This is a genomic window from Ruegeria sp. L11 (assembly GCF_056531755.1).
On record NZ_JBQFMI010000012.1, the window covers coordinates 1 to 98,394 of the forward strand.

Annotated in this window: 82 protein-coding genes and 1 tRNA gene; 39 read left to right on the forward strand and 44 right to left on the reverse strand. The window is 55.0% G+C overall.

Annotated elements, in window-relative coordinates; all coding sequences use genetic code 11:
- The first annotated feature begins 832 nt into the window (after positions 1-832).
- On the forward strand, positions 833-1,618 hold the full coding sequence (locus ACR0CE_RS15965) for a class I SAM-dependent methyltransferase (protein ID WP_480833163.1): 786 nt from the start codon (positions 833-835) through the stop codon (positions 1,616-1,618).
- Between the two features lie 592 nt (positions 1,619-2,210).
- On the opposite strand, the gene ACR0CE_RS15970 is transcribed toward ACR0CE_RS15965, so the two are convergent.
- Together ACR0CE_RS15970 and ACR0CE_RS15975 are read right to left on the reverse strand one after the other, a co-directional pair.
- Positions 2,211-2,287: transfer RNA gene (locus ACR0CE_RS15970), tRNA-Pro, on the reverse strand.
- A 118-nt stretch (positions 2,288-2,405) separates the two neighbouring features.
- On the reverse strand, positions 2,406-3,521 hold the full coding sequence (locus ACR0CE_RS15975) for a THUMP domain-containing class I SAM-dependent RNA methyltransferase (protein WP_480773657.1): 1,116 nt from the start codon (positions 3,519-3,521) through the stop codon (positions 2,406-2,408).
- 296 nt (positions 3,522-3,817) lie between these two features.
- On the opposite strand from ACR0CE_RS15975, the gene ACR0CE_RS15980 reads away from it, so the two are divergent.
- Genes ACR0CE_RS15980 through nqrF form a run of 6 tightly spaced genes read left to right on the forward strand, consistent with a single transcriptional unit; the run spans position 3,818 to position 9,681 of the window.
- The gene (locus tag ACR0CE_RS15980) at positions 3,818-5,161 is read left to right on the forward strand and encodes a Na(+)-translocating NADH-quinone reductase subunit A (protein ID WP_480833164.1); all 1,344 of its coding nucleotides are present in this window, start codon (positions 3,818-3,820) and stop codon (positions 5,159-5,161) included.
- Positions 5,162-5,166: 5 nt separating this feature from the next.
- Positions 5,167-6,375, forward strand: a complete 1,209-nt coding sequence (locus tag ACR0CE_RS15985; protein ID WP_480833165.1) for an NADH:ubiquinone reductase (Na(+)-transporting) subunit B — start codon at positions 5,167-5,169, stop codon at positions 6,373-6,375.
- A complete protein-coding gene (locus ACR0CE_RS15990) occupies positions 6,368-7,183 on the forward strand; it encodes a Na(+)-translocating NADH-quinone reductase subunit C (RefSeq protein ID WP_209597278.1) in 816 nt (271 codons plus the stop codon). Before ACR0CE_RS15985 ends, ACR0CE_RS15990 begins: the two co-directional genes overlap by 8 nt.
- A complete protein-coding gene (locus tag ACR0CE_RS15995) occupies positions 7,183-7,836 on the forward strand; it encodes an NADH:ubiquinone reductase (Na(+)-transporting) subunit D (protein ID WP_209507137.1) in 654 nt (217 codons plus the stop codon). The genes ACR0CE_RS15990 and ACR0CE_RS15995 overlap by 1 nt, the downstream gene beginning before the upstream one ends.
- Positions 7,836-8,444: an NADH:ubiquinone reductase (Na(+)-transporting) subunit E gene (nqrE, locus tag ACR0CE_RS16000; protein ID WP_209507136.1), complete on the forward strand. Its 609-nt coding sequence runs from the start codon at positions 7,836-7,838 to the stop codon at positions 8,442-8,444. Before ACR0CE_RS15995 ends, nqrE begins: the two co-directional genes overlap by 1 nt.
- Positions 8,445-8,457: 13 nt before the next feature.
- The gene (nqrF, locus tag ACR0CE_RS16005; RefSeq protein WP_480833166.1) at positions 8,458-9,681 is read left to right on the forward strand and encodes an NADH:ubiquinone reductase (Na(+)-transporting) subunit F; all 1,224 of its coding nucleotides are present in this window, start codon (positions 8,458-8,460) and stop codon (positions 9,679-9,681) included.
- Between the two features lie 56 nt (positions 9,682-9,737).
- Here the strand turns inward: nqrF and ACR0CE_RS16010 are convergent, their stop codons facing one another.
- Entirely contained in the window at positions 9,738-10,751 is a 1,014-nt protein-coding gene (locus tag ACR0CE_RS16010) for an NAD-dependent epimerase/dehydratase family protein (RefSeq protein ID WP_480833167.1), read from the reverse strand.
- Between the two features lie 184 nt (positions 10,752-10,935).
- Between ACR0CE_RS16010 and ACR0CE_RS16015 the strand changes: the two genes are divergently transcribed.
- Positions 10,936-11,700 (forward strand): metallophosphoesterase family protein, encoded by a 765-nt coding sequence (locus ACR0CE_RS16015; RefSeq protein WP_480833168.1) that lies wholly within the window; start codon positions 10,936-10,938, stop codon positions 11,698-11,700.
- A 2-nt stretch (positions 11,701-11,702) separates the two neighbouring features.
- Here the strand turns inward: ACR0CE_RS16015 and ACR0CE_RS16020 are convergent, their stop codons facing one another.
- A complete protein-coding gene (locus ACR0CE_RS16020) occupies positions 11,703-12,227 on the reverse strand; it encodes a CBS domain-containing protein (protein ID WP_480483689.1) in 525 nt (174 codons plus the stop codon).
- A 122-nt stretch (positions 12,228-12,349) separates the two neighbouring features.
- On the opposite strand from ACR0CE_RS16020, the gene ACR0CE_RS16025 reads away from it, so the two are divergent.
- From ACR0CE_RS16025 to ACR0CE_RS16055, 7 genes are all read left to right on the forward strand, one after another.
- Complete coding sequence (locus ACR0CE_RS16025) at positions 12,350-12,535, forward strand: hypothetical protein (protein ID WP_480483690.1); 186 nt, start codon at positions 12,350-12,352, stop codon at positions 12,533-12,535.
- 66 nt (positions 12,536-12,601) lie between these two features.
- Positions 12,602-13,627, forward strand: a complete 1,026-nt coding sequence (locus tag ACR0CE_RS16030) for an FAD:protein FMN transferase (RefSeq protein ID WP_480833169.1) — start codon at positions 12,602-12,604, stop codon at positions 13,625-13,627.
- A 14-nt stretch (positions 13,628-13,641) separates the two neighbouring features.
- Entirely contained in the window at positions 13,642-13,878 is a 237-nt protein-coding gene (nqrM, locus tag ACR0CE_RS16035) for a (Na+)-NQR maturation NqrM (RefSeq protein ID WP_267366293.1), read from the forward strand.
- Between the two features lie 73 nt (positions 13,879-13,951).
- Positions 13,952-15,622, forward strand: a complete 1,671-nt coding sequence (locus ACR0CE_RS16040; RefSeq protein WP_480833170.1) for a sulfatase-like hydrolase/transferase — start codon at positions 13,952-13,954, stop codon at positions 15,620-15,622.
- Between the two features lie 103 nt (positions 15,623-15,725).
- Entirely contained in the window at positions 15,726-17,243 is a 1,518-nt protein-coding gene (gene gpmI / locus ACR0CE_RS16045; RefSeq protein WP_480833171.1) for a 2,3-bisphosphoglycerate-independent phosphoglycerate mutase, read from the forward strand.
- Entirely contained in the window at positions 17,240-18,370 is a 1,131-nt protein-coding gene (locus ACR0CE_RS16050) for a murein hydrolase activator EnvC family protein (RefSeq protein ID WP_480833172.1), read from the forward strand. Before gpmI ends, ACR0CE_RS16050 begins: the two co-directional genes overlap by 4 nt.
- A gap of 6 nt (positions 18,371-18,376) precedes the next feature.
- Positions 18,377-19,717: a S41 family peptidase gene (locus ACR0CE_RS16055; protein ID WP_209507125.1), complete on the forward strand. Its 1,341-nt coding sequence runs from the start codon at positions 18,377-18,379 to the stop codon at positions 19,715-19,717.
- A gap of 137 nt (positions 19,718-19,854) precedes the next feature.
- Here ACR0CE_RS16055 and ACR0CE_RS16060 read toward each other — a convergent pair whose 3' ends face one another.
- Together ACR0CE_RS16060 and ACR0CE_RS16065 are read right to left on the reverse strand one after the other, a co-directional pair.
- Positions 19,855-20,214 (reverse strand): hypothetical protein, encoded by a 360-nt coding sequence (locus ACR0CE_RS16060; protein ID WP_480487460.1) that lies wholly within the window; start codon positions 20,212-20,214, stop codon positions 19,855-19,857.
- An 11-nt stretch (positions 20,215-20,225) separates the two neighbouring features.
- A complete protein-coding gene (locus ACR0CE_RS16065) occupies positions 20,226-20,987 on the reverse strand; it encodes a DUF6478 family protein (protein WP_480483696.1) in 762 nt (253 codons plus the stop codon).
- Positions 20,988-21,237: 250 nt separating this feature from the next.
- Here ACR0CE_RS16065 and ACR0CE_RS16070 point away from each other — a divergent pair, with 250 nt between their 5' ends.
- The 4 genes from ACR0CE_RS16070 to ACR0CE_RS16085 are packed head-to-tail and all read left to right on the forward strand — an operon-like array spanning position 21,238 to position 27,486.
- Positions 21,238-24,345, forward strand: a complete 3,108-nt coding sequence (locus ACR0CE_RS16070) for an ABC transporter transmembrane domain-containing protein (protein ID WP_480833173.1) — start codon at positions 21,238-21,240, stop codon at positions 24,343-24,345.
- Positions 24,338-25,222 (forward strand): CPBP family intramembrane glutamic endopeptidase, encoded by an 885-nt coding sequence (locus tag ACR0CE_RS16075; protein WP_480483698.1) that lies wholly within the window; start codon positions 24,338-24,340, stop codon positions 25,220-25,222. Before ACR0CE_RS16070 ends, ACR0CE_RS16075 begins: the two co-directional genes overlap by 8 nt.
- 60 nt (positions 25,223-25,282) lie before the next feature.
- Positions 25,283-26,215, forward strand: coding sequence for an acetyl-CoA carboxylase, carboxyltransferase subunit beta (gene accD / locus ACR0CE_RS16080; RefSeq protein ID WP_209597255.1), 933 nt, complete (start codon positions 25,283-25,285; stop codon positions 26,213-26,215).
- A complete protein-coding gene (locus ACR0CE_RS16085; protein ID WP_480833174.1) occupies positions 26,212-27,486 on the forward strand; it encodes a bifunctional folylpolyglutamate synthase/dihydrofolate synthase in 1,275 nt (424 codons plus the stop codon). The genes accD and ACR0CE_RS16085 overlap by 4 nt, the downstream gene beginning before the upstream one ends.
- A gap of 60 nt (positions 27,487-27,546) precedes the next feature.
- Here the strand turns inward: ACR0CE_RS16085 and zapE are convergent, their stop codons facing one another.
- Complete coding sequence (zapE, locus tag ACR0CE_RS16090; protein WP_480588661.1) at positions 27,547-28,605, reverse strand: cell division protein ZapE; 1,059 nt, start codon at positions 28,603-28,605, stop codon at positions 27,547-27,549.
- Positions 28,606-28,754: 149 nt separating this feature from the next.
- On the opposite strand from zapE, the gene ACR0CE_RS16095 reads away from it, so the two are divergent.
- Positions 28,755-29,990 (forward strand): MFS transporter, encoded by a 1,236-nt coding sequence (locus tag ACR0CE_RS16095; protein ID WP_480833175.1) that lies wholly within the window; start codon positions 28,755-28,757, stop codon positions 29,988-29,990.
- Between the two features lie 62 nt (positions 29,991-30,052).
- Here ACR0CE_RS16095 and mtnA read toward each other — a convergent pair whose 3' ends face one another.
- From mtnA to ACR0CE_RS16120, 5 genes are all read right to left on the reverse strand, one after another.
- Positions 30,053-31,147 carry an S-methyl-5-thioribose-1-phosphate isomerase gene (gene mtnA, locus ACR0CE_RS16100; protein WP_480833176.1) on the reverse strand — a complete coding sequence of 365 codons (1,095 nt, stop codon included), beginning with the start codon at positions 31,145-31,147 and terminating at the stop codon, positions 30,053-30,055.
- A 122-nt stretch (positions 31,148-31,269) separates the two neighbouring features.
- On the reverse strand, positions 31,270-31,725 hold the full coding sequence (locus ACR0CE_RS16105) for a YaiI/YqxD family protein (protein WP_480833177.1): 456 nt from the start codon (positions 31,723-31,725) through the stop codon (positions 31,270-31,272).
- A complete protein-coding gene (gene sthA / locus ACR0CE_RS16110) occupies positions 31,722-33,179 on the reverse strand; it encodes a Si-specific NAD(P)(+) transhydrogenase (protein WP_480483704.1) in 1,458 nt (485 codons plus the stop codon). Before sthA ends, ACR0CE_RS16105 begins: the two co-directional genes overlap by 4 nt.
- Positions 33,180-33,182: 3 nt before the next feature.
- The gene (fghA, locus tag ACR0CE_RS16115) at positions 33,183-34,016 is read right to left on the reverse strand and encodes an S-formylglutathione hydrolase (RefSeq protein WP_480483705.1); all 834 of its coding nucleotides are present in this window, start codon (positions 34,014-34,016) and stop codon (positions 33,183-33,185) included.
- 102 nt (positions 34,017-34,118) lie between these two features.
- Positions 34,119-35,048, reverse strand: coding sequence for an AEC family transporter (locus ACR0CE_RS16120; RefSeq protein ID WP_480483706.1), 930 nt, complete (start codon positions 35,046-35,048; stop codon positions 34,119-34,121).
- 145 nt (positions 35,049-35,193) lie between these two features.
- Here ACR0CE_RS16120 and ACR0CE_RS16125 point away from each other — a divergent pair, with 145 nt between their 5' ends.
- Positions 35,194-35,811: a TetR/AcrR family transcriptional regulator gene (locus ACR0CE_RS16125; protein ID WP_480483707.1), complete on the forward strand. Its 618-nt coding sequence runs from the start codon at positions 35,194-35,196 to the stop codon at positions 35,809-35,811.
- 200 nt (positions 35,812-36,011) lie between these two features.
- On the opposite strand, the gene crcB is transcribed toward ACR0CE_RS16125, so the two are convergent.
- Positions 36,012-36,374, reverse strand: coding sequence for a fluoride efflux transporter CrcB (gene crcB, locus ACR0CE_RS16130; protein WP_480483708.1), 363 nt, complete (start codon positions 36,372-36,374; stop codon positions 36,012-36,014).
- Positions 36,371-36,739: a fluoride efflux transporter FluC gene (locus ACR0CE_RS16135; protein WP_480833178.1), complete on the reverse strand. Its 369-nt coding sequence runs from the start codon at positions 36,737-36,739 to the stop codon at positions 36,371-36,373. The genes crcB and ACR0CE_RS16135 overlap by 4 nt, the downstream gene beginning before the upstream one ends.
- Positions 36,740-36,990: 251 nt before the next feature.
- On the opposite strand from ACR0CE_RS16135, the gene ACR0CE_RS16140 reads away from it, so the two are divergent.
- Positions 36,991-38,571, forward strand: a complete 1,581-nt coding sequence (locus ACR0CE_RS16140) for an FMN-binding glutamate synthase family protein (protein WP_480487475.1) — start codon at positions 36,991-36,993, stop codon at positions 38,569-38,571.
- Positions 38,572-38,656: 85 nt separating this feature from the next.
- On the opposite strand, the gene ACR0CE_RS16145 is transcribed toward ACR0CE_RS16140, so the two are convergent.
- Genes ACR0CE_RS16145 through ACR0CE_RS16160 form a run of 4 tightly spaced genes read right to left on the reverse strand, consistent with a single transcriptional unit; the run spans position 38,657 to position 42,573 of the window.
- Positions 38,657-39,313, reverse strand: coding sequence for an ABC-type transport auxiliary lipoprotein family protein (locus ACR0CE_RS16145; RefSeq protein WP_480483711.1), 657 nt, complete (start codon positions 39,311-39,313; stop codon positions 38,657-38,659).
- Complete coding sequence (locus ACR0CE_RS16150; protein WP_480539126.1) at positions 39,310-40,626, reverse strand: MlaD family protein; 1,317 nt, start codon at positions 40,624-40,626, stop codon at positions 39,310-39,312. Before ACR0CE_RS16150 ends, ACR0CE_RS16145 begins: the two co-directional genes overlap by 4 nt.
- Before the next feature lie 5 nt (positions 40,627-40,631).
- Entirely contained in the window at positions 40,632-41,447 is an 816-nt protein-coding gene (locus ACR0CE_RS16155) for an ABC transporter ATP-binding protein (RefSeq protein WP_480833179.1), read from the reverse strand.
- 1 nt (position 41,448) lies between these two features.
- Positions 41,449-42,573, reverse strand: coding sequence for an ABC transporter permease (locus ACR0CE_RS16160; RefSeq protein WP_480483714.1), 1,125 nt, complete (start codon positions 42,571-42,573; stop codon positions 41,449-41,451).
- Between the two features lie 257 nt (positions 42,574-42,830).
- Here ACR0CE_RS16160 and ACR0CE_RS16165 point away from each other — a divergent pair, with 257 nt between their 5' ends.
- From ACR0CE_RS16165 to ACR0CE_RS16175, 3 genes are all read left to right on the forward strand, one after another.
- Positions 42,831-44,369: an alkaline phosphatase family protein gene (locus ACR0CE_RS16165; RefSeq protein WP_480833180.1), complete on the forward strand. Its 1,539-nt coding sequence runs from the start codon at positions 42,831-42,833 to the stop codon at positions 44,367-44,369.
- Positions 44,370-44,570: 201 nt separating this feature from the next.
- Positions 44,571-46,466 (forward strand): PAS-domain containing protein, encoded by a 1,896-nt coding sequence (locus tag ACR0CE_RS16170; protein ID WP_480539144.1) that lies wholly within the window; start codon positions 44,571-44,573, stop codon positions 46,464-46,466.
- A complete protein-coding gene (locus ACR0CE_RS16175) occupies positions 46,466-47,167 on the forward strand; it encodes a response regulator transcription factor (RefSeq protein ID WP_480483716.1) in 702 nt (233 codons plus the stop codon). The genes ACR0CE_RS16170 and ACR0CE_RS16175 overlap by 1 nt, the downstream gene beginning before the upstream one ends.
- Positions 47,168-47,282: 115 nt before the next feature.
- Here ACR0CE_RS16175 and ACR0CE_RS16180 read toward each other — a convergent pair whose 3' ends face one another.
- From ACR0CE_RS16180 to ACR0CE_RS16200, 5 genes are read right to left on the reverse strand one after another with little or no spacing between them, the layout of a single operon-like run.
- Complete coding sequence (locus tag ACR0CE_RS16180) at positions 47,283-48,593, reverse strand: HlyD family type I secretion periplasmic adaptor subunit (protein WP_480487484.1); 1,311 nt, start codon at positions 48,591-48,593, stop codon at positions 47,283-47,285.
- The gene (locus tag ACR0CE_RS16185; protein ID WP_480833181.1) at positions 48,577-50,724 is read right to left on the reverse strand and encodes a type I secretion system permease/ATPase; all 2,148 of its coding nucleotides are present in this window, start codon (positions 50,722-50,724) and stop codon (positions 48,577-48,579) included. Before ACR0CE_RS16185 ends, ACR0CE_RS16180 begins: the two co-directional genes overlap by 17 nt.
- Positions 50,721-52,064, reverse strand: a complete 1,344-nt coding sequence (locus ACR0CE_RS16190) for a TolC family protein (RefSeq protein WP_480487488.1) — start codon at positions 52,062-52,064, stop codon at positions 50,721-50,723. The genes ACR0CE_RS16185 and ACR0CE_RS16190 overlap by 4 nt, the downstream gene beginning before the upstream one ends.
- Positions 52,054-52,893 carry a SapC family protein gene (locus ACR0CE_RS16195; protein ID WP_480833182.1) on the reverse strand — a complete coding sequence of 280 codons (840 nt, stop codon included), beginning with the start codon at positions 52,891-52,893 and terminating at the stop codon, positions 52,054-52,056. The genes ACR0CE_RS16190 and ACR0CE_RS16195 overlap by 11 nt, the downstream gene beginning before the upstream one ends.
- 46 nt (positions 52,894-52,939) lie before the next feature.
- Positions 52,940-56,770: a beta strand repeat-containing protein gene (locus ACR0CE_RS16200; protein ID WP_480833183.1), complete on the reverse strand. Its 3,831-nt coding sequence runs from the start codon at positions 56,768-56,770 to the stop codon at positions 52,940-52,942.
- A 228-nt stretch (positions 56,771-56,998) separates the two neighbouring features.
- On the opposite strand from ACR0CE_RS16200, the gene ACR0CE_RS16205 reads away from it, so the two are divergent.
- On the forward strand, positions 56,999-59,047 hold the full coding sequence (locus ACR0CE_RS16205) for a dockerin type I domain-containing protein (RefSeq protein ID WP_480833184.1): 2,049 nt from the start codon (positions 56,999-57,001) through the stop codon (positions 59,045-59,047).
- 93 nt (positions 59,048-59,140) lie between these two features.
- Positions 59,141-59,932 (forward strand): inositol monophosphatase family protein, encoded by a 792-nt coding sequence (locus ACR0CE_RS16210; RefSeq protein ID WP_480483723.1) that lies wholly within the window; start codon positions 59,141-59,143, stop codon positions 59,930-59,932.
- A gap of 3 nt (positions 59,933-59,935) precedes the next feature.
- Here ACR0CE_RS16210 and ACR0CE_RS16215 read toward each other — a convergent pair whose 3' ends face one another.
- From ACR0CE_RS16215 to ACR0CE_RS16235, 5 genes are read right to left on the reverse strand one after another with little or no spacing between them, the layout of a single operon-like run.
- On the reverse strand, positions 59,936-60,502 hold the full coding sequence (locus ACR0CE_RS16215) for a histidine phosphatase family protein (protein ID WP_480483724.1): 567 nt from the start codon (positions 60,500-60,502) through the stop codon (positions 59,936-59,938).
- Positions 60,503-61,573 carry an ABC transporter ATP-binding protein gene (locus tag ACR0CE_RS16220; protein WP_480483725.1) on the reverse strand — a complete coding sequence of 357 codons (1,071 nt, stop codon included), beginning with the start codon at positions 61,571-61,573 and terminating at the stop codon, positions 60,503-60,505.
- Positions 61,570-63,786 carry an ABC transporter permease gene (locus ACR0CE_RS16225; RefSeq protein ID WP_480833185.1) on the reverse strand — a complete coding sequence of 739 codons (2,217 nt, stop codon included), beginning with the start codon at positions 63,784-63,786 and terminating at the stop codon, positions 61,570-61,572. Before ACR0CE_RS16225 ends, ACR0CE_RS16220 begins: the two co-directional genes overlap by 4 nt.
- A complete protein-coding gene (locus tag ACR0CE_RS16230; RefSeq protein WP_480519958.1) occupies positions 63,787-64,812 on the reverse strand; it encodes an ABC transporter substrate-binding protein in 1,026 nt (341 codons plus the stop codon).
- Positions 64,813-64,870: 58 nt separating this feature from the next.
- Positions 64,871-65,335, reverse strand: coding sequence for an NUDIX hydrolase (locus ACR0CE_RS16235; protein ID WP_480494134.1), 465 nt, complete (start codon positions 65,333-65,335; stop codon positions 64,871-64,873).
- A gap of 224 nt (positions 65,336-65,559) precedes the next feature.
- Between ACR0CE_RS16235 and ACR0CE_RS16240 the strand changes: the two genes are divergently transcribed.
- The 6 genes from ACR0CE_RS16240 (at position 65,560) to ACR0CE_RS16265 (ending at position 70,789) form a co-directional block, all read left to right on the forward strand.
- On the forward strand, positions 65,560-66,369 hold the full coding sequence (locus tag ACR0CE_RS16240) for a DeoR/GlpR family DNA-binding transcription regulator (RefSeq protein WP_480487502.1): 810 nt from the start codon (positions 65,560-65,562) through the stop codon (positions 66,367-66,369).
- Positions 66,370-66,430: 61 nt separating this feature from the next.
- Positions 66,431-67,405, forward strand: a complete 975-nt coding sequence (phnD, locus tag ACR0CE_RS16245; RefSeq protein ID WP_480483730.1) for a phosphate/phosphite/phosphonate ABC transporter substrate-binding protein — start codon at positions 66,431-66,433, stop codon at positions 67,403-67,405.
- Positions 67,406-67,465: 60 nt separating this feature from the next.
- Positions 67,466-68,260, forward strand: a complete 795-nt coding sequence (gene phnC, locus ACR0CE_RS16250; protein WP_480605757.1) for a phosphonate ABC transporter ATP-binding protein — start codon at positions 67,466-67,468, stop codon at positions 68,258-68,260.
- A complete protein-coding gene (gene phnE / locus ACR0CE_RS16255; RefSeq protein ID WP_209507091.1) occupies positions 68,257-69,072 on the forward strand; it encodes a phosphonate ABC transporter, permease protein PhnE in 816 nt (271 codons plus the stop codon). The genes phnC and phnE (ACR0CE_RS16255) overlap by 4 nt, the downstream gene beginning before the upstream one ends.
- Complete coding sequence (gene phnE / locus ACR0CE_RS16260) at positions 69,072-69,887, forward strand: phosphonate ABC transporter, permease protein PhnE (RefSeq protein WP_267366604.1); 816 nt, start codon at positions 69,072-69,074, stop codon at positions 69,885-69,887. The genes phnE (ACR0CE_RS16255) and phnE (ACR0CE_RS16260) overlap by 1 nt, the downstream gene beginning before the upstream one ends.
- On the forward strand, positions 69,851-70,789 hold the full coding sequence (locus ACR0CE_RS16265) for an HAD-IIA family hydrolase (RefSeq protein WP_480833186.1): 939 nt from the start codon (positions 69,851-69,853) through the stop codon (positions 70,787-70,789). Before phnE (ACR0CE_RS16260) ends, ACR0CE_RS16265 begins: the two co-directional genes overlap by 37 nt.
- Positions 70,790-71,008: 219 nt before the next feature.
- Here ACR0CE_RS16265 and ACR0CE_RS16270 read toward each other — a convergent pair whose 3' ends face one another.
- Positions 71,009-71,461, reverse strand: a complete 453-nt coding sequence (locus ACR0CE_RS16270) for an Lrp/AsnC family transcriptional regulator (RefSeq protein WP_480483733.1) — start codon at positions 71,459-71,461, stop codon at positions 71,009-71,011.
- Positions 71,462-71,576: 115 nt separating this feature from the next.
- On the opposite strand from ACR0CE_RS16270, the gene ACR0CE_RS16275 reads away from it, so the two are divergent.
- The 3 genes from ACR0CE_RS16275 (at position 71,577) to ACR0CE_RS16285 (ending at position 77,591) form a co-directional block, all read left to right on the forward strand.
- A complete protein-coding gene (locus ACR0CE_RS16275; protein WP_480833187.1) occupies positions 71,577-72,776 on the forward strand; it encodes a methionine gamma-lyase in 1,200 nt (399 codons plus the stop codon).
- A gap of 15 nt (positions 72,777-72,791) precedes the next feature.
- A complete protein-coding gene (locus ACR0CE_RS16280) occupies positions 72,792-75,164 on the forward strand; it encodes a 1-deoxy-D-xylulose-5-phosphate synthase N-terminal domain-containing protein (protein ID WP_480833188.1) in 2,373 nt (790 codons plus the stop codon).
- Positions 75,165-75,626: 462 nt separating this feature from the next.
- Complete coding sequence (locus ACR0CE_RS16285; RefSeq protein ID WP_480833189.1) at positions 75,627-77,591, forward strand: M10 family metallopeptidase C-terminal domain-containing protein; 1,965 nt, start codon at positions 75,627-75,629, stop codon at positions 77,589-77,591.
- Positions 77,592-77,899: 308 nt separating this feature from the next.
- On the opposite strand, the gene ACR0CE_RS16290 is transcribed toward ACR0CE_RS16285, so the two are convergent.
- From ACR0CE_RS16290 to ACR0CE_RS16325, 8 genes are all read right to left on the reverse strand, one after another.
- Positions 77,900-79,402, reverse strand: a complete 1,503-nt coding sequence (locus ACR0CE_RS16290) for a M81 family metallopeptidase (protein ID WP_480833190.1) — start codon at positions 79,400-79,402, stop codon at positions 77,900-77,902.
- Positions 79,402-81,048 (reverse strand): amidohydrolase, encoded by a 1,647-nt coding sequence (locus ACR0CE_RS16295; protein ID WP_480833191.1) that lies wholly within the window; start codon positions 81,046-81,048, stop codon positions 79,402-79,404. Before ACR0CE_RS16295 ends, ACR0CE_RS16290 begins: the two co-directional genes overlap by 1 nt.
- 12 nt (positions 81,049-81,060) lie before the next feature.
- A complete protein-coding gene (locus tag ACR0CE_RS16300; RefSeq protein ID WP_480833192.1) occupies positions 81,061-81,984 on the reverse strand; it encodes an oligopeptide/dipeptide ABC transporter ATP-binding protein in 924 nt (307 codons plus the stop codon).
- Positions 81,981-82,961, reverse strand: a complete 981-nt coding sequence (locus tag ACR0CE_RS16305; RefSeq protein ID WP_480484899.1) for an ABC transporter ATP-binding protein — start codon at positions 82,959-82,961, stop codon at positions 81,981-81,983. Before ACR0CE_RS16305 ends, ACR0CE_RS16300 begins: the two co-directional genes overlap by 4 nt.
- A complete protein-coding gene (locus ACR0CE_RS16310) occupies positions 82,958-83,815 on the reverse strand; it encodes an ABC transporter permease (protein ID WP_480484900.1) in 858 nt (285 codons plus the stop codon). Before ACR0CE_RS16310 ends, ACR0CE_RS16305 begins: the two co-directional genes overlap by 4 nt.
- 12 nt (positions 83,816-83,827) lie before the next feature.
- Positions 83,828-84,766 carry an ABC transporter permease gene (locus ACR0CE_RS16315; RefSeq protein WP_480484901.1) on the reverse strand — a complete coding sequence of 313 codons (939 nt, stop codon included), beginning with the start codon at positions 84,764-84,766 and terminating at the stop codon, positions 83,828-83,830.
- 85 nt (positions 84,767-84,851) lie between these two features.
- The gene (locus ACR0CE_RS16320) at positions 84,852-86,417 is read right to left on the reverse strand and encodes an ABC transporter substrate-binding protein (RefSeq protein WP_480484902.1); all 1,566 of its coding nucleotides are present in this window, start codon (positions 86,415-86,417) and stop codon (positions 84,852-84,854) included.
- 21 nt (positions 86,418-86,438) lie between these two features.
- The gene (locus tag ACR0CE_RS16325; protein ID WP_480833193.1) at positions 86,439-88,415 is read right to left on the reverse strand and encodes a CocE/NonD family hydrolase; all 1,977 of its coding nucleotides are present in this window, start codon (positions 88,413-88,415) and stop codon (positions 86,439-86,441) included.
- A gap of 127 nt (positions 88,416-88,542) precedes the next feature.
- Between ACR0CE_RS16325 and ACR0CE_RS16330 the strand changes: the two genes are divergently transcribed.
- Positions 88,543-89,304, forward strand: coding sequence for a helix-turn-helix transcriptional regulator (locus ACR0CE_RS16330; RefSeq protein ID WP_480833194.1), 762 nt, complete (start codon positions 88,543-88,545; stop codon positions 89,302-89,304).
- A gap of 225 nt (positions 89,305-89,529) precedes the next feature.
- Here ACR0CE_RS16330 and ACR0CE_RS16335 read toward each other — a convergent pair whose 3' ends face one another.
- The 7 genes from ACR0CE_RS16335 to ACR0CE_RS16365 all read right to left on the reverse strand — a co-directional run bounded on the left by ACR0CE_RS16335 (position 89,530) and on the right by ACR0CE_RS16365 (position 95,951).
- Positions 89,530-89,706 carry a hypothetical protein gene (locus tag ACR0CE_RS16335; RefSeq protein WP_480492834.1) on the reverse strand — a complete coding sequence of 59 codons (177 nt, stop codon included), beginning with the start codon at positions 89,704-89,706 and terminating at the stop codon, positions 89,530-89,532.
- On the reverse strand, positions 89,649-89,885 hold the full coding sequence (locus ACR0CE_RS16340; RefSeq protein ID WP_480833195.1) for a hypothetical protein: 237 nt from the start codon (positions 89,883-89,885) through the stop codon (positions 89,649-89,651). Before ACR0CE_RS16340 ends, ACR0CE_RS16335 begins: the two co-directional genes overlap by 58 nt.
- Positions 89,886-90,121: 236 nt before the next feature.
- Positions 90,122-91,360, reverse strand: coding sequence for a Tm-1-like ATP-binding domain-containing protein (locus ACR0CE_RS16345; RefSeq protein ID WP_480833196.1), 1,239 nt, complete (start codon positions 91,358-91,360; stop codon positions 90,122-90,124).
- Between the two features lie 26 nt (positions 91,361-91,386).
- Positions 91,387-92,871: an aldehyde dehydrogenase gene (locus tag ACR0CE_RS16350; RefSeq protein WP_480833197.1), complete on the reverse strand. Its 1,485-nt coding sequence runs from the start codon at positions 92,869-92,871 to the stop codon at positions 91,387-91,389.
- An 8-nt stretch (positions 92,872-92,879) separates the two neighbouring features.
- The gene (locus ACR0CE_RS16355; protein WP_480489336.1) at positions 92,880-94,412 is read right to left on the reverse strand and encodes a tripartite tricarboxylate transporter permease; all 1,533 of its coding nucleotides are present in this window, start codon (positions 94,410-94,412) and stop codon (positions 92,880-92,882) included.
- Between the two features lie 10 nt (positions 94,413-94,422).
- Positions 94,423-94,959 carry a tripartite tricarboxylate transporter TctB family protein gene (locus tag ACR0CE_RS16360; RefSeq protein ID WP_480484908.1) on the reverse strand — a complete coding sequence of 179 codons (537 nt, stop codon included), beginning with the start codon at positions 94,957-94,959 and terminating at the stop codon, positions 94,423-94,425.
- A gap of 62 nt (positions 94,960-95,021) precedes the next feature.
- Positions 95,022-95,951, reverse strand: coding sequence for a tripartite tricarboxylate transporter substrate binding protein (locus tag ACR0CE_RS16365; protein WP_480484909.1), 930 nt, complete (start codon positions 95,949-95,951; stop codon positions 95,022-95,024).
- Between the two features lie 106 nt (positions 95,952-96,057).
- Here ACR0CE_RS16365 and ACR0CE_RS16370 point away from each other — a divergent pair, with 106 nt between their 5' ends.
- Both ACR0CE_RS16370 and ACR0CE_RS16375 read left to right on the forward strand, forming a co-directional pair.
- Entirely contained in the window at positions 96,058-96,870 is an 813-nt protein-coding gene (locus tag ACR0CE_RS16370) for an IclR family transcriptional regulator (RefSeq protein ID WP_480484910.1), read from the forward strand.
- A 1-nt stretch (position 96,871) separates the two neighbouring features.
- Entirely contained in the window at positions 96,872-98,224 is a 1,353-nt protein-coding gene (locus ACR0CE_RS16375; RefSeq protein WP_480833198.1) for an aminotransferase class III-fold pyridoxal phosphate-dependent enzyme, read from the forward strand.
- The last annotated feature ends 170 nt before the right edge of the window (positions 98,225-98,394 follow it).

Genomic DNA, 98,394 nt, shown 5'->3' on the forward strand with positions numbered 1-98,394 from the left:
ATCAGAACGCGGCGTAGATTGAAACTGCGGCGAGCCTGATCCTCCTAAGCCAATCAAACGCTCGTGTTCCAAATCATTCGATGACGGACAGGTATGTGCTGCCACTAGTCGAGATTAATTGAGGCCGAATGAGGGAGATAAGTTAATGTATTTCATATGGTTAATCTCTATCTGAGATTCTTTGAGACATCTACATATAGGGTTTCAATGCCCTCCACCCGCACCATTTTGATGAATTGAAGTTTTGGAAATTTAAGTTTCTATTTTGCTTCAGCGCCCCCAACTGGCCCCTTGTTCACTCGCTGCCGGATTTCTTGTCTTCGATCCAATCGCACATCTCTGACACCCTTAAAAGTGTGCATCTTTTCCATTGGTGAATCGAGCTTTCCCTATCAGTCCATAAGTCCAGAGGAGGTTAAGAAGGCCGCAGGGATCCCGCGCAGACCGCAAATGTTGAACGGGTTGGACTGGAACAAGCTGCTTATCGCGCGCAATTGGCCAATTGGCAGCAGCGGAACGCAAACCGGGCGGGCTGTAATGGGTGATTTGTTTGGATTGGGCTCAAAGGCGATCAATGAGGGCCTGTTCTGATGGAAATGTTCATTTTTTCAAACGACAACGCAAAAGATTTCATGGAGTCAAAATGCATAGGGTTGTCGCTGATGCCCTACGAACGCGCTTGGGGAGCAGCAGAGTGCTTCGCACCGCGGTCGAAGGCTTGACAGTATCTCTCGGGCGATAGAAGCATAACCTACATAATGAAGGAGGCCTTTATGATGCATTTTTTGTTTGAGCTTAGCGCTTTAGGGAAATGGGGTATCTGAGAATGTCTATGTCAGATGCCTTGATGGACCGGGCTGAATCGTGGAGTTGGTTTCATCAGATTCCTCTGCAAGACGGATATGTCACAAAAGGAGTGGACCAGACGCAGACAAAGTTAAAGGAACTGGACGCGCAAGGTCTTCCATCAGACCTTTCTGGCATGCGCGCCCTAGACATCGGCGCTTGGGATGGCGGGTTTTCCTTTGAGCTAGAGCGCCGAGGGGCTGAAGTGGTTGCCATCGATCATGTTGATAAAGATTCGACGGGTTTTCCTATTGCCGCAGAGGCACTAAATAGCAAAGTCACTTGGCGTACCGCAAACATCTACGATATCAACCCCAACGACTTCGGGACATTCGATATAGTTCTTTGTCTAGGCGTTATTTACCATCTTAGACATGTCGTGCTTGGAATTGACAACGTGCGCTCAGTCTTGCGTGACGAGGGTTCTGCCTTCTTTGAAACAGCGTCTATTGACGATTACTTTCTAACAGATAGCCTCAAAAACCCGGCTTCGCTTCAAGAAATAGCTCCAAAAGTCAATAAGGAGCCGATCATGCAAATCTACCCCCGTGGGGAATTGGGCGGTGATTTCACCAACGTCTTTGCGCCCAACCTCTCAGGCTTGGTTGCACTACTGGAAATGTGTGAATTTGAAATAGTGAAGGCTGAAAACGTTAATTCTTACGCGAGAGGTCGAGCCATGGCGCACGCAAAGGCCATTAACGACCATAACGTGTCATTCTATAGGAATCGAGAACTTGTCCTATTGCCGAAAGGCGTGGCAAACATCTGAAGACGACCACTGACTTCCTCCACGGGAAGATAACTTGGCCGAAATCAACAAATAATCCAAAAACCCTGCTTTTGCTGGGCTTAACCCATTGGAGATAGGGTATGCCCTGAGACGGATGGGGAATTTACTCCCAGCCAGCCGACACAGCATCCGTCAGCGGGCGGCTTGTGGATTTTGGCGACGTAAACTCGCGGTTTTCGAACCTAGAGGCAGATAACAACGCCGTCCGGCCTGTTTTGGCAGGCGATACTGGCCAAAACAGCGTTAACAATGTGGCCTCAAGTCTTTTAGTCGAGGTTGCCAAGTTGATGTATCGCGTCGGTGATCTCAAAATCGCCGGGGATAACTTAAACCCAGGCACGTACATCACAGGAACGACTTTGGCATTGGAAAAAGCGCATGAGTCACGTAAGCCCAGAGGAGGTTAAGAAGGCCGCAGGGAACAATGACTGGAAGATATGAGGTACGTCTGCGTGGTAGGTAGCTGGCGCTTGCAAACGAACTGAGCACATCCGGCACACGAAACATTGTGGATATCGTTGCGGCCGATCAGCGGCAAACAACAAAGGCACCTTTGGGCACCTTGTTTTACTGGTCGGAGTGAGAGGATTCGAACCTCCGGCCCCTGCCTCCCGAAGACAGTGCTCTACCAGGCTGAGCTACACTCCGACCGTGGCGGGTGATCTATACGCGGCTTTGCCGATGCGCAAGAGGATTTTGAGAAGCGATCATCCTAATCTTCCGTCTTTGGATCGACAACGGACGGGCTAAACAGGTCACGCGACTCTCATGGCAGCGGATCCGTTTTGTACAGACGGATCTTGGTGCCTCCGTGGTCTACGACCGGACCGGGCGCCAGCAAAGGCAGGCGGGTCGCCCGAGCCAAAGCCGGAGCGCTGGTCACAATCCCAACACGCCATCCTCGAAACCGGCTCATCAAAGATTTACCCAAGGCTCCGTAGACAGAGCGCAGACGCTTTTCATCTCCAATTCGCGCCCCGTAGGGAGGGTTCACAATGACCAGCCCGGCGGGTCCCGCAGGGGGTTTGATGTCACTGACGGAAAGCTGTTGAAAACTCGTGTTGGCGTTAACCTGCGCTCTATGGGCGTTGGCTGTTGCGGCTTCGATAGCTCCGGCGTTGCGGTCAGAGCCACAGAAGGTGAGAAAACACTCAGCGACCTCTGACTCGCTGCGCATGTCTTGCCAGCGGTCAGGGTCGAAGCCCGCAAGGTTTTCAAACGCAAAACTGCGGGACCGACCAGGGCGCAGCCCCAGGGCAATCTCGGCGGCTTCGATCACGAAAGTACCCGAACCGCACATCGGGTCCAACACCGGTTCATTGCCGCTAAATCCGCAGTCACGCAGAAACATGGCTGCCATCGTTTCGCGCATTGGCGCTTTGGCAATTGCTTCTTTATGACCACGCTTGTGCAAAAGCTCTCCAGAACTGTCGACGGAAAATGTACAGATGTCCTTTTCGATTCTCAGCAAGATCCTGACATCGGCGTCGGAAGATATCGGAGCGCCCAGAGTTTCGGATATCGCTTGTTCAACTCTCTGCCGTGCGGCACCGGCATGATATATTCTGGATTTGCGGCTGGTGGCCTCGACTTTGACCGGAACACCGGAGCGCAGGAACTCGCCCCACGGGAATTTGCGCGCACGTTTGTCCAATTGGGCTAAATGCACGGCAGGAAAACTGCCCAGACGAACCAGAACCTTGTTTGCACCGCGTAAGGTCAGGTTGGCGCGCCAGACCTCGGACCACGAACCACGGCAAATGACACCCCCTGGAATCGTCTTGACCTGAGCGAACCCGTTGGACTGCGCCTCGGCACAGAGGGGGGCTTCAAGGCCCGGGGTGGCAATCAGAAAGATTTCGAAGTCTGTGTCTTTTTTCATTCCGGTTGCTTACACTGGAAGTTCAGCGGGCGCGACACGCAATTTTGACCCGTATTTTTGGCCATCTTGAGGGAAAACTCCAAGATTTTGCAGTTTGATCTTAACTTTCGGCGGTAACAGGTTTGCGTTTGCGGGCATCCGCGCGTAAAGGGTCCGTGATCAGAAATACGCCTGCGGAATTTGGACCCGTTTCGACGCTTTTGCGATGGGCACCGGAAAAAACCGCGTTATTGCATGACCCCTAAAGGGTGTCGGCAGGGCTGGCGCAGGAAAGAGGCTTGGAAGAACGTAGCGGCATGCAAACTTTCAAACTTAAAAAAGGGTTGGACCTGCCAGTGGAAGGCGCTCCCGACCAAACCATTCATCCGGGTCCGGAATATTCGACCGTTGGCGTTCTGGGTGGGGATTACATTGGCCTGAAGCCAAAGATGCTGGTGCAGGAAGGTGATCGTGTCGAGCGGGGTACGCCGCTCTTTTGTCACAAAGATGCGCCTGACGCGATGATGGTTGCACCGGTGACAGGCAAGATTGTTGCCATCAACCGGGGTGCCCGCAGGGTGTTGCAGAGCGTCGTCATCGAAGTGTCCGACGCCAATGACACGGGCTTGGATTTTTCGAGCGTGGGCGATGCGCACAGCGCCGAAGGCGTGACTGAAAAACTGTGCGCCGCTGGTCTATGGACTTCATTCCGCACGCGGCCTTATTCGAAAATACCGGAACCCGGTGCCAAGCCGAACGCGATTTTCGTGACAGCCACGGACAGTGACCCTTTGGCGGCTGATGCCGCCACGATCATTGCCGAAGCGCCCGAGGCCTTTGCTGCTGGGTTGGCGGCAGTCAGCAAGCTAACCGAAGGCAAGACTTATATTTGCCAAAAACAAGGTGACACGATCCCCGGCGCGGATGTCGCCGGTGTCGAGGCCGTGGCGTTTTCCGGTCCACACCCATCAGGTTTGGCGGGAACGCATATTCACTTCCTCGAACCGATTGCGGGGGAAAAGCGAGTCTGGACTATCGGTTATCAGGACACCATCGCGATTGGCCGCCTGATGCAGACCGGGCGTCTGGATCCGAGTGTTGTGATCGCCTTGACCGGGCCCGGTGCGCGTCAGCCACGTTTGATCCGCACCGTGATGGGCGCGTCCACGGACGACTTGACACGAGGTGAGGTAAGTGTGGACGGAACGCCCCGCATTATCTCGGGTTCGATCCTGTCGGGTCAACATGCCGACGGACCGACCGCATATCTGGGGCGGTTTGCCCGTCAAATCTGTATCATCCGAGAGGATCACGATCAGATTCCGATGGGTTGGATCCGACCAATGCCTTCCAAGTATTCCGTCCAGCCAGTATTGGGCTCGGCCTTTTCCAGAAAACTCTATGCTTTCACGTCCAACCTGAACGGTGGCCGCCGCGCGATGGTGCCGACAGGCGTGTTCGAGGAGTTGATGCCGCAGGATTACCTGCCCACACAATTGCTTCGGGCGTTGCTGGTGATGGATACGGATACGGCTCAGGCACTGGGAGCGCTTGAGCTGGACGAAGAGGATCTGGGCCTTGTGGGCTTTGCCTGTCCGGCGAAATATGAATACGGGCTGGCGCTGCGCGACTGCCTGAAAAAGATTGAAAAGGAGGGCTGATCCGAATGGGATTGCGTAACTTCTTTGACCGGATCGAGCCGAACTTTACCAAGGGCGGCAAGTACGAGAAGCTTTTTCCGATCTACGAGATGGTGGAAAGCTTCATCTACACTCCGAAAACCGTAACCACCGTTGCTCCTCATGCGCGGTCTTACGTGGATATGAAGCGCATCATGACATATGTCGTGATTGCCACTATTCCTTGCATCCTGTGGGGAATGTGGAACACCGGTTATCAGGCAAATTCGGCCATTGCCGCGCTTGGCCCAGAGTCTGCAACTGGTTGGCGGATTGCAATTCTTCAGGTTCTTGGCATCTCGTTGAATCCGGACAGTATTTTTGCCAATGTCATGCACGGGCTTATGTACTTCCTGCCAATCTATATTGTCACGCTGGTGGCAGGCGGTATTTTCGAAGTCATTTTCGCAACCGTCCGCGGGCATGAGGTGAATGAAGGCTTTCTTGTCACTTCGATGCTTTACGCCCTGATCATGCCTGCAACCACGCCTCTGTGGCAGGTTGCTATGGGAATTATCTTTGGTGTTGTCATCGGCAAAGAGGTATTCGGCGGCACTGGTAAGAACTTCCTCAACCCTGCCTTGGTGGGGCGGGCGTTTTTGTATTTCGCCTATCCCGCGCAGATGTCGGGCGATGCAGTCTGGACCCCGGTTGACGGGTTTTCCGGGGCGACGGCTCTGGCTGTGTCGGCTGCCGAAGGCTACCAGGCACTGGCCGCTGACGGTATCACCTGGTGGAGCGCGTTTTACGGCACCATTCAGGGCAGTATCGGGGAAACCTCGACTCTGGCCTGCCTGATCGGTTTGGCCTTCCTGCTGATCACCAAGATTGCCAACTATCGGCTGATTTTGGGATGTCTGGCGGGCACAATTGCGTTCACCTGGCTGTTGAACCTGATCGGGTCCGAGACGAACCCGATGTTCGCAATGCCATGGTACTGGCATGTCGTGTTGGGCGGTTACGCCTTTGGTCTGGCTTTCATGGTGACCGAGCCGGTCTCGGCAAGCCACACCAATGTCGGGCGCTATATCTATGGTGCACTGATTGGTGTCATGGTTGTGTTAATTCGTGTGATCAACCCAGCCTTCCCCGAAGGTATGATGCTGGCCATTCTGTTCGGCAACGTCTTTGCACCGCTGATCGACTATTTTGTCGTTCAGGCCAACATCAAACGGAGGGCGCGTCGCCATGTCTGATACGCAATCCCCTGAACGCAAGGGCGCGATTGCCCGTTTTCTGGCGGCCTCGCCAGATTCAGTTGGCAAAACAATCTTTATTGCTGTTGCAGTCTGTCTCGTTGCCTCGATGATCGTGTCTGCCGCCGCAGTCAGCTTGCGCCCGGTGCAAGAGGCCAACAAGCTGAAGGACAAGCAGGTCAATATCCTGCAAGTGGCGGGGGTGTATGAACCCGGCGTCAATGTCACCGAAGCATTTGCCGCATTCGAGCCGCATGTGCTGGATCTGGCAACGGGCGATTTTGTGGACGATCAGTTCGACCCGGCCACCTTTGACGATCTGGCCGCTGCCGGTGATCCTAACCTGAGCGTCGCGCTTGACGACGATCCCGCAGGCATTGGCCGCAAGGCAAAGTACCGGGTGATCTATTTGCTGCGCGACGACGCGGGGGCCTTGGACAAGGTAATTCTGCCACTGCATGGCTATGGGCTGTGGTCCACTCTGTACGGTTTCATCGCGCTGGAGAAAAACGGCAACGATATCTACGGCTTGCAATTCTATCAGCATGGCGAGACGCCGGGTCTGGGTGCTGAGGTGGACAACCCGCGCTGGAAGACGTTGTGGAACGGCAAGAAGCTGCGCGACGACGCGGGAGTGTTGCAGATCACCGTCGCCAAGTCGCAGCCTGCGGCCGGGCCCGACTATTACATCGACGCCCTGGCAGGTGCGACCCTGACCACTGTCGGTGTCGACAACCTGGTGAGATTCTGGATGGGTGACGCGGGTTACGCTCCGTTCCTGGCCAAGCTGCAAGCAGGAGAGATCTGATGTCTCAGACCAAGAAAGAGCTGTTGGTCGACCCCCTTGTCGACAACAACCCAATCACCCTGCAAGTGCTGGGCATCTGTTCGGCTCTGGCGGTGACTTCGTCGTTGCAGGTGGCCTTTGTGATGGCGCTGGCGGTGACCTTTGTGACCGCGTTTTCGTCGATGTTCATTTCGATTTTGCGAAACCAGATTCCTGGTTCGATCCGAATCATCGTGCAGATGGTGATCATCGCTTCGCTTGTGATTTTGGTGGATCAGATCCTCAAGGCGTATGCCTTTCAGATTTCCAAGACTTTGTCTGTGTTCGTCGGCCTGATCATCACCAACTGTATCGTTATGGGCCGAGCCGAGGCATTCGCTATGAAAAATCCGCCGGTAGCATCGTTCATCGACGGTTTGGGCAACGGCATGGGCTATGGCCTGATCCTGATGCTGGTGGGCATCATCCGCGAACTGTTTGGATCGGGCAGCCTGTTCGGGGTGACAATCCTGCAAACGGTCAACAATGGCGGGTGGTACGTGCCCAACGGCCTGTTGCTGCTGCCGCCGTCGGCGTTCTTTGTGATCGGCCTGCTAATCTGGGCTTTCCGCACGTGGAAGCCGAACCAGGTCGAAGAACGTGAATACAAAATCCAGCAGGTAGAGGCGCACTGATGGAAGGGCTTATCTCTCTGGCCGTGAAGGCCGTATTTATCGAAAACCTCGCGCTCAGCTTTTTCCTTGGCATGTGTACCTTCATCGCCGTGTCGAAAAAGATTTCGACTGCCATCGGGCTGGGAATATCAGTCATGGTGGTGCAGGCCATCACCGTGCCCGCCAACAACCTGTTGCTGTCCTTCCTGCTGAAACCGGGCGCATTGGCATGGGCCGGGTTCCCGGACGTGGATCTGACCTTTCTCGGGCTGATTTCCTACATCGGTGTGATTGCAGCGATGGTTCAGATCCTCGAGATGATCCTCGATAAGTATTTTCCACCCCTCTACAACGCGTTGGGGATCTTCCTGCCTTTGATCACTGTGAACTGCGCCATTCTAGGTGGTTCGCTGTTCATGGTCGAACGCGACTATAATTTTGCCGAGGCGACCACCTATGGCATCTCATCCGGTTTCGGCTGGGCGCTGGCAATCACTGCGATGGCTGGCGTGCGCGAAAAGCTGAAATACTCGGATGTGCCGGACGGGCTTCAGGGGCTGGGCATCACCTTTATCACTGCCGGGCTGATGGCGATGGCCTTTATGTCCTTCTCGGGCGTGAAACTGTAAGGGGGGCGTGAGAATGGAAACCTTTTCGCTCGGCGTTGTCCTGTTCACCCTGATCGTTCTGGCGCTGGTGGCCATCATTATGGCTGCTCGGTCAAAGTTGGTGTCGACCGGCAACGTCAACATCACCATCAATGGTGAAAAGACTATCTCGGTTCCGGCGGGTGGCAAACTGCTGCAAACATTGGCGGCCGAAAAACTGTTTGTTCCGTCAGCTTGCGGTGGTGGTGGTACCTGTGCCCAGTGCCGCGTGAAAGTGCATTCGGGCGGCGGTTCGATCCTTCCGACCGAAGAAAGCCATATAACAAAGCGCGAAGCCTCCTGTGGCGACCGTCTGTCCTGTCAGGTGGCGGTCAAGCAGGACATGGAAATCGAAGTTCCAGAAGAGGTCTTCGGCGTCAAGAAATGGGAATGCACCGTTCGCTCGAACGACAATGTAGCGACCTTTATCAAGGCCCTTACCCTAGACCTGCCCGAAGGCGAGGACGTGAATTTCCGTGCCGGGGGCTACATCCAGATCGAAGCACCTGCTCATCAGTTGAAATACACTGATTTCGAAGTGCAGGAAGAATATCGCGAGGATTGGGATCGCTTCAATCTATGGCAATACGAGTCGGTTGTGAACGAACCTATCGAGCGCGCCTATTCGATGGCCAACTATCCGGATGAAAAGGGCATGATCATGCTTAATGTTCGGGTAGCTTCACCGCCTCCGGGCTCAGAAGGAATTCCTCCGGGTCAGATGTCATCCTACATCTTCAACCTGAAGCCAGGCGACAAAGTCACAATCTCGGGTCCATTTGGCGAGTTTTTCGCACGTGAAACCAAGAAGGAAATGGTCTTCATCGGTGGTGGCGCCGGTATGGCACCGATGCGCAGCCACATCTTTGACCAGCTCAAACGCCTTGAGAACCGCGACCGCAAGATCAGTTTCTGGTACGGTGCGCGGTCCAAGAAAGAGATGTTCTTTGTCGAGGATTTCGACCAACTGTCGGAAGAGTTCGACAATTTTGAATGGCATGTCGCTCTGTCGGATGCCCAGCCCGAGGATGAATGGAAAGGCTATACCGGCTTCATCCACAACGTTCTGTTCGAAGAATACCTCAAGAACCACCCGGCACCCGAGGATTGTGAATACTACATGTGTGGGCCGCCAATCATGAACCAGTCGGTTATCAACATGCTGCTGGATCTGGGCGTGGATCGCGAAGACATCATGCTCGACGATTTTGGCGGGTAACTAAAGTAACCGGCGCTGTGTGCGCCGGTTTTTTTTCATTCCGGCGCCAGATCGACCTATTTTCCGTAGTAGTCCCGATACCAGGCGACGAACTGCGCGATACCGTCCTTCAGGTCGGTATGCGGGCGATAATTCGTCAGCCGCTGCAGCAGCCGATTGTCAGCCCAGGTGGCATGAACATCGCCCATCTGCATTGGCATGAAGTTTTTGACCGCTTTCTGGCCAACAGCCTTTTCGATGGCTTCTATGAAATCCATCAGACGCACCTTGTCTCCGTTGCCAATGTTGACGATGCGGTACGGTGCAACGGGCGACAAGCTGTCACCATCTTCGATATCCGCGCGGCTGGTCGGGCGGACCGGCGGAACATCGATCAGCAACCTGATCCCACGCACAAGGTCTTCTACATGCGTGAAGTCGCGATACATGTCGCCATGATTGTAGATGTCGATTGGTCTGCCATCCAGTATCGCAGCGACGAATTTGAAATAGGCCAGATCGGGGCGCCCCCAAGTGCCGTAAACGGTAAAAAACCGAAACATGGTGGTCGGCAAATCCCACAGATGGGCATAGGAATGCCCCATCGCCTCATTCGCCTTTTTGGTGGCGGAGTAGATCGTCAGTTGGGTGTCGGCTTTTTCTGTTTCGATGAACGGCATGTCCTCGTTTGCACCGTAGATTGATGAGGTCGACGCCACCAAAAGGTGTTCCACTTTATGCTGACGCGCGATTTCCATCACATTGAACGTGCCCACAACGTTCGACTCGATATAGCTGCGAGGATATTCAAGGCTGTGCCGCACGCCTGCCTGCGCGGCCAGATGGACGATGACATCGGGCTGAAACTCCTCAGCGACCTGCACAAGACGGTCAAAGTTTTCCAAACGGTCTTCAGTTGCCGTAAATCCCGGGGTTTGAAGCAGTATCTGATGTCGACGCTGTTTCAGGGTCACATCATAATAGTCGGTCATCCCGTCATAGCCATGTACCTGAAACCCTTCTGCCAGAAGCAATTTGGCCAGATGGAATCCGATGAACCCGGCAGAACCTGTAATCAAAACTCGTTTCATAAAACCCTCAGAACTCGCTGCAAATTCATCGCTGATCGAAAGGCGTTGATCCTATCATCAGATCAACTGCTTGCGAACATCCTGCGGGCCATATCGGACAATCTAAGGCTCGTGGTCAACACTTTGCCTACTCAAACAGTTGTTGATTGCGACCACTACGCAGGGCGGGTAGGGATCAAATGCCATGATGAAAGACTGGATCAGACGGCGGTTCCAATCCGCGGCGAAGGAAAGCACCAATGCGATGCCATGCGACGTGGCACCCGCGGAAAAGGTGACAGCTGTCGGTGATATTCACGGCCGTCTTGATTTGCTTCAGGCGGTTTTGCCACGACTCGACGATCAAAGCCCGCTGGTCTTTCTGGGCGATTACATCGATCGGGGGGCATACAGCGCGCAGGTACTGCGGCATTTGCATCACCTGAGTGAGGCGTCAGACGGGCGGGTGCAATGCCTGCTTGGCAATCACGAAGAGATGCTGCTGCAATTTGTAAACGACCCGGAACGATACGCCAGGCTTTGGTTTCATAACGGCGGAGCGGAAACTTTGGCATCTTTCGGTCTCGAATGTCCCGACGAGTTGGACGGTGGCAAGCATCTGCCTGAACTGGCAGAGCGTCTGCGGCACAAGATGGGCGACAGCTTGCTGGACTGGCTTGCAAATCTGCCGCTGACCTGGACCAGCGGCAACGTCACCTTTGTCCACGCGGCACTTGATCCGCGGCTATCCATTCAATCCCAGGATCGCCAAATCTGTCTATGGGGTCATCCGATGTTTCCACGGCTTGCACGCAGCGACGCGCAATGGGTTGTTCACGGTCATACTATTGTAAGCCACCCCCGGGCAAAAAACCGGGTTGTGTCGATCGATACAGGTGCCTTTGCCTCAGGCAGATTAACTGCCGCTGAAATAGACGGCGGCAGTGTCAGGTTTTTTTCAACCGGTTGAAACTATCCTACGATCATCTGCTTCATGCGAAGCGCTTCATACTCCAATTCCCTCAGACGGAAATGCACCACGTCACCGATAGTGATGACACCGCACAAATTGCCATCACGCAGAACCGGCATATGGCGGAAACGCCCTTCGGTCATGGTTTTCAGCACGTCATTCAGCGTATCCTCGGGCGTACAGGCCTTTACATCCCTGGTCATCAGGTCTTCGACCGACTGTGGCAGGGTCTGTCCGGGCGTATCGGCCATGCGACGCACGATGTCGCGTTCCGACAAGATCCCTTGCAATGCCCCGTTCTGATCTGTCACCAGAACAGCGCCAATCCGCTTTTCCTTGAGCGTGTTCACCACCGAATGGATGGTATCATTAGGCCGAACCGAAAACACCGCATCCCCTTTACCCTCAAGCAACTTGGCCACGGTCGTCTGCGAATGCGACAGGTTTGATTCCGCTGATTGGCTGTAGGTTGTCTTGTCAGCCTTGTCACCGCGCGACGGCGACTGGTAAGAGGTTGGAGCCATGGGCAATCTCCTTTTGGTTCTTGCAAAGTCTTTCCCTTTCACCTTAGCGCAGCTAAACGACCTGTATAGGGTACAATTGCACGAGTTGGCCGAACGCAGGTCAGCAAAGGGAGCTTAAGCCTTTGAATGAACTCTATCTTACGCCCCCGGTTGCCGCGCTGATCTTCTTTGCGGCTGTCGTGTGCGGTCACAACTTTCGCATGGCGTGGAAGCAACAGCAGCCCGGGTGGCGCAAACGCGCGTGGTTGTTTGGTATTCCGGCCGGAACTGGTCTTTTGCTGTTGGGTTTCCTTCCGCTGAAACTGTAATGCCAATTTGACTCTGGCAAGGACCGCTGTCATATGCCGGGCACAGAATGTCCCGGAGAACGCCCAATGCGTCTTTTGCCCATACTGGCCTTTTTCACCCTTCTTTCAGGCTGTCTTTTTGACAAGGAACCCGAAGTGGTCCGTCTGTCCGGTGAGACAATGGGCACGACCTACAATATCACCGCAATTGGCGAAGACCTTGACGAAGACGCACTGGCTGCGGCCGTCAGTGATAAGTTGGCAGCTGTGAATGCCAAGATGTCCAATTGGGATCCGAACTCGGAAGTTTCTGTTTTCTCTGCGTCGAAAAGCACAGATCCGATCCCTGTTTCCGACGAATTTGCGCTGGTACTTTCGGCGGCGAACGAAGTGCACGCGAAATCCGGTGGCATTTTCGACGTAACCCTCGGCCCTTTGATCGAACTTTGGGGTTTCGGCCCACGCAAACCCGAGGACCCGGTGCCATCTGATGCCGATATCAACGCAGCGCTGAACGGTGTAGGTCAGGGCCGCTTGCTGAAGCTCGATACACATGCTGGTACGCTTGCCAAGTCAAACGCCAGTGTGGGCATTAACCTGTCCGCGATTGCAAAAGGCTATGGAATTGACGCTGTTGCGGAAACCTTGCAGGCCGCTGGCATCGAAAACTATCTGGTCGAAATTGGCGGCGATCTTGTGGCCAAAGGTAAGAATGACGAGGGCGAAGCGTGGCTCATTGGTATCGAGAAACCTGAAACGGGTTCGCAAACCATCCAACTGGTTGTTTCACTGGATGATCGGGGCATGGCCAGCTCGGGCGATTACAGGAATTTCTTTGAACAGGATGGAGTGCGCTATTCGCATATTATCGATCCGACAACAGGCCACCCGATCACGCATCGCACCACCTCGGTTACCGTGCTGGCCGAAAACGCGATGATGGCCGATGCCTGGGCAACAGCCATGCTGGCTTTGGGTCAGGAAAAGGGTCTCGCTTTGGCGGAGGAGCATAAACTTGCCGTGTATTTCATCTCGCGGGATGTGACAGGCGGCGAAGATGCCTATATCACTGCCCATAGTGCGGCGTTCAAAGACGCGCTGGGATTGAACTGACTGTTGGAGCTGAGATGAGTACCTTTATTCTGGCCTTCATTCTTCTCGCTCTCGTCATGGTGGGCATGTCATTGGGTGTCATGCTGATGGGAAAGACCATCAAAGGCAGCTGCGGTGGTCTAAACGCGATCTCGGGCGCTGACAAATGCGTTGTCTGCCAAAAAGACATCGACCCCGACAGCCCACTGCGCGACAAGCTGCAATGTAAACGCGCCAAGAAGATGCTGGAACAAATGGACCGTCAGGCCTGACGCAGGTTTTGCTTCGTTGTGCGGATAGAAGGGGCTAACTAGGCCCTCGTGACTTTTGGGGAAGGGCGTCAACTTGGCCAAGGCAAAAAACATCCTGTTCATCATGTTCGACCAGCTGCGCTGGGATTATCTGAGCTGCTACGGCCATCCACATCTGCATACTCCAAATATCGATCGTCTGGCTGCCAAAGGCGTGCGCTTCAACCGCGCCTATATCCAATCACCGATCTGCGGCAGCTCTCGCATGTCCACCTACACAGGGCGCTATGTGCATTCTCACGGCGCGTCGTGGAACGGAATTCCGTTGAAAGTCGGCGAGATAACGATGGGTGATCACCTGCGTAAGGCGGGGATGGATTGCTGGCTGGTCGGCAAAACCCATATGCGTGCAGACGCCGAAGGGATGGCGCGGCTTGGTCTGGAACCTGACAGCTTGATAGGTGCGCGCGTCGCCGAATGTGGGTTTGACGTATATGAACGGGATGACGGTATGCTGCCCGAAGGTCCGGATGGGTATTATGACCCGGACGGGGCAAAGGAATACAACAAGTTCCTGAAAGCAAAGGGGTATGAAAGTGACAATCCCTGGCATGACTTTGCCAATTCCGGACTGGATGCGGATGGGAACGTTCTGTCTGGCTGGTTTCTGAAGAATTCACCCGAAGCCGCGAATATTGCCGAGGAAGACAGCGAAACGCCCTATCTGACCGGGCGCGGGATCGAGTTCATGGAAACGCATGATGGCCCGTGGTGCTGTCATCTGAGCTTTATCAAGCCGCATTGGCCGTACATCGTACCGGACCCATACGCCTCGATGTATGGGCCGGAACATGTGTTGCCTGTGGTGCGATCCGAGGCGGAACGTCAGAATGCGCATCCCGTGCTCAAAGCCTTCATGGACACAAAGATCGGCCAGACCTTTTCGCGGCAGGATGTGCGTGAGGCGGTTATCCCGGCCTATATGGGGCTGATCAAGCAAGCCGATGATCAGATGGGCCGCCTGTTGGACTGGATGGAGAGAACCGGGCGGATGGAAAACACGATGATCGTGTTGACATCAGACCACGGTGATTTTCTGGGCGATCACTGGATGGGGGAAAAGACCTTTTTCCACGACGCCTCAACCAGAGTGCCGTTGATCATTTATGACCCGTCGCCCGAGGCGGACGCGACACGTGGCACTGTCAGCGATGCGCTTGTAGAATCCATCGACCTTGCACCGACCTTTGTCGATGCGGCTGGTGGGGAAGTGGCGACGCATATTCTGGAAGGTCGCTCCCTGCTGCCCATCCTTTATGGGGAGGCGGACACGTTGCAACGCGATGTGGTGATCTGCGAATATGACTACTCGGCTTCGCCAATCGCAAATGTTTTGGACATGTCGGTCCGCGATGCGGTGATGTTCATGGTCGCAAGTAAGAAATGGAAACTGATCCATTGTGAAGGTGGGTACCGGCCAATCCTGTTCGATCTGGAAAACGACCCCGATGAGTTGAACGATCTGGGTGACAGCGCCGAACATGCCGGTACAATCGCCGAAATGTACGAGCACCTGTTCGCCTGGACGCGGCGGGCGTCACAGCGCACGACCCGGTCCGAGCAGCAATTGATTGAAATGCGCACCAAAAGCCGGGGCAGGGGTGTTGTTCTGGGCGTTTATGATGAAAACGATGCACCACTGGATCTGACAGTTAAATACCGCAATCGCAAGGCGCGCCCTTTCCAAAGCTATCTGAAGGACTAACACCTCTGTGTTGGTTATAATTGTACTTCATTGCAAAAGGCGGTTCACCCGTCGAAGTCCAAAGGATAGAAGGTGACCCAAGAGCAGCAAATGGAGTACATCAATGGCCACCCCCAAACCTGTAGTCCTGTGCATTCTTGATGGTTGGGGCCTGTCTGAGGACACAAAAGCCAACGCACCCTATCTGGCAAACACGCCGACGTTTGACGCGATTATGTCTGAGTACCCGCATTCAACCCTGATCACCCACGGCCCCGATGTGGGTCTGCCTAGCGGGCAGATGGGCAACTCAGAGGTAGGGCACACCAATATCGGTGCAGGGCGTGTGGTCGCCATGGATCTGGGCCAGATCGACCTTTCCATTGAAGACGGGACATTCTTTGAAAACGAAGCTCTGCAAGCTTTTATCGCCAGTGTTAAGTCCGTTGGCGGTACTGCGCATCTGATGGGGTTGATCTCGGATGGTGGGGTGCATGGTCATCTGAACCATATCCTTGCCGCAGCTACTGCCATAACGGATGCCGGTGTCCCGGTTGCACTGCACGCAGTGACGGACGGGCGTGATGTCGCGCCAAGGTCAGCTCTGACTTACATCGCTGAGCTGGAAGAACGCCTGCCCGAAAACGTACGCATCGTCACCGTGAGCGGGCGGTACTTTGCCATGGATCGCGACAATCGCTGGGAGCGTGTCAGTGAAGCATATGGTGCAATGGTCAAAGGGCAGGGCCGAACAGCCAGCAGCGCCCATGGCGCGGTTGATCACGCCTATAACCAGTCCGAATCTGACGAGTTTGTCACACCAACCGTATTGACGGGATATGACGGTATTCATGATGGCGACGGTTTCTTTTGCCTGAACTTCCGCGCTGACCGTGCACGTGAAATCCTGCGCGCCATCGGAGAGCCCGGATTTTCCGAGTTCGCGACAGGACCGCGCCCGAAGCTTTCAGCACTGCTGGGCATGGTCGAGTACTCTGACGGGCATAATGCTTACATGACCACGGTTTTTCCAAAGCGCGCGCTTGTAAATACGTTGGGCGAGTGGGTCGCCAAGCAAGGGCTCCGTCAGTTTCGACTGGCGGAAACCGAGAAGTACCCGCATGTTACGTTCTTTTTGAATGGCGGTAAGGAGACGCCCGAACGAGGTGAGGACCGCTTTATGCCGAGCTCGCCGAAAGTGGCAACCTACGATCTACAGCCCGAAATGTCATCCGCAGAGGTTACGGCGAAGTTTATCGAAGCCATCGAAGGCGGGTATGACCTGATTGTTACAAATTATGCCAACCCCGATATGGTTGGTCATACAGGTGATCTGAATGCCGCAATCAAAGCATGTGAAGCCGTCGATCATGGGTTGGCTCAAGTCATTACGGCTCTTGAAAAGGTCAAGGGGGCGATGATTATCACGGCCGATCACGGCAATTGCGAAGTCATGGTTGATCCTGTGACCGGTGGTCCGCATACGGCCCATACGCTTAATCCTGTTCCCATAGCGCTGGTTGGCGGGCCAGAAGGTGCTATATTGCGCCAAGGACGTTTGTCCGATCTCGCCCCGACCCTGCTTGAACTGATGGGTTTGCCTAAACCCATGGAAATGACCGGGGAAAGCCTGCTGTCATGAAACCGGCTGCTCTGGCAGTGTGTCTGTTTTTGGCCTTGCCGGCGCTGGCCCAGCCAGACGCTTCCAAGGCTGCTTTGGATGCAGCGCAGATGCTCGAACAGGCGTCCATCGCGTTATCCGAAGCCGAAAGTGCCCGGGACCGGGTCAATGCTCTTACGGAGACGATCCATGCCTATGAGGCCGGGTTGGGTGCGATGCGGGTGGGATTGCGCCAAGCGGCTACCCGCGAGGCGCAACTGAGTGCCGAGTTGCGGGCGCGCGAAAAGGAAATCCGGCGATTGCTTGGTGTTCTGCAAACCATTGAAACGACCGAACCACCCGTTTTGATGTTACATCCCTCCGGCCCGTTGGGGGCTGCCCGCGCGGGTATTATGCTGTCCGAGGTCACCCCCGGCCTGAACGCCAGCGCGCAGGAACTGGCGCAGGACCTAAATGAAGTGCAGACATTGCGTGTCTTGCAGCAAAAGGCCTCGGAAACTTTGACAGAGGGTCTGACGGGCGTTCAGGCGGCCCGCACCCGTCTGAGCGAGGCAATCGCCGACCGCACGGATTTGCCCCGCCGTTTCGTGGAAGACCCGGTACGTACGGCCATTCTGATCTCGTCGACCGAAACACTGGATGGTTTTGCAAGTGGTCTGTCCGAGATCTCGGAGGGAGAGATCCTCGACAGCAATGCCAGCGTCTTGGACAGGAAAGGCCGGATATCAATGCCGGTACAGGGCATCTTGCTGCACAAGGCCGGTGAAACGGACGCCGCTGGTGTCACGCGCCCCGGCCTGATCGTGGGGACACGCCCGCGCGCCTTGGTCACATCGCCAACCGCTGCGACAATTCGCTATCGCGGGCCGCTGCTGGACCTGGGGAACCTGATAATACTTGAACCTCAATCGGGACTTTTGTTCGTATTTTCCGGTTTGCAGGAGGTCTATGGCCAGACCGGTCAGGTGATCCCAGAGGGCACACCAGTTGGTCTGATGCCCGGTGAAATGCCGGAAATCGGCGCAATTTTGTCAACAAGCAGTGATGGCACTGGAACTGACCGCTCAGAAACGCTCTATATAGAGGTAAGAGAAGACAATCGCCCCGTGGACCCGGAATCGTGGTTTCGGACCGACAAGGATGGATAAACGCGTATGAAGAAATTTGTGGTGGCCGGTCTGGCTGGAACTGTGGCAGGAATTCTTGCAACAACTCAGATCGCAGGACCCCTGCTGGCGCAGGAGGCCGAGAACAAGGCAAGCGTCTATGAACAGCTGGATTTGTTCGGCGACATTTTCGAACGTATCCGCGCCCAGTATGTCGAAGAGGTTGAGCCCGAAGAACTGATCGAGGCGGCCATTGACGGCATGTTGACATCGCTTGATCCGCATTCGAGTTATCTTTCTCCTGACGACGCCGAACAGATGCGCGTGCAGACCCGGGGTGAGTTTGGTGGGTTGGGTATCGAAGTCACGCAGGAAGAAGGCTTTGTCAAAGTCGTCTCACCTATTGACGATACCCCCGCCGACGCAGCCGGAATCGAAGCCGGGGATTTCATTACCCATGTGGACGGCGAAAGTATTCTGGGCCTGACGCTGGACAAAGCGGTTGACCTGATGCGCGGCCCGGTCGGATCCGAAATTATCATCACCGTCGTACGCGAGGGTGAGCCTGATCCCTTCGATGTCACTATTATCCGTGATACAATCAAGTTGACCGCTGTGCGCGCACGGACCGAAGGCACCAGTGTCGTGCTGCGTGTAACCACGTTCAACGACCAGACCTTCCCGAACCTGCAGGAAGGATTGCAGGAACAGATTGCCGAAGCGGGTGGCATCGACAAGGTGAACGGTTTTGTTCTGGACCTGCGCAACAACCCAGGCGGCCTGTTGACTCAGGCGATCAAAGTCTCGGATGCGTTCCTGAACGAAGGCGAAATTGTTTCCACGCGCGGCCGCGACCCGAATGAGGGTGAGCGGTTCAACGCCACCCCCGGGGATCTGGCTGAAGGCAAGCCAATTGTGGTGCTGATCAATGGCGGCTCGGCCTCGGCATCCGAGATTGTGGCCGGTGCATTGCAGGATCATCGCCGCGCTATCGTTGTGGGCACCAAGAGCTTTGGCAAAGGATCCGTGCAGACGGTCATGCCGCTGCGCGGCGACGGCGCTATGCGCCTGACCACATCGCGCTATTACACGCCATCAGGACGATCAATCCAGGCTCTTGGCGTCAGCCCGGACATCATTGTTGAACAGCCTCGCCCTGCACCTGCAGAAGAAGAGGAAGAGAGCAACGGGCGTACCCGGTCCGAAGCTGACTTGCGCGGCAGTCTGAACAATGACAGCCTGAGCGAGGATGAAATCCGCCAGATCGAGGAAGATCGTGCAAGGGCCGAAGCAACCGCTGAGCTGAGGAAAGAGGATTATCAACTGGCATATGCCATAGACATCCTCAAAGGCTTGTCAGCGTTCACCCCGCACGGGCCGTCCCAATAACCAAACCAATGGGTCGCGTACCACGCGGCCCTTTTCTTTCTGTCTCGCGAGATTTCATTTCATCATCCAGCAGCGCAATCCGAAGGCGTCGCGCAGAGAGCGCATAACCGAATGGATGATCCGATTTCGCAAGCGTTTCAGCCGTCTCCGCGGCTTACCCGTCGGAAAGCGCGTTTCAGCATATCCAACTCCGCGCGCAAAAGGTCCACTTCCGCCCTGAGATCATCGGCGGCGGGCTCTCCTGCTATTATGGAGAAACTCCCAAGTTTATCGACACTGCCTGCGTCGACTATGACGAAGCTGTGCACGCCTTCGGACAGGGCTGTGACGGGTACCGGAACATACAGATTCCATCCGTTGTCTGTAGGTGAAAGCTCAACACCCTCCAGAGCTTTGCCCAGATATCGAACCTCCAACTCTGGTTGCCGTTCGGCCTCAACATGGCCGTGCCAAATACCGTTTTCGAACCGAATGAAAGTCAGGGATGGTTGTGTCATCTTTGATCGTCTCACAAGTCCGCGCGATGGAAGCGGCAAAACGTAAGGTCTCGCACACTCATACGGTTCATCTGCGGTTTCTCAAAAATAAGATCCAGCCAGATCTTTTCGATCCGACGTTCATTCAGAGGCAGGTGAGCCAGGTCGAAATCAACTGCGTTCACGGTGTCAGAAGGGTCTAGCTGCCGCAAAACCTGCTCCATGTTGGGCCCGTGCTGAACATTGAGACGTGCAAACACGCCAGACGGTTTCTCGCAGTCAATCAGGGTTTCCAACCGGATCAGATGCTCGCGTGTCAGGTCGCGGGCAACCTCACGCGGCAAATCGATAGATACCGACAGGAACGACCCCTCGAAGCCAAAAACCTCGACCTCCAGACTGAACGGGGCCAGATCACTTGCCCCCCGGTTGCGGATTTGCCGCACAGCGATTTCGGTCAATGGGCAGTCGTGAAATAAGCTGACCTGATCGTCCATTACCGTTTTACGGGGAACAGAGGCCATGCCGGATTGCAACAACGGCGCGCGCCACAGGTCGGGTCGCCAGCTCCAGTCGGTGCCGACAGGCCGGTGAAACTGAGTTGATCCTATTTTCGGGCGGAGCAAGCGCGCATCCGCCAGTTGGATCAGGCGATCCAGTTGTCCACGCAGACTGCGCGCCTGATCGCGTTTCACCCGCAACTCGGCCTGCGCCGAATCTGGCGCCTGCCGCACGGCCCGGCGCCAGCGGCCGAGCGTCCGGCGATGAATATAGCGATCCAGAATCTTGCGCATGGTCTCTTCGTCCGACAATGTCCTTCTTTAGTCAAAGAAATGAGTAGGAATAAACCCGCAATCACAAAAACACTACTTGAGCGCTACGTTTTCCGGTTGGTGGCTAAGCGTAAAAAAGATAGGTGCCGGATTTGGAGCCTGACCCCGTCAATTCTTGCAATACGTCGGGTCAATGCTTACCGTCTGTTTCCTAAAAATGGGTTACCCCTGAACAGCCAAACATCAGTTCAGCTATCGATAAGGCCAGGCTATGGAGCCCACATTATTTTCTTTTATTTGGAAGCATTCAAAAAAACAGCAACTTGTCCTGCTGCTGTTAACGGTCCTGTCTTTCCCGTTTCTATATGCGTCGCTGGAGCTGCCTAAGCAAATCATCAACGATGCCATCGGTGCGCCAGGCGATACGGTGACAATCTTGGGCATCACAGTGTCTCAGGTTCAGTATCTGATGATATTATGCTTTGCATTTCTGGCTACTGTGGTTGCCAGTGGGTTGATGAAGATGCGCATCAATACGATGAAAGGCATCTTGTCCGAACGCATGCTGCGCCGTCTGCGCTATACCCTGATTCAACGCACGATGCGGTTCCCAAAGTCCTATTTCGCGACCACCAGCCAAGGAGAGCTGGTCTCGATGATCACATCCGAGGCCGAGCCGATGGGCGGCCTTATGGGGGATGCGGTCGCGCAACCGGTGTTTCAGTTTGGCCAGATGATGACAATCGTCACCTTTCTGTTCATGCAAAGCATCTGGTTCGGTCTGGCAAGCGTCGCGCTGATTCCGCTCCAAGCCTGGTTAATTCCGAAGCTGCAACGCCAGATCAACTTGCTGAACAAGGATCGTATTCAGGAGGTTCGGCGTCTGAGCTCGGAAATCGGGGAAAGCGCGGCGGGCATCAGTGACCTGCGCACGAATGGCGGCTGGCGCTATCGTCTGGCCCAGTTCAGTCACAGGCTGGGGACCTTGTTCGAGATCCGGTTCAAGATCTACAACAAGAAATTCTTTATGAAGTTCCTGAACAATTTGATCACTCAGATGACGCCATTCCTGTTTTATTCGGTGGGCGGATACCTGGCGATCACGGGCGAGGTGACAGTAGGTGCACTGGTTGCCGCGTTGGGCGCGTACAAAGACCTAAGCGGGCCCTGGAAAGACCTTCTGACCTACTACAACCAAGTACAGGACATGTCCCTGCGGTGGGAGGTGGTCACCGAAAGATTTGCCCCAGACAACATGATCCCCGAAGAGCTGTTCATCGGCGAGCCGGAAACCATCCCACATCTGACCGGTGATATCGAATTGCGCAATGTGACCGTTCGCGATGGCGACGGCAAAACCATTCTGGAAGACATTGATCTGACCATCCCACGGGGCGCGCGTGTGGCGATTCAATCCGCCCATGCGTCGGAACGTAGTGCGTTGGGCCAGTTGCTGACCCGCGAGGTTCTGCCTGTTCAGGGGGATGTGGTCATAGCTGGCCACAAGCTGGACGATTTGCACCAATCAGTTATCGCGGCCCGGATCGGGTATGCCTATTCACGCCCCTATCTGTTTGATGGGACTTTGGGCGATAACCTCATGATGCCGTTGCGCACACATCCGCAGCACGAGGCAGATGCCATAAGAACCCCGTCCCGTCGTCAGATCGAGTCTGTTCGGGCGGGTAACCCACCGGATTCGCTGGAAGATGAGTGGATCGATCCGGGGCTTGCCGGTCTGGACGATATTGATGGAATACGTGACTGGTGGTTCCAGCTGGTGGAAGCTATGGGGATTGACGAGTTCATGTTCCGGCGCACTCTGCGCTCCCAGTTTGATCCAGAAATACACCCTGTACTGGCACAGGAAATAGTCAGGCTGAGAGAAACCATTGCAGAACGGCTGAAAGAAAAAGGATTGGATCGGTATGTCTATAGGTTCGATCCAAACCAGTTTAACCCGGCCGTCCCGCTTGGGGGCAACCTGTTGTTCGCGGCACCGTCGCGAGACATATCTCCAGACATTCTGGCCGGAGACGCGCGGTTCGTGCAATTGCTCAGCACCCATGATCTGGCAGATGACGCGATCAGCATATCGAATGCAGTCATGGATACTCTTGGCAAGACATTTGGGCGGGACGGGGCCGACCATCCCCTGTTTCTGCGGCTTGGCATGTCCAAGGACATGTATCATCGGCTGCTCGATATTCAGGACCGGCGCAAAGCCAAAGGGAATGCTGCGCTGAGCGATCAGGAGCGTGCCTTGCTACTGACAGTGCCTTTCCTTCTGACAGCAGAACAGATCGGCCCGGATTTCCCAGAGGAATACAAGGAAAAAATCCTTGCTATCCGCAAGACCCAAGCCGAGCGGTTGCGCGGTGCAATGGACGGTTTGTTCATGTCTGTGGCGCCTGACATCTATGTGCCGCGCCTGACCGTGATGGAAAACGCAATCTACGGCCGGATATCGTTGATGGCGGGTGCCCATGCCGAAGATATCGAAGACATCGTTGCCGAGGCCATGAACGAAGCCGGTCTGCGCCGTCGGGCAGCGGCCATTATCTATGACCTGCCGTCCGGGTTGGGCGGCAACAACCTTCCAACCGTGTTTCAGGAGCGTGCCGCTTTTTCACGCGCAGGCATCAAACGCCCCGACGTTCTGATCCTGGACAAGGCGCTGGCCAGCCACGACTCGGAAAGCCGGTTGCGCACGCGCCTGAAACTGAGAGAGCTGCTGCCCGATTCCATCATGATATTCATGGAGGATCATTTTGCGCATCCCGAAGCCTATGACTTGTTTGTGGAAATCAAGGATGGACGGATCGACGGCGTCTCGCGGAGCAGACCAGCGCATGAGGACAGAACTTCGGACGATCTGAGCCGTAAACTCGAGATTCTGTCTGCAACGCAGCTGTTTTCAGGCCTGGATGGCAGAAACCAGAGGCTGCTGGCGTTTTCGGCGCAATGGTACGAAGCCAGCGCCGGACAAGTCATCTTTTCCCGCGGTCAAGCGCCAGATGCGGCCTATTTGTGCATTTCAGGACAAGCCAAACTGGATTGGTCCAATGAGGATGGAACGAAACGCACAATCTCGATTATAGAACCCGGTCGGCTTATCGGAGACCTGTCTATTATTACAGGGGAACTTAGGCAGCTGGATCTGGTCGCGACGGAAGATAGCAGCTTTTTGCGTATTGGCGCGGAAGAGCTGCGTGCCGTTGTTGAAAGCGATTCTTCGGTCGCTATGCAGTTGCTACAGACGGTTGCAGGGTATCTGACGACGCTTTCGAACAGAATCAGCGTGGCCCAGAACGCCGAAGACATGTTTCCACCCGTGACAGATGAAACGGTGCAGGAAGGTATTGGTAAGGATGCCTAGTGCGTATTCAGCTCATGCGCGTTTGATCGAAACAGCCCGCGCCAAACCCGAACTCTGGCGCCTATTGCTGGGGCTGGCATTGATCGCCGTGTTGGTCAGCGTTTTGAACCTGGTGTTTTTTACCGTGGTCGCGGGGTTGGGCTCAGCGAAGTGGGCTCAGGAACTTTTGCAAGGCAGCACACCTTTGGCGCTGCTTTTGTTGCTGGCCAGTTTCGGGTTTATCATTCTTGGCGTGGCAGTGGCCGCACGTCAGCTGCAGCACCGATCCTTAGGATCAATTTTCGGCCAGCGGGGTCTGGTTGCGGCCCAATTTCTGAAAGTGCTGAAAGCCCTACTCATCTTGGGCGCTGTCGGTGTCTTGCTACCGCCCTACGGTTTGGGGGGATCTCTGTCAAAGAATCTGCCATTTTTAACATGGCTCTTGTTGCTTCCGGTCTCGGTATTGGTTGTCCTGATTCAGACCAGCGCCGAAGAAGTTCTGTTTCGAGGGTACATTCAGCAAGCCCTTGCCGCCAGGTTTCAATCGCCCGTCATTTGGATGGGGGTTCCGTCTGTTGTGTTTGCTGCTGGCCATTACACACCGGAACTGGCAGGAGAAAATGCAATTCTGTTTGTGCTGTGGGCCTTAATGTTTGGGATGCTTGCATCCGATCTCACAGCGCGATCAGGGACATTGGGGCCAGCTATCGCCTTGCATTTCTTCAATAACATCATCGCACTATTGTTCGTTTCCTTGCCGGACAACCTGAGCGGGCTGGCGCTTTTCTCGCTTCCGTTCGATGCATCTGACGCCGAACAGCTTCGTCCCTGGCTGGTGGTGGATTTGGCTGTGATGTTCGTATGCTGGCTGGCGGCGCGGCTTGCGATCAGGCGTTGATTGCATTTCTTCCCGTGGCGTCTTATTTGACGTCAACACCGCACAAGCCAAGGTTCCGACATGAACTGGATCACAAACTACGTCCGCCCCCGGATCAACTCGATCTTCTCTCGCCGCGAAGTGCCCGAAAACCTCTGGCAGAAATGTGACGAGTGCGGAACGATGCTGTTTCATCGTGAACTAGCGGAAAATCAGAACGTCTGTACCCAATGTGACCATCACATGGCGATTACCCCACGCGAGCGGTTTAATCACCTGTTCGACGGCGGAATTTTCACTGAGGTTGCAGTGCCAGCGCCAAAAGAAGATCCCTTGCATTTCCGCGACCAGAAGAAATACCCCGAGCGTATGCGAGCGGCGCAGAAAAAGACCGGCGAAAAAGAGGCGATGCTGGTTGCCAAAGGCGAAATCGGACGCACGCCTATCGTTGCAGCAGCGCAGGATTTCTCCTTCATGGGCGGATCAATGGGCATGTATGTGGGCAACGCGATCATCGCAGCCGCTCAAGAAGCGGTTAAGCTAAAGCGCCCACTGATCCTGTTCTCGGCAGCGGGTGGAGCGCGGATGCAGGAAGGTATACTCAGCCTGATGCAAATGCCGCGCACAACCGTGGCTGTCGAAATGCTGAAAGAAGCAAATCTGCCCTATATCGTTGTGCTGACCCATCCCACCACCGGTGGTGTGACGGCGTCATATGCGATGTTGGGCGATGTCCACATCTCGGAACCGAACGCGCTGATCTGCTTTGCCGGTCCCCGAGTTATCGAGCAGACGATTCGCGAAAAGCTGCCCGACGGCTTCCAGAGGGCCGAGTACCTGCTGGATCACGGGATGCTGGACCGTGTCACCAAACGTACCGAGATGCGTGACGAACTGATCACCATCACCCGGATGCTGATGAACCAACCGCCGGCGATCAAAGGTGACCTGCCAGCACCGACACCGGATGAAACGGCCAAGGTCGCGCAGGCCGAAGAGACCGGGAAAAAATGAACACCAAGACATCTGACGCCATCCTCGACCGGATGATGGCGCTACACCCCAAGATCATTGATTTGACCTTGGATCGCGTCTGGCGATTGCTGGCCGCCTTGGACAATCCGCAGCTCAAGCTGCCACCGGTTATCCATATTGCCGGGACCAATGGCAAAGGCTCGACCCAGGCCATGATCCGGGCGGGCTTGGAAGGGGCAGGGCGTTCCGTTCATGCCTACACCTCGCCCCATCTGGCGCGATTTCACGAACGTATCCGGTTGGCGGGCGAACTGATTTCAGAACCCGACCTGACTGCGGTTCTGGATGAGTGCTACGCGGCGAATGGCGGCGAAAACATCACGTATTTCGAGATCACAACCTGCGCTGCCTTGCTGGCCTTCTCTCGCTGCAAAGCAGATTACACTCTGCTTGAAGTCGGTCTCGGCGGACGGCTGGACGCAACAAATGTGATTGATGAACCGGCGGTGACAGTCATTACGCCTGTTTCAATCGATCATGAACAGTATCTGGGCGACACTTTGGGAAAGATTGCCGCCGAAAAGGCGGGAATTATCAAACCCGGTGTGCCATGCATCGTCGGCCCGCAGGAAGACGAGGCACTGGAGGTGATCGAGTACACAGCCGCCCGGTTGGGCGCACCGCTGCTTATACATGGCCAGCATTGGCACGTTCATGAAGAAAACGGGTGCTTGATCTATCAGGACGAAACCGGGTTGCGTGATCTGCCGCTCCCCAACCTGCTGGGTGCACATCAGTTCCAAAATGCCGGTGCCGCTTTGGCGGTTCTGCGTCATCTTTCAATGGGTGACACTGCCTACGAGGCTGCCGTGTCCAATGCCGATTGGCCCGCGCGTATGCAACGTCTCAAAACCGGTCCGCTGACCGAGCAAGCCCCCCAGGTCGAACTGTGGCTGGATGGAGGGCATAACGCGGCCGCAGGTATCGCGCTGGCCGATGTGCTGGCAAAGATGCCGCAACGCCCCACGCATTTAATCTGCGGTATGCTCAACACGAAAGACGTGACTGGGTATCTCGCGCCACTGTCCAGACAGGTTGCAAGCCTGACCGCCGTCTCCATACCAGGCGAGGCGGCCACGCTCAGCGCCGATGAAACCGCCGCCGCTGCCACCAAAGTTGGCCTGCCTTCTTCAGTCGCTGCAAGTGTTTCGGAAGCGTTGAAGACAATCACGGACAAAGACCCACAGGCGCGTGTCCTGATCTGCGGCTCCCTTTATCTTGCCGGAAACATCCTGCGCGAAAACGGTTAAGCTTCATCTTTTCGCAAATACTCCGGGGGAGGCGCGCGCAGCGCGACGGGGGCAGAGCCCCTACTTCCCCCAGTTCTGGTCCTGCATTTCCCGCAGGCGCGACGCAGTACGCTCAAACTCAAAGGTGCCTTCTCCTTCGACATACAACATCTCGGGTTCCGCCGCAGCCGAGCAGATCAACCGAACTTTTGCCTCGTAGAGCGCATCTATCAGGATGACAAAGCGCTTGGCTTCATTGAAGTTATTTCTCGACAAACGGGGGATATCCTCAAGCACCAACACTTTAATTGCTTCTGCAATAGCCAGATAGTCCGCCGGTCCCAGCATCCGGCCGCACAGGTCATAAAACGAAGCCCGTGCAACCCCGTTGCGAAATGCGGGCAGTTCGACGGCGCGTCCTTTGACCTGCAATATCAACGGATCGGCAGGTCCGCCTGCAAGATCTTTCCAGACATCCCGTAATTTCTGCCGCGCTTCTGGTCCGATGGGTGTAAAATAGACCGGAGCCCCCTCTAATCTGTTCTGACGGTAATCCGTGGGCGATACCAGTTCCCATACCTGCAACTGGTCTTTGATATGGGCAATAAAAGGCAGGAACAATTGCCGGTTCAACCCATCCTTATACAGCGCGTCCGGATGCCTGTTCGACGTGGTCACGACAACAACGCCACCTTCATGCAGCAGGTCAAACAAACGGCCGACGATCATCGCATCCGTAATGTCAGTGATCTGCATCTCGTCGAAGGCCAGCAGGCGGACGGATTTCACCACCTCCTTTGCCACGGGTGCCAGAGCATCTTCGACGTTCTCTTTCCGGGCCTTGTGCATTCCGGCATGGATTTCCTGCATGAAGGCATGAAAGTGAACGCGCCGTGCGGGGACTTCACCCAGCGTGTCGACGAACATGTCCATCAGCATCGATTTACCACGTCCGACGCCACCCCACAGGTATAGGCCTTTAGGCGGAGGCGGAGCCTTGCGGAAAAACCCTCGTTTAACCGGCTCGGCCAGTGCCGCACGGATGCGCTCAAACTGGGGCAACACGGCTTCTTGAGCGTCGTCACGCGTCAGAGTTCCATCCTCGACGCGGGCTTCGTAGTGCGAAATCAGATCCGTCATGACCCAGAGCCTTACCCATGACCCAGCCCGTTGAAAAGAAGCCTTTTCCCTGACGTATCAAATTTGCTTATCCGTGACCTCAAATCTGTTGAATTGACGCAACCCGTAAATCCAGTACGGTCCGTCGGACCAAGCTACCCGAGGTCTCTATGCCGCAATCCACCCGCATGTTGAACCCGATCCTGATCGTTGGATGCATCATCATCACGGTCAGCTTTGCCGTGCGCGCGTCTTTCGGCGTGTTTCAGATTCCGATCGCCAGTGAATTTGGCTGGCTGCGCACGGATTTCTCATTGGCGATTGCAATCCAGAATCTGGCTTGGGGCATCGGCCAACCGATCTTTGCAGCTGTCGCTGAGAAAGTAGGAGACCGAAAGGCCATTATCCTCGGCGCCTTGACCTATGCTGCTGGTCTGGTTCTGTCGGCTTGGTCCGTCACACCGCTCGAGCATCAGGTTTATGCGTGGCTGGTTGGGTTTGGCATTGCTGGTACCGGGTTCGGTGTGGTTTTGGCTGTGGTCGGTCGCGCGTCCTCTGATGAAAACCGGTCCATGTCGCTGGCCATCGTTACCGCCGCGGGCAGTTTTGGGCAGGTTCTGGGCGCGCCGACGGCTGAGTGGTTGCTGTCATTCCTGCCCTGGCAACAAGTCTTCGTCGTGTTTGCCGCTGCGATTCTTGCGCTTGTATTGACCTTGCCTTTCATGCGGGCGCCTCAACCAGCTTCAAAGGCAGAGTTGCAAGAAAGCATGGGAGAAATTCTGGGAAAGGCGTTCCGAGATCCTTCTTACGCTTTGATATTTATTGGGTTTTTCAGCTGCGGTTACCAGCTTGGATTTATCACCGCTCATTTTCCGGCATTCGTAACCGAAATGTGCGGCCCGATCGAACCCGGCAGCGTGCTGTATTCCATCGGCATCACATCCACGTCCGCACTTGGCGCGGTATCGATTTCACTGATTGGTTTGGCCAATATCGCCGGGACTCTTTTGGCGGGTTGGGCAGGTAATCATTTCCCTAAGAAATACCTGCTGGCCTCGGTCTATGCCGGTCGGACACTTGCTGCGGCATTGTTCATCGTTTTCCCGATAACGCCGCTGTCCGTCATTACATTCTCGCTGGTGATGGGGTCGCTTTGGTTGGCCACCGTTCCGCTCACGTCGGGTCTTGTCGCGCACCTCTATGGTTTGCGTTACATGGGAACACTCTATGGCATAATCTTCTTCAGCCATCAGGTTGGCAGCTTCCTGGGCGTCTGGCTGGGTGGGCGCATGTATGACCAGTATGGTGACTATGCCCTGGTCTGGTGGATCGGTGTGGCAATTGGGGCCTTCAGCGCCATCGTTCATCTACCGATCCGAGAAAACCGTCTGGCAGCCCCTGCCTGAAGTGACGTTTCGCGCTCGACCTACGTGTACGTGCCAGCGGTAATGCCGCGTGGGGTGTTAATCTAGCCAGCTCGGTCCGGAAACAATCCGGCAAGGCCTTCGGCCGAGGCGGCACAGACGCCACGCTCGGTGATAAGCCCGGTCACCAGCCGGTTGGGTGTGACATCAAAGGCAGGATTGCCACCCTCTGTATCGTTCGGGGTGACGCGAACATCGGCAATATCCCCTTGGCCGTTCACGCCCATGACATGGGTCACTTCTTTTGTATCACGTTCCTCGATCGGTATTTCCGTCACTCCATCCCGAACCGTCCAGTCGATCGTAGGCGAGGGTAGGGCAACATAAAACGGAACCCCGTTGTCCCGCGCCGCCAAGGCCTTCAGGTAGGTGCCGATTTTATTGCAGACGTCGCCTTGTGCCGTGGTCCGGTCTGTACCGGTGATGACGGCGTCAACCAAACCATGTTGCATCAGGTGACCGCCTGCATTGTCCACGATGTAACGATGGGGAATGCCGTGTTCGCCAAGTTCCCAGGATGTCAGCGCCCCCTGATTTCGTGGCCGGGTCTCATCCACCCAGACATGAAGCGGAATGCCCGCGTCATGCGCGTGATACATCGGGCTTGTCGCCGTTCCCCAATCCACCGTTGCTAGCCAACCGGCATTGCAATGCGTCAATAGCCGCACCGGTTCACCTGCGGGCTTTCGGGCTGCAATTTCTTTGATCAGTTGCAGCCCATGGCGACCTATCGAGGCATTGATCTCAACATCTTCGTCAGCAACCTCCTGTGCCATTGCCCAGGCCCGTTCGGCACGGTCACTTGGGGCAAGTGGCATCAGCGCGTCGCGGCATCTGTCCAAAGCCCATCGCAGGTTGATTGCAGTTGGCCGGGTCGCGTGCAAAACGTCATATGCGGCATCGAACGAAGCGTCAGAGCTGTCACGGGACATCTGTTCGGCAATTCCAAACGCGGCTGTTGCACCGATCAGTGGCGCACCCCTAACCCACATGTCGCGGATCGCTGTCGCAAATTCATCCAGCGTTTTCAGGGTAACCACCCGAAAGTCATGGGGCAGCCAACGCTGGTCGATAATCCGAACCTCACCTGCCGATTTGTCCCACCAAATCGACCGGTAATGAGCACCCAGTACTTTCATAATTCGGTCTCCGTTTGCGAATAGCCTGATCAGAAGTCTTTCGCAGCCTGCGTTCTTTCGGCGGGCTTGTAAACGGGCGTTTCTGGTTACCGTCTGGCATTTTAGCTTGCCGGTGACTGCACTTACCCTCGGGTCGCTGCGCGAAGTTCCCGCTCTAACGCATCCAGAAACCTCGAACGATCTGCTTTGCTGAACGGTCGGCCGCCGCCTCCGGCCCCCAATGGATTGGCGGCCCGCAGGTCAGCCATCAAATCACGTATCGCCAATTGCTGGCCAATGTTGGCTGCCGTAAAGGCCTCGCCGTTGGGGCGCAAAACTCGGGCACCTGTTTCGACGCATTTTGCGGCCAGAGGGATATCGGAGGTCACAACTACATCCCCTGCGCCGCTGCGTTCTGCAATCCATTTGTCCGCTTCATCAGCACCTTCCGAAACCACGATGACCTGTACAAGCGGGTTTGCTGACGGTCGAAGACCGCCATTCGACACCAGTGCCATAGGCACCTTGTGTCGTGTTGCAACCCGTTCGGCCTCGGCCTTTACAGGGCAGGCATCGCCATCGACATACAGCGTTGTCACGCCTTTTTGGCCTCTTTTTTCTCTGGTTGAGCAGGTTTCTTCCGCACCTTGAATTCGTCCGGGATCGGCATCCGGTTGAAAGCATCCAGTCCGGCGATCTTGTAAGCCTCGGCCAGAGTTGGATAGTTGAACGTGTTTTGAACGAAGTAATCGACAGTGCCCTTCAGGTTCAGCACCGCCTGAGCGATGTGGATCAGTTCGGTCGCACCTTCGCCCACAATCTGCACGCCCAAGACACGGCGGGTTTTAAGCGAAAACAGCATCTTCAGCATACCGTGTTCCAGACCCATGATATGCCCGCGCGAGGTTTCGCGGAATCGGGCCACGCCAACCTCATAGGGAATGCCACGCTCCTGAAGTTCTTCCTCGGACATGCCGCAGGTGGAAATTTCGGGAACCGAGTAGATGCCATAGGGGTACCACGGGCTTTCCGGCAGTGTAGGTGTCTCGAGCGCATGGCAGGCAGCCACACGCCCTTGCTGTAATGAAGTCGAGGCCAGCGAAGGGTGACCGATCACATCCCCGGTCGCATAGATATGCGGAACCGCGGTCTGATATGTCTTGCGGTCTACCTTGATCCGATTGCGGTGATCGGTTTCCAGTCCAACTGAATCCAGATTGAGTTTCGATGTTGCGCCCATGCGCCCGGCTGCAAACAGCAGCATTTCCGCCCGCACGTGGCGCCCGTTTTCAAGGGTCACTTCCACATGCTCGCCCGCATCTTCAATCTTTTCGACAGCCGATCCCAACCTCAGATCAACACCGTTTTCGCGGATCTGATGGGTGAAATCATGAATCAAGCGGCTATCGATGAAGTCCAGAAACGTATCCCGCGGCTCGATCAGCGTCACCCGAACGTCCAGTGCCGAGAACATCGTGGCGTATTCGACCCCAATGACCCCGGCACCGATAACAACCAGTGAACGCGGGATTTCCGCCATTTCCAGAAACTCGTCGCCATCGACCACGGTCTTGCCGTTAAACGGAACATAATCGGGGCGGTAGGTCTTGGTTCCTGTCGCAATCAAAAACTTGGCGGCCGTTACACGTGTGGTCTCTCCGGCATCGGTGGCGACTTCCACTTCATGTGGCCCGACGAACTTGGCTAAACCGTCCAGAGTATCGACGTGGTTCCGGTTGAACTGATGTTCCAACACATCGACCTCGTGATCGAGGGTCATGTGCAGGCGGGCTTTCAGATCTTCGGCGCGGATCTGGTCCTTGACCCGATAGGAACGGCCATAAAAGCTGCGCTCGCGCCAGCCCGACAGGTTCAGAACCGTTTCGCGCAATGTCTTGGATGGGATAGTTCCGGTGTGAACGGACACCCCACCAAAACGGTCTTTTCGGTCAATCACCAGAACCCGTCGCTTGAGCTTGCCAGCCTGAATGGCCGCAGAACGCCCCGAAGGCCCGGACCCGATGATGACCAGATCATAGTCGTATTTGCTCATATCTCAGTCTCCGTACAGCGCTTCGGCGTGGAAAACGATGTGATCTTCCATGAAGGTAGATACGAAGAAATACGAATGGTCATACCCCGGCTGGAGGCGGAAGGTTGCTTGCTGGCGGCGCTCAGCGATGGCTTGGGCAAGCGCTTCTGGGCGCAGCAGGTCCATGAACTGATCATTGGTGCCCGTATCGATCAGGATGGGGCCGTCGAAACCGGTTTCTTTCATCAACAGGGAAGCATCGTGTTTGGCCCAAAGGGATTCATCATCCCCCAGATACGCGCCCAGCTGTTTGCGCCCCCAGTCAGCGCCCGTCGGGTTCGCGATGGGTGCGAAGGCCGAAACCGAGCGGTACCGTCCTGGAAGGTTCATGGCCAACGTCAATGCACCATGCCCGCCCATGGAATGACCCGTAATGGCCTGACGTTCGCTATCGATGGCAAAGCTTTCGAACAGCAGGGTAGGCAATTCGTCGGCAATGTAGTCCCACATCCGGAAATGCGGTGCCCAGGGCTCCTGCGTGGCGTTCACGTAGAACCCAGCGCCCTGACCCAAATCGTAGTCGTCATGATCCGCAACACTTTTACCGCGTGGCGAAGTGTCGGGAAATACCACTGCAATGCCTTGTTCCGCAGCCCAAGCTTGTGCGCCGGCTTTTGTCATCGCGTTTTCATGGGTGCAGGTCAGACCAGACAGATACCACAAGATCGGAACCGGGCCATCTTTCGCCTCGGCCGGAAGAAAAAGGCCAAACGTCATGTCGCATTGGCATGTCGACGAAGCATGGCGATACACGCCTTGCACTCCGCCGAAACAGGCATTTTCCGAAAGGGTTTCCATTAGGCATCGTCCTTATTCTAGAGTCGCAACATGGCTAACGATCCACGGACCCGGCGTAAAGTCCGAGTGCCTTTGGAGTGAGTATTTTTGAAAGGGTGAAGGTCAGGGGGTACCTAGAGCCGCAATAACAAGTGGTATGGTGACAATGCTGACGAGCGTCGACAGTAAAATAGCAGCCGAGGCGCGCTGTGGGGCAATGCCGTAATGCGCGGCCAGCATATAGACATTTCCTGCTACTGGCAGAGCTGCTGCTGCAATTGCAACGCTTGCCGGGAATGTTTCGATCGGGATCAGCCAGATCAGGGCGATTGCTACGAAAAGCGGGTGGAGCACTAGTTTGCAGAAACTCAACCAGGCTGCGATCTGAAATCTTTCCGCGGATTTGCCAGCAAGGGACGCACCGATTGCAAAAAGCGCTCCGGGGGTTGCGGCACCACCGAGGATGGTCAGAAAGTTGTTCAGCGGATCGGGAACCGGGATTTGCAGGGATGACCAGACGAGCCCGGCAGAGATCGAGACAATCATCGGGTTCTTGAGCAGACCCATTCCAATCAGTTTGAAAGTGGCTGGCGTCAGCCTTCCGTCACGCCCACCGTTGATCAGGATCACGATCAGAGACGAGAATACAACCAAATCTACGGTCAGGACCAGCATGACCGGGCCAATAGCGGCTTCGGTGAACAGCAGCGCGAGCATTGGCAGGCCAAGAAAGCCAACGTTCCCAATAGCAGCGCATTGTGCCTCAACCGCCGAAGTAGGCACGTCAAGGCCGCGTATCCACGCTATGCAAGTTGCTATGCCATAAACAGCAGCGGTTCCTACGAGATAACCGAAGATCAGTCTTGCGTTGAAAATCTCTGCAAAGGGCAGGGTCGCTGCAAATCGAAACAACATTGCCGACAGCGCGAAGAAGAAGACGAACTTGGTCAGATATGCGGTTGCTTCGGCCGTAAAGAACCGTGTGCGCCCAGCCCAAAAGCCAAGGCCGATGATTGCAAAAAAGGGCAGTGTACGCAAAAAGATATCGGCCATGGGCCAAGTCCTAGCACGGTTTAGAACCGTCGCAAGAGCTCAACACCCCAAATTGGGCGAGGTCAGAGTTAAGGGGGATACGAGAATCCTTGTACCTGAACCGAACGGTTTATAAACTGTGACAGGTATTGATCGAGGAGATGACATGACCCAGACCGCCACCATCCTGCGCACAGGCCGAAAGTTTGATCAGGTTTTGCGCGGGGCCCGAGAGGTTTTCATGGCGGACGGATTCGAGGGCGCAAGCGTGGATGACATTGCCCGCGCGGCTGGAGTGTCAAAAGCAACCTTGTACAGCTATTTTCCGGACAAGCGCCTTTTGTTCATGGAAGTTGCACAAACGGAATGCTGTCTTATGGCCGAACGGGTCGTCGCGATGATCGACGAGACCAAACCCGCACGAGAAGTTTTGATGATCGCGGCCACACAGTTGACGGCGTTTCTGGTTTCAGATTTCGCGCAGCAGGTTTTCCGCATTTGTGTTGCCGAACGAGACCGGTTTCCGGAACTTGGCCGCGCATTTTACGAAGCGGGGCCGCAAAACGGCCAGCGTCAAATGGCAGAATACCTTGAAAAAGCCGTGGCTAAAGGTGAGTTAGCAGTTGAAAATGTCCAAATAGCGGCTGAGCAGTTTTCCGAGCTTTGCAAAGTACGGATCTGGACCCGGGCTGCATTTGGAATTCAGAATTCATTCAGCAAAGAAGAAATCGCTGAAGTAGCGACACAAGCCGTGGACATGTTTCTTGCCCGGTATGGGGTCTGATCCAAGAAAGAAATGGCCCATATCCGGATCAGGGACACAGGCCATTGCTCACACACCAGAACACTCGATGCAGTTCAGCTTACTGCGATAAGTCTTTTCAAACTCTTTATTTGTCGAACTATTGGCGTGGCTTGGGACCCAACATTGGCCGGAAAGAAAAGCAGGTCAGCGTTCAAACTTGTTGTCCAGCTTGATGCACTTTAGCTCGTTAGCAACAGGCCAAGCCAGAAAGAAAACCAGCACAGAGCAAGGCTGATCAGAATATTGCCTGCTGCCAAAAGCAATGTGCGCTCGCGGTGAAGTTCGAGCGATTGGTAGGCAAAGCTGGAGAATGTTGTAAAACCACCGCAAAACCCGAAAACAAGGCGTTTTTGGTCCTCTGGAATGTCTACTGGACCTCCTAAAAACCCAACCCAGATCCCCAGCAGCAAGCTACCCAACACATTTACGAGCAAGGTTGCTAGTGGCAAGTCGTGCCGAATCTTCAGCGCCAGCCAATGGCGCATCACAGCCCCCAGACCTCCGCCCAACGCGAACATGGAATGAAGATACACTTCGCTCATGACGGCGTCTTTTCGGAATGAAAATGCCGTCCAAGTCTTTCACCAAACAGCGCGGCAGCAAGGCCAAATGAAACTTCAAGCCCGATTGCCAGGGACGTTACCCATAGGCCGCCGTCGGCTATTCGTTCAAGATCTGCAACAAAAGACGAAAAGGTCGACAATCCACCGCAAAACCCGACGGCGCCAAGATGCAGAACATGCGCGTGCACCTTATGGCGCACGGAATATAGCGAGCCCAGAACAAAACAGGCGACTACGTTGATGCCAAAAGTCGAGGTGAGAAAGCTTAGACCTGGGATCTCTAGTGTAAACGCCTCACGCAACAACGACCCAAGTGCACCGCCTGCGAAGACGGATAGAAACATCACGCTTTTTCGGTCATGCCAGAGGTGGGATTGTGTGTTTGCCAAGGATCGGCCCTTTGTCGTCCGTTAAGCGTGATTTATCCGCCGGTTGCACCGGGTTCAACAGTTGGGCGGTTCGTAACATGATTTCACGTTTGCGTCCCTCAGCAGACATTTTTCCGCGGGCACTTGAAATAAAATTTCAATCTGTTTCACGTTGAGTTCTGACAGCATGGCTCATCAGCCCGATAATAACACAAGGAGTATGGAACATGATTGTACGCAGAATTTTCTTTTTTCTGAGCTGTGTCTGTCTGCCGGTGGTTCTGATCCTTGGGTTCTTCTGGTCTCATGCGCTTTGGCTTCTGATCATTTTGGTGCCGTACGCGATCATCGGTCTTTATGATGTTCTGACGACCAGGCATAACGTCCTGAACAATTACCCGGTTCTTGGGCATTTCCGGTACATGCTGGAATTTGTAAGCCCGGAAATTCGCCAATATTTTGTGGAAACCAACGAAAGCGGACGGCCTTTCAACAGGATTGTCCGAGGGCTGGTTTATTCTCGGGCCAAGGGGCAGGTGGACACACAGGCGTTCGGCACGCAATACGACATTACCGAAACCGGGTATCATCGCGCCAACCACTCACTAGCCCCCAAACATGTAGACAAAAGTGAAGAACGCATAGTGCTGGGGGGTCCGCAATGTACGCAACCCTACAGCGCCTCACGCCTTAATGTGTCTGCCATGAGCTTTGGCGCGCTCAGCGCCAATGCCATCCGCGCGCTGAACGGAGGAGCCAAGGATGGGGGGTTCGCGCATAACACCGGAGAGGGTGGGCTGTCACCGCATCATCTGGCCGAAGGCGGGGACATCATCTGGCAAATCGGGACGGGTTACTTCGGGTGCCGGACCCCTGCTGGTGGATTTGACAAGGACAAGTTTGCCGAAAAGGCAGGAAGGGACGTGGTCAAGGCTATTGAGATCAAGCTGTCTCAAGGTGCAAAGCCCGCCCATGGCGGTGTTCTGCCTGCTGCCAAAGTCGATGCCGAGATTGCCGAGATACGGGGAGTGCCCGAACATCAGGATGTGATTTCTCCGCCCACCCACAGTGCCTTCGATGGGCCCACAGGTTTGATGCATTTTGTCCAGCACCTGCGAGAAATGTCAGGCGGCAAACCTGTCGGGTTCAAGCTGTGCATCGGCAGGCCGTCCGAATTCATGGCGATCTGTAAAGCAATGCTTGAAACGGGTATCTTGCCGGATTTCATCACAATTGACGGGGCCGAAGGGGGCACGGGCGCAGCCCCGGTGGAATTTACCAACCGGTTGGGTATGCCCCTGAACGAAGCCTTGATCTTTGTCAGCAACTGTTTGCGTGGTGTCGGAGTGCGTGACAAGATTCGGATCATCTGTTCCGGAAAAGTGGCGACCGGTTATGACATGGTCGAGAAGTTGGCGCTTGGTGCCGACATGTGCAACTCGGCGCGCGCGATGATGTTTGCGGTGGGTTGCATCCAGGCATTGCATTGCAACACAAACCGTTGTCCGTCAGGGGTGGCTACACAAGATCCCATCCGCGGGCGCGCTGTGAACGTGCCGCAGAAACGCCGCCGTGTTCATCGCTATCACGATGCCACACTGGAAAGTTTCCGCGAGCTTTTGGGCGCGATGGGCAAGGAAAAAGCGTCCGAGTTACATCCCCGTGATATCCTGCGCCGAACTGCGGACGAGCATGAGCGTACCTATGCCGAGCTTTATATTTATCTGGAGGACGGTGCCTTGTTAAAGGACGACATTCCCGAAGAATTTGCAGATGATTGGAACCGAGCTTCGGCCGCACAATTCTGAAAACCACATTGGGTAGCGCGATGATTGGTCATGTGAAAGCGCGGCCGTAATTGCCCGCTTTTTCCGCCGTCTTATGCAACTTTCGTTATCTGGGAATGGATCGCGGGTTGTTTGCCACGTGGGTATTGATCTTGCGAATGCTCCATTCAACAGAATCTCTCATCGCGCGCCCCAAGGCCAGGTCAAACGCGTTGATCAGATCCGGCGTCTGATCGCTTGCCGCCACGACGTTTTCCTGGAACGAGCTGGATGCAACGATTTTATCTTCGTATTCGTCGATCACCTTGATGTTAATGCGAACTTCGACGCGAATATTGGCTCCGTTCTCGGTATTTTCGATCACGACCCCCTGAAACTCTCGAAGGTCCGGGGCTATTACATAATCGGCCCGCAGGCCAACGGTTGAGCGTCCAACAGCTGCGACTTTGCCCGAGTTCTCAAAGCTTTCAACCAACAAGGTTTGAACGATCAAGGGCGCGCGATCCACCCAGCGGGCGCGGGGCAAATATTGAACCTGCAACGAGGTGGGCTGAATGGCAATCTGGTCCGTGTTTACAGCGGCAGTTGCCGTGGGTTCCTGAACGACGATCTGCTTTTCAATCCTGGGCAGCGCCGAGGAAAACGTGCTTTTTGGGGTCAGCAGATACAAATCATTCGGTTTCGCCGCTTGTTGCAACGTGCCCAGACCAGCGCAGCCGCCAAACAACGCGACCATCAACATTGCAAGTGCAGGCTTGATCATTGACGGAACTCCGATGCTTGGGTGCCCAGAAGGAAACGTGCCGGATCGCGTTCAACTTTGTCTACGAGGCGATCCAGACTGATAACAAGACGCTGGGATTCTTCGATGAAACGAACAAACTGAGGCAACCCGACCCGCAGGAAGTCTGACACTTGTCGGCGGTTGCTCTGAACAATGTCGTCGATGGTTCCCAGCAATTCGGACGCGGAATTTGATGCGCTCAGGACGTCGTCCGAGATCTGGTCGATCTTTTCCGTTATGCCCGCGACGGTTTCAGTCACCTGATTGGCCGCCTTCCGGACATCTTCCGCAACAGGTGCCACGTCTTCCTCCATGACACGATTTGCAGAGTCAAAAGCGGATTCGGCCGAAGCCAGCGCCCCCTTGGCGGACTCCATCGTCGTAGTAATCGAACCAAGCGTCGTATTGGCGTTCATCACTGTTTCGTTCACAATTCCAAGGGTAACGCTGCCTTCATCAGACAAAACGGTCAATCGTTCAGCCAGTTGCGAGCCTCGCTCGATGAAAGGCTTCACGTCTTGCTGCAAAATACGGTCCGCCGTCTGAATGGTTGTATTAGCTTCATCCAGCGCTGTCTTGGCGGACTCGGATGCCGTTTTGACAGCTTCCAGTGTTTCAGAGCCGGTCTTGAGCGTTGTTTGAGCGGTTTCGATCAGAGGGTCCAGCCGCTTTGAAAACGCGCCAATATCCTGCGCAGCGCTGCCGATGTCATTTGCGACGGATTCAAAACTTGTCAGTGTCTTGTCCAGTTTACCTGTAGCCGAAGCAAGATTGTCCAGAATACCGCTCACAGCTTCCCGGTTTTTATCATCGACGACTTTGTTCAGGTTTTCCAAAAGCGTCACGGCTTCATCCAGAGCTTTTGGCGCGCCTTCGAACAGGGATTGAATTGCGCTGCGTTTGCTCTTGATAATGCTCTTTTGTGGCAATCGTTCAGCGTTAGCCGATCCACCGGTCAGTTCAACATAGCCGACACCGGTTACGCCAAGGGACTGAAGCTGTGCGATTGTCTCATCGGTTATCGGAATGTCTGCGTCCACTTCGATCCGCACTCGAACCTTTGACGGATCATTTTCATCCAGTTGCAAGGAAACGACCTGCCCGACCGGCAGGCCGTTGAAGTTCACGCCGCCGGCTGCCGACAGACCTGCGACATTGTCAAATAGTACATCGTAATAAGCGTATTGGCGCGTGATCTCAAATTTGGCGAGCCACAGGAAAAAGCCGAATGCGCCCAGCAACCCCGCAAGGGTAAACGCGCCGATCAGAATATAGTTCGCCCGGGTTTCCATTGCTTTTACCTGTTTTGCCCCTTCTGCTGCGCCGCGCGGGCGCGGGGGCCTGTGAAGTATTCCTGTACCCAAGGATGATCGACCTTGGTCATGTCCTCAATCGGACCTTCAACCAACACGCGCTTTTCTGCAAGCACCGCAACGCGGTCGCAGATCGCGTATAGACTGTCCAGATCATGGGTGACCATGAAAACAGTCAACCCAAGTGCCTGCTGCAACTCGCCGATCAGTTCATCATACGCGGCTGCGCCAATCGGGTCCAATCCTGCGGTTGGTTCGTCCAGAAAAACGATCTCGGGGTCAAGGGCAAGCGCTCGTGCTAGCGCGGCGCGTTTGCGCATGCCACCCGACAGTTCTGACGGAAACTTGCCGCAACTCAGCTGCGGCAGACCCACAAGGCTGATCTTCAATGCACCCAGAGACTCCATCAGCTTCTCGCTGAGACCTGTATGTTCCCGCAACGGTGCCATAACGTTTTGCAGCACGGTCAGTGACGAAAACAGTGCCCCGTCCTGAAAGGCAACGCCCCAGTGGCGTTCGATTCTGCGGCGATCATCCTCTGGACCATTCAGAACATCGACGCCCAGAACTTCGATTTCTCCGGCTGCGGGTTTGTTCAGCCCTACGATAGTTCTGAGCAATACGGATTTACCGGTGCCCGACCCGCCGACGATTCCCAAAACTTCGCCTCGCCAGACGTCAAGATTCAGGTCTTCATGTACCACTTGCGTACCGAACTGAGTTCGGAGCCCGCGTACACGAATGACAGCCTCACGACCTTTAGTCGCGGCAGCTGATGGCTGTGGTGTATCCCCGGTCATGTCATATCCCGATCTCTGAGAAAAAGATCGAAAACAAAGCGTCGATTGCGATCACCATGAAAATGGATTGAACAACTGATGCAGTCGTACGTTGACCGACACTTTGGGCGGACCCTTTGACCTGCATTGCCTGCCAGCAGGCGATAACGCCGATGACGAGCGCAAAGAACGGAGCTTTGATAAGACCGACTGCCAATTGCCAGACGTCGGTGTTTTCCTTCAAACGGGTAAGAAACATTCCGGGGCTTACACCCAGGTCGATCCAGCTCATCAAGGCGCCGCCAAACAGGCCTGCCATATCGGCGACAAAACCCAATATGGGTAGCATGATCAACAATGCCAAAACGCGCGGAATGACCAGAACTTCGATCGGGTCCAGACCCAGCGTTCGCATTGCGTCGATTTCTTCCTGCACTTTCATCGAGCCGATAGATGCGGTGAATGCAGAACCCGAGCGCCCGGCAACGATTATAGCCGTCAGCAATATGCCCAATTCACGCAGAACCGAGATCGAGATCAGCTCGACCACGAATATCTCGGCTCCAAATTGCTTCAGTTGGGTCGCCCCCTGAAATGCTAGTACGACACCGATCAGAAACCCCATAAGGGCCACGATTGGCAGTGCCTTGAACCCGGTCTCTTCCATGTGTGTGACCAGCGCTGCCTTGCGAAGCCGCCATGGCATGACAATGGTACGAAACAGCCGATGCAGTGTCAGACCCAGAAATTCGAGGATGGAAAGCGTATCCCGCCAGGCACCTACAGTGATGTGACCCATTTGTGCGATCAAATCTAACAGACTTCGCGGTTTATCAAGCTCACCGGGTTCGTCGGGTATGCTACGGGTTACAGTATCTATCAGAGTGGCATGTGCCGGTTTCACCCCTTGAAATTCAAGTGTTGCACCTTGCGACGTAAAGCGTTTGCCAAGGTCCGCGATCAGCCAGGCACCGCCGGTATCCAGGGCTTCGACCTCGGACAGATCGAGAACAAGCCTGTCTCCGGTTGGGCGGACAGAGGCAAAACCTTGTTCAACGGTTTGCAGCGATTGCGTGAGCAGCTCTCCGGATATGCGTACACGAGTACCGCTGGAATCGTGTTCTGAGATTATCGAAGGCTGCGTCATGAGGTCATGTGAAGTGAAACATTCAGTGACCGCAATGGCTTTGTGCCATTGGACTTCTTTTTGCCGCGCTGGATGGCCTTGACGTCACGCCGACCGTCGCATTGGAGCTATGCTGAACAGGTGCATGCCAGAGGTTGTCGCACAACAACTTTGTCGGGATAGCACGCCTTTGCCTGACCGACAAATCGGTTGCGCTATGGCGGGAAGCAATACACATTCCGCGTTGTTTGTTACGGCGCGGAATCGGAGAAGTCGGTATGCATCAGACCAAGAACGTCTTGTTTGTCATCATCGACCAACTTAGAGCGGATTGCCTGTCCGGGGCCTTGGCAGACCATGTGAACCTTCCGAATTTGCGGGCTTTTATGGATGAGGCCGTGACCTTTACCCGCCATTTTTCGGTCACCAATCCCTGTGGTCCCTCGCGCGCATCGATTCTGACCGGTCAATATGCGATGAATCATCGGTCGGTAAGAAACGGAACGCCGTTACGGCACGATACCCCAAACATCGCCACGGAGATGCGCAAAGCTGGTTACTTGCCAATGTTGTTTGGGTACACAGATACCTCCGCCGACCCGCGCGTCCATGATCCCAATGACCCTGACCTCAAGTCTTACGAACAGTCGATGACCGGGTTTGTTGAAATTGTCGAAATGCGCCTTGAAGAATCATATCCTTGGCAAGCGCATCTGATGAAAAAGGGGTACCAGTTCGAAAAGTACTGGGATGTCTACAAGCCCGTTTCGCCCGACGGTGGACACCCGCGGCTGAATGATCCCGCGCTGTATCGGGCGGAAGACAGCGATACAGCTTTTCTGACAGATGCCTTTCTTGATGGGATCGCGCCGCATCGTGGAAAGGGTTGGTTCGCCCATTTGACCTATATCCGCCCGCATCCGCCCTTGGTCGCACCGGCCCCGTACAATGACATGTATGACCCGGCGGATATCCCTCTGCCGCACTGCTTGCCAAGCGCAGCAGCAGAAAAAGCAGTGCACCCGTTCTTTGGACCAAAGCTGGATACCTTTAGCGCGAAAAAATTCGTTCACGGTTTCGATGACGTTGAACCTACGGACGAAAACATTCGCACCTTGCGTGCTATATATCTGGGTCTGGCGACCGAGGTTGATCACCACATCGGTCGTGTTGTCCAGTACCTGAAGGACAGCGGGCAATACGACGATACATTGCTGGTTATCACCGCCGATCATGGTGAAATGCTGGGGGATCGACACAGCTGGGGCAAAATGACGGTCTACGACGCAGCGTATCACACACCGCTGATGATCCGTTTGCCCGGGAACGAAGCTGTGGCTGGAAGCAAGATCACAGTACCAACCGAGTCCGTGGATGTCACTCCGACCATATTGGATTGGATAGGGCAGGCTGTTCCGAACGCTATGGATGGTCGGTCCTTGCTGCCATTGTTGCGGGGTAATATCCCAGACGATTGGCGCGATTATTCTTTCAGCGAACTTGATTTTTCAGAACCTGAAAACCCGACGCTGTGGCAGCAAGACTTGGGGACCGGTAACAGCGACTCGTGTTTGGGAATATTGCGGGATGAACGGTTCACACTGGTCGAGTTCGCTGCCGATCTGCCCCCGATCCTGTTCGACCACCAAGGTAAGGGCGAATTCGAGAACGTCGCGGAGAATCCAGATTTTGCAACGGACCTCGCACGGTTAAGCCGACAAATGTTGCGCCACCGGATGAAAAATATGGACCACACATTGTCCTTGCATTCGATCACATCTGAGGGTGCAAAATCCCGCCCCAGATACACATCTTAGAACGCGGTTTTTTGTCAACGTTCATCTATTCTAACTATACCGGGCACTCGGTCACGGGCAGGTGTGTCGACGTATTTCTCTTTGCGCATTCGCGGATTGGCAAAAGCACTTGAACGAAGGCAGAGTCCGAAACGCCTCCCCTCAATTCCACTACCCGTGCATGATTTCTGATGCTAGGCATGAGCCGTGGAGAAAACGAAGTTGGACATAACGGAAAAGCGTATCAAGGCGATGACGACCGCCGGGCTGAACCTGATCGGTCAGGCGCTTTCCATTTATGACAACAAGTTGCAACTGGTGCTCAGCAATCGCCGCTTCCAGGAAATGTTCGGTTTGCCGGATGAGCTGGTTCAAAGGGGCGCTCTGTTTAGCGACACGATCCACTTTCTTGCCAGCCGCGGTGAGTATGGCGACGATGAAAGTGTCGAGGAAATGGTCAATCTGCGTGTCCAGCAAGCCTTGGCGTTTGAACCCCACTACATGGAGCGCGTGCGCCCCAATGGGCAGGTTGTTTCAATTGAAGGCGCGCCGCTGCCCCAAGGTGGGTGGGTCGCGGTCTACACGGATATTACCGGCACGCGGCGGGCGGAAAACCTGTTGCGGGCGCGGTCAGAGGAACTGTCGGAACAGTTGCTTAGCCACGCGGAAGAACTGTCCGCAACCAACCGCAAACTTGCGGCCACGATCGCGGCGCTTGAAGAGGCCAAGCGGGAACTGACCGAAATCGAAGCGCGTACTCGTATGGTGACCGAGATGATGCCGGCTCATATCGCGCATTTGGACAGCGACGGCCGTTACGATTACTCGAACCGCCGCCTGAGCGCCGTCATGCCCGGGCGTCCGTCCGATATTCTGGGACTTCATATTTCTGAAGCGTTAGGCACGGCCGCCTTTGAACGGGTTCAGGCCCATTTGCTTAAGGCCTATAGCGGAGAGCCGTCGGTCTTTGAGTTCACTGAAGATCAGGATTCCCGCCGTATTCGGGTTTCGTTTACGCCAGATGGGGCAGGGGGTGTGTACGTGATGTCGGTGGACATCACCGAAGAGACACAGGCACGCGTTGCATTACAGCAAACCCGCCGCCGGGCGATGGCTGCCCAGATGACCAGTGGGCTTGCCCATGACTTCTCCAATCTGCTCACTATCATCCTTGGGATGCAGTCCCGCCTCGACAAGATGGATTTGCCGGATGGCGCGCAGGAACTTGTGGCCGCAACTCAACAAACGGCGCGCCGGGGCGGGCAGCTGTTGAACCGGATCGCCGACATGACTGGAAACCGAACGCCGCAACCGCAGGCCACTGACATCGGGGGATTGTTGGAAGACCTGAGGATTCTGGCGACGCCTTCGCTGCCTCGCGGTGTGGGCCTGTCCGTCGTAAACACCTTGCCAAAACAGACATTGATGCTTGATCCGGGTATGGTTCAGGATGCGCTTTTGAATTTGGTTCTGAATGCCAGGGATGCCTGCGGGAGCACGGGCCAGATCACAATCAGTGCACATGCCATTGGTGAGATCTGGATCGAAGTCACGGTTTCCGACACTGGGCCGGGGTTTTCACCCGAGGCGCTTGAAAAAGCGCTGAACCCGTTTTTCACAACAAAAGGGAGCGACGGTTCGGGTCTGGGGCTGCCGATGGTTTATGATACGGTCAAGCTTGCTGGTGGCGATCTGAATCTAAGAAATACGCCATCTGGGGCCTCAGTTGTCATGCGTTTGCCTTTTCGGCCCGCTCCTCCGGCGCAGGACGGATTGGTACTGTTGGTTGAAGACAGCGAAGACCTGCGCGGGCAGTTTCGGGACATGCTGGTGGATTTGGGCTTTACTGTCATTGAAGCAAATTCAGTTGATGAAGCACTGGCCTTGATATCAAGTGTGAAGGATATTTCGCTGGTCTTGTCCGATATCCGTTTGGAAGGACACGGTACAGGCTTGGATATCCTTGAACAGTTGAAACCGGGGTTGCCGCTTATCCTTATGACATCTCTGCCAAATTCAGATCCGCTGCATCAACGGGCCCTTGCTTTGGCACCTGTTTTGCGTAAACCGTTCTCACAGGCCCAATTGTCCGCTCTCATCCAAGCCGAGGCCGCCTGATGTCGCAACCAATGGTGACCATTCTCGACGACGAACCCGAAATTCGGCGCATTCTGACGGATGCGCTGGAGGATGCCGGTTTCAGAACGCAGAGTTTTTCCCGTGCCAGAGAGTTTGAAGCATCCCTTAATCGAGTAACCCCTGATGTCTGCCTTGTGGACCTGTCCTTACCAGATACCGACGGGCTGGCGCTTGTTCATCGCTTGGCGCTGGAACAGGGTGCAGCAGTGATCATTATTTCCGGCCGGGCGCAGGTTCAGGACCGTGTGACAGGGCTGGAGCTTGGCGCAGATGACTATATTACCAAGCCGTTTGACCCCACCGAGGTCGTAGCCCGGGTACGGGCCAGGTTGCGCGCGCCGCGCGGTCGGACATCACAATCGGACAGGGCGGAATTCAACGGCTGGATTGCGCATTTTGATCGGTATGTTCTGGAAGACGGGTCAGGGGCTGAAACACCTTTCAGCCATGCAGAAGGCGAGGTTTTGCGTCTGTTTCTGGAAAGCCCCAAGCGGCTGATCAGCAGGGGGCAGATGCAGGAATCCTTGGGCGGTGCAGCGGGCGACAGCTTTGATCGTGCTATGGATGTCAGAATCTCCAGATTGCGTACGAAACTTGGTGAAGACCCAAAGAATCCGCGCCTGATCAAAACGATTTACGGTGCCGGGTATATTTTTTTAGGGGATGTCGACTGGAAATAGCGACGCTATGTTGGCCAGAGTGTGAACCTGAATTTCTTTCGATCCCCTCTGCGTCAGGCAGTGTAGATAGAAAACACAGTAAGCGTCGCAAGAACGAATATTTTGGTCTTTGCGTTCACTCACGCAAAGCTTGATCTTTTATCTTCACGACAGGTTCCAGCAGATACTCCAATACGGATTTTCGACCTGACAAAATGTCAACCTCTGCGATCATGCCGGGTATGATTTCCACTGCGACACCATTTCCATCGAGCATGGTGTTGCTCGTGCGAATTTCCACAACGAACACCTCTTCGTCGTTCCGCTCTGATCGTGTGACGGTATCGGCGCCAATCCGTACGATTTCACCATCCAGCGCCCCGTATCGCGCAAAATCGTAAGCCGTGATCTTTACCTTTACGGGCTGTCCAGCACGCAAGAATGCAATATCTTCGGGCTTTACGTAAGCTTCGACCAATAGTGTGTCGTCCAGGGGAACAATCTCGACAAGATCTTCGCCACTCCGCGCCAAACCTCCAATGGTGGTTCGGTGGATGCGGTTGACGATACCGCGAACCGGAGAGCGAACCTGCGCTCGTGCAGCGCGGTCGCGTAGGGCAGGCAAGGCGGGTTGCAAGGTCGCCAGTTCCGCAGTTGCAATGGCCAATTCAGTAAGCGCCGCACTTCGAAATCGGCTGTGAGCAGCTTGAATCCGATCATCTATTTCATTTAAACCGGTTTGCAACCTGCTGGTCACGGCTTCGGCACGGACTTTGCGGCCGCGCCACTCAGCCTCGCTGCGCCGTAACGCCAGCAATGTCGTTGCCGGTTCCATTTGCCGCTCAACAAGCGGAGCTATGATTGCACGCTCCTCCCCAAGCACCTTTAAAGTTTCTTCTGCTGTTACCTGATCCACTAAACCTTCTTCGTGTTCTCGCTGCTTTTGCTCACGCTGACGTTCCAATATGGCGATTTCTGCTGCCAGCTCTGCTTGCCGACCCTGATACAATGCAGTTTCCGAACGCACGACACTGGGCGCACCTTCGATCAGCTGAGCACCGAAATTCAATTGTGTTCCATCAATTTCTGCCTGCAGTCGCTGTGCACGGGCTTGCAGCCCGAAAGCGCGCTGTTGTTCCTGGCTAAGTTGGCTGTCGATTTGTGTGGCGTCCAATTCCATCAACAATGCCCCTTTGTCGACCAACTGGCCTTCGCGCACATGAAGCGACCGCAGCACGCCAGGCTCGGCGGCGTCGATCACCTGTATGTCTCCCGAAGGCACGATCCGCCCATCGACCCGCGTTACGTCATCCAATTCGGTCAAATGCGCCCACAACCCGGCCGAGACAATACACGACAGGATCAACAGCAAGAGCAATGAACCACGAACGGGGGACCGCCCCTGCATTTCGCGCGCCAACTTCGCCAGATCAGGATGCTGCGACATTCAGGTGCCTCCCTTTCTGACGCATGTGCTGCGTCAGCAGGCTCTTGGGTCCATCAGCTGCGATTTTTCCGTTTTCCAGAACGATAACCCTGTCCACAAGCTCCAGCAGACTGGTTCTGTGCGTTACAATGACCAGGGTTGACCCGGAGGTTGACGCACTCAGGCGTTGAACCAGTTGGGCTTCGGTTTTGACGTCCATCGCACTGGTTGGTTCATCAAAAAGCAAAACCGGAGGTCGCCCGATAAGTGCCCGTGCCAGGGCGATTGCCTGCCGTTGCCCACCGGAAAGCCCCTCACCGCGTTCAGCGAGTTGAAGGTCATAGCCCGAAGGATGGCTGTTCACGAATTCTTCGACACCGGCAATACGGCCGGCTTCGACGATGTCGCAATCTCTGGGCCGGACTGCGCCACTTGCGATATTGTCCCTGACAGACCCCGAAAAAAGCCAGACATCCTGCAGAACGGATCCGATATTGCGTCGCAAGTCACCCGGGTCGATCTGACGTATGTCTAATCCATCAATCATGACCGAGCCCACTCGCGGCGTGTAAAGCCCCAATAGCAGGCGCGCAATCGTGCTTTTCCCGCACCCGATTTGACCGAGAATTGCGACTTTCTCGCCAGGCTTGATTGTGAATGAGACACCATGCAGGGTATCTTCGCTTTGGTCAGAATACGAGAAATGAACGTTATTGAAGGCAATTGCCCCTTTGAAATCAGATCGGGTCAGCCATGTGCGCCCCTCCGGGCGTTCGCTTTCTGCATGCATTAGCGCATTGAGGTTGCGATAGGCGCACCTGGCCTGATTTATGCGGGTCAAAGTCTGCGCCAGTTGACCCAGAGGGGCCAACGCCCGACCGGTCAACATTACCGAAGCCACCAGCGCACCCATGCTGGCTTGCCCGTTTGTGATCAGAAAAACACCAAGAAATACGACAAGCACTTGTGCGGCCTGTTGGGTGAATCCGGTCAGGTTCAGGGCAAATTGCGTGACGGTTCGGCTTCGTGCACCATGCGCTGACTGCTGTTCGATGGCCTGTTCCCATCGTGCGCGCATTTTTCTGCCTGCTGCCGTTGTTTTAATGGTTTCAAGTCCCGAGACAGCCTCAACCAGAACTGATTGCTTGGACTGTCCATCGGACAAGCTTCGTTCCGCCATCCTTGATAAAACTGGCTGCACCGCCAAACCTGTCAGGAGCACCACCGGTACGGCCAGTGCAGGGATCAAAGCCAGTTGTCCCCCAACCAGATAGATCACCAGGATGAACAACCCGATGAAAGGCAGGTCAACAACGGCCACCAGCGTCGCGGATGTACAGAATTCTCGCAGAGTTTCAAACTCGCGAATGGTGCTGGTCATGGCACCGGTAGACCCAGTTCGCGATTTCATCTGGATGTTCAGCAACTGGTCGAAAATGCGCCGGCCCATCAACAAGTCGGCTTTCTGCCCAGCCTTGTCGATAAATCCCGCCCGCAGCAACTTGAGGGCAAAGTCAAAACACAGTGCCAACGCCACACCCAGGGTCAAAGCGATCAGAGACTCTGTTGCTTCGTTGGGCAATACCCGGTCATAGACCACCATGATGAAAACGGACGTAGACAAACCAAGGAGGTTTGCCAGCGCCGCAGCGAGTGCGACTTGAACGTATGACCACCGGCTGGCGGACAGGGCGTTCCAGAACCAGTGACCGCCATGTGAACCGGGCCCGTCCAATGTTTCGCCGTCGTGATGGCGACGGAACAGGATTGCGTAACCGGTATGACAGGCTGCCAGCATGTCTTCGGAAACTTCACCGATACCTTCGCCAAGCTCTGGGTCGAAGACCAAAAAGGCGCCAGCTTGCGTTCGTCCGTGAAAGACAACGGCTTTACCCTCTGCCAACAGCAACAGGGTGGGTGTCAGATTGTCATCCAAGTCGGAAAGGCGCATTGCCCCATATCCCGCCTGCATGCCCGCCTTTGGCGCGAGGGCGAGAATGTCCCGTACTGTCAAATCCCCATCTGCGCCAGTTTGCGCCGCGTGCAGCGCCGCGAGACTCAATGGCCGTTCAAGTGCCGACGAGATATTCAACAGACAGGCTTCAAACGGTGTAAGTAACGAGGCATCGGTGGCAGGGTGGGATGCGTTCATTGTGTAGTGCCCCAGTCGCCCAATGAAACCCCAAGCAGGTCGAGTATGTCTCCGGTCAGGCTTAGGGCTGCATAATTGGTTAGAAAGTAGCTCTGTTCCGCAAGGATCAAACGTTCCTGAGCATTTACGTAGTCGCGCTGAGCATCCAGAATTTCAATGAGGCTACGGCGGCCGATTGAAAATTGTTCACGGGATGCAGCGACACTTTCCGCGTTAGCCTCTACGGCAATCCGGGCTTCGCGTAACCGATCGGCACCCGCTTTTTGATCCGAACGGATAAAACCCAATTCTCGCGTAATTTCTCGGATAAGCTGCTCGCGCGCAAACTCTGTCTCTTTGACCAACGATTCCGCCGCTGCTATTGCGGCGCGGCGTTGGCCGGTGCTGTCCAACTCGTAATTGAAAGAAAGATCCACTCCAAAATTCGCGTCACGATTGTTATCCTGGTTTGCGAATGCGGCGACCCTGACATCAGGGCTGCGGCGCGCTTGCGCTGCGGACCATTCCGCCTTGGCGGCCAGAAGGCTTGCATCGGACCGCCGAACCTGAGGACTGTTCATTATGATCTGCATGTCACTTCTTTCCAGCCCAGGTGCCGGAACTGGTGCAGAAAGAGTGCCAGGTTCATCCCCAAATACTTCGCGGAACCGCGCTTCGGCACGGTCTGTGCGCGCATACGCATCAGCCAGTTTTGTGCGTGCATCGGACATGCGTGACCGGGCTGCCAGGACGTCGGCACTTGAACCGACGCCGTTTTCTGTTCGGTCGGTTATCTGGCGAACAAGCTCTTCATGGGTCAAAACATTCTGTGCTGCGATGCTTTGAATCTTTCGTTGATCGAGGACAAGTACATAGGTCTCGATAGCTGCGAGCGCAGTGGATGAGGCCGTTTGAATTTGATCGCCTCTGCTTTCCAAGACACGTGCCCGCGCAGCGGTCAGATCCCCTGAAGCCGCCCCGCCGTCATAGACCAATTGTGAGACCCTCAGATACGGCGATACATCCGCAATATCTGATGCAATCCTTTCAGATCGCGCGTTTAGCCCCAGCGAAATCTCCGGGAGAAAAGCGCCTTCAGCCGCGTCTTGTTTGGCCTTCGCGATGCCCATTCTGGATTTGACTTGCGCCAGGTTTGGGCTGTTCTCAACCGCCTTTTTTACCCGCTGCCCGAAGGCGCTGTGACTGAGTGTTTTTGATGGTTTAGTTGCCCCAGCACCGGCTGTTTGGGCTGCGAAGGACATCGTCACAGGCGTCAAATCGGGTGGACGCGTGCAGGCGGAAACCGAAACCAGAAGCAGACTGAGCGCGACAAAATACTGCGAATACTTACTAAACGGCATACTGACCCTCCTGCCACCGATGGTCGAGCAAGCTTTCCTTTCGTTGGGCGGCTGCCAGCGCCTCCATAAATTCTGAAGCACCCGACCTAACGCCGGTCGACGACTTTTTCTCCAATTGCTCGACGCGCATTTGAGCTGGCAAGAGCCACGCGCAATGGGTCAAGGAAACTTGGTGGGCATGTATGAGGCGCAGGCCTCCGTTCATGGCGAGCAATGACAGATGCGCTGAAGGAACTTGCCGCAAGGCAACCAGCTTGACACCAAAGTAACCGTCGAGGCATTCGTCCATTTGTGCGCAGGCGAGTGGGGAAAAAAGCCCCATATCGCCTATCGTACGGCACAACTGATATGTGTTCTCCAGTGATGCTGTAAGAGTGCGAAAGAACGCCTGGACATTTCGCAGTTCAGCCCCCAGCGCTCCGGTTCGGTCAAAGAATGGTTCATCGTCGGGGTTGTCGGTAACCAGCTCCAGGCTTTCGTTGACAAGCAAGTCAAATTCCCCCTCTCCGGTTTCGTCCTGAAGCTCAGGTGGTCGGGATTGAAAGGGCACACACCGTAGTGCCGAGGGAACATAGCTTGCGCGCCATTCCCCTTTTGCTGACACGTATGGCGTCGGTTTGTCTGGTGTCATCGATAAGATTGCCACGGGGTAAAATCCCCGTTTGGATTTCCGGAACGCGATCGGAAAATTGGCCGCTGCCTGTAGGATCTCTGCCTCAGCCACCGGGCAGTCGACCATATCGCGCGCGAATTCGAACGACGTGTAACGTTTCCAGAACCGATGACCATGTCGTACTCGTGTGACCGGGGTTAAGCCATTCTGTGCCAAAACTGCCTCGTGTTTCTGATGAACGCCAATTTGTTCCTGAGCTGGCTCAGGCCGTCGCACCGGTTGGGTCGGTGTGTATGATGTTGTCGGCTGTCAAGCCGCTGAGATCGGCGAGGCCATGGAAAGTGGCGAGGGTTTCGACGTTGGCATCGCCAGGTGTCACGAAATCAACTTTGATCAGGACACTGTCCGTTCCGTCCGTTGCCATCACATAGAGCGCGTCACCTGCAATTGCTCCGGCAAGGCTCTCTACAGCCGTTTCGAGTGTAACGGCATTGAGGTCTGCAAGAACGGTATCGAGGCCTACAAATCCAGTGTCTGTGCCTAATGTGTCACCGACAGTAAGAAGGTCAAAACCCGTGCCATCACCTCGGAGCGTAGCGACATTCAGTCCGCTGAACATCAGAGCGTCGGTTACATCTGCTGCGGGCCCAATTGTGAAACCGGTTATGCTGTCTACGCCATTGTTGTTCGGGTCGGCTTCAAAGACAACGACGTCCCGTCCGGCTTCGGTGATGTCAATGCTGTCATCTCCGCCACCGCCACGAATGATTGTATCCGTGTTTGCCGCGGTGAGGATGTCATTGCCATTGGTGCCAAACTGAACTGCAACAGGGCCACCTTCAGGTGATTTTATCGTCAACTCAATGGGTTGGGCAGCATCCTGTATTGTCATTGTGAAGGTGACAAGAGGTTGGGACAAATCAGAAAAAACAGTCGCCGCCCCAGCGAAGTTGATGATGTCTCCTGTACCTGGGTTTGCAAGGAACAAATCGAACGCGCTGTTTTCCGAGTCAGACCCGGTGTCGAATGTGGCGACAGATGAGTCGAACTCAAGCTCCGCTGTAAAAGCCAAGCCACCAGAGATGTCACGATTAGCATCAGCATAAATGGCAAATGTAACGGTTGATCCACTGCGCCCGACTTCTGAGACCACGTAGGCAGCTGGTTCATGAGCAACCGCCTGATCCGATACAGGTAAGGGATCTGGTCCCCCTGCAACGGTTGCCTGGGCTGATATAGTCAGGGCATCCCCAGCTTCTATGGCGGCGAAATCTGACGACGCAACAGCCAGTGTCCAGGATCCGTCCGCGGTTACTGTCGCGCTGCCGACGGAACTGCCATTCAGCAAAACATCTACAATCTGGCCGTTTGAAAGCCCGGCAGAGGAACCGCTGACAGTAATGCCTGACGCCTTGGCATCGGCAAGGGCCACTGCGTTGTTCACGCCGACATCGTCCAGCATCAGAACTGGCCGAAAGTCCGTTGTTACCGAACTGCTTGCCGCTACTGCGCTGTTGCCAGCGATATCGTCTACTGTTGCGGTGATGGTGTAGTTTGTTCCATCGGAAAGCGCATCCAGGTCGCTGGCTGGCACAGTTATCGCCCAAGTTCCACCCGATGCAACACCTGTATAGGTTTGCCCGCCAAACGTGACAGAGACTATTTGACCATCTTCCGAGGTCGTCGTGCCTGAAATTGTCAGGTCTGTAGCTTGTTCCATTACATCCAATACGGAGCCAACCGGCAAACTGTCGATCGTGATTGCTGGCGCTGTAAAATCGGTTGTGAAACTCGTCGAGATTTGGTTGCCATTCCCAGCAGTGTCTGAAACAGAAGCCGTGACATCATAGGTACTTGCGTCCTGGAGGCCTGAAAGTTCGGCAACTGTTGCGGTGTAGGTCCAGACACCACCGGTTACCGTCGCTGTACCGCTTACATCTACAGTTCCGTCTGCGCGCGCGATCTCCACAGTAATGACCGTTCCATCCTGAGCGTCAGAGGTTCCCGAGACAATCAGGTCGGTGCCTTGCTCAGCAGCGTTCATGACAGTGCCGTCAGAAATACTGGTTATTCCCAGGGTAGGGGGTGTGAAATCGGTCGTGAAACTGTTGCTGGCCTGTGACGCCGGATTTCCTGCGGCGTCGGAGACATCCGCCGTTACCGCCACGGCGGCAGCATCAGAGAGGGCCGCAAGGTCGGCAGCGGGGACAACTGTGCTCCAAGACCCTCCGGTGGCTGTAGCAGTGTAAAATTGACCGTTCAAAGTGACGGTCACGACTTGGCCATCTTCGGCCGACGTTGCGCCCGATATTGTCAGGTCCACCGCTTGTTCGGCAGCATTCATGAATGCGCCGGTCGAGAACGTGTCGATGCTGAGGGTCGGTCCTGTGACGTCTTTCGAAAGTGTCACATCAGCCTGAGGGGCTGTCAGCCCGTTTGCGTCGCTGACATCTGCGGTGATCTGAAAGCTGCCTCCGTCGGACAAAGATGCCAGATCACCGGCTGGGACAGTTACAGTCCATGTTCCGCCCGTCACTGTCGAGGTATATGTTTGACTATCCAGTGTGACGGTGACTTGCTGGCCATCTTCGACATTGGCGGTTGTGCCGCTTATAGCCATGCTTGCCGCGGCTTCAGCGGCGTTGAGAACTGCGCCGACGGAAAGCGGAGATATCGAAATTGAGGGGCCAGTCAGGTCTACTGGTACAGTAACTAGAATCGGCACGGCCGGGTTGCCTGCGATATCCTCGACCGCCACAACAATTGCAGCAGGTGTTCCGGTCGACAGACCGCTGAGGTCAGAATTGGGGATCGTGACAGTCCAGTTTCCGCCTGTCGCAGTACCGGTGTACACCTGCCCGTCGAACGTGACGATGATGGTTTGCCCGTCCTCGGCCGTGGTGGAACCCGTTAAGGTTAAGTCACCAACCACATCAATCAGGTCAATTGATCCACCCGCAACAGGATCCAGAGAAACACTTGGCGCGGTGAAATCTGTATCAAAGCTTCCGCTGGCCTGTGCGGCCGGGTTTCCAGCCGCGTCAGTCACGTCTGCGGTGACATTTACGATTGCGCCGTCAGGCAAGGCGCTAAGGTCAGCCGCCGGGACGGTTACGCTCCACTGTCCTCCGGAAACCGTACCGGAATAGCCTTGCCCGTTCAGTGAAACCGTTACGATTTGCCCGTCTTCAGCATCAGTTACACCGGTGACCGTCAGATCGGTGGCCTGCTCTGCCAGGTTGAGTACCGGCCCGTCAGAAAACCCGGTGATCGACAGGCTTGGCGGGACCGTATCGATGTCAAACTGAACGGATTGTGTCGACAGCTCAGCCCCCGACCCATCCAGGTTCCTGATGGTCACCGTCGACACACCCTGTGGAAGCCCGCTGGCTTCGGCTGCTGTCAGAGAGATGCTCCAGCTGCCATCGGGGTTGGGTGTCACGGTTTTCACCAGTGACCCTATTGTGACTTCGATGGTCGCAGTCCCTTCGGGAGCGATGGCGTTGGTGCTAATGTTGTTCAGCGCAGTGGATTGCAACTCGGCGAGGTTGAGGCTTGTGTAAGTCGGGGTGGGTTCGGATACGACGGGGCTGTCTTCACCGCCACCGCCGCCACCTCCTGCGGCCGCAGCCGCCCCTGCCAGACCCAATCCGCCCAACGCCGCGGCGGCGCCACTGATGCCGCCTGCGGACGCGCCCGCGGAAACACCTGCTTCCACGGCGCTGAATTGGGCAATCTCCTGAACCGCATTCTCAGCGATCATGATGGCACCGCTGTCCAGGATCTGGACGTTTTCAGCGGTCACAATCATTGTGCGGCCATCGGCCATTTTTAGAAGAACATCGCCATTCTTCAACAGCTTGACAGAGCGAACGCCTGGAATGGTTTCCGCGAATTGAAAAGCATATAATTCTTCAATTGTGGCTTGTGACAACGCGGGCAAGGCCATCAAAGTTGAAATCAGCCCACCGGCCGCTCCGCGTCCTGCCCAGCGGCCAAGTTTTCCTTCGATCCACTGGCGAATATGTTGCTTGCGGTCCGTTTCCGAAGGTTCAGCCGCCGGACGGTTGTTGAACTCTGGTGCATTGGTCATCTTACCCTCACATGTGGTTTCCGCGATCACCGAAATGGATGACAGGTCGCGCTGATAACGGCTGGCTCATCTGTCTTTCCCACTGGCTACTGTTGCGATCGAAAGTGAAAAATTGAGTTAATCTGAAACCGAACTTCTCGTTTTCACCACAATTCCGCTTTTGTTTCGGTCCGTGCATCAGGTCATCTTTTGGTCAAGGCCAGGGGTGGCGATGGAGGTGTGGCTGTGATGCTTCAATTCGAAGGTGTGGTGGCAACGGGGAGCGCGGCGCTCGATTCAGGTATCGGCGATACGGCTTTAAAAACGTTTAACGGAACCACGTATCTTTATACCGTCACCGGACCGGGTGGCGGCGTCGCGGTCTGGAGGCTGGTCGAGGGCGCGTTACCGCAACTGGTCGACACGGAATATTACAGCGGCACAATCACGTTTCACGTTGGTCGCAGTGGCACACCGATAACGCTGGCGGGATCCGAACAACTTGTACTGGATGTGAATATGGCGGTCGGGTTGGTCGGATATGACCTGAACGTGGATGGCACCCTGGACAGCCTTACGGAAACCGGATCTCTGGCAGGAGGAGGAGATATCTCGGCGATTGTTCAAGTGTCGATCGGACCCATGGATGTTCTGGCAATGGCTCATGAAGAAACGGGTCAAATCGGGACATATCTTGTTAATCCAGATGGAACGCTGAGCCTTGCTGGTCTTGTTGCTGGCTCTGGAGACGCGATGCAGACGCTGCGCGCAGGAACAGACCATTTCCTGATCTCAAGTGATGCGGCCAGCAATACAGTCTCAACTTATCGGATCGACAGCATTTCCGGTCAGTTGACCGAGATTGACAACAGTTCAGCCATAGGAACCCTTGGAATCTCGACTCCGACAGCCGTCGAAACGATCGATGCCTACGGCAAGCCCTGGGTGATCGTGGCGGGCGCAGGCAGCGACTCGCTCAGTGTGCTTCAATTGAAAGCTGACGGCAGCCTGAGCGCCACAGACCATATTCTGGATTCGCACACGACCCGCTTTGAATCCGTGCAGGACCTTGAAGTCGTGGACATCAACGGGCGCGTATTCGTCGTGGCGGGTGGCGGCGACGATGGGCTTACATTGTTCACGCTGACACCGGAAGGCCAGTTGGTCTATCTGGACAGTTTCGCCGACACTTTGAGTAGTGGATTGCAGAATGTCGAATCGCTGAGCCTTGCTCACGTCGGCAATGAGTTGCAGATTCTGGTTACGTCGCAACAAGACGCTGGAGTCACTGTCATTTCGGTTCCTGTCGATGATCTTGGGGTCGTGAACAAAGGGTTTGGAACAGTATCGGGGACGGCCTTTGACGACATGCTGAGTGGCAGTATTCTGGATACCACCCTGATGGGTGGCGATGGCGATGACATACTGATAGCAGGAACAGGTGCTACGACCATGTCAGGTGGGGCAGGGGCCGACATTTTCGTGATGCAGTCGGGCAGCGGTCTGACCACGATCACGGATTTTCAACCGGGTGTGGACCGTCTGGACATGTTCGACTACCTGCTGTTGCGGTCCCCTCAGCAACTGACATTCACCAGCACCACCCAAGGGGCGCGGATAGAGTATCGGGGCGAGGTGGTGCAGGTTCAGTCCGCTTCGGGCGGAACGCTGACCAGTACCGATATTTTCGGGGCCGGGTTTGAAGGCCCCGATCACATTCCGGTTGAATTCGGTGATTTCGGCGGTTTGAAGCCGGACAGTTCGGATGGCGTGCTTGGGCCAATCACAGTGGACAGCCGATCTGTAAATCCCGGATTGTCGGATGCGGAGATTAGATTCACTCCGATCGGCGGTGGCACGGTATCTGTCACGGCTGACGATCAGGGACAATTTGACTTGGACCTTCCGGATGGCACGTTCCCCGGAAGACTGGACATCATCAAGCACTATTCGACGGCAAGCAAAGAGATCGACGCAATGGACGCTTTACAAGTGTTGCGCATTTCGGTTGGCCTCGATCCGACATGGGGGCCCGCCGATGCGGAAAACCTAATCGCAGCGGATATCAATCAAGATGGAACCATCAATGCCCTGGATGCACTGGCGATTTTGCAGGTGGCTGTTGGGAAAACCACTGCGCATGAACCTCAATGGGTCTTCTTGGATTCAGATGCGGATTTGTCGGGAGTTACAAAAAGCAACGTTGATTATCAGACTGGAATGGATGTTGTAGCCATAGACGGGGTGATAACCGCCGATATGACGTCCATTTTGCTCGGCAACCTCGAGGCGGCATGAATTGAATTGAACGGTGCTGCAACTCAGTCATTGCAAGCCTTCCGCTTGGACCGCAATGTTGGCCTTAGATACACAAACACAAAAGGACAGGCCATGAATCGTCTTTCGGAACGCAGAGATTTTGCCATCGCGGTCTGTGAAGAAGCTGGGGTGATAGCCGAGAAATACTTCTTGGACAGGAGTAATCTGGTTATCGATCAAAAAGGTGCTCAGGACTGGGTGAGCGACGCGGACAAAAACGTCGAAGCCTTCATTCGTCAAAAGATCATGGATGCTTGGCCGCAGGATGGGATATTTGGCGAAGAACACGGCGCTGCCACAGGCAAGAGCGGTTTTGACTGGGTGATTGATCCAATTGATGGAACTACGAATTTCGTCAATGGCATACCCGTATGGACGATTGTTCTGGCCGGTGTCACCGAAGGGCACACTGCGGTGGGTGTGATCCGGGATCCGAGTATGGATGAAACCTTTGTGGCAACACGCGGAGAGGGCGCGACACTGAACGGTTCACCGATACACGTGGCCTCTGGGGTTGCTCTTCGGGATGGGACGGTTTCTGTGGGGTATTCGAACCGGATCGAAACTCGCCACGTCGTGCCGGTGGTTGCAGAACTGATCGAGCGCGGTTCCATGTTTCACAGAAACGCCAGCGGTGCATTGTCATTGGCCTATGTCGCAGCCGGGCGACTTCTGGGTTATGTGGAAGAACACATGAACGCCTGGGATTGTCTGGCTGGGCAATTGTTGGTTGCAGAAGCGGGCGGTGTTGTCGAAGATCAAGACGCCGACGCGATGATCCGCGACGGTGGGCGCGTGATCGTCGGTACACCAGATGTATTTGAAAGTTTGTTGGAAATCGCAGAGAACGCTTGGGGGGCTTAACGTCTAGGCCATTGGCAACCAAGTGGAATTAGGTTGCAAAGTTGTCAGACTTGTCTGCCAATAATGGCCTTGTGACGGTTGATCGTACTGGCGGTCAATCGGAATCCCGGAAAGCTCACACCACAACAATGTCCCGACCGCACCATGTGTAACGATGGCGAGGTCTCCGGTGCCATGGGCACGAGTGATTTCCAAGACTGCCCGGTGAATGCGCCTCTGCGCGTCGGCCGCAGTTTCCCAACCGCGAAAGCTAATATCCGGCTGGGCAAAGAATGCGTCCGCGGCCGCCTCGAACTTTTCCCGTGGAAGGAAACCAGTGGTACTCCGATCATTCTCGCCAAGTTCCGGGTGGATATTTAGAGGCAACCCCAAGGGCGCGGCCAGAATCTCACCAGTGTCACGAGCCTTTCGTTCGCTGCTGGCCCAGATATGGCTGACATTGGCCATAACTTCACTGGCGGCAAAGGATGCGGCGCGCCGGCGACCTGTCGTGCTCAGACCCCATTCCGTAATGGGGGTATCCGGATCAATAACGACCTCGGGGTGAGTGATGATCAGTAAATTCGGCATCTAGTCAGGCAGAAGTACCGGCCCTTTGCCCGCAAACCCCATCCTGATTTCGGTACCCGGTGCAAGCGGTGCATCAACATCATCGTGGACCGCAAAAACCTGGCCAAATGCGCCGGTCAGTGTGTATTCCATCCGCACACCAACATAGGTTGCCTTGGCCACTGTAGCGGCGATGCCGTCATCAGAACCAATCACAAGGCGCGAGGGTCGTACAGCGATGGTCGCGGGCCCATTGGTCAAACCCCGACGCGGCAGAGTGTGACGGTAACCTTCGATCTCGATTGTTGCAGCATCACCGTCGGTTGCAACGATCTGACAGTTGAGCAGGTTTGCCTCGCCTATGAAATCGGCAACAAACCGGTCATTCGGGGCATCATAAAGCTCGCGAGGTGTACCCATCTGAGCGATCGCGGCGTTCCGCATCACAACGATCTCGTCCGAGACGGCCAGGGCCTCTTCCTGATCGTGGGTGACATAGACAACCGTCAATCCAAGGTCTTGCTGAATGGCCCGGATATCCTCGCGCACCTGGCGTCGCAGCTTGGCATCAAGGTTGGATAGCGGCTCGTCAAACAGCAGAACCTGTGGTTCTAGAACCAGCGCTCGCGCGACGGCGACACGTTGTTGCTGACCACCCGAGAGTTCGGAGGGAAGGCGATTGTCGAACCCCTTGAGCCCTACCAATTGCAAGCCATGCAAGGCGCGGCTGCGAGCCTCATCCTTGGCAAAGCCCGAGAATGTGAGGCCGTACATCACGTTCTCCAGCACGCTCATGTGGGGAAACAGCGCGTATGATTGAAACACCATTGATACGTCGCGGTCTGTTGCGGGCAGTTTGGTGACGTCCCGGTTGCCAATCATAATCTTGCCAGAGCTTGCCATCTCTAACCCGGCGATCATGCGCAACGTCGTTGTTTTCCCACAGCCTGACGGACCAAGCAGCGTGACCAGTTTTCCCGCTTCGACATGAAGGTTAATGTTATCAACAGCCACAACGTTTTTGCCGAACACTTTCGACACTTTCTCAAATAATACCGGGGCGGCCTTGGAACCGATTTTGTTGTCGGTCATGAGGGTGTCTCCGTTGTGTTCTGTGTGCGCCGACCGATCTGGACCCGACCGACGAGAATTTGCAATAAACCGACCGCTGCCAGCATCACGAAGATCAGCGTCGTCGAATAAGCAATGGCGAGACCATAGTCGTTATTCTCAACCCGCCCGATGATATAGCTGGTTGCCATGTCGTATTCGGCACTGACCAGAAAAATCACAGCCGAGATCGCCGTCATGGCACGAACAAAGCTGTAGACAAGCGCAGCAAGTATCGCAGGACGCAGCAGCGGAAGGATGACATTCCGGAACGTCTGCCACGAGTTTGCGCCAAGGGTCAGCGAGGATTCATCAAGGCTGCGGTCAAGCTGCGACATGCTCGCAATGCCGGCGCGAACGCCAACCGGCATATTGCGGAAGATGAAGCTGACAACAAGGATGACACCTGTACCGGTGATTTCGATTGGCGGAACATTGAAGGCAAGGATGTAGCTTACGCCGATTACGGTACCGGGGATGGCGAAGGACAACATTGTTCCAAATTCGAAAGCGTTCTTGCCTGCAAAACTCTGCCGGGTCAGCAGATAGGCCGTTACCAACCCAACCGCAGCAGTCAGTGGTGCCGCGATTGCCGCGATAGTGATGGTGGTCCAGAAACTGTCCCAAGCGGCTCCGGTCCAGCGTATTCCTTCTTCTTCTAAGCGGACCGAGAATGCGGTGATGTAGTGCTTGATCGTCAGCGAGTTATCGACCCCCCACAACTCGACCACACTGCCGTAGATGATCATCGCATACACAACAATTGTGAACAGCGCCCAACCCAGAGCAACCAGCAGTACGGGAACCGAGAGGCCAGTTGGCATCAGCGGATGCACCCCTGCATCACCCTTGCCGGTAACCGTTGTGTAGCTTTTCTTTCCCAGCCAGGCGCGCTGTGCGTAAAAGGCCGAAAGGGTAAAGAACAGCAATACCATGGCTAAAACCGCAGCCCGGCCTTGATCATATTGGGCACCGACAATTGCGAAGAATATCTCGGTCGAGAGCACGTCGAAGTTCCCGCCCAACACAAGCGGGTTGCCGAAATCGGCCATGCTTTCGATGAAGCCCAGAAGAAAAGCATTCGCAAGACCGGGCCGCATCAGGGGCAAAGATACTGTCTTGAACGTCTGCCATCTGCTGGCGCGAAGCGTCTGCGCCGCTTCCTCCATCGACGGAGAGACGCCTTCAACCACACCGATCAGTACGAGAAACGCGATAGGCGTGAACGCGAGTGTCTGTGCGATCAGGATGCCGGGCATTCCATAAAGCCAGCGTGTCGGTTGTGTGCCGAAAAGCTCGGCAAAGAACCGGGTGACCGATCCGGACAGGCCAAAAAGCAGGATAAGCGCCAGACCAATCACGAACGGCGGGGTGATGATCGGTAGAACGGTCAAAGCCCGCAACGCGCGTTTGTAGCGAAAGCCGGAGCGTGTCACGACCAATGCGAAGCACAGACCCAAGACCGTGGTGATGACGCCAACAAGGATGGCGAGGAACAGTGAATTCCAGGCGGCACCGCAGCGCGCACCCTGAAGACACCCCAATCCCCACAGTCGATCATCAAAGAACTTTGAGAAGAATACCGCGATGGAATAAGCGCCATCTTCGGTGATGAAGGCGGCGAAAAGCATCTTGGCGATCGGAAAAAAGACAAACGCGGTGACAATTGTAATCACGCCGCCGATAGCACTGACGACAAAGACATCACCATTAATCGCGCCTCTGGCCGCGATGCCCTGAGTAAGCAGGAACAGAAAGCTTGATGCGCAGATCATTGCGCCATAGCCCATTCCGTACTGACGGTCGCCAAGCTCGCCAAACAGCGATTCCAGCCAATCGAAGTTGAAGCCTCGGATGCCAATGCCGAAGCCCTGTGCGATCAGCCAGCCGAAGCCGAGCGCGCCGGAAAGGATCAGAATGCGGGCATAAAGCGGGTCAGACTTGGCGCGCTTCAACACCAGTAGCGGAAGAGCGAGCGCGATCAGGAGTGGAGCGAGCCAAAGCTTCTCACCTTGTCCAATCAGAAACGCTGCCGGGGAGTAATCCTGGTCGAAGGGGTAGCCGTCCAAAAGCCACTCGAACGACCATAGCCCGCCGTCCACCATGTACCATGGCAGCAGGCAGAATCCGACCCACCCGGCGATGATCCAGAAGATCAGGACCGGATGGGTCGTTTTTGACATATTATCAGTCATTTACTGCGGCAGAACCGAAACTTCCTCGTCCCATTTCTGCAACAGACGCTTGCGTTCATCTGAGGAACCATACTTTTTGAAGTCATAGTCAATCAGCTTGATCTGACTCATGTCAGGCGCGCTTTCCGACGTTTCTGCGCTCTTGTTCGATGGCACCTGAAACGCGCTGACCTGAAGAGCAAGGTTCTGCGCCTCGGGCGACAGCGCCCAGTCATAGAATTTCTTCGCCTCTTCCTCGTTGCGGGCGCCTTCAATAATGGACATCGAGCCAATTTCGTATCCGGTACCCTCGCATGGCGCGACTACCTTGATCGGGAAACCCGATACAGCCTGCTTTACCGCATCATGCATGAAGACAATGCCAATCGTGTTCTCGCCACGACCGGCTGCTTTGATTGGTGCCGATCCGGATTTGGTATACTGGTTGATATTCGAATGCAGGCCTTTCATGAACTCAAAACCTTCATCCTCGCCAAAGATCTGCACCATCGAGGCCAGCGTAGTGTAGGCCGTACCAGACGAGTTCGGGTTGGCCATCTGAACGTGACCCTTGTATTCAGGCTTTAGCAGGTCTTTCCAACAGGCGGGTTCGGGTAGGTTATTGGCCGCCAGCAGGTCTGCGTTATAGCCATACCCAAGTGCGCCGGAATAAATGCCGATCGTTCTGTTTCCGGCACTTTCGGCTTGGGAAATTGCCCAATCATGAAGCTGGTCGCGCATTGGCGACATGTATTCCATTGTCAGGCCCTCTTCGGCGGCCTGCAAATGCGGATCACCCGTGCCGCCCCACCACACGTCTCCTTTCGGGTTCGAGCTTTCGGCACGAATCTGAGCAAAGGTTTCGCCTGACGACTTACGCGTCATGTTGACGTCGATGCCCGTTGCATCTTCGAAACTGCGCGCCATGAGTTGGCACCAGTCTTCCTGCGCCGAGCAATAGAGTGTCAGCTTGTCTGCCTGGGCTGCCGACACAGATGCGGCTATTGCAATCAGCGACCCGACGGCCGTGGATGTAAGTTTTTTCATTATCATTCCTCCCTTTGGTTATCGTGCACCAGTGTCTTTTGTTTTGTCAGGCGCTTTCTCATCCAGCTTTTCGTAGCTTGTTAATGACAGACTGGGCGTTCTGATTGCCCGTCAGATTTCTCAGAAAACTTGACAGATCTCTTTCTTCCACCAGCTTTGCCGCTTTCCCCGGTGAAAACCAGTGACGCGTCCGTTCGTCCCGTTCTTTCCAACGCCGCTTCAGTTTTTCAACGACCATGGGATAGAGGGTAACGCGGCAGCGAACGCTATTCGCGCCCTCAAAGCGCTTGTCGTAGAAAAATTGGCCAATCGGCTGTTTCGAGATTGCCCCGACTGCACCTGCTTCTTCCAGGGCTTCAATTTCGGCGGCATGCCAAGGTTTCTTTCCTTCCATCAACCAACCTTTTGGGATGACCCACCGCCCTGTATCGCGCGAAGTCACCATCAAAACACGCAGCTTTCCATCCCTGTCCCAGCGCATCGGAAGTGCTGCAATCTGGTCTGTTATGTTGCCGTCGCTCATGCTGTCCTCAATGACACGGTATCAATAGCGCGCCCAGAATAACCTTCAGTCGTTAACGGTGGTTCTTGGGTTTTCACTTTGAAACGGTTCAATTCATACATTCTTGCCTTGCGCTTTGGACTCTTCCGAATTGTCACAACCTACTGAGGGTTATGCAACAAAAATTATTGCATTATGCCCGAAATCCCACAAAAGTGGGGTTTGAAACCTGATTGGGTTGTTGGATGTCCAAAACGAAGATACGTGCCAAAACGATTGAGAAGGGACGGGGTAGGGTAAAAAAATCCGACCGGCGCCAGCAAATACTGCTGGAGTTGAAGCTTCGCCCGCACGTTCGCATCAATGAATTGGCCCAGCGTTTCAACGTCTCCAACGAGACGGTGCGCAGGGATTTTGACGCCCTGTCGAATGACGGCCTGATCGCACGCGCGCACGGAGGGGCATCTGCCCCGGCACAAGGGCATTATCCAGGTCTGGACGAGCGAGCCAACGCGCGGATTGAGGAGCGCGAACGCATAGGTATCAGCGCGGCGGGACTGGTTCGTGATGGTGAAACGGTCATGATCGATTCCGGTTCGACCACAATCGAAATGGCCCGTGCATTGGCCTATCTCGGCACTCCTTGCACAGTGATTACGAATTCAATCCCGGTGGCAATGACCCTCGGCCATGGGGCTGCCGAGGTTCTGCTTTGTCCAGGAGAATATCTGGCAACCGAATCTGCGACGATTGGAACCGAAACGCTGGAATTCCTGTCTCGGTTCAATGTCGACAGATGCATGATCGGCTCGTCAGGTTTTTCGGTCGAAGGCCCTTCAGAAACCGTGCGCGGCTTTGCGGCTGTCAAAAGAATGATGCTTACGCGCGCAGCAAATCGACATCTTTTAATCGATTCAGGGAAATTTGGTCGTAAAGGCCTGTCTCAGGTCGGAGACCTGACCAAACTGGATTCCATAGTTTCCGACACGAAACCAACAGGAGAGTTGCTTAACGCGATCAACGGTGCCGAGGTTGATGTTCTCGTCGCCCCGTAAACACTGAAATGAATGACGAACAGCGGACTGCAAAATGACCGCGCATGACTGGGAGGAAAACATGAAGATAGACATCAGATTATTGGTTGGGGCATCGGCAATTGCGCTCATGTCGCTTTCCGGGACAGCTTCGGCGCAAGATTGCCCGAGGGGTGATCTGGACGAGCGGTTTTGCGACGTCGATGGGGATTTGATTGCGGATATCCCCACAGATTCTTCCCAGCTAATTGATCCTGACACCCTGATTTTTGCCTATACACCGGTCGAAGACCCAGCCGTATACAAAACCGCGTGGTCTGACTTTCTAGAGCATCTGAAGGCTGAGACAGGCAAGGACGTGGTCTTTTTTCCGGTCCAAAACAACGCCGCCCAGATCGAGGCGATGCGGTCGGGACGCCTGCATATTGCGGGCTTCAACACCGGGTCCAACCCACTGGCAGTAAACTGTGCCGGGTTCCGACCGTTTACGATTATGGCCTCAAAAGACGGTAACTTCGGTTATGAAATGGAGATCATCACCTACCCAGGCTCGGGCATCGAAAAGGTTGAGGATATCAAAGGTAAGCAACTTGCCTTCACGTCACCCACGTCCAACTCGGGCTTCAAAGCACCGTCGGCGATCCTGAAAAGTGACTTTGATCTTCTGCCCGATCGCGACTTCGAACCCGTCTATTCGGGAAAGCACGACAACTCGATCCTTGGTGTGGCGAACAAGGACTATCCAGCGGCATCGATTGCAAATTCGGTAAAGGCACGGATGATTTTGCGGGATGTGATCAAGGAGGAAGATGTTGTTACGATTTACAAATCGCAGACCTTTCCAACCACCGGATTTGGCACTGTCTACAACCTGACGCCCGAATTGCAGGAGAAAATCCGCAATGCTTTCTTCAACTTCGAGTGGGAAGGGACGACGCTTGAAGCAGAGTTTTCCAAGTCGAACGAGGGCCAATTTCTGGAGATGACTTACCAGGAATTCTGGGACGTCATTCGGAAAATTGACGCGGCAAACGGCGTCTCCTACGCCTGCCAATAAGCCTTGCTTAATCAGGCGGGCCTGAAAAGGCCCGCTATCCACCCTAATCGGGGGCATTTTATGCTGCGTCTTCAAAAGCTGACGAAAACCTACAAGACCGGAGATCAGGCACTGAAGGCCATCGATCTTGAGGTGCCCAAAGGGCAGGTGCTTGCACTGATCGGGCCCTCGGGTGCGGGAAAATCGACGATGATCCGCTGCATCAACCGTTTGGTTGAGCCTACAAGCGGCGGTGTTCTTCTGGATGACATGAACCTGACCAAACTCGGGTCGGGTGCGTTGCGGAAAGCACGCCGCGAAATGGGTATGATCTTTCAGGAATATGCTCTGGTTGAACGCCTCACCGTGATGGAAAACGTATTGTCCGGTCGGTTGGGGTATGTCGGATTCTGGCGCAGTTTTCTACGGCGGTATCCGCAGTCGGATGTGGACGAGGCTTTCCGCCTGCTGGACCGGGTGGGGCTGTTGCATATGGCTGACAAACGCGCGGACGAGTTGTCGGGTGGTCAACGCCAAAGGGTCGGTATCTGCCGCGCCCTGATCCAGGACCCAAAGTTGTTGCTGGTCGATGAACCGACCGCGTCGCTGGATCCGAAGACCAGTCGTCAGATCATGCGGTTGATCACCGAACTGTGTCAGGAGCGCGGGCTGGCGGCTATCATCAACATCCATGACGTGGCACTAGCCCAGATGTTCGTTCCGCGTGTCGTGGGCCTCCGCTTTGGCGAAATCGTGTTTGATGGCCTTCCAACAGGGCTTACCCCGGAAAAGCTGACCGAGATTTACGGTGAGGAAGACTGGGAAGCGACCATCGAAAAAGTGGATGAGGACGAAGATGTCGAGGCTGCAGAATGAGCCATCGAGAACTTGACGACATGCTGGGAAAAGGTTGGCGCAAACCGGCCTTTATCAAAAACACGTTGCTGCGCAGGGCATTGATACTTGGGTTCTTCGCTTACCTGATTGCGGCTTTCATGACCATCGATGTTGATTGGGGCAGGGTCTATGAGGGACTGGACAGGGGATGGGCGTTCGTCCTTGCCTTTACCAGCCCGGATTTTATTTCACGGTGGTCAGATATCTGGGCCGGCCTTCTGGAAAGCATTGTAATGACCGTGGCCGCGTCGGTTGTCGGTATCCTGATTTCGATCCCGATTGGATTGGGGGCTGCACGTAATATCGCCCCGTTGCCAATCTACATAATGTGCCGCGGCATTGTCGCGTTAAGCCGGGCATTGCAGGAAATTATCGTTGCCATTTTGCTTGTGGCCATCTTTGGCTTTGGCCCGCTGGCAGGATTTTTGACGCTGTCTTTCGCAACCATTGGGTTTCTTTCCAAGCTTTTGGCCGAAGATATCGAGGCGATGGACAAAGTTCAGGCTGAGGCGATTCAGGCCTCTGGTGCACGATGGCTGCAATGGATCAACTACGGGGTTCAGCCTCAGATCATGCCTAGGCTTGTGGGTCTTTCCATGTACCGGATCGACATCAATTTCCGGGAAAGCGCTATTCTGGGGCTGGTGGGGGCAGGCGGCATTGGCGCGACACTCAACACCGCGTTTGATCGATATGAATATGATACGGCTGCCGCCATTCTGATCCTTATCATCGGGATCGTCATGGCCCTCGAATACCTTTCCGGAATAATCCGAGCGAGGGTTCAGTAATGCCGGTTCTTGAACGCGACGATACACAAATCTGGCGCAGGCGGACGACGGGCCAAAGCCTGGTTCGCTGGTTTGGATGGCTTCTGGGAGTAGCGGTTTTTGTCTACTGTTGGCAGCTCATTTCGGAATCGACAACCTGGTTTTTCGTCTGGGACGCACCCCGTATCGCCAACGATATCTGGACCCGCGCAACACCTCCGAAATGGGATTATATTACCCAGCTGGGTCGCCCGATCTGGGATACACTGAACATCGCTACACTGGGCACGATCATCGCTCTGTGCATGGCTGTGCCGGTTGCCTTTTTGGCGGCCCGCAACACTACCCCGTCGGCGTTGTTCATCCGCCCCATTGCCTTGTTGGTCATTGTTTCGACCCGCTCAATCAACTCGCTGATCTGGGCGCTGCTATTGATCGCTATCATTGGACCGGGTGTGTTCGCCGGTGTCATAGCAATCGCCATCCGTTCAATCGGGTTCTGCGCTAAACTTCTTTATGAAGCGATTGAAGAGATTGATCACGGTCAGGTCGAGGCGATCACAGCCACCGGTGCTTCGCGGTGGCAAGTCATGGCATATGGGATCGTTCCGCAAATCCTGCCAGCCTTTGCCGGAATTGCGGTCTTTCGTTGGGATATCAATATTCGCGAGTCTACAGTGCTTGGTCTGGTTGGTGCCGGTGGCATCGGGTTGCAGCTCTCGGCCTCGCTTAATGTTCTGGCGTGGCCGCAAGTCAGCCTCATCCTGATTGTAATTCTTTTTGCGGTCATGATCAGCGAATGGGTTTCGGCAAAAGTACGAGGAGCGATCATTTGACCGGCTTCTCAGCGCAAGAGGCTTTCAAGGCTTACGAAGCCGTCCGGCACCGCCTTCCAGATATTGAACCGAACGACGTGAGCTATCGTCGTATCGAGACTCTTTCCGAAATTAAGGATGAGTTTGACGTGTTTCTTCTGGATGCGTTCGGGGTTCTTAATATAGGCGACACGGCGATCCCCGAAACGCCCGAACGGATCAAGTCACTGAAGGCTGCGGGCAAACGTGTCCTGGTGGTGTCGAATGCCGCTGGGTTTCCCCACGCCACGCTGTTGGAGAAATACACCAGACTGGGATATGACTTCGCGCCGCAGGATGTGATCACCAGTCGGGCTACGTTGCTGTCCGGGCTGAATGGCCAACGTGGGCTGCATTGGGGTTTGATGGCGACACCCAGCGCCGGTCTTCGCGACTTGGAAGGTTTGAAATTAACCTATCTGGAGGATGACCCGCAGCCCTACGAATCTGTTGATGGTTTTCTGATGATCGGGTCAGCCGCCTGGACCGAAGCCCGGCAGGCGATGTTGGAGGCGGCATTGCTAAGCCGCCCCCGCCCGGTATTGGTGGGCAACCCGGATATCGTTGCCCCGCGCGAGTACGGCTTTTCCAAAGAACCAGGTCTTTTCGCACACCGTTTGGCCGACCGGACAGGTGTAGCCCCGCAATTTTATGGAAAGCCATTCGGCAATATCTATGATCTTGCTTTTCAGCGACTTGGGCCCGTCGACAAATCCCGCGTTCTGATGGTAGGTGACAGTCTGCATACTGACATTCTGGGCGCGCGTCATGCCGGAGTGGCTTCCGCACTTGTCTCGGATTTTGGGTTCTTCGCCGGGCATGATGTCGAGGAAGCGATCAAACAAGCAGCGATCGTGCCGGATTTTGTCGTAACCCGACCTTAAGATTTTGAAGTAAAGCGTATTTTTGGCAGAGCGAACGGGCAGCGCTGACTTGCAGAATGCGCGCGTAACAATGATTATGTTGCTTTTACAGGGCTGCATCTAGTCGGCGAATTTTCTAACGGCGAATACCCATAGTCTCGGAAACTCGAATCCGGTTCTACCGCATCCTAACAATCTGGAACTCAATATTAAGGGTCACTTTCGAGAATTTAAACTTTCTCAGGCTGGAAAAACCGATGTTTTCTTGACTGTTCCATAAACAAAGCTGGTGTCGATCGAAGCTATTCCGCCGATCGGGTGAATTCGGTTTCGAATAAAGTCTTCGTATGCTTCGAGGTCCGATACCAATACCCGCAACTGGTAATCCATTGCGCCGGTCAGCACATGGCATTCTAAAACTTCATCGATCATTCGAACGCGTTTTTCGAATTTCTGCACATCTGTTTCATTGTGCCGCTCAAGCCGGATGCGGACAAAGACGGTAATCGCCATCCCGTATGCGGCAGCGTCCACATCGGCGCTGTATCCTTTGATGACACCGCTGGCCTCAAGGTTTTTGACCCGCCGCAGACACGGTGAAGGAGACAGATTGACCTCATCAGCAAGATTCTGGTTCGTCATACGCCCGTCCCGCTGCAATGCTCGAATGATCTGCCTGTCTTTGGCGTCCATTTTCTCTCCTGTTTTAGCATAATATGCCAATATCCACCATTAACGTGGCATTATTTGCAACCCATTGCTCAAAGTAAAGGCGCAAAGTGGTAACAACTCAGATCAGGAGCTCACCGTGACCCACACAACCGGATTTGCCACTCGCGCCATTCATCATGCCTACAACCCATTTGAAAACGATGGTGCGCTGACCCCGCCCCTCCACTTGACCTCAACCTTCTCCTTCGAAACCGCAGAGGCCGGCGGTGAAATGTTTGCTGGTGAGCGCGCAGGTCATATCTATAGTCGGATATCGAACCCTACTTGTGACCTTCTTGAAAAGCGTATTGCCGTGCTGGAAGGTGCCGAGGCCGGGCTCGCGCTCTCCAGCGGGATGGGTGCAATTACCGCCGTACTTTGGACCCTGCTGTCGCCAGGTGACGAAGTCATTGTCGACAAGACGCTCTACGGCTGCACCTTCGCTTTCATGCGCCACGGTCTGGCAAAATGGGGTGTCACTATTACCCATGTAGACATGACGGACCCTGCGAATCTGAAAGCCGCTGTTTCCGAAAAAACCCGCGTCGTCTACTTCGAAACCCCAGCCAATCCAAACATGCGCTTGGTGGATATCGCTGCCAGTTCAGAGATCGCACATTCTGTTGGTGCACAGGTTGTGGTCGACAATACATATGCCAGCCCATATTTGACCCGCCCGATCGAGCACGGCGCGGATATCGTCCTGCACTCCGCCACCAAATATCTGGGCGGGCATGGCGATGTGGTCGCGGGTCTTGTGGTCGGAACCGCCGAGCAGATTTCTGAGATCCGGCTTGTCGGCATGAAGGACATGACAGGCGCAGTGATGGCACCTTTCAACGCAATGCTGATCCTGCGTGGACTGAAGACACTGAACCTGCGACTGGATCGCCACTGTGCGTCCGCCAAGGTTGTCGCCGATTACCTTCAGGCACACCCGGCCGTCAGTGAGGTTTATTTCCCGGGGCTTGAGAGTTTTGGCCAGCACGATGTCGCACAACGCCAGATGTCGCAGCCCGGCGCCATGATCGCCTTTGAAATCAAGTCTGGCCTGTCCGGTGGCATCGAGTTCATGAACCGCCTGAACATGATCCAGCGCGCCGTGTCCTTGGGGGACGCAGAAACCCTGATCCAGCACCCGGCATCCATGACTCATTCGACTTATACTGCGGAAGAACGGGCAGAACATGGGATCAGCGACGGTCTGATCCGTCTTTCCGTCGGGCTGGAAGACGTTGATGATATCCTTGCAGATTTAGAGCAAGCTTTGCCCTACCCTGCCCGCAGTGCCGCCTGAGTCTCGGAGACCACCATGCCATATGATCCCAACCAGTTGAAAACCGTTGAACAGCGTCTGCTGTGGTTGTCGCATTGGATGATCCACCATGCCAATCATATCCGGCCCAAGGTTGATGGGATAAAGGTCGGTGGTCACCAAGCGTCGTCCGCGTCGATGGTTTCGATCATGACTGCGCTATACTTTTCGGCTTTGCGTCCGGAAGATCGGGTTGCGGTCAAACCGCATGCGTCACCGGTTTTCCACGCGATGCAGTACCTCATGGGCAACCAGACCCGCGAAAAGATGGTAAACTTTCGCGGGTTTGGCGGCGTGCAAAGTTATCCCAGCCGGACAAAGGATATCGATGATGTCGACTTCTCGACAGGTTCGGTAGGTTTGGGTGTCGCGATCACCTCGTTTGCTTCGATCATTCAGGACTATGTCAAGGCCAAAAACTGGGGGGCAGATGCCCCGATGGGGCGCATGGTGGCGCTTGTAGGCGACGCTGAACTGGATGAAGGCAACGTATACGAAGCGTTGCAGGAAGGCTGGAAAAACGGCCTGCGCAACACGTGGTGGATTATCGACTACAATCGGCAGTCGCTTGACGGCATCGTTCGTGAAGGATTGTTCGAACGGATCGAAAAAATCTTTGATGCCTTCGGATGGGATGTTGTGCGCGTGAAGCACGGCGTGTTGCAGCGCGCGGCCTTCAAAGAACCTGGCGGCGATCGGCTGCGAGACTGGATTGATGCTTGCTCAAACCAGGAATACTCGGCCCTGACGTTCATGGGTGGCGAGGTTTGGCGAAAGCGCCTCATGGACGATCTTGGGGATCAGGGGGATGTGACGGCGCTGATCGAACGGCGCACAGATGCCGAACTCGCTGCATTGATGGAAAACCTCGGCGGCAACTGCGTTGAGACCATGGCCCAAACTTTTGCCGCCATCGAACATGACCGCCCTACCTGTTTCTTGGCCTACACTGTCAAGGGATGGGGCACGCCAATTGCGGGCCACAAGGACAACCACGGCGGGCTGATGAACAACAGTCAGTTCGTCGCGTGGCAAGAACATATGGGCGTGCCCGCCGGCGAGGAATGGGAGCCGCTTGCGGCAGTGCAAGACCCGGAGGCGCTGAAAGACTTTCTGTCGAAAGTTCCCTTCTTTGCCAAAGGTCCGCGACGCTATTTCGATGACAAGCTGGATGTTCCATCTATTGACATTGACACAAGCCGCGAAATTTCTACCCAAATGGCTTTCGGCAAGATTTTGGATGACTTGTCGAAAGGCGACAGCCAATTGGCCGAGCGCATCCTGACGACGTCTCCTGATGTCACAGGCACAACAAACCTTGGCCCGTGGGTAAACCGGCGCAAACTGTTTGCCAGATCCGAGCAAGCCGACGCTTTTATTGAGCATCGTATCCCCTCGACGGCAAAATGGGAATTTACTCCCGAAGGGCAACATATCGAGCTTGGTATTGCCGAGATGAACCTCATGTTGCTTTTGGGCGCTGCGGGCCTTTCGCATTCCCTGTTCGCCAGGCGACTAATCCCGATCGGTACTGTGTATGACCCCTTTGTCAGCCGTGGCCTCGATGCGCTCAATTATGCTTGTTATCAGGATGCGCGCTTTATGCTGGTCGGCACGCCTTCGGGCATAACGCTGGCCCCAGAAGGCGGTGCGCATCAATCCATTGCCACACCTTTGATCGGGATGAGCCAGGACGGGCTGGCGGCCTTTGAGCCAGCCTTTGCTGATGAACTGGCGGTGATCATGGAGTGGGCCTTTGACTACCTGCAGCGTGATGGCGAAGGGCAACCGGACGAACGCACCTGGCTGCGTGACGAAACAGGCGGTTCGGTTTATCTGCGCTTGACGACAAACCCGATTGAACAGCCTGGCAAACGCGTGGGCGATGAGTTCCGTCAAGGTGCTATTGATGGCGCATACTGGTTGCGAAAACCGGGGCCGAATTGCGAGGTCGTAATCGCCTATCAGGGGGCCGTTGCACCCGAAGCGATCAAAGCCGCTGGCGTGATGGGCGAAGGACGCAAAGACATTGGAGTGCTGGCGGTGACTTCGGCAGACCGGCTAAACGCTGGGTGGACGGCAGCGCAACGGGCGCGTTCGCGCGGCAATCAGGCGGCTCGGTCCCACATCGAAACTTTGATGTCCGGTCTGCCGTGCCACTGCAAGCTGGTTACCGTGATCGACGGACACCCCGCGACATTGTCTTGGCTGGGTGCCGTACAGGGACATCAGACCATCCCATTGGGGGTCGAACATTTTGGTCAGACAGGGACAATTGGCGACCTCTATCGGCACCATTGCATTGACGCGGACGCTATCCTGGAGAAGGTGAATGGTCTGACCCATGGCAAGGCTTTGCTTCGCACATGAGCGGCGGTGTTGGACGTCACAGCCAGGGCCTTACCCTCAGGGTAATTGGGCCCTTTGTGCAGGCGCGCGCTTGGGTTCGAAACCCCGAACGAAAGGCACCTTGTTCGAACCAAACTTTTGGGATCTGAGAAGAATTACGACTCGGGACTAAAGAAAAGATCCGCGCGCCTTTGCTTCTGTCACTACAGGTGCTCAAAACTGTCGTTGGTATGGACCGCCAGGAAAATCAATTTTGCGTGTATTAAGTTGGCCTATGCACGCTATCCGACCGGTTTTTTGGAAATATTCTTATTCATGTATGCGCTTAATAAAAATGGGTCTGTTCCTCTAGAATGTAACTCTTGAATAGCCGTTGATAATGTAGTTTGCAGGAGACACTCCAGTACGCGTTTGCCCCAAAAAGAACACTTTGTTCGAGCAGTTTCAGCGCAATCAATAACACCTAATTTCTAAGACAGAATAATGGCCACCGTTACAACAATCCCCAGACCGTCCGTAAGTTCTCCGCTCAGCTCTATCCAGGGCACCTATGCATATGGTGACGGGAATCCGTCGACCACGACGGTGATTTCCTACAGTTTCGGGCACTTCTCTGACACGCAGGCTTGGTCATCAGAGTATAAGGCGGAGTTCCGTGCGGCGCTGGCCGCAATAGAAGCCGTTGCAAACATTACTTTTGTCGAAGTCACCTCCGGTTCCGCTGACTTGGTTGAGGTTCTCGCGCCTTCTTCATTCTTTGAAAACCCGCGAACTCTCGGATTTCACTATTCGCCATCGAGCGGGACATCCTATGGAGCGTTCAACACGTCATACTGGACTGCTTCTTTCAACGGAAACGGTGATCCGGGCGGGTTTTTCTTTACTACTTTGGTCCATGAATTAGGTCACGCCCTTGGGTTGGGGCATCCTCATGACACCGGATTGGGTACAACCGTGTTGAGCGGTGTAACGTCGCCATTCGACTCGTTTGGGGCGGCGGGCCTCAATCAGGGTGTCTACACTGTGATGTCGTATAACGATGGATGGACTTCACAAAACGGGGGGCTACACTTTAACGCAACGTACGGTGGTTCAACGGGGCTTGGGGCTTTGGATATTGCCGCGTTGCAGGCCATGTATGGGGCGAATACTTCATATAATTCCGGGGGCAATACCTACACACTTCCCTCTGCAAACGTCGCAGGAACTGGGTATCAGGCCATTTGGGATACTGGCGGGATTGACACAATACAACATGTTGGCAGTTCGAACGCACACATAGATCTCCGGGCCGCCACATTGGACTATTCCGTCACCGGAGGTGGGCTGATTTCGCATGCGGCTGGAATAAAAGGTGGTTTCACAATCGCGCATGGCGTTGTGATTGAAAACGCGTCTGGCGGATCGGGTGCTGATACTATTGTCGGCAATACCGCTCAGAACGTCTTGCGCGGGAACGACGGAAACGACACCATTCACTCGCTGTCCAACGGAAGCAATAACAACACCATCTATGGCGGCCAAGGCAACGATATCATTTTTGTGGCCCAAGGTACCGGCGCTGACCAGGTCTTTGGGGACCAGGGCAATGATCTGGCTGTTGTGCAGAGCAACGCAGGCACGTTTACAGGTGGAACCGGCACAGACACTGTCAGATTTGTCAGCGCGATAAGTAACTATTTATTCTTTGAAAACGGCGTTTTGTACGAGTTTTTGGACGTCGTCACGCGCACAACTTTCACCATTGCAGACGACGTAGAGTTGGTCCAGTTTCTTGACGGGTTACAGCAGTATACCCGGTCGAATATCAAGTCTGCAATGCAGCTTTCAGATATTGATACACAGGGAACGACGTTACAACATGCCAGCCAAGGGCTTTATGTGCTGGATGGTGGAAGTTCGAACATTGCTTTGATTTATGGTGGCCAGTCTATTGGGCAGAACTCGCTAGCGGGCTGGCAGGCGCTTCAGGCCGAAGCCTCGGGCGGTGGCTACAAGGTGCTGTGGCAAAATGCGAACGGGTCATATGCTGAATGGACCACGGATGCTTCGGGGCAATACCAAGGCGGTGTTAGCATCGCCAATGTTGTGGATGTCGAAACCTTCTACAGTCACGATATTGATGGAAATGGGACCATCGGTCCTGCTCAACCAAAACTGAGCGCTTTGTTGGCACCGGAAAACAATACCGTGACGGTGGCCGAGGAGTCCGGTGCCTCCGAATGGGACGAAGATGTCGACTATCTGGAATTCGTGCCAGACTTGCCCACCTTCCAGAATGAGGAAGATATCTATGGATTGGTTGTCTCTTGCGTGAAAAACAACATTTACGGGCCTTCGACAACCATCCTGGAAGCTGTGTGGCAAGAAGCCACAGACAATGTGTCAGAAGAGGATGCCAACCTGACAATTGCATCCTTGCTGGAGGATGACAGCTTCTTTTGGTAATGTTGACCCCGCTCTGTAGGAGATGCTGATCGCGCTGCGATTGCCTCGGATACATTTCTGGTGCGAGAGAAGTGTATCTATGCCGAAGAAACGATTCAGTGATGTGCAAGTTGCCTTTGCGTTGTAACAAGCTCTGAGAGAGACGCGGGTCAACTGGTGTATGAAGATGCATTTTGGCCGACTGGCCTCAGGGAATCGTATTCAAGATCCAATTGGGGTCAGGTTTATGTGGACGGCTCAAGGCTGACCCTTCGGGGTCGAGATATTTGAATCCATTGGGGCGTATCGCACGTCAACAAACTTTCGTTTCACGTCACGTCAAAGGAGGTATGGCGACAGTTGGCCAACCTTCTGTTGACACTAGTATAAGGGACCTTTCCAAGGTCGCAGAGGAAAACCCCAGGCGCAGCGACCGCATTTACATGGCTTGCAATTGGTTCGAAATCCGCCCGGAAATGCGCTGTGCTTTTGACGCAGATCACCGAATAACTCAGAGGGTTTAACCCGATATGTGTGAAATGTGCGCGATCCAGGCATTGGTTTCGTATGCTTGTGACGACAAGGTCGATCTCGGCGTCGTGTCCAACCAAGCGAAGCGCAGCTGTCTTGCCAAGTGTAGCTGTTCCGCCGCCATACATTTCACCGGTATAGCGGCATGTGCCATCACTTAAGGAAAGCACTTCAAACTCTGCCCTGAATGGAACATGTCCGGCCAGGTTCGACTTTGCGCCGATAGCCAAAATGATCCGTGCGCCCTCCCCTGCCGCACGGGCCTGAATGGCACTTTCCGGATCATGGAACAGACCCATCAGAACGTTTTTTACCCCGCCCTCAATCAAAGCGGTCAGCAGCCCCGTTGTATCTGACGTTCCGCCTGCGCCCGGATTGTCCTGAACATCGGCTAGAACGATGGGTTTTTCGCGCCTTTGACGACATGTGGAAACGGCCTCTTCCAAAGACAACATCTTACATTCAAGATTGGCCTCACGGGACAGGAACATGCTGACAATCTCTTTGGCAGCGGCAGCCGCTTTTTCAGCAGTCAAGGCATAAGCAAGGCAGGATGGTCCGGTGTCAGGAAAATCCGCCGCCGTAAAACCAAGAGCGATCTCTGCCAGAATGCCTTGCTGTTCAAACCTGACAGGCAATTGATAGATATCACTGATCGGCGCAGAACCCGTGTGTTGCGCATGCAGGGGGATCAGGTAAGGCACCGGTTGGAACGTTTTGTATAGGGTTTCACCCGCCAGCAGGCGACGCAAGACTGGAACGCATCGTGCACCCGTTTCCGCCATATCCAAATGTGGGTAAGTGCGAAAAATCGACAGGTAATCTGAGTGTTTGACCATTTCGGTGGAAATGTTGGCATGAAGGTCCAAACTTGCGACCACTGGAACGTCTGGACCCACAGTTTCACGAACGCGACGCAAAAGCTCTCCTTCACCGTCAGCAAGGCTTTCGGAGACCATAGCTCCGTGCAGATCAAGATAGACACCATCAATCTGGCCTGCGCCCCATATTCCGTCCAACAGCATCCCGCAGATCGTTTCGAATGCATGATCGGTGACATGGGCGGACGGTTCGGCAGAGCACCACAAAACGGGAATGACATCAAATCCCGCTGCCTGTGCCGCGGCGGTGAAACCCGCGATCGGAAGGTTCATGCCCTCGGTTTCCAGAACAACCTGTGAACCATGCAGCATTCCCGGCCAGGAATCCGCCATCTCAAACTCAGGCATCCCAGCTTTCGTTACACCGAAACAGTTGGTTTCATGTTGAAACCCCGCGATCACAATACGCTTGGTCGCCATTATGCGTGCTCAAACTCTTGTTCAGTACACACAGCGGAAAAAACCCTTTCGCCATAGCGAATGGTTTCAAGCACGACAGTGTCTGACAGGCGGTCCGGGTCGTGCAGTGGATTGCGCGAAAGAACAACAAAATCTGCAATTTTACCCGGTTCTATGGATCCGCGTTGATCTTCCTTGAACACCTGCCAAGCGGCTTCGATGGTTTGGGCCCGCAGGGCTGAAATAACGCTGATCTTCTGATCCTCGCCAAGCACACGGCCAGAAGCGGATTTTCGGTTCACCGCGCAATGGGCAAGATGGATTGGACGCGTCGGTGTGACCGAGGCGTCGTTGTGGATCGTGTATCGCACGCCATACCGTTCGGCTGACGCCGCTGGCGATATCCGTTCGGCTCGCTCGGGCCCCAGGAATGTATCGTAATGACGATCCCCCCAAAAGAAGACATGGGCGGGAAAGAAGCTGACGGTCAGACCAAGCCGGGCCATACGCTCCAATTGGTCATCCCTCAGAACCTGGCCATGGATAATGGTGTGTCGATGATCCTCGCGCGGGTGTGCAACAAGCGCCTTTTCCACCGCATCTATGAACATCTCGGCACCGGCATCGCCATTGCAGTGGCAGTGAATCTGCAAGCCCTGACTGTGGAGCTTTTCTACATCCGCAACCAACTGCTCTTGCGAGGTATAGGTCATTCCACAAGGATTATCAGGGCTGGCAGGTTTGAAGTATGGAGCGGACAAATACGCGGTCTGTAACTGAAAGGCCCCGTCTGTAAACAGTTTGCGCGGACCCAGCGAAAAATGCGGGTTGCCCGGCCAGCTCGTTCCAATCCAACGCGAAGATAACTCTGGCTCCAGATCTCCGACGGGCAAAAGCTCGATGTCAATTCCCGGATCCTGATCCGCAGGCAGGCTGGCGAAATGGTCCAGCATGGGCTGCGATGCCCAGGCATTTTGGGCATAGGTCACACCATGGGCCAGGTATTCGCTGCGGCAGGCGTCAAAACCCCGCCAAAACCGGTCGCGGTCAATCAGGAAATCAGTATCCCCCATTTCACCCATGGCCGACAGCCCTTCCATCAATCCGGTCAGCGCTCCGGTTTCCGGATCGCGGCCATAACGGCCCCCCTCTGGATCAGGAGTTTCACGGGTTATCCCGCGTCTTTCCAGCGCGAGAGAATTTGCCACGCCATTATGACCCGACGCGTGAATGACCCAGATTGGATGGCGTTGTGACACGCCGTCCAGTTCGGCCCGTGTGGGCATTCGACCTTCCAGAATGGACGTATTGTCAAAGGACACCCCCATGACCCATTCACCCTCGGGTGTTGCACTCGCCTTTTCGTGAAGCCTGTCCAACGCCTGTGACATGTCTCTGCAATCCCCTAAAGGCGGCGAAGACAGATCGACACGGAACAGCTTGACAAAGCCGGGATCGGGAAAGTGCCCGTGTGGGTCGATAAAGGCGGGCATCAGGGTACGACCCTTCAGATCTTGCTCGTGCGCATCCGAAGGCATGCGGGCGCGCAACTCAGCCTCGGCCCCCACTGCCTGAATTCTGTTGCCGTCAGTCAGCACCGCCTCTGGTGAAGAGTTCTGCGCATCCATAGTCAGGATGGTGCCGTTGAAGTAGAGTGTGCTTGGCATTGGATTTCCTAGTTACGACAGCGGGGCCAGACAACGCAGCCCATGGCCGACCTTTACTTCCCATTCCGGGGTTTGGGTGCAAATGTCTCTGGCAAAGGGGCAACGCTCGCGAAACTCACAGCCAGATGGCCGCCTGAGCAGGCTGGGAGGCTCTCCTTTGAGGGCGATCCGTTCCAGTCGCGCATCCGGGTCCGGCTCGGGGTTGGCGCTCAGAAGGCAGCGGGTGTAGGGATGGCGCGGGTCGTTGAAGATCGTTTCGGTTGTGCCCTCCTCGACCAAACGGCCCAGATACATGATGCCCATTCTGTCGGCCACGTGACGCACGACGCTGAGGTTGTGCGTGATGATGACCATCGCCAGCCCCAGCCTTTCGCGCAGATCGTTGAGCAGGTTCAGCAACTCACCCTGGACCGAGACATCAAGACCGGCAGTCGGCTCGTCCGCAAGGATCAGCTTGGGTTCCAGCGCCAGGGCGCGCGCGACGCCCACGCGCCGGGCCTGACCTCCTGACAGCTGATAGGGATAGCGATCGGCAAAATGCGCGGGCAGGTTCACCATTTCCAATAGGCGCTTGGCCTCGGCATCCAGATCGCGATCTTTCATACCCTGAATGCGATAGGGTTCGGTGATCAGGCTGCGGATTGTCAGGCGGGGCGACAGGCTACCGACCGGGTCCTGAAACATCATCGCCATGTCTTTACGCAGCGGACGCATGACGCTTTCCGGCGCGCCCCGAATTTCCCGACCTTCGAATGTAACCGAACCGTCCTGTGCAGGCGCAAGACCCGCAATCGCGCGGATTACCGTCGTCTTACCCGATCCGCTTTCACCAACCAGAGCGTAAGTTTCGCCAGGTTCTACGGTAAAGCTGACACCCGCCAGAACATTGACCGGTCCATAACTGGTTTTAAGATCCACGACATTCAGCAAGCTCATGTTGCGACCTCCTCGTGGTTCAGCCAGCATGCGGCGTGGTGGCCTTCTTTCAGTTGATCCAGTGGCGGCACATCGGTCGCGCAGCGCGCCATGGCCTGATCGCAACGGTCCCGAAAGATGCACCCCCCGGGCAGGTTGGCCAGATCAGGCACTTCACCGGGGATGGTGGGCAAAACGCGGGCGCGTTCTTTGATGTGGCCGGGATCACATTCGATCAGACGACGTGTATAGGGGTGTTTAGGGTTGTGGAAAATCTCACGCACATCGCCGCTTTCGACAACGGCTCCTGCATACATCACCACCACCCGGTCGCAGAGTTCCGCGATCACGCCCAGATGGTGCGAAATAAACAGAATGGCACAATGAAACTCGCGCTGTAATTCTTGTAGGCGCTCGATGATCTGTACCTCAAGAGTGGCGTCCAATGCAGTGGTTGGCTCATCCGCGATCAAGAGGTCCGGCTCGGACATCAACGCCATTGCTATGGCGATCCGCTGGCGCATCCCACCTGAGAACTCATGCGGATACTGCTTCAGGCGCGCTTCGGGATCGGGGATGCCGACAGCACCCAGCATCTTGGCTGCGTGGGTCAATTTATCCGCCTTTGACTGCTTTGAGCGATGCTGAATGTCCAGCATCTGCTGCCCGATGGTCAGAACCGGATTGTGCGTTTGCATCGGATCCTGGAAGACAATGGATATGTCTGCACCGCGCAGGTCGCGCATCTGACGCTCGGAAGCCTTCAACAGGTCCTGCCCTTTGAAACGAACCTCACCTTGACGGAACCGCGTATTGGGGGCGGTCAGGCGCAGGATGGATGAGATCAGGGTGGATTTGCCGCATCCGGATTCCCCGACAATACCAACAATTTCACCCTTGTTGACGTTGAATGTGATGTTCCTCAGGGCCTTAAGGTCGCCACGGCCCGTTTCGTAGTCAACACTCAGGCGGTCGATTTCCAGCAGTGTATCGGTCATCGCTGTTTCCTCAATTTCGGGTCGACCACATCACGTAGGCTTTCGCCCAGGAAAGTGAATCCAAGTGTTGCCAGAATGATCGGCAGGCCCCCGCCCACCACCAGCCACGGTGTTTGGCGGATCAGGGAATAGCCATCCTTGAGCAAGGCTCCCCAACTGGGTGTCGGGGGTTTCACACCCAACCCCAAAAATGACAGCCCGGCCTCCAGCGCGATGACGGTGGGTATATCCATGGCTGCCAAGACAGCCAGAACCCCGATGATATTGGGTAGCATGTGCACACCCAGAATACGCGTCATGCTGGCCCCCATTGATCGCTCTGCCAGAATGAATTCGGAATTGCGAAGCGTCAGGGTCTGGGTTCGCGCCACGCGCCCATATGTCGGGATCGAGGTCGCCATGACCACGAATACAACTGTCTGCAAGCTGGGCCCGACAAGGGCCACAACAGCCAGTGCAAACATCACCGTCGGAAAGGACCGGATGGTATCGAAAAACAGCATCAGCAGGTTGTCGAGCCATTTCGGCCCGTACCCGGCTATCATGCCCAAAGTCAGGCCAATCGCCATCGCGCCGAAAACAGCTGGCAGCGCCACTTTAAGCGCAACCTGCCCCCCAGCAATCACCCGCGAAAACGTATCGCGACCCAGCTGATCCGTGCCCAACAGATGCGCCGCGGACGGCCCTTGCAGGCGGGATTTGATATCCATGGCAATGGGATCGTAAGGCACAATCCAGGCAGCAAATATCGCGCAGAACACGATGGTCCCAACGATTATCAAACCCATTAACCCAAGCGGGTCGCGGGCAACCCCGACTATGATCTGGCCAAGTTCGGAACGAGATTTTACCATCACTCCGCCTCCTTAATGAGCCGTGCGTGCGCGTGGATCGAGTAGCGCGTTGATCAGATCGGCCAAGGCGGTCGACACAACGAACAGTGCCGTTGATACAAGGACCGAACCCATCACAATCGGATAGTTTCGGGTCGTGATGCTGTCGATGACCAGCTTACCCAAGCCTGGTCGGGCAAAAACGATTTCGGCAAAAACGGCTGAGCTGAGCAGAAAGCCCATCCCGACCCCGATCACGGTGACCACGGGTAGAATTGCGATACGCAATGCGTAAACCATGACCACGCGACGTTCCGCGATACCAAAGGCCCGGGCGGTACGCACATGGCTTTCACCCATGACCTCGAGCATCGACGCCCGTACCAGCCGTGCGATATATCCTACCCAGCTGAGCCCTATGGCGAATGCAGGCAAAACCAGATGGTCAAGGCGGTCCCAGAACCCCTCTCCTGCCCCAATGGCGGGAAACCACTGCAAATTAACGGCGAAAACCAACAAAGCCAAAAGCGCAACAACAAAGGCCGGAGCGGCAACAAAACTGACGGAAATTGCGGCGGCGATCCGGTCGATCATCGTGTTTGGATGCGCAGCCGCATAAGCGCCAAGTGCGATACCAAGACTTGCGGACCACAGGATTGATGCAAAAATCAGCTCCAGAGTGAACGGCAATTGCTGAAACACAATCTCAGTCACAGACCGACCCGAGAAGACATCGGTGCCAAGGTCACCCTGCAAAAGGTTCGAGTAAAAGATCAGCAGCTGTTTCCAGATCGGTTGATCAAGACCAAGTGCGGCGGTGAGTTGGGCCTGAAGCTCGGGTGTGGCGCGCGGACCCAGCATGATCTGGACCGGATCGCCTGGTACAGCGCGGATCATCAGGAACATGACGGTGACCGCCACGAAAAGGATGAGCAGCGACAGCCCGAAGCGACGGGTTGCGAAGTTCAGCATGGCCAACTGGCTCCTTGTGGCTGGATGGCGTTGGTTATGGAGCGGCGAGTGTCAGCGCCCGCCGCTCCCTGTCGACCTGGGGAGGTCAGGTCGACTTGCCAAAGTAACGCAGCAGCGACAGCCCATCCGGGCGCAATGCAGGAATGACACCTGCGCTGTGAATGACCGGTGTTGCCTCGTGTGTGATGAAGCGATAGGCACCGCTTTCTTCCATCAAGTCCTGCGCACGCTGGTACATTTCAGCCCGCTTTGCGATATCTGTTTCCCCAGCCGCAGCTTCGTGGATTTCGTTGAACTCTGCGCTGTTAAAGCGTTCCCAATTCCACTTGCCAATTTGCTCGGGCGTAAACCACGACGTCGCATAATACGGGTCCGGCGTCATCGAATAGCGGTTCAGAACAAGTTGCAGGTTTTCGTTGTCGCCAGACGCCCAGAACGCACCGGATTCCAGAACATTCACCTCAACTGTGATACCGATTTGCGCCAGCGTCGCCTGAATGATCTGTGCAGTTGTCGTGAACGTTGTCTTGTTTAGCGTGTCGAGGGTCAGAGTGACGTTGGTTTCACCCGATTCCGCAAGCAGTTGCGCCGCTTTTTCGAAATTTGCCTCAGGTGGCACCAGCGAAGACGGCCGATGCCCAGCCAAACCCGGAGCAATGATCCCGGTTGCCGGTTCGGCTGCACCAAAATAGGCAGCCTCCAGAATGCTGGGGACATCTATGGCATGTTGAATCGCCTGTCGCAGCTTCTGATTTTGCAGCTTTGGATGTTCAACATTCATTCCCATCCAGACATAGTAAAGCGAGGGTTTCTCAACCAGCGATCCTCCATTGGGAACACCAGCGCGATAACGTTCGACTGAACCCAGCGACACGCGAGTTACGTCCAGTTCGCCCGCTTCAAACGCGATCTCGGCGGTGTTTTCGTCGTCGATCGGATAGATCTCGATTGTGTCCCATGTCGGAGCATCGCCCTTCCAGTCGGGGTTGCGCTTAAGAACCGTTTTTTCCTTGGGCGACCAGCTGTCCCGCAGATATGGGCCGGACTCCGCCACCGGATCAGCACCGATCCGGCCACCGGCTGCTTCGACCGCTGCTTTCGAAACAATGTTTCCGGTGATGTAAGGCAGGGCAATTGACCAAATCGGTGCGAAGGGTTTGTTCAACACAATCGTCCCTTCGCGTTCACCGGTCACTTCAACATGGCTGAACGGTCCCAGGTCGGGTTTGTTTGGGCTGTCGGTCGCGTCATCCACGATCCGTTCCATGCTGAACTTGACGTCCTCGGCGGTCATGGCGCCAAAGCCGTTGGTGAAGCCGATATCGTCACGCAATGCAAACTTGATATGGGTGGGGTCAACCTGCTCGATCATCGTTGCCGCGTCGAGCTGCCAGCCCCATTCCTCGCCTGGCTTATACTGGATCAGCTTGTTGTAGATCGAGGCATGTACCTCTTCTTCCACGACACCAACCGAGTGGGCCGGATCCATATTCTGTGCATCGCCGTAGGCCCGTACCCGCAGAACACCGTCGTCTGCTGCAAATACGCGATTTGCCCACCCCATCGGAAGCGCCGTGGTCGCTCCAAGCGCGGTTGCGCCTTTCAGGAACCCGCGACGACCAACATTGGCCTTTGTCCATTCTATCTTCATAGTATCCTCCCTAGGATTAAGTCAGAGAAATCCGCGTGGAATGGTTTCCGACCATTCCTTTGTCAGGACTTCGGTTTCATCGGCACCTTCGGTGGCGCGAAGTTTGCGGTAGAGGTAGAAATTCTGCGTGTCGCAACTCATGCGGCACTCGGTCGAGATGGCGACCTGCCACTCCGCCCGTTCGAATGTGAAATTCCAGGCCGTCTCAAACCGGGCAGTGGCCGGGTCATCCGGGTTAATGCCGTAATGCATGCGCACATCACTGCCGACAATCAGGCCGTGATAGGGATCGCGCGATTTACCATAGTCGTCAAACGTCTCAAGCACGATCCGGCCGTCTTCTGTTTCTTTACGTTCGGAATGCGACGCAGGTGTCCGCAATTGATCGGCTGCAAGAACCGGAAACTTCGGCGCCGGACCGGGTTCGGAAGCTTGGATTTCACGCGATACTTCGCGCACCGGCAAATGCAGGGCGCAGTCCTGCAAATGCAATGTCACCTGTGCCTGGTTTGGCGATGGCCAGATGATTGGCCAGTAGGACGTCGACAGGGCCAGCCGCAACACATGACCCTCACGCAGTCGATGCGCACATTCGTTTAGGGCAACCTCGGCCTCATATTCCTCGCCGGGTTGTAAGAATTCAGGTGTCTCGTGATCGCGGAAATGGCATAAGTTCAACGACCGGTAGCTGATGCGCTGTGAAATACCCTCGGGTGATACATCGCATAGGCGCGCAATAATCTGAGCGACAGGCTTGTCTACTGAAAACCGAAACTTCAGTCTTGCGCGCCCCAACAATTCCAGCGGCGCACGCAATGGCGCGCTGTCAAAGCACAGCGACAATGCATCGTCGCTTGCCTGGTCGTCGGGCAGCTCGTTATCGATCCGCATACCTGCACAAAAATACCCGCTTTGCATGCCCAAATGGCAGGGCGACGAAATGGCTGCGGAACCTTGGGCTGGGGTAGGGGAAAACTCGCCCGGTGCCAGATGCCAGATCTGTTCATGTATGTGCGGCGATGGCCAGCGACCTTCAGCTATCCAGCGACCTTGCCGAGGGCTGTTTTTCGGTGTCGGGTTGAAATGCTCCTGCATGTATGTCCGGTACGCAGGCAAATCTTCTGCGCCGTTTTCCTGTTCTTTCAACCAGCGATCAAACCAGCCGATGACTTCGGAATGGAAATCCGCAGGATCAATTTTCGAGATATGCGCGTATCGATGCTCCCATGGCCCGATGACGGCCTTGGTGGGCGATGTCAGGTTGGCTGCCAAAGCAGGCGGGGCATTTACATACGCATCTGCCCAGCCGGTTATGGCCAAAACCGGGGTTTGGATGGCAGACCAATCTTCGCAAACCGAGCCGTGCTTCCAGTATGTGTCCCGTGTCTGATGACGCAGCCAATCGGCGGCTGAAAATGGAACGTTTTGCAGCCGCGTCAGCCAGTCCTCTCGCCAGTCTGCGCGTAAGGCCGGATCTGCGGGTCTGGTCAGATAAGCGAACATCTGACTACCCCAGTTCATGTTGTCGCTCAGCAGGCAACCACCCATGAAATGGATGTCATCTGCATAGCGATCCACGGTCGAGGCGACGCTGACGACAGCCTTCAACGCAGGCGGTTGCCGGAAAGCCAGTTGCAAACCATTAAACCCACCCCAAGATATTCCGATCATCCCAACGTGACCGTCGCACCAATCCTGCGCTGCGATCCATGCGATGACTTCTTCACCATCACTCAGTTCCTGTTCCGAGTATTCATCGTCGAATTGCCCTTCGCTGTCGCCCGTACCCGCTATATCGACCCGAACGCAGGCATAGTCAGCCTCGGCAAATACCTTATGTGTTGTTTCATCTCTGGGCGCTGTGCCGTCGCGTTTGCGGTAAGGCAGGTATTCCAGAATGGCCGGAGCTGGACCGGTTTCGGGTAACCAGAGTCGAGCAGCAAGCCTCCGCCCGTCGGAGAGTGTGATCCATGTGTTTTCGACGGTTTTAACTGGCATCCGAGAGCTTGTTTTTGCGAGCTGATGCCGAAGAAGAAAACAATTTGCAGAAAAAACAAATTGTGCAATCTTATGCGAAGTGATGCTATTTGCAGCGAAATAGCGTCAAATAGCGAAAGGTTTTTCCATGTCCCAGTATTTTTCTGCCAACCTGAAGTCGCTATGCGCAGAACACGGCAATATTTCAAAGATTTGTCGGGATATTGGCGTCAACCGGCAGCAATTCAATCGGTATCTGAATGGCTCCAGCCTGCCTTCGGCCCACAACATGCGTCGGATCGCGCGCCATTTCGGCCTGACAGAAGCCGAACTGTTCGCTGAAACTGCTCGCTTTGAGCAAATGCTAAAGGACGTCTTACCACCAACCGGAAAAACGCCCGCAGACGCGTTTCTGGATCCTTTTCGGGGCCAACACAAAAACCTCAGGCGCTATGTTGGTTTCTATCACTCGTTTTTCTGCACGCCTTCCTGGGAAGGGAAGATATTTTGTTCGTTAATCCGTATTCAGGAAGTTGATGGGCTTTTCACAATCCGGTCCCGCGAAATTGCCACATCACAAGACAAAAGCATGCACCAGATTTCCCGTTACGTTGGTTTGGTGACAATGCGGGGAAACAGGATATTTATAACCGAACATGAGTTGATGCGCGAAGGCAGCGTTGCCAATACCATCTTATATTCAGCGCACCGCCAGCAACTAAAGTATCTGCGGGGAATGACGATGGGTGTTGCTTGGCGCCCTTACCCGCATCCCTACGCCGCCAAAACAATCTGGAAGCGCCTGCACGAGCGGGTAACCGCGCGTGAGGCCATTGCCGCCTGTGGTATCTACTCAACCCATAGTACCAAGATTGATCCAACTGTCAGGAAACACCTTACCGAGGAGTGAAGTGTCGGAAGGATGTATGTGACGCTCTGTTTTTTCTGGATCACACCCGGCATATCAATTTGGCTTTGCTATTCTGCTTACGCGTGTCCTTTTGGTGGTGCGCGGGTGTAAAGGTACTAGGGACGTTACCGGTTTTTGTACCGTAGCCCATAGATAGTGACCCAACAGTTCATAGTGACACGATCAACTCGAGCTTTTTGCTCCGATAGTCACTGTCTGGTCCAATCAAACCGGACACGTGTTCATCAGAATGATCGCTTTTCTCGTATTACTCGTCCAGATATGCGAAAGCCGATATCCTTGTTCCTTGCCGTCGCGGTCTAAAGCAATTTCTGCACCGAAGATCAGACTGAATCCGCGTGCGTTTCCAATAACGGCACGTTTCTGAGCCAGCGCTTCCATTCATTTGCGAGCATGCAATCCCACATTTTTCGCGCTCTCCAGCAATTGCTGTCTTTGATCTCTTCCAATACCGCCATCGCTGCAGCACAGGAAACGGGGTTGCCATCAAACGTATTGAAATAGCGATAGCACTTAAGAAAAGTAACAAGGAATTCTGCTCGTGTAACAACACTACCCACCGGATGGCCATTCGTCTTTGGTTTCCCCAGTGTCGCGATACCTGGCAGGATACTCCTTCACCCCTAACAAAATGGACCGGGTCGCCTTAGAGGGATGATACATTGGGTCCAAGCAGCTTTGTCTCGTCGGCAATAAGCTGATTTTTTTCCTGTTATGGCGTGCAATTTTCGCAGGTACCCCTCGAGGCGGCGCCACGGCGTCCGAAGGTTAAATGCATTTGTTGGAATGACGAAGGTCAGCGATTTTTGCTGATCACACCCTGCTCGACCCAGGCATCAAATTGCACGAGGACCGCTTCGCTGAACGTGTGGTCGTTGATATGAGCGTCAAGTTCCGTCATCGGCACACGACCCGGTATAACCATGCGTGCCTCATCCACCATATCTGCCAGTGCATCAGGGTCATGCGCCGCCTCGCCTTCTTTGTCCCATGCTTCAACCCCCTGAACAGGCAGGAAAAAGTGGACAGGTCCCGTTGCGGCCTCCATTCGGTTGGCCAGTTCACGGATCCAAGCGCGGCGTTCATCCCCATTGAAGACGGAACTCTTGATCAGTCGGTTATGCACGTGAAACGGACGATCAGAATATTGGTCGGGGATGTCCTGCCAGCCCGCGAAATCCAACAGGTCCAACGCTCCGGGCGCGATCATCTGCGGTGTGCCTTCGCGACCTGCACTGGTTACACGCTCCTCGCCGCTGGACACGACAGAGCCCGCCATAAAATTTCCGAATTCTTGCATGCAGAAATCCATCACGCAGGCAAATGCGCCCTCGCCGGCCAGCTTTTCAAATGCCATGCCACCCATGCCGGTAGAGTGGAAAACCGCCACCTCAAAACCGCGTTCCTCCAACGCCGGTTTCAACGTCTTCATGTAGCGCAGACAAGACGAGCCAAGACTGGTCATTCCAATCAATGGCTTGCTGCGGTCCGGTGCAATAGCGGCCTTGGTCGCGCCAACAACTGCCCCGGCTGCCTGGCTGAGTGAAGACTGGCAAATCGAATTCATACCATAGAGCCCGCCGGCCCACAGGATCATCTGAATATCCGGCGCCAGACGATGCGGAGGGATCAGAGGAGAAAAGCTGACCGTAGACACAATGTATTTTGGCACACCCATCGGCAGCGCTTGTGCACAGTCCAGTGCCAGATCGGTGCCCATGGTACCGCCGGTGGCCAGCATCCCGTCAAAGCGGCCATCGGCATAGGCCTGGGCAACCACTTTTGCGGCACCCGCGGACATTACCCGAAAAGCTTTATTTTCATCCCCCTGTGCGATGACTTCATCAATGGTCATGCCACCGGCAGAAGCGACGTCGTGCTTGGAGATGTCGGTTGGCGTCTTGGGATCACCCAGCACTGAGACATCCATTGTCAGTACATCAGCGCCCTGTGCGTGAATTGCGTTTTCAATGAAACGCATCTCGGCTTCTTTCGTGTCATAGGTGCCGATCAGCAGGATCGTTTTCATAGTCATAAGCTCCTCCTTCGTTCCGCCGCCATTCAGAGCTTGATCCAGGCCGTTTTCAGGTCGAAGTATTTCTCAAGCGCGTGCAAAGACTTGTCGTGCCCATTGCCGGACTGGCGCACTCCTCCAAGCGGTACGGTCAGATCAGCACCGCCATAGGTGTTCACATGCACGACGCCTGTGCGGATACCAGCCACCATACGGTGGGCGCGGCCAAGGTTAGATGTCCAGACACCGCCAGCCAGGCCATACACGGTGGCGTTCGCCAACCGGATCGCGTCTTCTTCGTTTTTGAAGGGGGTCACCGCCAAAACGGGGCCAAAGACTTCGTTCTGAAACAAGTGGTCCGTCTCTTTTACCCCGGCCATTACGGTCGGAGACATATAATAGCCGCCACTCTCCATCAGGATGCGATTACCACCGGTGCGCCGCTCTGCCCCTTCCGCCTCGGCTTTGGCAACAAAATCCAGATTGGCCTCAAGTTCCGGCAGGCTGTGAACGGCACCAATCTGGCTGTTCAGGTCCAGCGGATCGCCGACGCGAAAGTTTTCAGCATGGCGCGAGACTTCGGCCACGAAATCCTGGTAGATATCTTCCTGAACAAGAAGGCGAGAGCCAGCAACGCAGACTTGACCGGAGTTGCGGAAGATTCCCGCTGCGGACACTTTGGCGGCCTCGGCCAGATCCGGGGCGTCGTTGAAGACGATGTTGGCTGACTTACCGCCCAACTCAAGGTAGCAGCGCTTCAGATTGGAACGAGCTGAATACTCCAGCAACCGACGACCCGTCGCACCTGACCCAGTGAACACCATAATGTCTACATCCATCGACAGTGCCAGTGCCTCGCCCACAACCGAGCCGCGCCCTGTCACGACGTTGAACACGCCATCCGGAACCCCGGCTTCAGCAGCCAGTTCAGCAATCTTCAAAAGGCTGAGCGAAGCGCTTTCTGCGGGTTTCAATACTACGGAATTGCCTGCCGCAAGGGCCGGAGCAATTTTCCAGCTGCCGATCATCAGCGGAAAATTCCACGGTACGATTGCACCCACCACGCCGACCGAAGCATGGTGTACCAGGCCAAGAATATCGTGACTGGTTGGCGCGATCTGGCCATAAATCTTGTCGATTGCTTCGGCATAGTACCGAAATGTCGCCGCCGCCGAAAGCGCCTCGGCTTTATAGGCCATGCTGATCTCGGTGCCGTTGTCGCGCACTCCCAGAACAGAGATTTCCAGCGCACGCTCTTCGATCAGATCCGCCAGCTTCAGCAACACTTTCTTGCGCCCTGACGGTGCCATTCCGGACCATCGCCCGTCCTCGAAAGCAACCCGAGCGGCCAGGACGGCAGCTTCAATGTCCGCCACGCTGCCATCGGCGATCCTAGTCAGAGGTTGGCCATCGATGGGGGACAACACTTCAACCTGCACACCCGTTTCACCGTCAGTGAAATTGCCGTTAATGAAGTGGCCGCGCGGGGCGACTTGCTGCATTCGCAGCGCGTCGATTAGGGACTGATCCATGGATATTCTCAACCTTGTTGATTTGGGTGATCTGCATCGACGGGTTCGGCGTTTGGTTCTGGTCGCAGCTTATTTCTGAACTCGAAGTACAGAGCCCGAAAGTGCAGAATGAGGATCAGAACAATCATACCGAACAAGATGGCGGCAATCGGTCTATCAACAAAATCCAGCGGTGAATTAACCCGAGCCATGGCGCTGCGGAGCTTGACCTCCATAATGCCGCCCAAAACCATGCCGAGGATGATCGGAACGATCGGCAAGTCCAGCCGTTTGAGGATCAGACCGAACACTCCAAATGCCGCGGCCAATGCACAGTCGGTGATCGAGTTGCGCAGGCTGTATACGCCGACAAACGCCAGGATCAGGATCATGATGCCCAGAAAACGAGTTGGAATCTGAATGATCTTGAGCAGCAAGTTGGTCGAGAACAGCAAAAACACCAGAACGATCACGTTCAGCAGGATCAACGCCATATAGAGGGCCATGACGAAATCCATCTGGTTTTCGAACAGCTGCGGCCCGGGTATCACATTGTGCACGTAAAAGACTGACAACATCATTGCCGTCAGTGCCTCGCCAGGAATACCCAGCGCCAGCAGCGGGATCATCGCCGCTCCGGGAACAGCATTGTTTGCGGATTCAGAAGCCACCAGCCCTTCGGGCGAACCATCGCCAAAGGCTTCTGGATTTTTAGAGGTTTTTTGTGCGTATGTGTATGACAGGAATTGCGAGGTGAACTCGCCGGTGCCCGGCACCATGCCCATGAACACGCCGATGCTGGATGACACGGTTGCAATACGCTTGAGGCCAAGCAGCTCTATTAATCCCGCAAAGATGCTTCCGCCAACATGTGCTTCACCCGGTGCATGGTTTTTTTCCAGCAACAGAAGCAATGCCTGACTGATTGCGAACAGCCCCAGCACAACAACAATCAGGTCTACCCCAGAAGCCAGCCAGCTTTGCTCGAACGTGAAACGACGGGTGTATTTGACCGGCTCCAGCCCGACAGTGTTCAAGAACAGACCAAATGCCGCCAGCATGCCCGCTGCAAAGATCTGGCCGCGATGAGCGAGAATTACCAATATGATGCCAAGCAACGCGGCTAGGAAAATCTCACGGCTGCCAAAATGCGGGGCAACGAGTGCTAGGACGGGAGACAAGAGCATAAGGCAAATTATCGAAAAGATGCCTCCAAAAAATGACGCCGAATAGGCCAGTGACAACGCCCGATGACCCTGGCCGCGCTTCGTCATTGGATAGCCGTCATAGGTGGTCAAGGCATTGACTGCAGTGCCCGGTGTATTGATCAGGACGGCAGGGATTGCACCGCCATACATCGAGGACCCATAGATGCCTAGCAGCAGGGTCAGGCCAACGATGGGTTCAAACGCGAAAGTGGCGGGTAACAGAATGGCAATTGCCACCGGCGCTCCCACCCCTGGCAGAGCGCCAATAATCACGCCTCCGATTGACCCGATCAAAAGCGCAACGATTACCGGCCACTGCGCAAGTATCGAAAAACCTGATAATAGAGCATCCATCAGCGAAACCTCAAAGATACGTCAGCGCAAACGCGCGAACCGTGTCGGGTAAATACTCATAGAGAGCGCCGGCCGGGATTTTCACCTGCAAGAAAGCCCTGAAGATGACCGTGACACAAACGCCGAACAATGCGGCACAACCGATACCCTTAGCATCGCGAAACCCGGTGCGAATTGCCAAAAACACGGCAAATATTACCGTCGCGGGAAGATACCCAAGCAAGGGAACAGCTTTTACGTAAACGAGGAAGTAGAAAACATATTCAAACGACCTCAACCAGAATGCCACTTCGGTCCACCGTCCGTGACGCCGCTGTGACATTGCTGAACTGAGCCAGTGCAGAAATCCGAAAATCACCATGGCCCAGAGGGCTATCATTGGCCAAAGACTGGGTTGCGCAAACCACTTGGTTCGCTTGACGATTTGTGTCTGCTCGTCCAGCTGCATTAACAAAAAGACAGCAAACGCAAGGAACACGAACGCAAAAACTACATCGCCAGGACGGCGATATCGTTTGAACATGTCCTGTAAGGTTTTCGCGATCATCTCTACCTCCCCACCGATTAAAATAGGCCCGGCAGTTTGAATCCTGCCGGGCCAATCTTGAGTTATTCGCCCAGAATCTCTTCGATTTTGGCGAAAGAGGCTTTGTCTTTTTCAATCTGCGCGTTGGAGGCGTCCGGGTCCTGCCAGTAGATCAGTGCACCTGTTTCCTCGGCAAGCTGCTTGGCTTTGTCGGAGCTCAGAGCCTTTTGAGCGGCTGCCGAGATCTTCTCGCGCGCCTCTGCCGGGGTGTCTTTGTGAACGAACAGACCGTTCCATAGTGCCAAAGGCAGGTCAGGATTTAGCTCGACAACAGTCGGAGTGTCAGGGACCAGGGGAATCCGCTCACCGCCGATGCTGGCCAGAACATTCACCTGATCTAAGCAGGGTAGTATAAGTTGAAGTGTCGTGTTGATCACGTCCACGTCGCCTGAAGTCAGGGTGTTGCAGTCCAGAGCATCAAATGCGGCTTCACTGGCGAAATCAAACCCGCTGCTGACAGCAGCTGCGAATGTCACCTGGGTGGGGGGCAGGACAGAGCCGAAATGCCCCAGTGCAACATCGTTATCTTTGCCATGTTCCACCAACTCCTCCCAAGATGAGAAGGGTGCGTCTTTGCTGGACGCTATCACGAACGGATAGGTCAGGAAGATGCCAATTGGGTCAAATGGGTTGGGGTTCAGCTCTGGAATGCCAATCTCGGGGCCAATCACCGGCACGCCTATTACAAAAGAGCCGACCGTATAGCCATCACCCGGAGCAGTGGCGACTTCGACAGCACCAGGGAACGGACCACCACCACCGCCAGGCTTGTTCACGACTGCTGCTGGTACGCCGTACATTTCCTGAAATTCATCTGCGATCAGACGTGTCAATACATCCTCCAGATCGCCCGGAGGCCACGGAACGACGAAGGATACAGGTTTCTCTGGATACTCAGCGAAAGCAGCTGATGCAGAGACCGCCATTACGGCAGCGGTAAGAATTTTCTTCATAGACTCCTCCCATTGAAGGTTCAAATAATGAACCGATAAGTCATGTTTATTGTTGCGTTGTTAATTACATTGTGTCAAGTATTCTCTTAAGGAGGAGGAGTAACTTATGGGAACTGCTCTTAATGCTTTGAGATTGTTGGAGTTATTCTCCAACGCACGGCCCGAAATCGGGCTGACCCAGATGGCTCGGCTATCTGGTGTCAATAAGGCGACTGTTCTTCGGCATCTGCGTGAACTGGAAGAGTTCGGATTGATCGAGCAGAATCAGGGAACAAAATCCTTTATGATTGGCCCGGCGGCACTGCGTCTTGCCGCGTTACGCGAGATTGCAAATCCCGGCCTCAAAGCAGCGCGCCTAAAAATGCAGGCCGCGATGCAACAAGCAGGAGAAAGCCTGCACCTTTCTCTTCTGGAAAATGATGTTCTTCAAACGGCGCTAGTGGTCGAGACAACTCAGCACAGCGTTCGAGTTAGCCTAGACCCCACGGAAGTCCTTCCGCTCAACGCCACAGCCTCAGGGTTGTGCATGCTTTGTTTTGGCCCTCCTGCACTTTTGGAAGGCCTCAAAAATCGCGACTTGCCCCGTATTACTGCCTCTACGCTAACGAACCTTGAACTCATTCAAGAACGTCTCGTCGAAGTAAAGGAAACCGGTTGGTCCTATAGTAACGGAAGTTTCGAAACCGGTGTTCATGGCTTTGCAGCCCCGGTTTTCGGAATTGATCAACTGGCGCTTGGGACGGTTTCATTCGCGGTTCCTGAAATCAGAACCGCAGGCGACCGGCAGCCGCCCCTACTGAATACCCTGAAACAAGTTTCGCAAGAGCTTACGGCAATCTTTGGTGGCCAGGCTCCTGCAAACTTTCCAACTGAGTTTCGACCGAGTGTTCGGTCGGACGAAATTCCCGGAGAATTTTGAAATGAAGGATTCCAACTTCCTTAAGGAAAACAACGCCCGCTATTTTTGGCATCCGATGGCGCACCCAGCCGACAGCCAAAAGAACCCGCCGACCATTTTGGTTGGCGGTGAAGGGGTAAGCATCGTCGATGTCGACGGCCACAAGGCCATCGACGCCGTGGGAGGGTTGTGGAACGTCAATCTGGGTTATTCCTGCGAGCCAGTGAAGCAGGCGATTGCCGACCAGCTGAACGCTTTGCCCTATTATTCAACTTTCCGTGGCACCAGCAACGACAAGGCGATCGAATTGTCATACGAGCTGGCCCGGTTCTTCGAGCCTGATGGATTGACCCGCGCGTTCTTTACTTCGGGCGGCTCCGATTCGGTTGAAATCGCACTGAAATTGGCACGACAGTACCACAAGGTACGCGGCGAGGACGGGCGCACCAAATTCATAAGCTTGAAACAGGGGTACCACGGGACCCATTTCGCTGCAGCGTCGGTCAATGGCAATCAGAAGTTCCGTGCTGCCTACGAACCGATGATGCCTGGATGTTTCCACATCCCGGCACCATGGACTTATCGCAATCCCTTCGACGAGACCGATCCCGAGCGTTTGGCACAGCTTTGCGTCAAAGCATTGGAAGCTGAGATTGCGTTCCAGGGCGCAAATACTGTTGCAGCGTTCATCATGGAACCTGTTTTGGGTGCTGGTGGTGTAATTCCACCGCACGAGAGCTTCATGCCGTTGGTGCGCGAGGTCTGCTCGAAACACGGCGTTCTGTTGATCTCGGATGAAATTATCACAGCCTTTGGCCGCACCGGCAGCGAAAGCGGAGCCCGGCACTGGGGTGTGCAGCCGGACATTATGACAACGGCCAAGGCTATTACGAACGGGTATTTCCCATTCGGCGCTGCGATGATTTCCGGTCAAGTTGCCGAAGTGTTCGAACGCGACACCACTGGCAAAGCGTCCGTCGATCAGGGCTACACCTATTCCGGCCATCCGGTCGGAGCGGCAGCAGCCTTGGCAGCACTTGCGGAAATTAACCGCCTGCGGGTGTGGGAGAACGCCGCCGCTCGTGGGGATGAACTTTTTTCCGGTCTGAAAAGGCTGGCCGACAAGTACGACGTGGTCGGCGACGTGCGCGGCGGTGAGGGCCTGATGTGCGCGCTGGAACTGGTCTCGGATCGCAGCACCAAAGCACCGATTGCCAAGCATCTTCCGTTGCAGGTGCAGAAGGCAGCATATGATGACGGTGTCATGGTCCGGGTGTCGGGTAACAACATTATTCTGTCGCCACCACTGATCATCACGTCTGACGATGTGTCCAAGATCCTGTCGGCGCTGGATACCGGTTTGGCGAGCCTTTGAAATCTTCCCTGACCTCGCCGTTACTAGGCGGGGTCAGACTTTGACGGCTTGTAGTTCTTCGAGCAGGTCGAGGAGTTGATTGAGTTTTTCTCGTCCCATTTGTTTTTCGATGCTTTGGTAGATCTGCAGAGAGGTTCCGAGGTTTTCGGCGAGGATGTTTCGTCCTTCGT

Bases quoted from the DNA above. Each gene is read 5' to 3' on its own strand.
- ACR0CE_RS15965 (WP_480833163.1), top strand. From the start codon at position 833: ATGTCAGATGCCTTGATGGACCGGGCTGAATCGTGGAGTTGGTTTCAT.
- ACR0CE_RS15975 (WP_480773657.1), bottom strand. From the start codon at position 3,521: ATGAAAAAAGACACAGACTTCGAAATCTTTCTGATTGCCACCCCGGGC.
- ACR0CE_RS15980 (WP_480833164.1), top strand. From the start codon at position 3,818: ATGCAAACTTTCAAACTTAAAAAAGGGTTGGACCTGCCAGTGGAAGGC.
- ACR0CE_RS15985 (WP_480833165.1), top strand. From the start codon at position 5,167: ATGGGATTGCGTAACTTCTTTGACCGGATCGAGCCGAACTTTACCAAG.
- ACR0CE_RS15990 (WP_209597278.1), top strand. From the start codon at position 6,368: ATGTCTGATACGCAATCCCCTGAACGCAAGGGCGCGATTGCCCGTTTT.
- ACR0CE_RS15995 (WP_209507137.1), top strand. From the start codon at position 7,183: ATGTCTCAGACCAAGAAAGAGCTGTTGGTCGACCCCCTTGTCGACAAC.
- nqrE (WP_209507136.1), top strand. From the start codon at position 7,836: ATGGAAGGGCTTATCTCTCTGGCCGTGAAGGCCGTATTTATCGAAAAC.
- nqrF (WP_480833166.1), top strand. From the start codon at position 8,458: ATGGAAACCTTTTCGCTCGGCGTTGTCCTGTTCACCCTGATCGTTCTG.
- ACR0CE_RS16010 (WP_480833167.1), bottom strand. From the start codon at position 10,751: ATGAAACGAGTTTTGATTACAGGTTCTGCCGGGTTCATCGGATTCCAT.
- ACR0CE_RS16015 (WP_480833168.1), top strand. From the start codon at position 10,936: ATGATGAAAGACTGGATCAGACGGCGGTTCCAATCCGCGGCGAAGGAA.
- ACR0CE_RS16020 (WP_480483689.1), bottom strand. From the start codon at position 12,227: ATGGCTCCAACCTCTTACCAGTCGCCGTCGCGCGGTGACAAGGCTGAC.
- ACR0CE_RS16030 (WP_480833169.1), top strand. From the start codon at position 12,602: ATGCGTCTTTTGCCCATACTGGCCTTTTTCACCCTTCTTTCAGGCTGT.
- nqrM (WP_267366293.1), top strand. From the start codon at position 13,642: ATGAGTACCTTTATTCTGGCCTTCATTCTTCTCGCTCTCGTCATGGTG.
- gpmI (WP_480833171.1), top strand. From the start codon at position 15,726: ATGGCCACCCCCAAACCTGTAGTCCTGTGCATTCTTGATGGTTGGGGC.
- ACR0CE_RS16050 (WP_480833172.1), top strand. From the start codon at position 17,240: ATGAAACCGGCTGCTCTGGCAGTGTGTCTGTTTTTGGCCTTGCCGGCG.
- ACR0CE_RS16055 (WP_209507125.1), top strand. From the start codon at position 18,377: ATGAAGAAATTTGTGGTGGCCGGTCTGGCTGGAACTGTGGCAGGAATT.
- ACR0CE_RS16060 (WP_480487460.1), bottom strand. From the start codon at position 20,214: ATGACACAACCATCCCTGACTTTCATTCGGTTCGAAAACGGTATTTGG.
- ACR0CE_RS16065 (WP_480483696.1), bottom strand. From the start codon at position 20,987: ATGCGCAAGATTCTGGATCGCTATATTCATCGCCGGACGCTCGGCCGC.
- ACR0CE_RS16070 (WP_480833173.1), top strand. From the start codon at position 21,238: ATGGAGCCCACATTATTTTCTTTTATTTGGAAGCATTCAAAAAAACAG.
- ACR0CE_RS16075 (WP_480483698.1), top strand. From the start codon at position 24,338: ATGCCTAGTGCGTATTCAGCTCATGCGCGTTTGATCGAAACAGCCCGC.
- accD (WP_209597255.1), top strand. From the start codon at position 25,283: ATGAACTGGATCACAAACTACGTCCGCCCCCGGATCAACTCGATCTTC.
- ACR0CE_RS16085 (WP_480833174.1), top strand. From the start codon at position 26,212: ATGAACACCAAGACATCTGACGCCATCCTCGACCGGATGATGGCGCTA.
- zapE (WP_480588661.1), bottom strand. From the start codon at position 28,605: ATGACGGATCTGATTTCGCACTACGAAGCCCGCGTCGAGGATGGAACT.
- ACR0CE_RS16095 (WP_480833175.1), top strand. From the start codon at position 28,755: ATGCCGCAATCCACCCGCATGTTGAACCCGATCCTGATCGTTGGATGC.
- mtnA (WP_480833176.1), bottom strand. From the start codon at position 31,147: ATGAAAGTACTGGGTGCTCATTACCGGTCGATTTGGTGGGACAAATCG.
- sthA (WP_480483704.1), bottom strand. From the start codon at position 33,179: ATGAGCAAATACGACTATGATCTGGTCATCATCGGGTCCGGGCCTTCG.
- fghA (WP_480483705.1), bottom strand. From the start codon at position 34,016: ATGGAAACCCTTTCGGAAAATGCCTGTTTCGGCGGAGTGCAAGGCGTG.
- ACR0CE_RS16120 (WP_480483706.1), bottom strand. From the start codon at position 35,048: ATGGCCGATATCTTTTTGCGTACACTGCCCTTTTTTGCAATCATCGGC.
- ACR0CE_RS16125 (WP_480483707.1), top strand. From the start codon at position 35,194: ATGACCCAGACCGCCACCATCCTGCGCACAGGCCGAAAGTTTGATCAG.
- crcB (WP_480483708.1), bottom strand. From the start codon at position 36,374: ATGAGCGAAGTGTATCTTCATTCCATGTTCGCGTTGGGCGGAGGTCTG.
- ACR0CE_RS16135 (WP_480833178.1), bottom strand. From the start codon at position 36,739: ATGTTTCTATCCGTCTTCGCAGGCGGTGCACTTGGGTCGTTGTTGCGT.
- ACR0CE_RS16140 (WP_480487475.1), top strand. From the start codon at position 36,991: ATGATTGTACGCAGAATTTTCTTTTTTCTGAGCTGTGTCTGTCTGCCG.
- ACR0CE_RS16145 (WP_480483711.1), bottom strand. From the start codon at position 39,313: ATGATCAAGCCTGCACTTGCAATGTTGATGGTCGCGTTGTTTGGCGGC.
- ACR0CE_RS16150 (WP_480539126.1), bottom strand. From the start codon at position 40,626: ATGGAAACCCGGGCGAACTATATTCTGATCGGCGCGTTTACCCTTGCG.
- ACR0CE_RS16155 (WP_480833179.1), bottom strand. From the start codon at position 41,447: ATGACCGGGGATACACCACAGCCATCAGCTGCCGCGACTAAAGGTCGT.
- ACR0CE_RS16160 (WP_480483714.1), bottom strand. From the start codon at position 42,573: ATGACGCAGCCTTCGATAATCTCAGAACACGATTCCAGCGGTACTCGT.
- ACR0CE_RS16165 (WP_480833180.1), top strand. From the start codon at position 42,831: ATGCATCAGACCAAGAACGTCTTGTTTGTCATCATCGACCAACTTAGA.
- ACR0CE_RS16175 (WP_480483716.1), top strand. From the start codon at position 46,466: ATGTCGCAACCAATGGTGACCATTCTCGACGACGAACCCGAAATTCGG.
- ACR0CE_RS16180 (WP_480487484.1), bottom strand. From the start codon at position 48,593: ATGTCGCAGCATCCTGATCTGGCGAAGTTGGCGCGCGAAATGCAGGGG.
- ACR0CE_RS16185 (WP_480833181.1), bottom strand. From the start codon at position 50,724: ATGAACGCATCCCACCCTGCCACCGATGCCTCGTTACTTACACCGTTT.
- ACR0CE_RS16190 (WP_480487488.1), bottom strand. From the start codon at position 52,064: ATGCCGTTTAGTAAGTATTCGCAGTATTTTGTCGCGCTCAGTCTGCTT.
- ACR0CE_RS16200 (WP_480833183.1), bottom strand. From the start codon at position 56,770: ATGACCAATGCACCAGAGTTCAACAACCGTCCGGCGGCTGAACCTTCG.
- ACR0CE_RS16205 (WP_480833184.1), top strand. From the start codon at position 56,999: ATGCTTCAATTCGAAGGTGTGGTGGCAACGGGGAGCGCGGCGCTCGAT.
- ACR0CE_RS16210 (WP_480483723.1), top strand. From the start codon at position 59,141: ATGAATCGTCTTTCGGAACGCAGAGATTTTGCCATCGCGGTCTGTGAA.
- ACR0CE_RS16215 (WP_480483724.1), bottom strand. From the start codon at position 60,502: ATGCCGAATTTACTGATCATCACTCACCCCGAGGTCGTTATTGATCCG.
- ACR0CE_RS16220 (WP_480483725.1), bottom strand. From the start codon at position 61,573: ATGACCGACAACAAAATCGGTTCCAAGGCCGCCCCGGTATTATTTGAG.
- ACR0CE_RS16225 (WP_480833185.1), bottom strand. From the start codon at position 63,786: ATGACTGATAATATGTCAAAAACGACCCATCCGGTCCTGATCTTCTGG.
- ACR0CE_RS16230 (WP_480519958.1), bottom strand. From the start codon at position 64,812: ATGAAAAAACTTACATCCACGGCCGTCGGGTCGCTGATTGCAATAGCC.
- ACR0CE_RS16235 (WP_480494134.1), bottom strand. From the start codon at position 65,335: ATGAGCGACGGCAACATAACAGACCAGATTGCAGCACTTCCGATGCGC.
- ACR0CE_RS16240 (WP_480487502.1), top strand. From the start codon at position 65,560: ATGTCCAAAACGAAGATACGTGCCAAAACGATTGAGAAGGGACGGGGT.
- phnD (WP_480483730.1), top strand. From the start codon at position 66,431: ATGAAGATAGACATCAGATTATTGGTTGGGGCATCGGCAATTGCGCTC.
- phnC (WP_480605757.1), top strand. From the start codon at position 67,466: ATGCTGCGTCTTCAAAAGCTGACGAAAACCTACAAGACCGGAGATCAG.
- phnE (WP_209507091.1), top strand. From the start codon at position 68,257: ATGAGCCATCGAGAACTTGACGACATGCTGGGAAAAGGTTGGCGCAAA.
- phnE (WP_267366604.1), top strand. From the start codon at position 69,072: ATGCCGGTTCTTGAACGCGACGATACACAAATCTGGCGCAGGCGGACG.
- ACR0CE_RS16265 (WP_480833186.1), top strand. From the start codon at position 69,851: ATGGGTTTCGGCAAAAGTACGAGGAGCGATCATTTGACCGGCTTCTCA.
- ACR0CE_RS16270 (WP_480483733.1), bottom strand. From the start codon at position 71,461: ATGGACGCCAAAGACAGGCAGATCATTCGAGCATTGCAGCGGGACGGG.
- ACR0CE_RS16280 (WP_480833188.1), top strand. From the start codon at position 72,792: ATGCCATATGATCCCAACCAGTTGAAAACCGTTGAACAGCGTCTGCTG.
- ACR0CE_RS16285 (WP_480833189.1), top strand. From the start codon at position 75,627: ATGGCCACCGTTACAACAATCCCCAGACCGTCCGTAAGTTCTCCGCTC.
- ACR0CE_RS16290 (WP_480833190.1), bottom strand. From the start codon at position 79,402: ATGGCGACCAAGCGTATTGTGATCGCGGGGTTTCAACATGAAACCAAC.
- ACR0CE_RS16295 (WP_480833191.1), bottom strand. From the start codon at position 81,048: ATGCCAAGCACACTCTACTTCAACGGCACCATCCTGACTATGGATGCG.
- ACR0CE_RS16300 (WP_480833192.1), bottom strand. From the start codon at position 81,984: ATGAGCTTGCTGAATGTCGTGGATCTTAAAACCAGTTATGGACCGGTC.
- ACR0CE_RS16305 (WP_480484899.1), bottom strand. From the start codon at position 82,961: ATGACCGATACACTGCTGGAAATCGACCGCCTGAGTGTTGACTACGAA.
- ACR0CE_RS16310 (WP_480484900.1), bottom strand. From the start codon at position 83,815: ATGGTAAAATCTCGTTCCGAACTTGGCCAGATCATAGTCGGGGTTGCC.
- ACR0CE_RS16315 (WP_480484901.1), bottom strand. From the start codon at position 84,766: ATGCTGAACTTCGCAACCCGTCGCTTCGGGCTGTCGCTGCTCATCCTT.
- ACR0CE_RS16320 (WP_480484902.1), bottom strand. From the start codon at position 86,417: ATGAAGATAGAATGGACAAAGGCCAATGTTGGTCGTCGCGGGTTCCTG.
- ACR0CE_RS16325 (WP_480833193.1), bottom strand. From the start codon at position 88,415: ATGCCAGTTAAAACCGTCGAAAACACATGGATCACACTCTCCGACGGG.
- ACR0CE_RS16330 (WP_480833194.1), top strand. From the start codon at position 88,543: ATGTCCCAGTATTTTTCTGCCAACCTGAAGTCGCTATGCGCAGAACAC.
- ACR0CE_RS16335 (WP_480492834.1), bottom strand. From the start codon at position 89,706: ATGGAAGCGCTGGCTCAGAAACGTGCCGTTATTGGAAACGCACGCGGA.
- ACR0CE_RS16345 (WP_480833196.1), bottom strand. From the start codon at position 91,360: ATGACTATGAAAACGATCCTGCTGATCGGCACCTATGACACGAAAGAA.
- ACR0CE_RS16350 (WP_480833197.1), bottom strand. From the start codon at position 92,871: ATGGATCAGTCCCTAATCGACGCGCTGCGAATGCAGCAAGTCGCCCCG.
- ACR0CE_RS16355 (WP_480489336.1), bottom strand. From the start codon at position 94,412: ATGGATGCTCTATTATCAGGTTTTTCGATACTTGCGCAGTGGCCGGTA.
- ACR0CE_RS16360 (WP_480484908.1), bottom strand. From the start codon at position 94,959: ATGATCGCGAAAACCTTACAGGACATGTTCAAACGATATCGCCGTCCT.
- ACR0CE_RS16365 (WP_480484909.1), bottom strand. From the start codon at position 95,951: ATGAAGAAAATTCTTACCGCTGCCGTAATGGCGGTCTCTGCATCAGCT.
- ACR0CE_RS16370 (WP_480484910.1), top strand. From the start codon at position 96,058: ATGGGAACTGCTCTTAATGCTTTGAGATTGTTGGAGTTATTCTCCAAC.
- ACR0CE_RS16375 (WP_480833198.1), top strand. From the start codon at position 96,872: ATGAAGGATTCCAACTTCCTTAAGGAAAACAACGCCCGCTATTTTTGG.